Genomic DNA, 115,343 nt, shown 5'->3' with positions numbered 1-115,343 from the left:
GTCGCGCCAGCTCGTCTGCATTTACCATTTTTTCGTGCAGTTGAGGATTGTTTTCCAGCACAGCCAGATTCACATCAGCTACCAGTTCCAGCAGCGTGCCGTACTGCGGAACTTCTTGCTGGTACATGGCTGACATTGCCTGCGAAAACTGTTCCCGAATCTCATCCGCCGTGATGCTGTTCGCCATAATGTCTGCCTCCAGTGGTCAGTAATCTGGAGTGTAGGTAACCGCATTCACTCTGGCGGGAAGAATTTGCAAACTGTGATCTCGCCGCGAAAACATCAATATTATCCATTTTGCTGTAACATAATTGCTTTAATTGTTAATAATATTTTGCAATCAAGTTATCATAATCAAACAACTTCACTTGTCAGCGACACCGCTTCGTTTTTAACATCGCTTATGGAAAAAAATAGTCTGTTTAGTCAGCGCATCCGTCTGCGCCACCTTCATACATTCGTAGCTGTCGCACAACAAGGAACTTTGGGGCGCGCGGCTGAAACCCTTAATTTGAGTCAACCTGCGCTCTCTAAGACATTGAATGAACTGGAGCAGCTGACGGGCGCTCGCTTGTTTGAGCGTGGTCGTCAGGGGGCGCAACTTACCTTACCCGGCGAACAATTTTTAACGCATGCAGTCAGAGTTCTTGACGCCATCAACACTGCCGGACAGTCGCTTCATCGTAAAGAAGGTCTTAATAATGATGTCGTCAGGGTTGGTGCACTACCTACTGCGGCACTGGGGATATTACCTTCGGTTATAGGTCAGTTTCATCAGCAACAAAAAGAGACGACCTTGCAAGTTGCGACAATGAGTAACCCTATGATTCTGGCAGGTTTAAAAACCGGGGAAATCGATATCGGCATTGGTCGGATGTCAGATCCTGAACTGATGACCGGGCTTAATTACGAACTGCTGTTTCTTGAATCGCTGAAGCTGGTTGTCCGCCCTAATCACCCGCTACTTCAGGAGAACGTAACGCTAAGCCGGGTGCTGGAATGGCCGGTTGTTGTATCACCAGAAGGCACTGCGCCACGCCAGCATTCAGATGCATTAGTGCAGAGCCAGGGCTGTAAAATTCCTTCGGGCTGTATCGAAACACTGTCTGCTTCTCTATCTCGTCAACTTACGGTTGAATACGACTACGTGTGGTTTGTCCCTTCTGGCGCTGTAAAAGACGACCTGCGTCATGCCACGCTGGTGGCCCTACCTGTTCCGGGTCATGGTGCAGGCGAACCGATTGGAATACTGACCCGCGTAGATGCAACGTACTCTTCTGGTTGCCAGTTGATGATTAACGCTATTCGAAAATCAATGCCGTTCTGAAAGGTGAAGGGATCTGTCGATCCCTCCTTAAACATTTTCACACTGTAGCGAAACTAACTGGTTCACCAGCTCCGCGAGGTACTGCCGACACGGAATGTTTGTTCAGACGAAATACGTCCACCGCCTCAGCTAATCGTGCCGCCTGTTCTTCAAGGGACACCGCCGCCGCTGAGGCCTCTTCTACCAGAGAAGCATTCTGTTGCGTCACCTTATCCATTTCAGAAATCGCCTGGCTAACCTGCGTTATGCCCCTACTTTGCTCATCCGAGGCGGCGGCAATTTCCTGCATGATATGTGTGACACTCGCGACGGCATCAACAATAGTGCTCATGGTTTTCCCGGCCGTGGCCACCTCATCCGATCCCAGGTCAATTAACCTGACTGATTCACTGATCAAGCCTTCAATCTCTTTCGCCGCCTGAGCGCTGCGGCTTGCGAGTGTCCGTACTTCGCTGGCGACAACGGCAAATCCACGCCCTTGCTCACCCGCTCGCGCGGCTTCAACGGCAGCATTCAGTGCCAGAATATTCGTCTGGAAAGCAATACTGTTGATGACGGCGGTGATCTCAGAAATTTTCTTCGAACTCGTGGAGATAGCGCCCATCGTTTTTACTACACCGGAAACCGTCTGCCCGCCATTGCAGGCTTTAATAGAAGCCTCTTGCGCCAGTTTGCTGGCATGATGCGCGTTATCTGCATTCTGTTTCACCGTCGCAGTAAGTTGCTCCATGCTGGCGGCAGTTTGTTCGATAGCCGCCGCTTGTTCTTCGGTGCGAGATGACAGGTCCGCATTGCCAGCTGAAATTTCGCTGGTGCCACGATAAATCTCTTCCGCACCCTGTCGAACAGTCCCTACTGTCATCCCCAGTGAATGCTGCATTTGCTGTAAATGACGACTTAAGCGACCGATTTCATTACGACCCGCCGGTTCATCATTCATCGTCAGATCGCCACTGGCGATTTTTTCAATCCGTTGTGCGGCATGTTGCAGTGGACGAATGACGATCCGACGTAGCACCATAAATGTTATCAGCGTCATGACCAGGGCAAGCACAAACGCGCCAATCATGAACATCCCACCCAGGCGGGTGCGCTGATGGGCCAGTTCCGCCAGTTGGTTGGCTCTGGTGCTACGTATCTTAACGGCTTTGCTCAAAATATCGGTATAAGCATTATCCAGCGGTCGGATTTGCTCACTTTCATGATTGATAATCGCTTCAAACATGCCATTTTTGGCATATTTCAACATCGGTTGCATACCCGTGATATAAGCCTGGAAGCGTTGATTTAATTCAGTGTCAAGGGCTTCATCAGCAGGTGTTTTCACCGACCGATTCTGATAAGCACGATAACCTTGCTGCGACTGTTTAATCTCCGATTCGGCTTGCGCAATATTTCGCTTCATTGCTTCCATTTCAGCAATACGACTCGCAGCACCAGCCTGAATCATATTGATCCGGGCTGAACGCAAAAAATCTGAACTGTTCGCTAACCCGGTCCGAATCTCAATCTCCGCAGTAACATCACGCTGATCGCGATCGGCCTGCCAGAGGAAATAGCCAGCCAGAGCTGAACTTAATGCGAATAGAACTAAGATACCGCCAAGAATGCAGGCAAATAACGGAACCAGCCTGATGTGATGCAAAAAACCTAATCGCTGTGAGGGAGTTGTATTCATTACCGTTGTCTCTCGTCCAGGTTTACTCCTGATAGAAAGTCATCGGCACTTGACGATAATTACTTATGACCAAAAACCTCTTTGCGTCACATTTTTACAACAATTATTGTAGAGAAATTAATGCTATTGGAATGAAGAGAGTAACGAATGGCTAAACTGGCTAACCCGAATGACGAAAAATTCTGGAAAACAGCACGCAATTTCGTCAGGTGATTATTTTCGTCCCTAAGGAAACCACATAGGATGCTCACGGGTGCCTGAGACTTTCTGTTTTCAGGCTAACCGGGAATCAGAAAGACGAAGGCCCCGACCGATATTTCTATCAACCGAGGCCAACGAATGAACCAAGCAATTCAGATGTTAGCCTCTTACCCGCCATCCGGCAAGGAGAAAGGCTATGAAGCGCAACCCTCTGGTGGTGTGTCTGCTCATTATCTGCATTACGATTCTGACATTCACACTCCTGACCCGACAAACGCTCTACGAACTGCGGTTCCGGGACGGTGATAAGGAGGTTGCTGCGCTCATGGCCTGCACGTCCAGGTAAGGGCAAGCGCGGGGATTTTCCCCGCGCATCTGACTAGCGGATTCATTTTCTCATGGCACCCCTTTTACACTTCAGTTAGTGCATGTTTTTTTCGATGCACTAATAGAACCATCATTACAAACAAATTTGCCGCCTGCCGTACAGTGTGAGATCCCCCCTTTCGAACCAGAACAGGGTTTGCGCCCGGCATCGGCATAAAAGGAAACAAGCGCTCCCATAACCAAGATAAGTGCCAATTTTTTCATATAACCTCCATGGTTTATCGAATCTTATGTTCGATTTGAACGTTATACGCTGGTTTATTTTGATACCGTTGATGAGATCAAAGATCGGGTGAATTGATTAAAGATAAGCCAGATGGACGTATGGACCAGGATAATGGTTTTATTTGTCATACAAATAAATATAATAGGCGCTTCCGATGTAGGCCCGTATTCTTCGCCTGTACCACGGGTCGGTTTTAGTACAGGCGTTTTCTTTAAATATCCTTCAGGAACGTTTACGCGGCATCATGCGTAGAAGTGTGTTGTCCTTCCAGAAATAGTGGTGTGCCAGTGCAGCCGCAGCGTGCAACCCGATGACAAAGTATCCCAGATTCGCCAGCGTTTCATGCCACGACTTTAAGCTATCAACCCGTTCGAAATTGGCCTCTGATGCATAAGGCATCGTCAAACCAAACGCAAACCACGGGTTGCCTCGGTTATACATCATCACCAAACCAATCACTGGCAGCGCAATAAACAGGAGATAAATCACCAAATGTCCCAAATGCGCCAGTCCCGTCATCATCGGTTTTGGCTTAGGTATAATCGGCGGGGTTGGGTATTTCAGCCTTAACAAAAGACGAACGACCATCAGCACGAGAATTGATATGCCACAGGAAACATGAATCATGTTGATGAGTGGCCGATCGCTACGTGGGAAGAAACCCCGAAACTCCATTGCGCAATACGCTGCAATAACCAGCAAAAAGACCAGCCAGTGAATGCTGATTTGTAACCTTGAGTATTTATTTCCCATAACATTTCCTGCTTTAACATAATTTTCCGTTAACATAACGGGCTTTTCTTAAAATTTCATTAAATATTGTTCACCCGTTTTCAGTACGTTACGTTTCACGGCAAGAATGTAGATTGCCCATCCCGCCATCCTGGTCTAAGCCTGGAAAGGATCAATTTTCATCCGAACGTTCCTGACAGGAGAAAACCATGAGTAAAGTTGGTATTAACGGTTTTGGTCGTATCGGTCGACTGGTGTTGCGTCGATTACTTGAAGTCAAAAGCAACATAGACGTTGTCGCTATTAATGATCTCACTTCTCCAAAAATTCTCGCCTACCTGCTGAAACATGATTCAAACTACGGACCATTCCCTTGGAGCGTTGATTTTACGGAAGATTCACTTATCGTTGATGGAAAAAGTATCGCGGTTTACGCCGAAAAAGAGGCTAAAAATATTCCATGGAAAGCGAAAGGCGCAGAAATCATTGTCGAATGTACTGGCTTTTATACCTCCGCCGATAAATCGCAGGCGCATCTTGATGCTGGTGCGAAGAAGGTGTTGATTTCCGCTCCTGCCGGTGAAATGAAAACCATCGTTTATAACGTTAATGACGACACTCTGGATGGCAACGATACCATTGTTTCCGTGGCGTCATGCACCACTAACTGCCTTGCGCCGATGGCCAAAGCCTTGCATGACAGTTTCGGGATAGAAGTCGGCACGATGACGACCATTCATGCCTATACCGGCACTCAGTCACTGGTGGATGGCCCGCGTGGTAAAGATCTACGCGCTTCACGTGCAGCGGCAGAAAATATCATTCCCCACACTACAGGTGCGGCAAAAGCCATTGGTCTGGTGATCCCAGAACTGAGCGGCAAACTGAAAGGTCATGCGCAACGCGTACCCGTGAAAACCGGTTCGGTGACTGAACTGGTGTCTATTCTTGGAAAAAAAGTGACTGCCGAAGAAGTGAACAACGCGCTTAAAAAGGCGACAAACAATAACGAGTCATTTGGTTATACCGATGAAGAAATAGTCTCTTCTGATATCATAGGCAGCCATTTCGGGTCGGTGTTTGATGCCACGCAAACCGAAATTACCGCCGTGGGCGATTTACAACTGGTGAAAACGGTCGCCTGGTACGATAACGAATATGGCTTCGTCACGCAGCTTATTCGCACCCTCGAAAAATTCGCTAAACTCTGACGCGCAAAGGCGGAGAGAAAAGCCTCCGCCTCTTTCACTCATTACAACTGTAAATAAACCACCTGGGTCTGCAGATATTCATGCAGGCCATGTTTACCATCTGCGCCGCCAATACCGGATTTACGCCATCCGGCGTGGAAGCCTTGCATAGCTTCGAAGTTTTCACGGTTAATGTAAGTTTCACCAAACTTCAGCCCTTTAATGGCTTTCATCGCGACGTTCAAATTTTGGGTATAGATTGATGAGGTCAGGCCGTAATCACTGTCATTAGCCATTGCGATAGCCTCTTCCAGCGTGTCAAATGCGACCAATGGCAGCACCGGGCCAAAGGTTTCCTCGTGCATAATCGACATTTCCTGGCGAACATCCAGTAGCAATGTCGGCGGATAATAATATCCTTTCCCCTCTACCGCTTTGCCACCCAACGCCACTCTCGCCCCTTCTTCTACTGCGCGCGCCACTTTTTGCTCGACCCTTTCCAGCGCCGCGGCGTTAATCAACGGCCCCATCGCAATGTCGTTGCGTTCAGCGGGGTTACCAAATTGAACCGCCTGCATCGCTTCACCCAGCCGATTGACGAACTGATCATAAATGCCTTTCTGTACATAAACACGTTCTGCACAGTTACACACTTGCCCACTATTAATGACGCGTGAATCAACGATGGCTTTGACTGCCAGTTCAAGATCGGCATCGTCCATTACGATAGCTGGTGCTTTACCACCCAATTCCAGGCACACTTTGGTGATGTTTTTCGCCGCAGTCGCCATAATCTTTTCACCTGCAGAGACGCTGCCTGTCATACTGACCATTGCGACCTTTGGGTTACCCGCCAGTTCTTGCCCAACGGTTTCACCACGCCCCAGAACAAGGTTAAACACGCCGCGCGGAAGGCCTATTTCATCGACGATTTTGGCGAATGCAATCGCATTGTTTGGCGTAAATTCACTGGGTTTAATGACGATGGTATTACCGGTCAAAAGAGCGGGAGCCATTTTGCGGGCAATGAGGAAGAACGGGAAGTTCCACGGCAGAATGCCGGTAGTCACGCCAAGCGCACGTTTAAACAGAAGAATATTTTCTCCTGGACGATCGCTTTGAATAATCTCGCCTTCATAACGCCGTGCCCACTCCGACATGTAATCGATATAGTCCGCAGTAAAAGCCACTTCGACTTCAGCCAACTGCTGGATCTTGCCCCCTTCTTCAACAATCAGCGCACTGATTTCACTGGCGCGTTCGCGGATCCCGGCGGAGATTTTGCGCAACCAACTGGCGCGTTCAATAGCAGGCAACGCTTCCCATTCTGGTTGTGCACGTTCTGCTGCATCGATTGCTTTACGGGCATCCTCGGCCTGACCATCGGGAATGCGGGAAATGACAGCCTCTGTAGCAGGGTTTACCACATCAATCCATGCGTCTCCACGCCAGGTAACAAACTGTCCATCGATATACATAGGATGTTGAACGGGTACTGACATGGGCGACTCCTGTGATTTATATGTTTGTTTTCGGTGAATACATTGTTAATTAACATCAATCATCAAAGAGACGGCATCGTGAAAGGACAATTCTGTGAAGGGCTTCATAAAAACAAGTGTAAAAGGAATAAAAGGCAGAAATAAACGTCAGGAGTCATGCCCGTTTGCAAACAAGTGGTTCACAAACGGGCAATTTTTAACGTAACGAGCGACTTTCCATCGCCTCGATGAGCACCGCATCGTGTTTCAGCGTTTGCCATGCATGGATGACTTCTGCCGGAAAATCAACGTGAACGATAAAATCTCGCCCGCGGGGACCGTAGCCATCGCTATCATCGTGTAAACGCGGCAGCTCGCCAGTGAGTAGTGATAGATAACGCTCAACCGGCCATAATCCTTGTAACTGATTAATAAAGATTACACTGTCTGCGTTATTTCCTAACTGAGGAACGAATCCGGGATAACTTAACCAGCGTGGTGCATCGGGATTGTCCCCAGTCATACGGCGGAACGTCGCCATCGTGCGCCGCTGCATGGTGGGGTCCTGAACAACGATAGCCGTATGAACTCGTTCTACGGCCTGATTCAATAGCGCGATGCTAAAGCGTGCGTTTTCACCGCAGTTTGTTGACTGGTCTTCAATCCAGATTTTTTCATGCGGAATGTGCCAGAACTGATGAGCGATATCCGCCAGGATGGTAGCTTCTGCTCTGCCAATGGTGCGGATAGTGTTGTAGTGCGGATGCTGTGCGATAGCGCTATACAAAAAAGTTGTCGAGTGACCGATACCACCACTAATCAGTAGAGGAATTTGCTGATCGCGGGCAATCTTACATGCCGCATCGATAGTCGGCATAACCGCATTGCCTGCAAGGATCACGCAATCGGCCTGATACGGCATCTCACCGGAGAAATCATCCTGCGCCAGCCACTGTCCGATAACATTTATGGCATCTATGGTTGCCGTCGAAAGCGTCGGAAACGGGGTATTGTTCATGGTTCCTCCTTATCGTTCCCTCAAGAATACTGCGTGAGATAATAGTAAGAAGCGGAGCACTCTGAAAGGAGGAAGTCGTATTTCCTTAACCGCCACTCCGCAAGCCTGACATATCTTTTAAGGAAATGCTGTAGATAAACATTATTCATCTTGCAGCTGAGAATTGTATTTTTCTGAATTCCTGAATTTTTGCCCTTACCGTTTTAGAATTAATAAAAAACCCGGCGCTAAATGCTTACCGGGTTTGAGATTTATCAGGCAAATAGCAGGGTTAACCGCTAATCTGCTCCATCGCCTGCAAAATACGCTTATCCGAAATCGGATAAGGCGTACCAAGTTGTTGAGCGAAGTAGCTGACGCGCAGCTCTTCTATCATCCAGCGGATCTCTTTCACGTCTTCATCCTCACGACGTGCAGGCGGTAGTTTGTTGAACCATTGCTGCCACGCCTGCTGGACGTTTTCGACTTTCAGCATCTGAGCACGGTCGCGATGTGGATCAACCGCCAGTTTTTCCAGCCGTTTTTCAATCGCCTGCAAATAACGCAGCGTGTCGCCCAGCCGTTTGAAGCCGTTACCAGTGACAAAACCGCGATATACCAGCCCGCCCATCTGCGCTTTGATGTCAGAAAGCCCCAGCGCCATAGTCATATCCACCCGCCCTTTCAGGCGTTTGTTGATATTGAACACTGCCGTAAGGATTTGCTCGACCTGCTTCGCAATATCCACCACCGTGTCGTTCAGTTCAGCGCGCACTTTTTCATGCAGCGCAGCAAAGCCTTCTTCCGTCCAGACCGGGCCACCATTGGCATCAATCAGTTGATCCACACCGCAGGAGATACAGTCGTCTATCAGCTCCAGCACTTTGCCATACGGGTTAAAGTACAGCCCAAGTTTGGCTTTGTTTGGCAACTTCTCATGCAAATATTTGATTGGCGATGGAATATTCAGCAGCAGTAGACGGCGAAGACCGTTCCACATTGCCTGCTTTTGTTCCAGCGGATTATCAAACAGTTTGATCGCCACGCTGTCGCGTTCATCCACTAGCGCTGGCCACGCCTTCACTTTATAGTTGCCACGCTTCTGTTCGTAGCTTTCCGGCAGCTGACCAAAACTCCAGATATGTAAGCCGCTCTGCTCGATACCGTCATCCGCCACCGCAGACAGCGTTTCCTGCACTTTGCCTTTCAGCGCATCTTTCAGATCTTGTAGAGAGCGCCCTTCTTTTAGCTTCTTGTTTTTGTCATCCACCACGCGGAAGGTGATTTTCAGGTGATCGGGCACCTGATCCCAGTGCCAGTCTTCGCGGTCAACGGTAACGCCGGTCATCCGCCGTAACTCGCGCTCAAGGCTGTCGAGCAACGGTAACTCCAGCGGTGTGACGCGGCCTAAAAACGCTTCGGCGTAGTTTGGCGCGGGCACAAAATTACGCCGTACCGGTTTCGGCAACGATTTAATCAGAGCAATCACCAGTTCGCGGCGCAGACCGGGGATCTGCCACTCAAATCCGCTCTCCTCCACCTGGTTAAGTAACGGCAGCGGGATATGTACCGTCACGCCGTCCGCATCCGCCCCTGGCTCAAACTGATAACTCAAACGCAGCTTGAGATTGCCCTGATGCCAGAAGTTCGGGTAATCCAGCTTGCTGATCTTTTCCGCCCCTTCTTTGATCAACATGCTCTTTTCAAAGTTGAGCAAATCAGGCGTTTCGCGGCTGACTTTTTTCCACCAGCTGTCGAAGTGACGTGCGGAGATCACATCGTGGCTGATGCGCTGGTCGTAAAACTCAAACAGCGTTTCGTCATCCACCAGAATATCGCGGCGACGTGATTTGTGTTCCAGCTCTTCCACTTCGGCCCGCAGTTTCAGGTTTTCACGGAAGAATGCGTGACGCGTCTGCCAGTCGCCTTCCACCAGAGCGTGGCGAATAAAGAGTTCACGACATAACGCCGGATCGATCTGGCTGTAGTTGACCTTACGCGCAGCAACAATCGGCAAACCATAAACAGTGACTTTTTCCGTTGCCATCACCGCGCCCTGCGTCCGTTCCCAGTGTGGTTCGCTGTAGGTGCGTTTAATTAAATGCTGAGCAACGGGTTCTACCCATTCAGGGTCGATACGCGCAGCAATGCGCCCCCACAGGCGGCTGGTTTCTACCAGTTCCGCCACCATTACCCATTTCGGCGGCTTTTTAAATAAGCCGGAACCGGGGAAAATGGAGAAACGCGCGTTACGTGCGCCGGTATATTCTTGTTTATCGGCATCTTTCATGCCGATATGGGAAAGCAAACCGGTCAGTAAGGCGATGTGAATTTCGCGATACTCCGCCGGTTCGCTGTTAACCGGAATGCCAAGTTCTTTTACCACCTGGCGCAACTGGGTGTAGATATCCTGCCATTCGCGCACGCGCAGATAGTTGAGATAATCGGTACGACACAGGCGACGGAAAGCGTTGGAAGAAAGCGCCTTTTGCTGCTCGCCAAGATAATTCCACAGATTTACAAACGCGAGGAAGTCGGATTCTTTGTCGTGGAAGCGACGATGTTTTTCGTCCGATGCCTGCTGTTTGTCCATCGGTCGTTCGCGCGGATCCTGGATGGAGAGCGCGGACGTGATAATCATCGCCTCACGCACGCAGCCATGTTTTTGCGCTTCCAGCACCATACGCGCCAGACGAGGATCGACAGGCAATTGCGAAAGCTGGCGACCGAGCGGCGTCAGTTTATAGGCGCTGGCCTGTTCATCAGTGGTGATCGCGCCCAGCTCTTCGAGCAGACGCACGCCATCCTGGATATTACGTTTATCCGGTGCTTCGACAAATGGGAACGCGGCGATATCGCCCAACCCCAGCGCGGTCATCTGCAAAATAACCGAGGCCAGGTTAGTACGCAGAATCTCCGGATCGGTAAACTCCGGGCGCGAGAGGAAATCGTCTTCGGAATAGAGACGAATACAGATCCCTTCGGACACACGACCACAGCGGCCTTTACGCTGATTGGCAGACGCCTGAGAAATCGGCTCAATCGGCAAACGCTGCACTTTAGTGCGATAGCTGTAGCGGCTGATACGCGCCGTACCTGGGTCGATAACGTATTTAATACCCGGTACGGTCAGCGACGTTTCCGCGACGTTGGTCGCCAGCACAATGCGCCGTCCACTGTACGACTGGAACACGCGGTTCTGTTCGCTGTTCGAAAGCCGCGCATAAAGCGGCAAGATTTCGGTATGGCGTAAGTTCAGCTTGTTCAGCGCATCGGCGGTATCGCGAATTTCCCGCTCACCACTCATAAAGATCAGAATGTCGCCAGGGCTTTCCTGGCTCAGTTCGTCTACAGCGTCAAAAATCGCCTGCAGCTGATCGCGCTCGGTATCATCGGCTTCTTCAACAATCGGGCGATAGCGCACTTCCACCGGATAGGTCCGACCGGAGACTTCGATAATCGGCGCATTATTAAAGTGGCGCGAAAAGCGTTCCGGGTCGATAGTCGCGGAAGTGATAATGATTTTTAAGTCAGGACGCCGCGGCAGCAACTCTTTCAAATAGCCGAGCAGAAAATCGATATTCAGGCTGCGTTCGTGCGCTTCGTCAATAATGATAGTGTCGTACTGCATCAGCAGGCGGTCTTGCTGGATCTCCGCCAGCAGGATACCGTCGGTCATCAGCTTGACCATCGTGTTATCACTTACGTGATCGCTGAAACGCACTTTGTAACCGATGCAACCACCCGGCTCCGTTTTCAGCTCTTCCGCAATACGGTTCGCCACCGTTCGAGCCGCCAGACGACGCGGCTGGGTATGGCCGATCAGCCCTTTAATCCCGCGGCCCAGCTCCATACAGATTTTCGGTAGCTGAGTCGTTTTACCGGAACCCGTTTCCCCGGCGACGATCACCACCTGGTGATCACGAATCGCTTCGAGAATGTCCTGCTTTTTCTGACTAACCGGCAAATTGTCCGGATAAGTGATTTCCGGTCGTGCCGCTTCACGCAGCAGGACTTTCCCTGCCGCATGGTCAATCTCTTTCGCCATCTCCTGGAAAATGGCCTGTTGTGCATCAGGATTTTTAACCTTCTTCACGCCGTGCAGACGGCGAGAAAAACGCAGTCTGTCGCGCAGCATCAGCGAATCCAGCCGCTGCTGCAAGGCCGTAAAGGTCAATTTTTGTTGTTCTGTCATAACGTTAGTGGGCAGTAGGCTGCCTGATTAATTTTCTTTTAAATGATAGATATAGAGTACCACATCGCGGCTTTCTATGCGTTGTTCAATAAATTCGAACATAGGCTTCGATTTATTGCGCTATCTCTGTGGCAGGATTGTGAATAAAGTGTCAACAAGCAACGGGGCATCGCCCATTCAAACATCTATAAGGAAACACCATGAGCAAGGTATTAGTTCTTAAATCCAGCATCCTGGCAGGGTACTCTCAGTCTAATCAGTTGTCCGATTATTTTGTTGAACAATGGCGCGAAAAGCACTCCGCTGATGAAATCACCGTGCGTGACCTGGCTGCAAATCCGATTCCGGTACTGGATGGCGAACTGGTTGGTGCACTGCGTCCGAGCGATGCGCCGCTGACTCCGCGTCAGCAGGAAGCTCTGGCGCTTTCCGATGAGCTGATTGCCGAGCTGAAATCCCACGACGTTATCGTTATTGCGGCACCGATGTATAACTTCAACATCTCGACTCAGTTGAAAAACTATTTTGACCTGGTTGCACGTGCAGGCGTTACTTTCCGCTATACCGAGAACGGTCCGGAAGGTCTGGTAACGGGTAAAAAAGCCATCGTTATTACCAGCCGCGGTGGGATCCACAAAGATGGACCAACGGACCTGGTGACGCCGTATCTGTCCACGTTCCTGGGCTTTATCGGCATTACTGATGTGAAATTTGTCTTCGCCGAAGGGATCGCATACGGTCCGGAAATGGCAGCGAAAGCGCAGTCTGACGCGAAAGCAGCTATCGACAGTATTGTTGCTGAATAACCGGACACGATCTTGATGTGGACTGTAGATATTCAGTCCACATCTCAATCCGCTTACCTGTTTGCCCATAATTTCAGCATCGCTTTGTGCTCTTCCGTAAGCATAATCCGCGAGCGTCTGGCTCGAATATAACTAATCGCTTCATCAACGGTTTTACAATGTCCGTAACATAACAGCCATGCCGCCACTACCAGCGCACTGCGCGATAATCCCAATGCGCAATGGACCAGAACGCTGCCTTGCTCTTCGCGTAATGTTTCCAACATCGCCACGGCCTGTCGGAGCTCCCCCTCTTCCGGAACCACCAGATCCAACATCGGTACACAAAAATAGAGTCGATCTTTTGTCGCTCGTCCGCGAGGGAATTCAAAGGTGACGTCCAGAACCGCATTCTTTGCCGGAATATGTCGTGGAAACGCCCCTAAATAAACACCAGCAGTAATTTTGCTCACCGGCTCCAAGCGAAGGCAAAACCAACGCATAGACAGCCACATCCCGATGCGCCATGGCAATGTCAGCCAGTAAACGGCGGGCGGGAGTTTCCCTTGACTATCTTTACCTGTTGTTATCGCGCCAAGCCCACCGTACCCACGGCCAATAATGAGTAGCGATAATACTGGCCAACATAACCAGACTGACCACCATAACTGAAGCATTATCATTAGCTCCATCAACACAATGCACGCGCACGCGCCTACGACATATGGCAGTGCTATTTTGATTCGACGTTGATCAGGTTTCTGATAATTCCAACGACGGTCGACGGGCACCATCCAGTCAATCAACATACCTACCGCCAGCCCTGTGATGACATCAATAAAATGATGCTGCCATGTCGTTAGCGTCGAAATGGCGATGAGTAAAAACCATCCGCCGCAGACTTTACGCCACCTCACAGCCAGATGCTGACGAAAGTGACGCCAAAGTAGCCAGCAGAGAATAATATGCAGCGAAGGAGACTGGTTATAAGGCAGATCAAACAGTTCAAGTTGCGAAAATAGCCATCCTGTCACCCCACTCACTTCAGGACGGATAAAACTAAACTTCAGCGGGTAGAGAAAAAAACCGCAGCAGGCCATTACCGTTGCCAGAATAAGCCGGTGGACAAGTCGGCGCTGTTCGAATGTCGAGCTACAAACGAACAGCGAAAATCCATATAAAAGATCCAGACTCCAGTAAGGAACAATAGTCCAGGGAAGAAAAGGGATCGCCGTTTCCCAACCGAATACCTGACTGGGGATATCATGGCTGTTAAGGTCCTGAACCGCGGTGAACTGATTAAGAGATCCATAGGTGAAGAAGAAAAACGGGGCCAGCAACAATAACCAGCCAGCTCCTTGTAGCAATACGTTCCGGCGTTCAGTTATCACGACGCACCGCCATCGAAACCGTAAAAATACCCCATTCATCAATCCGTTGTGTGCATTTATCAAATCCGGCATCATGCACAAGCGAATCCATCTCCCCTTGCGAACGCACGCGCATCACCCACGGTTTACCATCTTTATGACTGGTTAACACCCCGGCAATCAGTTCCAGTTGTGGGTGCCACGGCTGCCCGGTGTAGATGAGAATGCCACCCGGATCGATGGCATTGGCAAGACCTGCGAGTGAGTTTTTTACCTGCTCATTTTCGGGAAAAAGCTCATACAGGCCAGAGACAATCGCCAGCGTAGGCCGCGGAGTTAACGTGCTGAGTTCTGCCGGATTAAACGCATCGCCCTGTTCAAAACGCGCCCGCCCAGACATTCCCCGTTGGGCAATCATCTCTTGCCCTTGTGCAACATTTACCTCACTGTAATCACGTAACAAAATTTCGCTTATGGCGGGCTCGTTTGCCAGCGCATCCAGTACATAGCGCCCATGCCCTGCGGCAATGTCAACCACGCGGACGGCTAAACCTTTGGCGTGGAGATGGGCAACGGCTTGTTTAATCAGCATTTGTAAATGGGTTTTGCGCTGGCGAATACCGCGCCAGCCAACACTGTTCAGGTAGATTTCGTCGATAAAGCGCCCGAATGCGTTACTGCCTTGCGGTTGATTTTGATAGACATAATCCAGCGAACTGCCTGAATCAAAGCCGGTACTCATTCCGAGATGCAGGCCCGCAGAGTGCGCCCCGAACAGTTTCATCGCCTTTCGCATAAAGCGATACGCCAAATCAACCGGCGATAACGGCACGGGTCCACCAGAAAGGAGCCGCCATCGATCCGCTGATGGTCCTGTGCGGTCTTCATGCTGATAATCAAATTTTTGCGACTTGTTAGCATATAAGCGACTAATAAAGCTTTGCATTTTTTCAAATGCCTGCGCCCTGTTCTCTTCACCCAACGTGTCGTGATAAAAGCCTGGCAGCAGATGCAGCTCTTTCAGAGGACTACGTAAATGCTGATAAAAATCAATTTGCGGTTGGCGATGCACCACATAGTCATCGCCTGATATCAGAAGTTGCGTGGGGAGCGTAATCGCCGCCGCATCGCTAACAATACGTTCAGACGTTTTATAGAGATCGAGCAAGATATTGACGGCAATCGCCCGTGTGATCAGCGGATCATTATTGAAACTCGCCACCCGTTGCCGATCGTGGGTCAAATAGCGTCCTTTCACATAGGAATTAATAAAAAACAGACCACGCAGACGATGCCATAACGCCAGCCCAGGACGTGCCAGCGGCACATACAATTTAACCTTAAAGGCCGGAGAAGCCAGCACTAGTCCGCGAATAGCTGGCGCATAATCATGACCCCATGTGGCAACCAGCACTGCGCCAACGCTTTGCGCGATCACAACCACCTCTTCCAGTCCAACCTGGCTGTCGCTGGCAGCAAAACGGACAAATTCATCGACATCCTGCACTGAACGCGCAAGAGACGGACTATAACCACGCGGCCCCGAAGTTTGTCCATGCCCTCGGGCATCCCATGCATAAAAAGCAGTATCTGGCATCGCCAGTTCATCAACGATATGTTGTAGACGACCAGAATGTTCATGACCGCGATGAAATAAGACGATGACCTTTTTCGCCCCTGGCTGTAAAGTGGGCCAGTGCCGATAAAACAACGCTGTATTATCACTGGTGGTAAAAAAATGTTCCCCAGGGATGCGTGAATTTTCCATTTTCTCTATTTTCCTTCAGTAACAGCAGTAGCGAATAAAATAAAAAAATACCGGAGCGGTGAAAATTAATGAGTCAATCCTGTCAAGGAGTCCGCCATGTCCTGGTAATAGTTTTCCACTATCTTTAACACCAACATCTCGTTTGATGGCTGACATCACTACATCGCCGCAAAAACCACTAATACCAATTAACAAACCCGCTAATAATGCCTGTAATGTATCTAGCGGTGTCAGCAACGGTCCAATAATCAGTGACGCAATCATGGTGGTGATTACGCCGCCCATCAGACCTTCCAATGTTTTTACCGGGCTGACTTTAGGGACCACTTTTCTTCTGCCGCAGGATTTTCCCCATAAATACTGTGCAATATCGTTTGACTCGGTTAATGCCAAAAGAAATAACACCAGTAACGCCCCGCCCTGGATATTTGTGGTTGGCAACATTAATAACCAGGCGGCATGACTCAAGGTGAAAACGGTCATTATCCAGCCACAAAAAATGGCGCTCACGGTATGCAGAAAACCGGAGGTATCACCTACTAAAACTCGCCAGGTGGCTAATATCAGAAACCCAGCCAAAGGTATAAATAACAGAAACAGCTCAAAGGAATTAAAACCGATAAGCAAATAGTTAAGAGGAATAACCCAATATAACCAACGCGGAAAATGTACGGATATAAGCGTACAATATTCTTTCAATGCCAGAAAACTTATCAGCGCAAAAAACGTCAACGTCATCCAGCGTGGACCTGAAATCACCAGTGAAAAACAAATGACGATGCCCCACCAGGTACGAATACGTAATGTAACCTCACCCCCTTTTCTCTCCGGTAACCGCCATACCAGAAAACGGTTTATCAGCGTTGCTAAAATTAACAACGCGAAAAGTGTTGCCAGAGATTTTTCCAGCATTATCTTTCAGCACTCATAAAAAGCACACTCCGACAACGATTAATCGCAGTCCAGAGAAGCAGAATTGAAGCAATGCTCCATAAAAGATTATTCCATTGCATCCACTGTGGATAAATGGCAACGGCTAGCCCCCACAGACCAAATATTAACGCGCGATCGCTTTTGCCAAATGGACCGGCATAACTGCGAATACCGTTAATCGTCTGCGCGAGTAAACCGCAAAACTCAGTCAATATGGTGCAAAATAACATGAGTATTACGAGTGATGCGTTACTTTCCGGTAAAAATAAAAACGGTAAATAGAGCGCAATATCGGAAATAACATCGCCAGTTTCATTCAAAATCGCCCCCAGACGTGTTTTCTGATTGCACTCACGCGCCAACATGCCATCCAGCGCATTGAGCGCCATACGGATAAAAAGCACGATGGGCAATAGCAAAAAGAGGATGGGTTGTGCGACCAACATCAACAGCAATCCGGTAAAAAGAGAAAGCGCCAGTGCAGCAAGAGTGATGTGATTCGCTGTAACATGGTGCTTATAAAGCCAAAACATCGTCGGTCTTAACAGCATCTGAAAGAGCGGTTTTATCTGGTAGAGCGTCATTATCAATCCTTGATAATTCTGTTTGCGCTATGGTGCATCAATTGCCCTGACAGAGATATCGCAACACGCCGCTTCATTAAAAATTCAGAATATATCAAGGTATTGGGGACTCACCGTCAGGAATGCTTATCCCCAATAAATCAAGTGGTTAAAAATTATTACGCTGTTATTCAATACAACTCATCAAGTTTTCTCATCGCTTGTTCCCGTATTGCGCGCGTCTTACCGTTAAGCGCCAGCTGCCGAACTAAATCCAGTTCAGGGTTAACAAGCTCTAACGCCAGCAAAGGATCACGTTTCAGCCTCGCCTTTAATACATCAACTGGAAAACGGGGATTATTCATCGCCACAATCCACCACTCGGGATCAATTTCTGCCGCCAGTACTGCAGGCGGTGTGTGGCGGTTGTTAAGTGCGCCGAACTTGAAAAATGTGAGATTGCTTTTCGCCAGTGTACTCCACCATATACGATCCGGTTGTTTTGCCAGTTTATCCAGTTGCGCTAATGCATCGGGGTCAAGTGCATAATAAACACGTAACGCTTCGTTAACCTGCGCACGAGAGCTGTTTTCCTGCCTCAGAAAAAACTTCGCCCAAATATCATTGCGTGGCATATTTTGCTGTAATTCCTTGAGGACAACAGCGGGTAAATTATCCCAACTAACTAATGCACTCTCTAAAAAGTCCCAGCCTTCCGAACGTATCAGAGAGGTGGCATTTAATAGCATCTGGTCATCAACTTCACCGTGGCTAATCAGCTCAGACAAAATCATATCAGCGCTGGTTTCATATGCTTCTGAATCTGCTTTGGGATTATTTTTTCGATGCGATAAAGCGCGATGCCAAATTTTTTGTTTCATCGCCGTACTCAGATACTGATTTTTCGCCAGATTACTCCACCCCGTAGGATCGTTGAAACGTGTCAATAACCGTTGTAAAGCAGCGTCAGAGTGAATTACCTGCATATCCCCACAGCAAAAATAGGCAGGAAATTTTTTCTCCATCTTTTTAACAAAATTAAACTGTAAGTTATCTGGCAACGCTAAAAATAACGCACCTATTAGATCATCGTCATTCTCGAATTTTTGGTATAAATATACTGCTATTTTGTCACTCTCTTGTGGCGTCATCCGCAACAATTGACCATGGTGTTTCATCTCTGCCAGCTTGAACGCTAAGTTTGTGACAACATTTTTTGATGAATCTTTCGCCAACTGCATTGCCTGATTGTAGGTGAGTTGTCCTCCAGCACCGACCTGACGAATTGTGGGATCATCACTGCGGATATAGCCATCTATAATGGATTCGGGCAATAACCATGCATCTTTATAAAGCCCCTCAATGACCCAATCTCTTTTCGCCAGAGTCATGACGATATCCAGAGGGAGATTTTCACGTAGCGCAAGATTCAACGGACCGGCACCACCAGGTAGAAGGCTAATTCGCGTCATTATTTCGACAGAGAGCGGTTCACGGTTGAGCAAACCCAGAACAACAGGCTGGTAACCCAATTGCTGATCGGTCAACTCCAGAATCTCATTGTCAGGCATATATCTCGCCATACTTGCAATCGTTTGTTCATCATTGCTATTAATAAGTTGTTTGCGTAGGTTGGCTGAAATTCCTTTAAGCCTTGGGAGAGTTCGCATTATGGCAAGATCAAATGTCGCAATGTCTCGTCCTTCAAATGCAGCAACTTTGCCTTCATCCAGCATTTGCAATTCCTGCACTAACTCAGGAGAAGGCTTAGGGCGAAACAGCGCTTCTTTTTTCATCAGATTACAGACATTCCCTGCCATGCGAATATTGCTTCGCTTAAAAATTTCTTTCAGAGCATCTTCATCATTTATTAGGCCCCAATAATATGCATCAGGATTTATTATCGTCAGCGCTTTTTTGACATTTTCAGTGTCATTTTTGTCTCCCGCACGGACCATGAATTCACTATTTGTCGAAGACACAACAACAGGTGCAATTATGTCATTGATAAATATCCCACGCGCATTAATACTTCCCTTAATCGTAGACGGATTATCGTAATATGAGTCGATAAATACCAGTCCACTTGCATTTATCGAACCGGTAATTAACAGTGGTGAATCCGTAACTATATTCGTTGCCGTCACGTTACCGAGAATAACCCATGGATTAGAAAGAGAGAAAGTGGAAATATTACCTTTGACTGTCAAATTGCCAAGAACAATCAATTTTTGATTACTCTCTATATTACCTTCTACCACTAAATCGCCACGATGCACTTTCCAGTCCGATGCAGATAAACCGAAGGGGACAAGATTCACGCTACTGTTGATAGCTTGTTCAACTTGTTGTTTATCTTCAGCGGTAGCCGCAGAAAAAAATGGTTCAATATCAACTGCATTTGCAACACATCGAAGTTCCGCCTGTACTGGAAGACTCAGCATAAACAGGGGAAGTAAACCTATCCAGCTGCAAATCCTGGGCTTAAACATATGCACTCCATGCCATTAAAAAAGAAACAAAAGGGAAATGCATCTTTCCCTTTTGTATATTCGTTATTCTCGCGAAATACCATCCAACGTAGACAACACTTCCTCAGAAAGATGCAATTTTTCAGCAGCCATATTCTCCCGTAAATGCGCAACAGAAGACGTCCCTGGGATCAGCAAAATATTCGGTGAACGTTGTAACAGCCACGCCAGCGCCACCTGCATGGGTGTTGCACCCAGGCTCGCAGCAACATCCGACAGCGTAGAGGATTGCAGCGGTGTAAAGCCCCCGAGCGGGAAGAACGGCACGTAGGCAATGCCATCGTGGGCCAAAGCATCAATCATTGCATCATCAGCACGGTGCGCGATGTTGTATTCGTTTTGCACACAGACAATTTCGGCAATCTTGCGCGCCTCTGCAACCTGCGTCGGTGTGACGTTGCTCAGGCCAATATGTTTTACCAGGCCTTGTTGTTGCATCTCTGCCAGCACGGTCAGGCTGGCCTCAATCGATCCTTCCGCTGGGCCATGACCATCCCCCATCATAACGCGCAGGTTAACCACATCCAGTACGTCCAGGCCGAGATTACGTAGATTATCGTGCACCGCTTTTTGCAACTCTGCCGGAGAAAAGGCGGGCAACCAGGAAGCGTCCTCTCCACGCCGCGCACCAATTTTAGTGACAATTGTCAGGTCGTCAGAGTAAGGATAAAGCGCTTCGCGGATAATCTGATTGGTGACGTGCGGACCATAAAAGTCGCTGGTATCAATGTGATTGACGCCCAATGCCAGCGCCTCACGCAGCACGGTTATAGCGACGTGGCGATCTCTTGGGGGGCCAAAAACCCCAGGACCTGCCAGTTGCATCGCGCCATAACCAAGACGGTTAACGGATTTTGTACCGAGAGTAAATGTATTGCTGCTCATCGCACCCTGCCCTGTAATAAAACGGATTAAGAAAAATCAGTATAGAAACGAAAAGAGATAAATAATGCGAAGGCGTAAACAAGATTATTGGATGAGTTGCTCTATTGTCCTTGAAGACACCAAAACAAAACGCCTAAAGCATCGCATCCGGCAATAAAAAACCGCAACCTGTATCAGCGTTGCGGTTTAGGTATCACATGCTAAAAATTAGAACGTCCAGCATCAGGACGTTACTGTTTCGGTCGCAGATTCTCATCAAATACCAGGCGCTGCCTGCCAGGTTCAACTTCCCGCAATGGCTCGACTTGATGTAACGTCTGCTTACAGCGTGTCACCAGCACCTGGTACTCATGCGTACCCTGCTTTTTCCATGCCAACTCCTGCTCACTGAGTTCACGAATCGCTTTCGCCGGGCTGCCGACAATTAGGTAATTAGCTGGCATTTCTGCTTTGGCTTTCACAAATGCGGATGCGCCAACAATGCTGTTCTCGCCAATCACCGCACCGTCTATCACTACCGCGTTCATTCCCACTAATGCATTGCGGCGGATAATGCAGCCGTGAAGGATAGCGCTATGACCAATATGCCCATCTTCTTCCACGACAGTATCCTGCTCGGGAAAACCGTGCATAACGCAATTATCCTGAATGTTCGCGCCATCTTTCACCACGATACGACCAAAATCGCCACGCAGGCTGGCATTTGGCCCAACGTACACGCCCTTGCCGAGAATAACATCGCCGATCAATACCGCTGTCGGATGGACAAAACTCTCTTCTGGCACAACCGGAGTCAGACCGTCTATCTGATAAATTGGCATAACGCCTCCTGTTCAATATTCAAGCCGCCAAAACGTTGAAAATACAGGCTTCCCGGCGCAGGCAATTCACCGACCGAGGTTTCACCTTTTTCACTAACGAACGCTAAAGCAGCAGGCGCTACGCGCTGATAAATGTTGATACACAGCTGACGCGCCGTATGCCCTGCCCAGTGTGCCGGAAGCAACTCCTCCGGCAACAATGGGTCTTTAAGGACGACACGGCGATAAAAATGGATCAGTAAAAGCTGAATATGAAATGCCCGCTCCGGGGTTAACTCGTCTGCCGTCTCTTTTAACAGCGGCACCAGCGGGCGGAATGACTGAATAAAGGTTTCGTACATGGCATTTTGTTCAGTTAAATGCCAGCACTCTTCTACTCTGGCACGCAGTGCTGCGCGAGAAAGCGCCAGTGGTATTTGCGCTTCAAAACAAATCACGTTATCCGCCACACCCGCTTCATGCAAAAGTGTCTGTACATCGGCCAGTTTTTGCGACGGCGATGCCATCAGGCTGGGTGCCAGTGCGCCAAAACCTTGCCAGATCAACTGCTTTTTGACATCAGCCAGCGTTGATTTATCTAAACCTTCCGAGAGCAACAGGAGCCATTTACCATCCCATGCAGGTTGCTCTGCGCGATAAATTTTACTTTCTGCCCGTCGCGTCAGGCGCAAGCCTTTATCACTGAGGCTATAGAAACTGCGTCGCCCGATGCGGGAAACATCCAGCCAGCCTTCTTTATTAAGACGAAACAAAGCGGTGCGCACGAAACGCTCACCAAATCCCAGCCCTTCCAGCAAAGCAGCCAGACTACCCAGCCAGATTTCACCACCACGATGGGAAAGTGAATCACCATACAGAGAGGAGATCAAAGATGTGCCACTGACAGGAACAGCGTTTACAGCATGTTGGATAAAAGTATCAAGTTTACTCATTCGATTCAGTCTGTTGTTATTGTTGTGATTTATGAATCATAGCACAGGTCGTATCGACTTCTGGCCCTGGCGGTTTACCTCACCAGGGCCAGGCGACACGTCAGGCACCAACAATATTGCGCAGATCAAACACCCGACACGCCTTGCCTTCTGAACGCGGGATACTGCCACAGTTAACGATCATCACATCGGTAGAGATCCCCACCATCGACTTAATCCGATGGCGTAGCTGGTGGCACACCTGGCAACGCTGCTCATGCGTCAATGTCAGGCTACTTTCTTTCAACTCCACTTTCACAGAAAGTGAATCAAGATGCCCCCGGCGGTTCACCTCCAGTTGGTAATGGGGCGATAAATGTTCGAATTTGACAATCTCTTCTTCCAGTTGTGACGGAAAGACATTTACACCGCGAATAATCAACATGTCATCGCTGCGTCCGCTGATGCGATCCATGCGGCGCATAGTCCGCGCCGTTCCTGGTAACAGTCGGGTTAAATCACGCGTGCGGTAACGAATGACCGGCAATGCTTCTTTGGTCAGAGTGGTGAATAACAGTTCGCCATGTTCACCATCGGCAAGCGGTGTGCCGTCATGAGGATTAACAATTTCAGGATAGAAATGATCTTCCCAAATGGTTGGGCCGTCAGTAGTTTCCAGACACTCCATCGCCACCCCCGGCCCCATCACTTCTGACAGGCCATAAATATCCAGTGCGGTGATCCCCAGGCGACGCTCAATCTCTTTACGCATGGCCTGTGTCCACGGCTCAGCACCAAACACTCCAACTCGTAGCGAGCAACCGCTGGCATCACCGCCCAACTGACGCTCCAGCTCTTCAATCAGGTTAAGGCAATAAGATGGCGTAACCATGATCATATCTGGTTGAAAATCGCGGATCAGTTGCGCTTGTTTTTCTGTCTGCCCACCAGACATCGGGATCACCGTAGCGCCCAGACGTTCGGCACCATAGTGCGCACCCAGCCCACCAGTAAACAGGCCGTAACCATAGGCAACATGAATTTTATCTTTGGGCGTGCCACCTGCCGCACGCAAGGAACGCGCTACTATATTGGCCCAGTTATCAATATCGTTTTGCGTATAGCCGACAACTGTCGGTTTACCTGTGGTTCCCGAAGAAGCATGAATGCGCACCACTTGTTCCATCGGCACGGCAAAGGTGTCGAAGGGATAGTTGTCGCGCAGATCCTGTTTGGTGGTACAGGGAAATTTACGCAGGTCTGAAAGTTCCCTGAAATCATCAGGATGTACGCCTGCTGCGTCGAATTTGCGCCGATACATCGGCACATTTTCATACGCGTGTTTGAGCGTCCATTTCAGACGCTGTGTTTGCAACGCCTGTAACTCATCAACAGACGCGGTTTCAATCGGGTCAAGCTTTGTATTGGTTATCATTGTAGGGTACTCGCAGGTTGATATGCTCAAACACGCTCCAGAATCATGGCGATGCCCTGACCGACACCGATGCACATGGTGCATAATGCGTAACGACCGTTACGCCGATGCAGCTCATGGCTGGCAGCCAGTACCAGGCGGGCACCACTCATTCCCAACGGATGGCCTAAGGCGATAGCGCCTCCGTTGGGGTTAACATGTGGGGCATCATCATGCAGCCCCAATTCGCGTAGTACACCCAACGCCTGGGCCGCGAACGCTTCGTTCAGTTCAATCACGTCCATATCGTGAATACTCAACCCTGCGCGTTCCAGCACCCGACGAGTTGCAGGCACCGGACCAAGCCCCATCAGGCGCGGTTCCACCCCGGCGGTTGCCATGGCTACGATACGCGCTCGCGGTGTCAGTCCTTGCGCTGCTGCCATCTGTTCACTGGCAATAATCAACGCGGCGGCTCCATCATTCACCCCGGAGGCATTGCCTGCGGTGATCACTCCATTGGCACGAAATGGTGCTTTTAGTCCACGTAACTGTTCCAGCGTCGTTTCCGGGCGCAGATGCTCGTCATGTTGTATTTCTGTTACAACACCTTTTTTGTTTTTCAACACAACCGGAACAATCTCTTCAGCTAAAATGCCTGAAGATTGCGCTTTTGCTGTACGTTGCTGACTGCGTAGCGCAAAACTATCTTGATCTTCTCGCGAGATTTTTAACAGTTCAGCTACATTCTCTGCCGTTTCCGGCATGCTGTCAGTTCCAAATTGTTGAGCCATGAGCGGGTTCACAAATCGCCAGCCAATAGTGGTATCGAACATCTCTGCCTGACGAGAAAATGCACTGGCTGCCTTGCCCATAACAAACGGTGCCCGTGACATTGACTCCACGCCACCGGCGATTAGCAAATCGCCATCGCCCGCTTTAATCGCCCGTGCGGCAAACCCCAGTGCGTCCAGCCCGGAACCACACAAGCGGTTAATCGTTGTGCCGGAAACACTCTGCGGCAGCCCCGCCAGTAAAGTCGCCATCCGGGCTACGTTACGGTTATCTTCTCCCGCCTGATTAGCACAGCCGAGGATCACATCATCGATACATTCCGCATCGAGACGCGGGTTTCGCACCAGCAGCTCCCGCAAAGGGATAGCAGCCAGATCGTCAGCCCGAACACCTGATAATGCCCCGCCGTAGCGACCAATTGGCGTACGAATTCCGTCACAGATAAAGGCTTCACGCATCAGGCTTCTCCTGTAATGGTGCCGCCGATGCGGTGAGATTTACCGCGAAACAGCGCAACCGTTTTTTGTTGTTGGTTAACAATTTCGATGTCGTAAACACCGGTTTGCTTGCCCTGATGACGTACCTGCGCAGTAGCAGTTAAGGTGTCTCCGGCAAAGCCTGGACGCAAAAAATCAATCGTGCAGGCAGAAGCGACGGCTGCCAGCCCCTGGCTATTGCAGGCGTAGGCAAAGGCAGTATCAGCCAGTGAAAATAGCTGCCCGCCGTGGCAACTTTGATGACCATTAAGCATTTGTGCAGTGACGGTCATGGTCACTACAGCAAAGCCTTCATCCATTGAGATAATGTCGATGCCAAGCGCTTTGGCGCAGGCATCGTTCTCATACATTGCATGGGCATTTTGCCAGGCCTTATGACTCATAACCGCTCTCCAGAAGCGCTCGTTGGCGCAGCAATGAACATGGGCGATAGCGTTCTTCGCCATAGTGATGTTGTAGATTTTCCAGGAGCCTTAATATTCGCTGCCAGCCAAGTTGCGCTCCCCAGGCAAGCGGGCCATATGGATAATTCACCCCAAGACGCATGGCGGTATCGATATCCTGTTCAAAGGCCACACCTTTTTGCAGCGCATCGAGGGCTTCATTGATGATCATTGCTACCGTTCGCCAAATCAGCATTCCTGGGTAATCTGCAATTTGCAGCACTGTTTTGCCCTGCTGTTGCAGGTAATAAATGGCCTTGCGGGTCGCTGAGTCCGGGTTCACCGCTGCCGCAGCAATGGTCACCACCTTGCCCGCCATTTTGTCGACCACTACCACCGGGCGTGCCAGTCGTATTGCCAGCGCCTGTGCCGTCTCGCCTTGTGTCTCAATCAATAAAACATCGTCAATTTCCGTGACACTGTCACTTTTCTTTTCTACTTTCATGGGGCTAAAACTGTCGCTAACCGTTTCCAGGCCAACAACTGCCTCACGTTCCGCGCGCCAGTCGTACACGCCAAGCCCACTTTTTTTGCCCAACCGTCCACCAATCACCAGTTCTTGTTGCACCAGCGAAGGTAAAAAACGACGCTCCTGCCAGAAAGCGTTAAACACCGAACAGGTGACAGCAAAATTGACGTCCTGACCAATCAGATCGGTTAATTCCAGCGGCCCCATCGGGAAACCAGCACCATCGCGAAGCGCAGCGTCAATCACTTCTGGTGAAGCAACCTGCTCTTCCAGTGCCCGCCAGGCCTCGGAATAATAAGGACGCGCAACACGGTTAACGATAAATCCAGGTGTCGAATGACAGCGCACAGGCTGCTTACCCCAACTCAACGTCAGTTCACACAACTGCTCAACAACTTCCGCCGCCGTTGCCAGCCCACTGACCACCTCCACCAACTTCATGACAGGTGCCGGGTTAAAAAAATGCAGCCCCGCAACACGTTCAGGATTTTTTACCTCCGCAGCAATCGCGGTAATAGAGATTGACGATGTGTTAGTGGTCAATAGCGTTTGTGGCGGGCAAACTTCTGCCAGTTGTGCAAAGAGCGCTTTTTTAACTTCCAGACGTTCAGACGCCGCTTCAATGACCAGCTCCGCTGCTGCCAGCGCGTGAATATCGGTCACCGGGATCAGGCGTTTCAATGTGCGTTCACAGGTTTCAGCAGTCAGTTTTCCCCGCGTCACGCGTGAATTTAGCCGCGCGTGTATCCCGTCGATTGCGCGGGTCAGCGCTTCAGCAGAAATGTCATACAGTAAAACCTGATGTCCATGACTGGCGGCAACTTCAGCAATGCCAGCCCCCATGGTGCCGCTCCCAATCACTGCCACAGTTTGCACATTTATCATCATGCTATTTCCCCGTGAACTGCGGTGAGCGTTTAGCCAGGAACGCACTGACACCTTCACGATAATCTGCGCTCCGTCCGGCAAGTCGCTGATAGTCACGTTCCAGATCCAGTTGCGTATCGAGCGTATTGGTTTCAGCGCTATTTATCGCTTGCTTGATAAGTCCAAGACCAAATGTCGGTTGTGTCGCCAGATGCCGTGCCAGCTGTTGCGCGGTATCTGCCAGCGTTTCATCATCAACAACCTGCCAGATCATCCCCCATTCGTGCGCCTGTTCAGCACTCAGTTGATTCCCCAGCAGTGCCAGCCCTAGGGCGCGCGCTCGTCCGGCAACGCGTGGCAGTAACCAGGTACCACCGCAGTCGGGTACTAAACCTAATTTACTAAACGCCATGACGAATTTTGCTGAACGGGCAGCAATAACGATGTCGCATCCCAGTGCCAGTGTTGCGCCAGCTCCTGCCGCCACGCCATTGACTGCACAGATCACCGGTTTTGGCAGTTTTGCAAGGCGACGTACCAGTGGGTTATAGAAACGCTCCACTGACATACCTAAATCCGGTGCGGGGCCTGTGGGATCAACATTACGATCGTTAAGATCCTGACCAGCACAAAATCCGCGCCCGGCACCTGTAATTAACAGGCAACGGATAGTGTCGTCGCGCTCGGCCTGTTTCAGGCTCTCTGCGAGTTGTGCGTGCATCTCATCATTAAAACTGTTCAGGCGTTCCGGGCGGTTGAGCGTTAGTGTCATCACGCCCTTTTCTACATGACTGAGGATGAATTCCATCATTAGCGTCCTTTAAAGTCGGGCGTGCGTTTTTGTAAGAAAGCGGAGATGCCTTCATGACGATCTTCTGTTGCCGCCAGCAAGGTGAATAACTGTCGCTCCTGGGCAAGTCCGGCTTGCAAAGCCACTTCCTGCGACTGGCGCAGCGCTTGCTTTGCCGCTTGTAAGGCCAGCGGCGAGTGACGTGCCATTTTCGACGCCAGCTGTAAGGCGTATTCGAGGGTTAAATCGCTGGGGAAGACGTCGCTAACCAGCCCGGCCTGCAGTGCTTGCTGGGCGGTGATGCTTTCTCCGCTCAGCACCATTTTGCTGGCTAACGATTTACCGACACTACGGATTAAACGTTGCGTTCCGCCTGCGCCCGGCATGATGCCGAGAGTGATTTCCGGCAACCCAAAACGCGCGCTCTCTCCGGCAACCACCACATCGCACAACAATGCCAGTTCGCAACCCGCACCAAGCGCGTAACCATTGACGGCTGCGATGAGTGGTTTGTTAAAGGCCTGCAATCGCGCCCATAGCTGGGGACGTGTATCGTTTAAGGTGGCCGCAAGATCTTTTTCCGCCATTTCGTTGAGATCGGCCCCGGCGGCAAAAAAGCGTGCATTACCGGTAATCACACAGACCGAAATACTGCTATCGGTAGCCGCAGCTTCCAGTTCATTTACCAGTTGCGTCAGCAGAGCATTATTCAGTGCATTACGTGCGGCGGGACGGTTAAGGGTCAGTAACAATACTTGTTGCTGACGGCTGACGATCAGTTCGCTCATGCCATCCCCTTCGCGTCAAAGTCAACCACCACATCGCTGGTCAGCGGCAGTGCCTGGCAACTCAACACATAGCCTGCGGCCAGTTCATCCGGTTCCAGACTGTAATTGGTTTCCATCGCCACTTTGCCACGCAGCACTTTGCATTTGCAGGTCGCACAGACGCCGCCTTTGCAGGCATAGGGCAGATCAGCCCCCTGGCGCAATGCCGCATCGAGAATGCTTTCATCGTCGGCATTAAGCACGATTTCCCGATCCCGCCCATCCTGACGTACAGTCACTTTTTGTCCGTCACTTTGCACGTTAACGCTACGTTTGACGCGCGTGCCAGGCGTATTAAACCGCTCCAGATGAATCGCTTTTTCTGGCATTCCCAGTGCTTTTAAGGCGGTTTCCGCGTCATCCATCATCGCCGCCGGACCACAAATAAACGCCTCATCATAAAGACGAAAATTAATGAGCGAGGCCCCAAGTGACTGTAATTTTTCACCGTCAATACGTCCGTGAAGCAGATCGCTGTCGAGAGTTTCCTGACTGAAAATGCACAACAACTGTAAACGCTGAGGATATTTGTCTTTCAGGTCTGCCAGTGCCTGGCGAAACATCATGCTCTGGCTGGTACGGTTACCGTAGATCAGGGTGAACTGACTTTCAGACTCGGTTTGTAAAGTGGTGGCGATAATCGCCAGCATTGGCGTAATACCTGATCCTGCTGCAATTGCCAGATAGCGGCCCTGGCGTTCGGCCTGTGGCTGATAGCCGAAATGCCCCTGCGGCACCATGACTTCCAGCGTCATCCCCTGGCGGATGTGTTCGCGGGCATAGCGGGAGAAACATCCGCCTTCAATGGCTTTCACCGCCACACTAATTTCGCCAGGCAGGTAGCTACGGCAAATGGAGTAACAACGGCGTAATTCTTCACCATTAAGGCTGGCTTTTAAGGTCAAATGTTGACCGGGACGAAAGCGATACGCCTCCTGCAAAGGCTGGGGTACCGCAAAGGTAATGGTCACCGCATCACGGGTTTCTGGCTCCACTTTTGCCACCGTTAAGGAATGAAACGTTGTCATGGCATCCTCAAATACATTTGAAATAATCGAAAGGTTCGCGACAGCTATCGCAGCGATACAATGCTTTGCAGGCCGTGGAACCAAATTCACTGATAAGTGTGGTATGGACGCTGGCGCAACGCGGGCAACGTACTTCTGGCGGCAAATGGGCATGGCAACTGTGTCCGGCGGGCGGGCTAATGCCATACTGTCGCAGACGCTCACGGGCATCGGGGGTCATCCAGTCGGTGGTCCACGCCGGGTCGAGTTGCAGCACAACCTGAACGGGGGTAAACCCGTTGGTTGTCATTGCCTCACGTATCGCGCCAATCAAATGTTCCGTTGCCGGACAACCGGAATATGTCGGCGTAAAGCCGATCACCCATCCTTCTCCCATCTGTGTCACATTACGCACCATGCCTAAATCGGTAATGGTCAGCACCGGGATCTCCGGGTCCGGGATCTGGCTGAGTAGCGCCCATATCTCATGCACCTGCGGCGGTGCAATGGTGGCCAGACGTTGCATACCCATCTCCTCTGTTACCACTGCTGACCGGGCAAGACACGCTGGAGATACTGCATTTCTGCCAGCATGGGTCCAAGGTGTTCGGTATGCAGTCCTTTTTTACCGCCAGTGCGATACGCCTGCTCTTGCGGTACGTTCAATGTGGCTTCGTTGATCCCGGCAAAAACTTCGGCTTCCCACGCTGCACGTAAAGTGCGTGGATCAACCGCAATACCCTCTTCACTCAGTGCAATATCAATCTCGTCGGCATCGAACAGTTCGGCGGTAAAACGCCACAACTTGTCGATGGCCTGCTGCATTTTTTGCCCTGATACGTCAGTACCATTGCCCAGTCGCTCCAGCCAACCACGACTAAAACGCAGGTGATAACGCGCTTCTTTGATTGCTTTGGCAGAAATCGCCGCCAGTTGCGGATCACGGCTTTCCATCAGACGGGTAAAGAGCGCCACATGCCATGCATCGATGAAATACTGGCGTGCAATGGTGTCGGCAAAATTGCCGTTTGGTTGTTCAACCAACAATAAGTTGCTGAACTGGCGCTCGTCTCGGGTGAAGGCCAGGGTATCTTCATCGCCTTCTCCCGCTAATTCAGCGGCATACGATAAGAAGTTGCGTGCCTGACCTAATAAATCGAGGCCAATGTTTGCCAGTGCGAGATCGATTTCCAGTTCCGGTGCGTGACCGCACCATTCACCCAACCGCTGGGAGAGCACCAGGCAGTTATCGCCCAGGCGCAAGGTGTAAGCCGTTAACTGATTCATTTCCGACCTCACATGTGCTCAATGCCATCAGGGATGGTGTAAAACGTTGGATGGCGATAGACCTTGCTTTCAGCCGGATCAAAAAATTCACCGCGTTCTTCCGGTTGCGAGGCAACAATTTCACTCGCCTTCACCACCCAAATTGAACATCCTTCGCTACGACGGGTATAAGCATCACGGGCATTTTCCAGTGCCATCCGCTCATCGGCAGCATGTAAACTGCCAACATGGCGGTGTGATAAGCCCTGTTTGCCACGCACGAAAACTTCGTATAACGGCCAGTAAACATTACCCATTTTGAAACTCCTTATGCGACCTTACAGGCATGTTGTTTTTGTGCATGGGCCAGCGCAGCTTCCCGTACCCAGGTACCTTCTTCCCAGGCTTTACGTTTGGCGTCGAGCCGCTCCTGATTACAAATTCCGCGACCGTTTATCACTTCGTTAAACTCCTGCCAGTCGATCTCACCAAAGCGGTAGTGACCGCTTTCAGTATCAAAATGCAGATCCGGGTCAGGAACGGTCATACCGAGCATTTCAACCTGTGGAACGGTGTTATCCACGAAACGCTGGCGGAGTTCGTCGTTGGTGAAACGTTTGATTTTCCAGGCGAGACTTCTGGCGCTGTTTGGCGAGTTATCATCGTTTGGCCCGAACATCATTAAGGCTGGCCACCAGAAACGGTTAATGGCGTCTTGCAACATCTGCTTTTGAGCTTCGCTGCCCTGCGCCAGTGCCATGCAGGCTTCAAACCCCTGACGCTGGTGAAAACTCTCTTCTTTGCAGATTTTCACCATTGCTCTGGCATACGGGCCATAAGAAGTGCGGCATAACGCCACCTGATTGACGATCGCTGCGCCATCCACCAGCCAGCCGATAACACCGATATCAGCCCAACTCAATGTCGGATAATTAAAGATGGAGGAATATTTCATCCGTCCGTCGAGCATTTTTTGGTAGATGTCTTCTCTGGCGCAGCCCAGTGTTTCGGCGGCGCTATAGAGATACAGACCATGACCTGCTTCATCCTGCACTTTGGCCAACAGAATGGCTTTACGCCGCAAGGTTGGTGCGCGAGTGATCCAGTTACCTTCAGGCAACATACCAACAATCTCGGAGTGCGCATGCTGCCCAATCTGGCGGATCAATGTCTTTCGGTAAGCATCGGGCATCCAGTCCTGCGGCTCGATAGCCATTTCCTGGGCTATCCGTTGCTCAAAGCGTTCTTCTTGGATCACGTCATCACCTTTACGATTCCAATTTTCGTGAATTAATTAAAAACACGAATCACGTTGTTTTATGAAAGTTACACAATGGTTAACTAAAATCACAAATTTTGTATGTTTGAACTGTGACGGATTTCGCACCCTATTTTTATAACTCATTATTTATCAATGCATTAATGTTTTTAGTGGTTGATATACAGATCGCACAGTTAACATTTCGTTAAAATACGTCTTGCTTTTTATGATTCGTGATTTAACTATTAGAAACAGAAATGTGAAACATCTGGAGAGTAGCGATGCAGCAGTTAGCCAGTTTCTTATCCGGTACCTGGCAGTCTGGCCGGGGCCGTAGCCGTTTGATTCACCACGCTATTAGCGGCGAGGCGTTATGGGAAGTGACCAGTGAAGGTCTTGATATGGCGGCTGCCCGCCAGTTTGCCATTGAAAAAGGTGCCCCCGCCCTCCGCGCGATGACCTTTATCGAACGTGCGGCGATGCTTAAAGCGGTCGCTAAACATCTGCTGAGTGAAAAAGAGCGTTTCTATGCTCTTTCTGCACAAACAGGCGCAACGCGGGCAGACAGTTGGGTTGATATTGAAGGTGGCATTGGGACGTTATTTACATACGCCAGCCTCGGTAGCCGGGAGCTGCCTGACGATACGCTGTGGCCGGAAGATGAATTGATCACCTTATCGAAAGAAGGTGGATTTGCCGCGCGCCATGTACTGACCTCAAAGTCAGGCGTGGCAGTGCATATTAACGCCTTTAACTTCCCCTGCTGGGGAATGCTGGAAAAGCTGGCACCAACGTGGCTGGGCGGAATGCCAGCCATCATCAAACCAGCTACCGCGACGGCCCAACTGACTCAGGCGATGGTGAAATCAATTGTCGATAGTGGTCTTGTTCCCGAAGGCGCAATTAGTCTGATCTGCGGTAGTGCGGGCGACCTTTTGGATCATCTGGACAGCCAGGATGTGGTGACTTTCACGGGGTCCGCGACGACCGGACAGATGCTGCGAGTTCAGCCAAATATCGTTGCCAAATCTATCCCCTTCACCATGGAAGCTGATTCCCTGAACTGCTGCGTACTGGGCGAAGATGTCACCCCGGATCAACCGGAGTTTGCGCTGTTTATTCGTGAAGTTGTGCGTGAGATGACCACAAAAGCTGGGCAAAAATGTACGGCAATCCGGCGGATTATTGTGCCGCAGGCATTGGTTAATGCTGTCAGTGATGCTCTGGTTGCGCGATTACAGAAAGTCGTGGTCGGTGATCCTGCGCAGGAAGGCGTGAAAATGGGCGCACTGGTAAATGCTGAGCAGCGTGCCGATGTGCAGGAAAAAGTGAACACATTGCTGGCTGCAGGATGCGAGATTCGCCTCGGTGGTCAGGCGGATTTATCTGCTGCGGGTGCCTTCTTCCCGCCAACCTTATTGTACTGTCCGCAGCCGGATGAAACACCGGCGGTACATGCAACAGAAGCCTTTGGCCCTGTCGCAACACTGATGCCAGCACAAAACCAGCAACATGCTCTGCAACTGGCTTGTGCAGGCGGCGGTAGCCTTGCGGGAACGCTGGTGACGGCTGATCCGCAAATTGCGCGTCAGTTTATTGCCGACGCGGCACGTACGCATGGGCGAATTCAGATCCTCAATGAAGAATCGGCAAAAGAATCCACCGGGCATGGCTCCCCATTGCCACAACTGGTACATGGTGGGCCTGGTCGCGCAGGAGGCGGTGAAGAATTAGGTGGTTTACGAGCGGTGAAACATTACATGCAGCGAACCGCTGTTCAGGGTAGTCCGACGATGCTTGCCGCTATCAGTAAACAGTGGGTGCGTGGTGCGAAAGTCGAAGAAGATCGTATTCATCCGTTTCGCAAATATTTTGAGGAGCTGCAACCAGGCGACAGCCTGCTGACTCCCCGCCGCACAATGACAGAGGCCGATATTGTTAACTTTGCTTGCCTCAGCGGTGATCATTTCTATGCACATATGGATAAAATTGCCGCTGCCGAATCTATTTTTGGTGAGCGCGTGGTACATGGATATTTTGTGCTTTCTGCGGCTGCGGGTCTGTTTGTCGATGCCGGAGTTGGTCCGGTCATTGCTAACTACGGGCTGGAAAACTTGCGTTTTATCGAGCCCGTAAAGCCAGGCGATACCATCCAGGTACGTCTCACCTGTAAGCGCAAGACGCTGAAAAAACAGCGTAGCACAGAAGAAAAACCAACAGGTGTGGTGGAATGGGCGGTAGAGGTATTCAATCAGCATCAAACCCCGGTGGCGCTGTATTCAATTCTGACGCTGGTGGCCCGGCAGCACGGTGATTTTGTCGATTAATCGGTCAATGAAGGGCAACGGCGAATAGTTGCCCTTTTATTTCACTAAATTTTGTGACGTTGTCACATTATGCATGATGTGTACATCTATTTTCAGGCCACCCACTGTATGAAAAGCTGGCACACCTGCCAAACAACCTGGCAGGTGCAGGCAATCCCCTTTACATCAGTGCTGATAATGTGAACCTGACTAAACCGCCCGCAGAGCGCGGTTGCTAACAAGAACACAACATCTGACGAGGTTAATAATGGGAAGCCCCTCTCTGTATTCTGCCCGTAAAACAGCCGTGGCGTTGGCAGTCGCCTTAAGTTTCGCCTGGCAAGCGCCGGTATTTGCCCACGGTGGCGAAGCGCATATGGTGCCAATGGATGAAACGCTTAAAGAATTTGGTGCCGATGTGCAGTGGGACGACTACGCCCAGATCTTTACCCTGATTAAAGATGGCGCGTACGTGAAAGTGAAACCTGGCGCACAAACAGCAATTGTTAATGGTCAGCCTCTGGCACTGCAAGTTCCGGTAGTGATGAAAGATAATAAAGCCTGGGTTTCTGACACCTTTATTAACGATGTTTTCCAGTCCGGGCTGGATCAAACCTTTCAGGTAGAGAAGCGCCCTCACCCACTTAATGCGCTAACTGCGAACGAAATTAAACAGGCCGTTGAAATTGTTAAAGCTTCCGCGGACTTTAAACCCAATACCCGTTTTACTGAGATCTCCCTGCTACCGCCAGATAAAGAAGCTGTCTGGGCGTTTGCGCTGGAAAACAAACCGGTTGACCAGCCGCGCAAAGCCGACGTCATTATGCTCGACGGCAAACATATCATCGAAGCGGTGGTGGATCTGCAAAACAACAAACTGCTCTCCTGGCAACCCATTAAAGACGCCCACGGTATGGTGTTGCTGGATGATTTCGCCAGTGTGCAGAACATTATTAACAACAGTGAAGAATTTGCCGCTGCCGTGAAGAAGCGCGGTATTACTGATGCGAAAAAAGTGATTACCACGCCGCTGACCGTAGGTTATTTCGATGGTAAAGATGGCCTGAAACAAGATGCCCGGTTGCTCAAAGTCATCAGCTATCTTGATGTCGGTGATGGCAACTACTGGGCACATCCCATCGAAAACCTGGTGGCGGTCGTTGATTTAGAACAGAAAAAAATCGTTAAGATTGAAGAAGGTCCGGTAGTTCCGGTGCCAATGACCGCACGCCCATTTGATGGCCGTGACCGCGTTGCTCCGGCAGTTAAGCCTATGCAAATCATTGAGCCTGAAGGTAAAAATTACACCATTACTGGCGATATGATTCACTGGCGTAACTGGGATTTTCACCTCAGCATGAACTCTCGCGTCGGGCCGATGATCTCCACCGTGACTTATAACGACAATGGCACCAAACGCAAAGTCATGTACGAAGGTTCTCTCGGCGGCATGATTGTGCCTTACGGTGATCCTGATATTGGCTGGTACTTTAAAGCGTATCTGGACTCTGGTGACTATGGTATGGGCACGCTAACCTCACCAATTGCTCGTGGTAAAGATGCCCCGTCTAACGCAGTGCTCCTTAATGAAACCATTGCCGACTACACTGGCGTGCCGATGGAGATCCCTCGCGCTATCGCGGTATTTGAACGTTATGCCGGGCCTGAGTATAAGCATCAGGAAATGGGCCAGCCCAACGTCAGTACCGAACGCCGGGAGTTGGTGGTGCGCTGGATCAGTACAGTGGGTAACTATGACTACATTTTTGACTGGATCTTCCATGAAAACGGCACTATTGGCATTGATGCCGGTGCTACGGGCATCGAAGCGGTGAAAGGTGTTAAAGCGAAAACCATGCACGATGAGACGGCGAAAGATGACACGCGCTACGGCACGCTTATCGATCACAATATCGTGGGTACTACACACCAACATATTTATAATTTCCGCCTCGATCTGGATGTAGATGGCGAGAATAACAGCCTGGTGGCGATGGACCCGGTGGTAAAACCGAATACTGCCGGTGGCCCACGCACCAGTACCATGCAAGTTAATCAGTACAACATCAGCAATGAACAGGATGCCGCGCAGAAGTTTGATCCGGGCACGATTCGTCTGTTGAGTAACCTGAACAAAGAGAACCGCATGGGCAATCCGGTTTCCTATCAAATTATTCCTTATGCAGGTGGTACTCACCCGGTAGCAAAAGGTGCCCAGTTCGCGCCGGACGAGTGGATCTATCATCGTTTAAGCTTTATGGACAAGCAGCTCTGGGTAACGCGTTATCATCCTGGCGAGCGTTTCCCGGAAGGCAAATATCCGAACCGTTCTACTCATGACACCGGTCTTGGACAATACAGTAAAGATAACGAGTCGCTGGACAACACCGACGCCGTTGTCTGGATGACCACCGGCACCACACATGTGGCCCGTGCCGAAGAGTGGCCGATTATGCCGACCGAATGGGTACATACTCTGCTTAAACCATGGAACTTCTTTGACGAAACGCCAACGCTAGGGGCGATAAAGAAAGATAAGTGATTGTTTCAGACTAAAAAAACGGCACCAGGTGCCGTTTTTTACTTATGAGCGAACCAGATTAATACCGTACACACACCGACTTAGTTTCACACCAACCGTCCAGCCAGTCCGGGCCAAAATCACGGCCTGTTCCTGACTGCTTCATCCCACCAAACGGTAAGTTAGCGTCAATTAAGGTATGACTGTTTACCCACACCGTACCTGCCTGTAAGCGATCGCTATATTCCAGAGCCTGGGAGAGATTTTGCGTCCAGACGCTGGCAGTTAAGCCATATTCCGTGTCGTTTGCCAGTTGTAACGCCTCTTCTCCATCCGCTACACGCACCAGGTTAACCACCGGACCAAACACCTCTTCACGAGTTAAGCGCAATTTAGCATCGGGATTTACCACCAGCGTTGGCGCAACATAATATCCCTCTCCGGCAGGTCCACTCGCCCCGCGAATCAGCTCTGCTTGCTGTGCCTGCGCATCGTCAAGGAATGAACGCACTTTGTCGCAATGCGTACGAGAAACCAAAGGGTTAATCTGTGCAACAGGTGACATCCCCGGTCCCACTTGCAACGATTTTACCGCCTGCTCAAATCCACTAACCAGCGTGTCAAACAACGGCGCTTCAATATAAATTCGCGAACTGGCGGCGCATACTTGCCCCTGATTCAGGAAACTTCCGGTCATCAAGCCTTCAATAACCCATTGCGGATCAGCATCTTTTAATACAATTGCCGGGTTTTTACCGCCCAGTTCCAGCGTTACACGCGTCAAGCGATCAGCAGCAGTTCTGGCAATACCTTTGCCCGTCGCGGTTGAACCGGTAAAACTGATTTTCGCAACATGAGGATGTGACGTCAGGGCCGCGCCGCATACAGCACCTGACCCGGTGACCACATTAAAAACGCCATCAGGAATACCTGCCTCGCTGGCCAGTTCCGCCACGCGCAACATAGTCAGTGGCGTGGTTTCCGATGGCTTAATCACAATTGAACAGCCTGCTGCCAGTGCTGGCATCACCTTCCACATACCAATCATCAATGGGAAGTTCCACGGCACAATTCCCGCCACTACACCAACCGGCTCTTTACGTGTCCAGGCCTGATAACGCGCCCCCTGGGGTAAGGGAATCGACAAGTCCAGCGTCTTACCCGCAATTTTGGTCGTTAACCCGGCGGTATAACGCATCCAGTTCAGCGTACAGCCAACTTCAAAAGCACGGGAAATGGCAATTGACTTGCCTTGCTCCAGGGTTTCCAGTTGCGCCAGCTCCTCACTGTGCTGCTCCACCAGATCAGCAAAACGTAGCAGAATACGTTCACGCTCTGCGGGTAATCGCCCGGCCCAGCGACGCGAGACAAAGGCCCGCCAGGCAGACATGACTGCGTTATCTACATCCGCTTCGTTGGCATCAGCAGTAGACGCAATTTCTTGCCCGGTGGCCGGATCAAAGATCGCCAACCGTTTTTCACTTTGTGCGGGGCCAGGACGACCATCAATATAAAGACCGTGTTGACGATCGAGAAACTGTTGGACCTGGCTTAATACTGCTACATGCGGCTCTGTCATCACTTTTCCTTATTATTTACCCAGTGTGATTTCAGTGTACGCAGCGACAAGAAAAGTCACTTTTTTCGCTGTGACATTCGCTTTGTCAGCTGTGACAAGCTCCGCAAATCGTGACAATAACCGCTTATGTCTCTATGCCTGACAAGACTTATTTCCTATAGTCAGGCTCATTAGCTTCGTTTATTGCAACACAAATGCAACAATAAAAATACATTTCACAGAGCGAAAACGTGCCATGAACCCCGCAGTGGATAATGAGTTTCAGCAATGGCTTTCCCAAATCAATCAGGTATGCGGAAATTTTACCGGACGCCTGCTGACTGAGCGTTACACGGGTGTACTGGACACGCATTTTGCCAAAGTACTAAAGCTGAGTACCGTGACAACCAGCGGGGTGAATTTATCCCGCACCTGGCAGGAAGTAAAAGGCAGCGACGATGCCTGGTTTTACACCGTTTTTCAGCTTAGTGGTCAGGCAATAATGGAGCAGGATGAGCGTCAGGTGCAGATTGGCGCTGGAGATATTACGTTACTCGATGCCTCACGCCCCTGTTCGCTTTACTGGCAGGAGTCTTCTAAACAGATTTCATTACTTTTACCACGCACTCTGCTGGAACAATATTTTCCCCATCAAAAACCTGTCTGCGCAGAAAGACTGGACGCTGACTTACCCATGGTGCAACTCAGTCATCGCCTGTTACAGGAGAGCATGAATAATCCGGCACTTTCTGAAACAGAAAGTGAAGCTGCGCTACAGGCGATGGTGTGTCTGCTTCGCCCAGTCCTTCATCAGCGGGAATCTGTCCAACCTCGCCGTGAACGTCAGTTTCAAAAAGTGGTTACGTTGATAGACGATAATATTCGCGAAGAGATATTACGCCCGGAGTGGATAGCCGGAGAGACAGGTATGTCAGTACGTAGTTTGTACCGAATGTTTGCCGATAAAGGTTTGGTAGTCGCGCAATATATTCGTAACCGTCGTCTCGATTTTTGTGCAGATGCGATTCGCCATGCCGCAGATGATGAAAAACTGGCAGGCATCGGCTTTCATTGGGGATTTTCTGACCAGAGTCATTTTTCAACGGTATTTAAGCAACGCTTTGGGATGACGCCAGGCGAGTATCGACGTAAATTCCGCTAACTAATTGGCGTTGTGTGTACTGCAACGCCAATTAGTTAAAACAGATATTTGACTACGCATATTTCAGGGCGAAAGGCAATTTGACAGGAGCTTTTGAATATTCACCTTGTTTCAGGAAAATAGATCAATCGTTTTCTCCTGTAGCGTTATCCCGATAGTGCGGTTTTGCTATTAAAATTTTCGCACCCATTTACCGTTTATCCCTTGTACATATTCCCCCGGTTTGGCCCGAGCTACGAGCTTTTGCCCGGCGAGTTTCGCGATATCATCTACCGACACATTATTTTGCTTTGCCAGTTGTTGGTAACTCGCTTTACGTTCAGCATTAATGTCGGTTACTAATTTCTCTGTTTCAGCATCCGTTTTCAGCGCAACCAGATAACCATAAAATGTTTCACCTACCCGCCCCTGAGTTCTGGCTTCATCCAGAGTCAATGCCATTACATTGCTGCTTACCAGCCCAACAAGAAACGCACAAAGAAGTAATGTTTTCTTCATCATCGCCTCAGAAAAGATCGCTACGAGTTTCAAGCAGCTCTTCGACATCTTTGTCTGCCTTGATGATGATCTCATGCTCAATTTTAACGTTCATATTGATAGTGATCGGTTCCTTAGGTGCAGCGACTTCAATGCGAGGCGTACAGCCAACCAGCATAAAAGATGACGTCAACGCAGCCAGTAAAATTTTCATTGTTTTTCCTCACACTCTTTTCCTTGCGGACAGTCATTTCCCGGCAGACGCGCGTTCTGCTCCAACCATGCCTGGAGATTATCGCCAAAGCGTAAACTGCGCCACAGCGTAAAAATATTCTCTTCATGATGGTAATTAAGGTTTACCGTACCGCTTTTACCATCAACGCGACTGGTACCTGTAATGTTGGCCTGCATGGTTAATAAACCGAGATTATCTAAATTAATATTTGTCGATGAACGGCTAATTTCCATATAGCGCAACCAGTTAATTGCTGAACCCGCAGTCATATTGTCTTTCACCACCGCATCTGCGGTGTCTTTATCCAGCCGCAAGGTCATTGGCCCGCTATTTGCCAGCCAACCATCTTTCACTATCCATTTTTCGTTGTTTAGCCATAACGGCAATGCACCACTAAATGCCCCGGACATGGCGAATTGTTTCGGATTGACGGCGCTAACCAGTTCGCTGGATGAGAGATTATTCAGCCGCAACAGCGCCGGATCATGTTGCGGCATACGTAATTGTTTCATCAGCACATTACCGCCTAACACATCGACGCTAACATCAGTCAACAGCAATGGTTCTTCTTCTGTCCACGGATAGCGCCCTTGCAAATCAGCCGTAATATTTTTCGCTGTCACCAGATTAATCACTTCGGCAATTCGCAACGTAACGGGGCCGCGAGTCCCCAGATGCCAGGCTCCATCGGCAAAACGGAAAGGCAGGACAAAATCGACACCGTTAACCTGATTATCTGGCATCCAGGCACTACCGCCTTTCAACACACCGTGCCCTCCCGCGCGGAATCCTTGTTCAGGCGCAGCAGAAAATGCGACCTGGGCATATAGTTCGCCATCGCGTAAGTTCATCTTCCAGTCGGGTGGCACCAGCGGCTGGAATACGGTCAGTGATTGTTTAGGCCACCAGGCGTTACCGCGCAGACGAATACCGTCCCAGCGACCATTTACCCGAACCGGGCCAATCTCACCAGCATGTAAATCGCCTTTAAAGAGGAAATACGTCGGATCGCGCCCATCGACGCTAAATTTTAAGGTTGATGGCGGTAACACACTGCCGCCAGTGAACAGTGTTTGCCCGGCGTCCAGTGACAGCGCGCCGCTAAAGGAGGGATGCTGTGCGTCACGTACCCAGACGACGGGCTTGTCGAGAATTAGTCGCGGCGTTTCTACCGTCATCGTACCGTATTGTAACTGGTCGAAACCGGTGGAGAGATCGGTCAGCGTAATCGTGCTGTCATGCCACTCACCCTTTCCTGCGACATCCCAGGTGGCATTCATCGGTGTAAAACTGCCTTTTCCCCAGTAGCGCCACTGCCAGCGGCCAGCGTCAGGGAGAAAATCATTCGCCAGCCCATCCATATGCAGCACGAAATCGCCCAGTTCATTTTCATGCGCCTGCAAAATGGCCTGCAAACGTCCGTCAACACCACGTTGGGTGACTTTTACACCCGCTAAAGGCCAGCGGATTTCATCGATGTCCAGCGAATCGATGACTCTTCCCTTCGAACGTAATAACGCGCCTGGCTCAAAGGCCAGCGTTGGGTCAGTCAGACTTCCGCTTAGCTGCGCAGGTAAGCGGGCATATAAAATGAGATCCGCCTGTTTCGCTTCACCGGTCAGCTGCAAAGGCAGCTGGCTGTTATCCATGCTTAATTTTCCTGGGCCAAAATTAAGCACCGCGTTGCCCTTACCCGCTTGCCCCTGGGTCAGCACACTCAGTCGTCCGCTGACCAGAGCGTTCTCGAGCCCTGCCTGCCAGTTGTCGACTTTGACACCCAGTCGGCCACTCAAAGGAAAACCTGCATACGGCCAGCTCCAGCGACCATCGCTTACGGTCAATTGTTGACGAGTAATTTGCCACGGCAAATCGAGCAACGGATCGCCGTTATCCCGTGCCAGCACAATCAATTGCCCGCTATTTTCCTGCCAGTCCAGCTCGGCATCCACCAGTGACGGTTCCTGCGGCAAGTTTAACGTCGCAGTAGCATGGCCACTTACAGGAAGTCCATCCGGCACTAGCGGCATAGTAAATTCCCCCACCAGTTTTACCGGCGGCTGATTTTCAAACGCGGCGACATCCAGTTCGCTGACTGTAAGTTGTTGCCCTTTAAGCTGGCCTTGAAATTTAACTTTTTCGCCCTGATAACGCAGTTGCTGGATATCAGAGGTTAACGCGAGAGAGAGTTTTCCCTGCCACTCCTGCCAGGGAGAAAAAATCAGTTTATCGATATTGATCCAGGTGTTAGGCAACATGGCCTGCCACTGCGCGAGGGTTTTTGGAGCGGCAGGCGATTGCTCCGTCTGCGGCAATTTCGCCAGACAAGCAGAATCAAGTTCTACCGTGCCGACGTTCAATAACCAGCGGCTCGGATGTGAAAGGCTGGCGTTGGTGATATGCGCAAGCTGACAATCTCCCACCAGATAACGGAGATCGGGAATGATTAAACCTTTACGCGTAATGCGTGGGCTTTCATCTAATGCAATACGTGTCCCGAGCGGTAGCCAGATGCCCGCCAGCGTGGGAACCCACAAGCCGAGCGTCATCAGCAGCGTCAACGGCACAAGAATAATCAGTAATAACAGCGCGAGAACGGCTTTATATTTACCCAGCATGGGTAGTTAATATCCTGATTTAGCGAAAAATTAAGCATTCAATACGGGTATTGTGGCATGTTTAACCGTTCAGTTGAAGGTTGCGCCTACACTAAGCATAGTTGTTGATGAATTTTTCAATATCGCCATGGCTTTCAATTATATTTGAAATTTTGTAAAATATTTTTAGTAGCTTAAATGTGATTCAACATCACTGGAGAAAGTCTTATGAAACTCGCCGTTTATAGCACAAAACAGTACGACAAGAAGTACCTGCAACAGGTGAACGAGTCCTTTGGCTTTGAGCTGGAATTTTTTGACTTTCTGCTGACGGAAAAAACCGCTAAAACTGCCAATGGCTGCGAAGCGGTATGTATTTTCGTAAACGATGACGGCAGCCGCCCGGTGCTGGAAGAGCTGAAAAAGCACGGCGTTAAATATATCGCCCTGCGCTGTGCCGGTTTCAATAACGTCGACCTTGACGCGGCAAAAGAACTGGGGCTGAAAGTAGTCCGTGTTCCAGCCTATGATCCAGAAGCCGTTGCTGAACACGCCATCGGTATGATGATGACGCTGAACCGCCGTATTCATCGCGCGTATCAGCGTACTCGTGACGCCAACTTCTCTCTGGAAGGTCTGACCGGCTTTACTATGTATGGCAAAACGGCAGGCGTTATCGGTACCGGTAAAATCGGTGTGGCGATGCTGCGCATTCTGAAAGGTTTTGGTATGCGTCTGCTGGCGTTCGATCCGTATCCAAGTGCGGCGGCACTGGAACTCGGTGTGGAGTATGTCGATCTGCCAACCCTGTTCTCTGAATCAGACGTTATCTCTCTGCACTGCCCGCTGACACCGGAAAACTACCATCTGTTGAACGAAGCCGCCTTCGATCAGATGAAAAATGGCGTGATGATCGTCAATACCAGTCGCGGTGCATTGATTGATTCTCAGGCGGCAATTGAAGCGCTGAAAAATCAGAAAATTGGTTCGTTGGGTATGGACGTGTATGAGAACGAACGCGATCTATTCTTTGAAGATAAATCCAACGACGTGATCCAGGATGACGTATTCCGTCGCCTGTCAGCCTGCCACAACGTGCTGTTTACCGGGCACCAGGCATTCCTGACAGCAGAAGCTCTGACCAGTATTTCTCAGACTACGCTGCAAAACTTAAGCAATCTGGAAAAAGGTGAAACCTGCCCGAACGAACTGGTTTAATCTTGCCGCTCCCCTGCAATCCAGGGGAGCTGATTCAGATAATCCCCAATGACCTTTCATTCTCTATTCTTAAAATAGTCCTGAGTCAGAAACTGTAATTGAGAACCACAATGAAGAAAGTAGCCGCGTTTGTTGCGCTAAGCCTGCTGATGGCGGGATGTGTAAGTAATGACAAAATTGCTGTAACCCCAGAACAGCTACAGCATCATCGCTTTGTGCTGGAAAGCGTAAACGGTAAGCCCGTGACCAGCGATAAAAATCCGCCAGAAATCAGCTTTGGTGAAAAGATGATGATTTCCGGCAGCATGTGTAACCGCTTTAGCGGTGAAGGCAAACTGTCTAATGGTGAACTGACAGCCAAAGGGCTGGCAATGACCCGTATGATGTGCGCTAACCCGCAGCTTAATGAACTCGATAACACCATTAGCGAAATGCTGAAAGAAGGTGCACAAGTGGATCTGACCGCGAACCAGTTAACGCTGGCGACCGCGAAACAGACATTAACTTATAAGCTGGCGGATTTAATGAATTAATAGCTGCCACAGCTCCCGGCGGCAAGTGACTGTTCGCTACAGCGTTTGCCGTTGGGTAATGCACACATCCCAATCGCCGTACCATCCAGTTGACGGGCAACAGAAAGCGAACCGCCGATCATTGCACAATTTGCTTCTCCACTACTGGACATCGACGCTTTTAAACCTGGCGCTACGTGCGCCGCAGTCGCCTGCTGAACAGGTTCACTACTACACGCCGACAACAATAAAGCGGCACACCCTACCCAAAACGCTGCTCGCATCTTTTCTTCCTCTGATCTTCAAGCCAAACGACACCGCCATAAATAATAGGCAGCACAGAGGGCGACGTCGAGAGCTGTCCTGCGCGTTGCCCCGCATTTTTACTTTTTTATGGCTATTTTTTTGCCCTCTGTTTGATCAAAACATTCATTACGCTGATGTGGGGGACACAAAAGCGAAAATGCAGAAGAAAGCCATTTGCTAAAATTGAAAGATAACTACTGGGCGCGCAGCAATTTCGTGCGCCCCTCATTTGCGCAATGTAAGGGTGTCATATGATTACTATTGACGGTAATGGCGCGGTTGCTTCGGTGGCGTTTCGCACCAGTGAAGTTATCGCCATCTACCCTATTACCCCCAGTTCCACGATGGCAGAACAGGCTGATGCATGGGCCGGAAACGGCTTGAAAAATGTCTGGGGAGACACACCACGCGTGGTTGAAATGCAGTCGGAAGCGGGGGCTATCGCTACCGTGCATGGCGCTTTGCAGACGGGTGCCCTTTCAACATCGTTTACGTCATCGCAGGGTTTGCTGCTGATGATCCCGACGCTGTACAAACTGGCAGGCGAACTGACGCCATTTGTCCTGCATGTAGCGGCACGTACCGTTGCCACACATGCACTCTCTATTTTTGGCGATCATTCCGACGTTATGGCGGTGCGCCAGACGGGTTGCGCGATGTTGTGTGCGGCAAACGTCCAGGAAGCGCAAGACTTTGCTCTTATTTCGCACATCGCGACGCTGAAGAGCCGCGTGCCATTTATTCATTTCTTTGATGGTTTCCGCACGTCCCACGAAATCAATAAAATTGTCCCGCTGGCCGATGACACGATTCTTGAACTGATACCGCAGGCAGAAATTGATGCCCACCGCGCCCGCGCGCTGAATCCGGAGCATCCGGTGATTCGCGGTACCTCGGCTAACCCGGACACCTACTTCCAGTCACGTGAAGCCACCAACCCGTGGTACAACGCAGTTTACGACCATGTTGAACAGGCGATGAATGATTTCGCTGCCGCGACAGGTCGTCAGTATCAGCCGTTTGAGTATTACGGGCATCCGCAAGCGGAACGGGTGATTATCCTGATGGGCTCTGCCATTGGCACCTGTGAAGAAGTGGTTGATGAATTGCTAACCCGTGGCGAAAAAGTCGGCGTGCTGAAAGTTCGCCTGTACCGTCCCTTCTCCGCCAAACACTTGCTACAAGCTCTGCCGGGATCCGTACGCAGCGTGGCGGTACTGGACAGAACCAAAGAACCCGGTGCCCAGGCAGAACCGCTCTATCTGGATGTGATGACCGCACTGGCAGAAGCCTTTAATAATGGCGAGCGCGAAACCCTGCCCCGTGTCATTGGTGGGCGCTATGGTCTTTCATCCAAAGAATTTGGCCCGGACTGTGTACTGGCGGTATTTGCCGAGCTCAACGCGGCTAAACCGAAAGCGCGCTTTACGGTTGGTATTTACGATGATGTGACCAATCTGTCACTGCCGTTGCCGGAAAACACCCTGCCAAACTCGGCGAAACTTGAAGCCTTGTTTTATGGCCTTGGTAGTGATGGCAGCGTTTCCGCGACCAAAAACAATATCAAGATTATCGGTAATTCCACGCCGTGGTACGCACAGGGCTATTTTGTTTACGACTCCAAAAAGGCGGGCGGCCTGACGGTTTCTCACCTTCGCGTGAGCGAGCAGCCGATTCGTTCCGCTTATCTCATTTCCCAGGCTGATTTTGTTGGCTGCCACCAGTTGCAGTTTATCGATAAATATCAGATGGCTGAACGTTTAAAACCTGGCGGCATTTTCCTGCTCAACACGCCGTACAGCGCAGATGAAGTATGGTCGCGCTTGCCGCAGGAAGTTCAGGCCGTGTTAAACCAGAAAAAAGCGCGCTTCTATGTGATTAACGCGGCGAAAATCGCCCGCGAATGTGGCCTGGCGGCCCGTATTAATACCGTCATGCAGATGGCTTTTTTCCATCTGACGCAAATTCTGCCTGGCGATAGCGCCCTCGCAGAATTGCAGGGTGCGATTGCCAAAAGTTACAGTAGCAAAGGCCAGGATCTGGTGGAACGCAACTGGCAGGCTCTGGCGCTGGCGCGTGAATCCGTTGAAGAAGTTCCGCTGCAGCCGGTTAATCCGCACAGCGCCAATCGACCGCCAGTGGTTTCCGATGCCGCTCCTGATTTCGTGAAAACCGTAACCGCGGCGATGCTCGCCGGGCTTGGTGATGCCCTCCCCGTTTCGGCGCTGCCGCCAGACGGCACCTGGCCGATGGGCACCACGCGCTGGGAAAAACGCAATATCGCCGAAGAGATCCCCATCTGGAAAGAGGAACTCTGTACCCAATGTAACCACTGCGTCGCTGCTTGCCCACACTCAGCTATTCGCGCAAAAGTGGTACCGCCTGAAGCGATGGAAAACGCCCCTGCCAGCCTGCATTCGCTGGATGTGAAATCGCGTGATATGCGCGGGCAGAAATATGTCTTGCAGGTGGCACCGGAAGATTGCACCGGCTGTAACCTGTGCGTCGAAGTTTGCCCGGCGAAAGACCGTCAGAATCCAGAGATTAAAGCTATCAATATGATGTCGCGCCTGGAACATGTCGAAGAAGAGAAAATCAATTACGATTTCTTCCTCAACCTCCCAGAAATCGACCGTAGCAAACTGGAACGTATTGATATTCGTACATCGCAGCTGATTACACCGCTGTTTGAATATTCAGGTGCTTGCTCCGGTTGTGGCGAGACGCCGTATATTAAATTGCTGACTCAGCTCTATGGCGACCGGATGTTGATCGCTAACGCCACCGGCTGTTCTTCAATTTATGGCGGTAACCTGCCCTCTACACCGTATACTACCGATGCCAACGGTCGTGGACCGGCATGGGCGAACTCGCTGTTTGAAGATAACGCCGAATTTGGCCTTGGTTTCCGCCTGACGGTCGATCAACACCGTGTCCGGGTGCTGCGTCTGCTGGATCAATTTGCCGATAAAATCCCGGCGGAATTACTAACTGCGTTGAAATCAGACGCCAAGCCAGAGGTTCGTCGTGAACAGGTTGCAGCTTTACGCCAGCAACTCAAAGATGTTGCCGAAGCACATGAACTGCTACGTGACGCAGATGCACTGGTAGAAAAATCAATCTGGCTGATTGGTGGCGACGGCTGGGCTTACGATATCGGCTTTGGCGGTCTGGATCATGTATTGAGTTTGACCGAAAACGTCAACATTCTGGTGCTGGATACGCAATGCTATTCCAATACCGGTGGTCAGGCGTCGAAAGCGACACCGCTGGGTGCAGTAACTAAGTTCGGCGAGCACGGCAAACGTAAAGCGCGTAAAGATCTTGGCGTCAGTATGATGATGTACGGTCATGTTTATGTGGCGCAGATTTCTCTCGGCGCGCAGCTCAACCAGACCGTGAAAGCGATTCAGGAAGCGGAAGCGTATCCGGGGCCATCGCTGATCATCGCTTATAGCCCCTGTGAAGAGCATGGTTACGATCTGGCACTCAGTCACGACCAGATGCGCCAACTCACTGCTACCGGCTTCTGGCCGCTATATCGCTTTGATCCGCGTCGTGCCGATGAAGGCAAACTGCCGCTGGCGCTGGATTCACGCCCGCCGTCAGAAGCACTGGAAGAAACGTTACTTCACGAGCAGCGTTTCCGTCGTCTGAATTCGCAGCAGCCAGAAGTGGCAGAACAGTTATGGAAAGATGCCGCAGCTGATTTGCAAAAACGCTATGACTTCCTGGCACAAATGGCCGGAAAAGCGGAAAAAAGCAACACCGATTAAATGCTCTGGATAAGGATTATCCAATTCTAAAAAAAAAAGCCCGGACGACTGTTCGGGCTTGTCTTTTTATATGTTGGAAAATCAGTGGCAATGCAATGGCCCAACAGAAAATAAAATCTGTGACAATAAAGGCATATAACCCGCGCAGAATAACGTATAGCAAATTAAAAGTATAATTTTTATTTTGTATGTATTATCTTCAATACATTCACCAGACTTATTATCATTTCAGAGGAATTATTTGATTAAGGTTTTACTTAAGGCGTAACAAATGATATTTATCGGCTAACTGAACTTCTCCTTTAGGATGTTTTCACTCCCCGAAATGGGGATATAAGGCAAATAAAATAACTAAAGGATTTATTCAATGAAAAGCAAAGTACTGGCACTTTTAATTCCTGCCCTGCTCGCCGCAGGTGCTGCACATGCAGCCGAAGTTTATAATAAAGACGGCAACAAATTAGATCTGTATGGCAAAGTTGATGGCCTGCATTATTTTTCTGATAATTCAGCGAAAGATGGCGACCAGAGCTATGCGCGTCTGGGTTTTAAAGGCGAAACCCAAATTAACGATCAACTTACTGGCTACGGTCAATGGGAATACAATATTCAGGCAAACAACACTGAATCTTCAAAAAACCAGTCATGGACCCGTCTGGCATTTGCCGGACTGAAATTTGCAGATTACGGTTCTTTCGATTACGGACGTAATTATGGCGTAATGTACGACATCGAAGGCTGGACCGATATGCTGCCTGAATTTGGCGGTGACTCTTATACCAATGCAGACAACTTTATGACTGGTCGTGCCAATGGCGTCGCGACTTATCGTAATACTGATTTCTTCGGTCTGGTAAATGGTCTGAACTTCGCGGTGCAGTATCAAGGTAACAACGAAGGTGCCAGTAATGGTCAGGAAGGCACCAACAACGGACGTGATGTTCGCCATGAAAACGGTGACGGCTGGGGTCTTTCCACAACATATGATTTAGGCATGGGCTTTAGCGCTGGTGCGGCATACACCTCTTCTGACCGCACCAATGACCAGGTTAACCATACTGCGGCGGGTGGTGATAAAGCAGACGCGTGGACTGCTGGGCTAAAATACGATGCTAACAATATTTACCTGGCAACCATGTATTCAGAAACGCGTAATATGACCCCGTTTGGCGACAGCGATTATGCTGTTGCTAACAAAACCCAGAACTTTGAAGTTACTGCACAGTACCAGTTTGATTTTGGTCTGCGTCCGGCAGTCTCTTTCCTGATGTCTAAAGGCCGTGACCTGCACGCTGCCGGTGGTGCAGACAACCCGGCAGGTGTTGATGATAAAGATCTGGTTAAATACGCCGATGTTGGCGCGACTTACTATTTCAACAAAAATATGTCCACCTACGTTGACTATAAAATCAACCTGTTGGATGAAGATGACAGCTTCTACGCTGCCAACGGCATCTCTACCGATGATATTGTCGCTTTAGGTCTGGTTTATCAGTTCTAAATCCTCCTGCCCGCTGTTATGGCGGGCTTTTTCTGCTTATTCTTCCTCCTTTGATCTAAATTAAAAATGTGAACTTCGTCATTACACAAAAAGTGTCATCTGGCGTTACACTTTATGCGGATACTAAAACAGGAGGTTTTATGAACAGAACGATTCTTGTCCCTATCGATATTTCCGATTCAGAATTAACTCAACGCGTGATTAGCCACGTTGAGGCAGAGGCAAAGATTGATGATGCAGAGGTTCATTTCCTGACGGTAATACCTTCACTGCCCTACTATGCCTCTCTGGGTTTAGCGTATTCCGCAGAATTACCGGCAATGGATGACCTGAAAGCGGAAGCCAAATCGCAACTGGAAGAGATCATTAAAAAATTTAAACTGCCAACCGACAGAGTGCATGTCCATGTTGAGGAAGGCTCGCCCAAAGACCGCATTCTGGAATTGGCGAAGAAGATCCCCGCTCATATGATCATCATTGCTTCCCATCGACCGGATATCACCACTTATCTGCTCGGTTCCAACGCCGCAGCTGTAGTGCGTCATGCAGAGTGCTCCGTGCTGGTTGTGCGCTGACACTAACGCCCGCACATTGCTGCGGGCTTTTTGATTCATTTCGCAAATGTGCTGACATTTTCCCCTCTAATCCGTACCATACACGCCACAGTTTTTATATCAGATTTCTTATGCTGGGCGTTCCGGCATGACGCATACTCTTCTGATGCCATATAACGAATTGAGTCGCTTTTAAATGTCGCAAAATCAAGAAATTAGTAAGAAAGAACAATACAACCTGAACAAATTACAAAAACGTCTGCGTCGTAACGTGGGCGAAGCCATTGCTGACTTCAATATGATTGAAGAAGGCGATCGCATCATGGTTTGCCTCTCCGGGGGTAAAGACAGCTATACCATGCTGGAGATTCTGCGCAATTTGCAGCAAAGCGCGCCAATCAATTTTTCGCTGGTGGCTGTTAACCTCGATCAAAAGCAACCGGGCTTCCCGGAACACGTTCTGCCCGAGTATCTTGAAAAGCTGGGCGTTGAGTACAAGATTGTTGAAGAGAACACTTACGGTATCGTGAAAGAGAAAATTCCAGAGGGCAAAACCACTTGCTCACTGTGTTCTCGCCTGCGTCGCGGTATCCTTTATCGTACCGCAACGGAACTAGGGGCGACGAAGATCGCACTGGGTCACCATCGTGACGATATCCTGCAAACGCTGTTCTTAAATATGTTCTACGGTGGCAAGATGAAAGGTATGCCTCCGAAACTGATGAGCGATGATGGCAAACATATTGTGATTCGTCCGCTGGCCTACTGCCGCGAGAAAGATATTCAGCGCTTTGCCGATGCAAAAGCGTTCCCGATTATTCCGTGCAACCTGTGCGGTTCACAGCCTAACCTGCAACGTCAGGTGATTGCTGACATGTTGCGTGACTGGGATAAACGTTATCCGGGGCGTATCGAGACGATGTTCAGCGCGATGCAGAATGTGGTGCCGTCGCATCTGTGCGATACCAACCTGTTCGATTTCAAAGGCATTACCCACGGTTCTGAAGTGGTTAACGGGGGTGATCTGGCGTTTGATCGCGAAGAGCTCCCTCTACAACCGGCGGGTTGGCAGCCTGAAGAAGATGAAAATCAGTTGGATGAGTTACGACTGAATGTGGTTGAAGTGAAATAACCAGGATAGCGCCCGATGCGCAAGCTTATCGGGCTACTCTTATGGAGGCCGGATAAGACGCGGCCAGCGTCGCATCCGGCAATCCCGAAGAAGATGTTTACTCTTGCACCCTGCAATTCAACATTTCATTATTTTAATAACCGCACCCGGCACGTTTTTCCTTTAATCTTCCCGCCCTGTAACTGTTTCCATGCTTTATGAGCAACAGCCTGACGCACCGCGACATAGACATGCGCCGGATGCACGGCGATTTTGCCAATATCTGCGCCATCAAGCCCGATATCTCCTGTCAGCGCACCTAATACATCACCCGGGCGCATTTTGGCTTTTTTCCCGCCATCGATACATAACGTTGCCATTTCGGCTTCCAGCGGCACAATGGAACTATTAACTGGTGGCGTTTGCCAGTTAAGTTTTATCTGCAACATGTCAGAAATGATATTGGCCCGCTGTGCTTCTTCCGGGGCACAGAAACTGATCGCCAAACCGCTATTTCCTGCACGCGCTGTACGACCGATGCGATGTACATGAACTTCAGGATCCCACGCCAGCTCAAAGTTCACCACCAGCTCAAGCGATTTAATATCCAGACCTCGCGCAGCAACATCAGTCGCAACCAGTACACGGGCGCTACCGTTAGCAAAACGTACCAGGGTCTGATCGCGATCGCGTTGCTCCAGATCGCCGTGTAACGACAATGCACTTTGTCCTACTTCATTCAGCGCGTCGCAGACAGCCTGGCAATCTTTTTTGGTATTGCAAAACACCACACAAGAGGATGGCTGATGCAAGCTTAATAACCGTTGCAACAGAGGAATTTTGCCTTTACTGGATGTCTCATAAAATTGTTGTTCAATGGGTGGCAAAGCATCTGTTGAGTCAATTTCAATCGCTAAAGGATCGCGTTGCACTCGTCCGCTGATTGCGGCGATGGCTTCCGGCCAGGTTGCCGAAAACAGAAGCGTCTGTCGAGATGCAGGCGCAAAACGGATGACATCATCAATGGCATCGCTAAATCCCATATCCAGCATGCGGTCGGCCTCATCCATCACCAAAGTATTCAGCGCATCCAGTGATACCGTGCCTTTTTGCAGGTGATCCAGCAAACGACCCGGCGTTGCCACGATAATATGCGGCGCATGTTGCAACGAATCACGCTGCAAACCGAACGGTTGACCACCGCACAACGTCAAAATTTTAGTATTTGGTAGAAAACGCGCCAGCCGACGCAATTCACCTGCCACCTGATCCGCCAGTTCACGCGTAGGACACAGCACTAAAGCCTGGGTTTGAAATAGCGACGCATCAATTTGCTGTAACAAGCCGAGGCCAAAAGCCGCCGTTTTGCCGCTGCCGGTTTTCGCCTGCACGCGAACATCTTTTCCGGCAAGGATCGCCGGAAGCGCGGCGGCCTGCACCGGCGTCATGGTTAAATAACCCAACTCATTAAGGTTCGTGAGTTGGGCAGGAGGCAAAACATTCAGGGTAGAAAAAGCGGTCACAATCTATTCTCGTGGTCATCGACGCAAAGTTAGCAGGCGCGTATCCTCGCAGATCTACGCTCACGATGCGACAATTTAATCGGTTCTTCATCGGGGGGTGGGTCAGGCATGGGCTGCGGGCGAGGGTTCGGATCGGGCACTGGAACAGGATCGCCAGGAATCGGTTCAGGGACAGGAATTTGCAAATAAATAAGTGTCGTCATATTTCCCTCCGTTCATTGGGTGGACTCTTAAAGGGTAGACGCTGATAAATAACAGGCAAAAAAAAGCCGACTCATCAAAGTCGGCGTCGTACGAATCAATTGTGCTATGCAGTAATTCAAAAAAGGAAGTAAGACAATATGGAGCGCAACGCCCATCGCTTGACGTTGCATTCACCTGCAAGAGAGATATTGCCCTGAATGGGTAGAGAGTTTATTGACTTCGCTCAAACTTTGCGGCGTTTTTGTATACAGACAGCCGGGAAAATTTCTTTTGTTACAACCATTTACTACGATGCAACCATAAAGCAACACCACCAATAAGAACAACTAACAGAATACAAAAAATTGAAAATCCGAATTGCCACCCGCCGCCTGGGATCCCACCAAGGTTGACACCAAATAACCCTGTCAGAAAGGTACTGGGTAAAAAGACCATTGCCATCAACGACATTGTATAGGTACGACGCGCTAAATTTTCCTGCATCACCTGAGCGATTTCATCAGCCATCACGCCAGTCCGTGCTATACATGCGTCGATTTCGTCAAGGCCGCGCCCAAGGCGATCGGCAATGTCCTGCATACGACGGCGTTGGTCATCGCTCATCCACGGCAAACGTTCACTGGCAAGACGAGCATAAACATCACGTTGCGGTGCCATATAGCGACGCATCACAATTAATTGTTTGCGCAGCAGAGCCAGGAATCCACGCGGTGGAATTTGCTGATCAAGGAGATTATCTTCAAGGTCGATAATTTTATCGTGCAGCTGCTCGATAAATTCGCTGGAATGATCGGTCAACGCATCGCACACATCCACCAGCCATCCCCCGCAATCGTTCGGACCAGTGCCTTCTTCCAGATCGCTTACCACATCGTCCAGCGCCAGCACTTTGCGTTGTCGGGTCGAAACAATTAACCGCCCGTCCATATATACACGCATGGCGACCAGTTGATCGGGGCGTTCATCGGTGCTGCCGTTTATACAGCGCAATGTAATCAGCGTACCTTCACCGAGACGGCTGACTCGGGGCCGTGTGCTCTCGCCCGCCAGCGCATCACGTACGTTATTGGGAAGCAGCGGTGTTGTCGCCAGCCATTGGGCGCTATCATGGTGTACATAATTAAGGTGGAGCCAGCAGGGATGCGCTTCATCAATCACATCTGTATTTTCCAGCGGTTTAACGCCGCCTCTACCATCCAGCATCCAGGCAAATACTGCATCCGGGACATTAACGTCCGATCCCTTAATCGCTTCCACAGTGCCTCCATCATCAACGCATTATTTTGTAGTCTAGCCTTCTGGCCCTGTTACGCAACATCTCATCACCCCATTACCCTGAAATGATTAATAAAATTCTGTCTAAATTGAATACAAAAAGCAAAATGCTTTTCCGTATACAAACCGTGTGAAGTGTTAAATAGCGTCTATCATTATCAGAATTATCTGATCATATGACGTGGCTTTTTTGCGATCGGATAGCAACAAAAATTGATAAAAATAACGGGATCTCAATGATTACGCACAACTTCAATACCCTGGACTTACTCACCAGTCCTGTCTGGATCGTTTCGCCCTTTGAGGAACAGTTAATTTATGCCAACAGCGCGGCGCGACTGTTGATGCAAGACCTCACGTTTAGTCAGCTACGAACCGGTCCCTATTCCGTCTCCTCACAAAAAGAACTGCCGAAATACCTCTCCGATCTGCAAGACCAACACGATATTATCGAAATCCTCACCGTTCAGCGCAATGAAGAGGAAACAGCATTGAGCTGTCGGCTTGTTTTGCGAAAGCTGACAGAAGCAGAACCGGTGATTATTTTCGAAGGTATCGAAGCACCGGCAACGCTGGGTTTAAAAGCCAGTCGCTCGGCAAATTATCAGCGCAAAAAACAAGGTTTTTATGCGCGCTTTTTTCTGACTAACTCTGCACCAATGTTGTTGATTGACCCCTCACGAGATGGCCAAATCGTCGATGCTAACCTCGCCGCGCTCAATTTCTATGGCTATAACCATGAAACGATGTGCCAGAAACATACCTGGGAAATTAATATGCTCGGGCGTCGCGTCATGCCTATCATGCATGAAATTTCGCATTTACCCGGTGGCCATAAGCCTTTGAATTTTGTTCATAAACTGGCGGATGGTTCGACTCGTCATGTGCAGACCTATGCTGGGCCGATTGAAATTTATGGCGACAAGCTCATGTTATGTATTGTGCATGATATTACTGAGCAAAAACGGCTGGAGGAGCAGCTGGAACATGCTGCCCACCATGACGCGATGACCGGATTACTGAATCGGCGACAGTTTTATCACATTACGGAACCAGGCCAAATGCAGCATCTCGCCATCGCTCAGGATTACAGCTTGTTGCTCATCGACACCGATCGTTTTAAACACATTAACGATCTCTATGGGCATTCTAAAGGTGATGAGGTGTTATGCGCCCTCGCCCGCACCCTCGAAAGTTGCGCTCGCAAAGGCGATTTGGTGTTTCGTTGGGGAGGCGAAGAGTTTGTCTTATTGCTACCAAGAACCCCACTGGATACCGCGCTTTCGCTGGCTGAAACTATCCGCGTAAGCGTGGCAAAAGTGAGTATTTCGGGCTTACCACGCTTTACCGTCAGCATTGGTGTGGCGCATCACGAAGGAAATGAAAGCATCGATGAACTGTTTAAACGCGTTGATGATGCTTTGTATCGGGCGAAAAATGATGGACGCAACCGCGTGCTGGCGGCATAAGCCGCGGATGCGTCTCGAGATCAACGACTGCGCTTAGCGTGGCGCTCCCAGTTTTCTTGCTTTGCCTGTGCCGTTTTACGTAGTGCGACGTAACACGCCCCGCTGCCGCCATGATGCGGTAGCGCGGTACAATATGCCTGGACATCATCAAATTCGGTCAACCAGCGCGCCACATAGCTGCGGACAATATTGGCATGCGATTTATCTTCCCGCCCTTTACCATGAATAATCAGCACATTACGCAAACCATCCGCCAGGGCTTGTTGAATGAAACTGAACACCATTTTGCGGCACTCTTCCACCGGCTGGCGCAAAAGATTCAGGCTCGCCTGTTGCGGATATTTACCACTGCGCAGCTTATCCAGCACCCCATGTTGCAACCCTTCCCGCCGAAACTCCAGCGGCTGACTTAGCGGGATGATGTCGAGAAATCCGGTGGTGAGGAAATTATCAAGTTGCAGCGTGTCGATACGCTGCGGCGCACGTTGGTTACGCGTTGGATGCCAGTGGACATCTGTAGCACGTTTCAGCGGCTGGACATCTTCCATGGCGTCAAGAAACAGCGATTTGTCGTCAAGGTTCATGTAACCTCCTATGCACCTTCACACGTCGTGATTCAGACGGGTTAATTGTTCATACTTACTGCATCGTTCCCTTCACAGATTGAAACAATACTCTACTTCATACCTGTGAGTATCTGCGCAGGCGGGGCATTTTATACTAGCCTGTTAGCAGTATCGAACAGTTTAGCCCGAGTTTAATTCAGCACAGGCTCCGATCAGGATGATTTATTCATAGCAGGAACCAACAAAAATGCGATAAATAACAGACCACTGATTAGCAGAAAGGTATCCGAAAATGCCATAGTTTGCGCCTCCCTCAGCATCAATTGACTCAATAATTTGGTTGAAGCCAGTATTTCCGATGTCTGGTCACTTCCACTGCGATTAAAAAACAAAGCACTTCTGGAAATGAAGTCATTCACCGTATGGGGAACAGAAACCATTTTTTCACCCATTCTCGAAAAATGAAAATTAGTTCGATTATTGAGAATAGAGCCACACAGGGCAATACCAATCGCGCCCCCAAGATTACGTGTTAAATTAAATACACCAGAGGCTAACTTCAGCCGTTCTTTTGGAATTCCCCCCAGCGTTAATGTTACGATGGGGGCCATCGCAAACTGCTGCGAAATCCCTCTAATTGCCTGTGGAAACAGTAACTCCTGCCATCCCCATTCGTGGGTTATAGGGGTAAAAAGATACATTGAAAACACAAATCCACCCAGCCCCGCCATCAACAGCCATCGCAGATTTATTTTTTTACTTAACCAGAAGTAAAAGGGAACAGAAAATAACTGGAAAATACCTGTTGTGCAAACGGCAAAACCTATCTCTTCGGCATTTAATCCGCGAACCTGCCCCAAAAACACAGGTATTAAATATACAGTAGAGAATATCCCAACCCCTCCAGAAAAAGAAAAAAAACATCCCAGCGTGAAATTTTTATCCTTAAAAGCATGAAGATCCATTATCGGATTGGATATTGTAAGTGTACGCGCAGCAAATAAAATAAAACTCACCAATGCCAGAACTGATGTCAGCAAAATAGTATTATCATCCAGCCATCCCCAGCGCGCTCCTTCTTCAAGGGTATATTCCAGACATCCCAGTGTCATGGCCAACAGGATAATACTCGGATAATCAGCAACTTTCAGTAAAGAGAGATCAGGTTTATCAAAATTAACCAGAAAAGGAATACTCAAAACTAAATATATGCCAGGTAATATATTGATATAAAATAGCCATCGCCAGTCGAGGTTATCAGTGATCCAGCCCCCCAGAGTTGGCCCTAGCGTCGGTGACAGTGAGGCCAGCGCACTGACTACCGCAGCAGCCAACCCCAACTCTTTACCCTGGTAATAAATAAACGCCGTCGTGAAAACTAAAGGGATCATGGATGCGCCAGCCGCTCCCTGTAAAGCACGAAACAAAATCATGATCTGAATATTCCATGCAAGTCCACACGCGATACTCATTAAAGTAAATATTCCCGCGGATAGAGTAAAAAGCCAACGAGTGGAAAATACCCGTGACAGCCACCCAGAGAGCGGAATAACAATAATCTCAGCAATTAAATAGCTGGTCTGAAGCCAGGCCATTTCGTCTTTACCTGCGGACAGACCACCACCTATTTCATTTAGGGATGACGATACAATTTGAATATCAAGCTGAGCAATAAATAATCCCATACACATACTGGCGAAAGCAATATGTTTACGCATAGACATCATCTCTCATCAACACTGACGGTGACGGACAGTCCCGGGCGAAGAAGTTGCTTTAATTCCTTTGCGTCGTCAAATGCAATCCGTACCGGGACACGCTGAACAATTTTGGTGAAATTGCCAGTGGCATTTTCTATCGGAATCAAGCTGAAACTGGCTCCTGTCGCTGGGGAAAGGCTTTCAATGTGACCGTGAAACACTTCCCCTTTGAGAATATCAGCACGGATCTCAGCCTTCATTCCTGGCTTCATTCCCGCTATTTGGTTTTCTTTATAATTTGCATCAACCCACAACTCACTGACTGGTACTAGTGAAACTAACGATGTGCCGCCTTCCACCCAACTGCCTGTATGGGCGCTGCGGTTTGCGACAATGCCATCAATCGGCGCACGAACAAGGGTATATTCCAGATCCAGTAGTGCCTGAGTCAAAGCGGCCTGAACTTCTTCGATACTTGCACGTACGTTTTCTTCCTGAGCAGATAAAACTGCCAGCCGTTGCTTCTCCACCATGAAATCGTTCGCGGCTTTGCGCTCCTTTGCTGCGACCTGCTGGTAGTCAAACCTGGCGTTATCAATAATTTGTTGCGATATTGCCGCTGATTGTGCGAGTTTTTCATAACGTTCAGTATCTCGCAGGCGCTTTTGCTCCTCATGTTTTACTGCCTGCCATGTTTCACTGGCACTTTGAATTATCGACTGCTGCATCGCAATAGTGGCTTGAATGCTTTCGAGATTGGCTTTGCTACTTTTTATTTTTGCCTCAAGCCTGGCGACATTTGCACGATAATCCCGATCATCGAGACGCAGGATAATATCGCCTTTTTTTACGCTCTGATTATCGCGCACCTCTATAGCAGAAATATAACCAGAAACTTTACTTGCCACCGTGGTGATATTACCACCAATGTAAGCATCATCCGTCGTCTGTATAAATCTTCCTTTGCTTACCCACCAGATAAAAAAGACAACGCCAGCCAAAATAATACCGATCGCTACCACCCCAATAAGCTGTTTTTTAGAAATTATCATCACTCTTTACACCGTATATATCCGGAAACTTGCATTCGTCATATTTAAAATTTAACATGGCTTATTTGATGATTTCTGACAAAATACCTACTGTAAATGACAATCACACTGCAACCCAAAGCATCACCAGGGCATCACATTATCGGACTGGATTCGGAACATCTGAATGGAGGCACAGTTCCCTGGCATAAACATCTCTATGCCCAGTTGCTTTACCCGGCTGAAGGAGTCGTTCGTGTATGGGCTGGAGAAAGCGTCTGGCTAGTGCATGCCAGCAGCGCGCTTTGGCTGCCCCCACAAATGCCGCATAAGTTTGTTGCGACAGGCAACGTACTTTTAAAAACCGTACTGGTTTCAGAAGCGGAAAGTGAAACGCTGGGAAAAGTTTGCTTGATGACGGGTATTTCACCCCTGTTAAGAGAATTACTAATTGCAATTAACCAACTTCCACCGTCGCAAAGTACCACAGATAAACAACAGTTACGTTTTTCAGCCCTCGAGACACTGATACTTCAGGAAATAAAAATGGGGGTGAAAATGTCACTTGAACTCCCTTGGCCAAATGATGAGCGGCTACAGCAGCTTTGTGAGAATTTGCTAAACAACCAAGGGTATCTGCCAACACTGGATAATCTAGCGGATAAAATTAACGTCAGTAGCCGTACACTCATGCGCTTATTTGTTAAAGAGACGGGATTAACATTTCGCCACTGGGTTCAGCAAATGCACGTTATTTCTGCAGTGACGCTTCTTGATGATGGATATTCGTTGACCAAAATTGCCCATCGTCTGGGCTATGCCTCAGCTGAATCGTTCGGCAATATGTTTAAGCGTCGAACGGGCTACTCGCCCGGTAAATTTACTCGTCGATTAACGATGCATGATTATGCAATCACAAGACAAATGATTTAACTTATATTTTCGTGAAATCTGTCACTGAAGAAAATTGGCAACGGATGGGTAAAACCGTTATAACACTGTCACCGGTCACCAGGACCCCAGGCCGGATTTAAGACGAGGATGCACTGCTGTGTGTACTGTAGAGTCTGGCGGATGTCGACAGGCTCTATTTTTTTATGCAGTTTTAACTTTGCAGATAGCCGCATTCTCGCCGAAATTGCGTGATTAATGACGCGGTCAGTGGTGTCTGGCGACTATCACGCCGCTGAATCAAATAATAGGTCGCTTTCGGTAAAATTTCGCTAACCGGCAACATCACCAGCCCCTGTCCGTGCAAGGGATCGCAGCCCATTTCTTCAGGTAGTATGCTGAGAAAATCGCTTTTTGCCACCAGACTGATACAGGCTGAGAACGTCTCGCAGACTACGCCGACCTGTGGCGTTTGCGCCTGATCGTCAAGCAATTCACTCAACTGTTTGTAGTAGCTGCCGTGTGGCGTCGGCATTGTCCAGCTGTAGTCCAGTAACTGTTTGATCGAACGGGCACCAATGGCGGGGTGTCCCGGGCGGCAAAAGATCGCGAATTGCTTTTCCAGTAATTTCTCAAAAGTAAATTCGTGGTCGTAGGGTCCCTGATAATAGGTATTGATGGTGAAATCCAGTTCCCCCTGGCGCAATTCATTAATCATCGATACCAGTTGCCCTTCCATAATGCGTACTTTTACCTGCGGATGCTGCTGATGAAAACGAGATATGACAGCTGGCATCAGACTGCGGGAAATACTGGCCCCCATGCCGATATTAATTTGCCCTGCCAGTTGCCCTTGTCGTTGGCGAATATCCTCTTGCGCTGCGCGCAGCTCTTCAAGAATAAGACTGGCGTGCTGATAAAAACTTTCACCGGCATCAGTTAACGTCACGCCTTTACTACGGCGAAAAAAGAGTTGTGCCCCCAACCCTTCTTCCAGCTCCTGAATAGATTTACTCAGTGCCGGTTGCGACATATTCAACATTCGGCTCGCTCCGCGAATGCTGCCCTGACGAGCCACTTCAACAAAAGCCCGAATTTGATGAATTTTTACCTGAAAAGCCATGACGCCACCGATAACCGTTATTTATCAGACCAAAGAAACTGGCATCTACTTTAATGCAGATGATTGTGTCAGGGTAATTTATGAACGGTTAAAACTGTGAAAAATCAGTTAGTGATAAGTAAAAACTATCGCTACGTGAACCGGGTCACACTTTTTACTGATGACGGGAAAGGTTATGGAGTCTTTGAATCAATTTGTTAATTCGCTTGCCCCAAAATTATCGCACTGGCGACGTGATTTTCATCACTATGCAGAGTCTGGCTGGGTGGAATTCCGCACTGCCACCCTTGTTGCGGAAGAATTGCAGCAGCTCGGCTATTCACTGGCGCTGGGCCGCGAAGTAGTTAATGAAAGTAGCCGGATGGGACTACCTGATGAACTCACTCTACAACGCGAATTCGAGCGCGCTCGTCAACAGGGTGCGCTAGCACAATGGATTGCGGCTTTTGAAGGTGGTTTCACGGGTATCGTCGCCACCCTGGATACCGGTCGCCCCGGTCCGGTTATGGCTTTCCGTGTCGATATGGACGCGCTGGATCTCAGTGAAGAGCAGGATGTCAGCCATCGCCCCTACCGCGACGGTTTTGCGTCATGTAACGCCGGAATGATGCATGCCTGTGGTCATGATGGGCATACCGCCATTGGGCTTGGGCTGGCGCATACCCTTAAACAGTTCGAGTCCGGACTACATGGCGTCATCAAACTGATTTTTCAGCCTGCAGAGGAAGGTACGCGTGGCGCGCGGGCGATGGTCGATGCAGGTGTCGTAGATGATGTTGATTATTTTACTGCCGTGCACATTGGCACTGGCGTACCTGCGGGCACCGTGGTGTGCGGCAGTGATAATTTTATGGCAACCACCAAATTTGACGCGCACTTCACCGGGACCGCGGCTCACGCAGGCGCAAAACCAGAAGACGGTCACAATGCCTTGTTGGCGGCAGCACAAGCAACTCTTGCACTGCATGCAATCGCCCCGCACAGCGAAGGCGCTTCCAGAGTAAACGTGGGCGTTATGCAGGCAGGAAGCGGTCGTAATGTTGTTCCCGCCTCAGCGTTGCTGAAAGTGGAAACACGCGGGGCCAGCGACGTCATTAATCAATATGTTTTTGACCGTGCACAACAAGCGATTCAGGGCGCAGCAACCATGTATGGTGTCGGCGTTGAAACTCGTCTGATGGGTGCAGCTACCGCCAGTTCTCCTTCGCCGCAATGGGTCGCATGGTTGCAAAGTCAGGCAGCTCAGGTCGCGGGGGTCAATAAGGCCATTGAACGTGTTGAAGCGCCTGCGGGTTCCGAAGATGCCACATTAATGATGGCCCGCGTGCAGCAACATCAAGGGCAAGCCTCCTATATGGTGTTTGGCACACAGCTGGCGGCAGGTCATCACAACGAAAAATTCGATTTTGACGAGCAGGTTCTCGCTATTGCCGTCGAAACGCTGGCGCGCACCGCGCTCAATTTTCCCTGGACGCGAGGTATCTGATGCAGGAAATCTATCGTTTTATCGACGATGCGATTGAAGCCGATCGCCAACGTTATACCGATATTGCCGATCAAATCTGGGATCATCCAGAAACACGTTTTGAAGAGTTCTGGTCAGCGGAGCATCTGGCTTCGGCGCTGGAGTCTGCAGGCTTCACCGTTACCCGCAACGTAGGCAATATCCCAAATGCCTTTATTGCTTCGTTTGGTCAAGGCAAACCGGTTATCGCCCTGCTGGGGGAATATGACGCCCTGGCAGGTTTAAGTCAGCAAGCAGGTTGCGCGCAACCTACATCCGCGACGCCCGGTGAAAATGGTCACGGTTGCGGACACAATTTGCTGGGAACCGCCGCCTTTGCCGCAGCAATAGCCGTCAAGAAATGGCTGGAACAATATGGGCAAGGCGGCACGGTGCGCTTTTATGGTTGTCCTGGCGAAGAAGGCGGCTCGGGTAAAACGTTCATGGTCCGCGAGGGGGTATTTGATGATGTGGATGCGGCACTCACCTGGCACCCGGAAGCCTTTGCCGGTATGTTCAATACCCGCACGCTGGCAAACATTCAGGCATCATGGCGCTTTAAAGGGATCGCAGCACATGCCGCGAACTCCCCACATTTGGGACGCAGCGCCCTTGATGCCGTAACGTTGATGACCACTGGCACCAACTTCCTCAACGAACATATTATTGAAAAAGCGCGCGTACACTATGCCATCATAGATAGCGGTGGGATCTCGCCCAACGTGGTCCAGGCGCAGGCAGAAGTGCTTTATCTTATCCGCGCCCCCGAAATGACCGATGTGCAGCATATTTATGATCGGGTCGCCAAAATCGCCGAAGGTGCGGCATTGATGACCGAAACCACGGTTGAATGCCGCTTCGACAAAGCCTGTTCCAGTTATCTCCCGAATCGCACCTTAGAAAATGCCATGTACCAGGCCCTATCCCATTTTGGTACTCCGGAATGGAACTGCGAAGAACTGGCTTTTGCGAAACAAATTCAGGCTACGCTCACCCTCAACGATCGGCAAAACAGTCTGAATAATATCGCTGCAACCGGTGGCGAAAACGGCAAGGCTTTTGCACTACGTCATCGTGAAACGGTACTGGCGAATGAAGTCGCTCCATATGCCGCCACCGATAACGTGCTTGCGGCATCAACTGATGTCGGCGACGTCAGTTGGAAACTGCCTGTTGCCCAGTGTTTCAGCCCCTGTTTTGCCGTCGGTACCCCGCTACATACGTGGCAACTGGTTAGCCAGGGGCGAACATCTATTGCTCATAAAGGAATGCTGCTGGCGGCGAAAACTATGGCAGCAACCACACTTAATCTCTTCATTGATTCAGGGCTATTGCAAGAATGCCAACAAGAGCATCAGCAAGTTACGGACACGCAACCGTATCACTGCCCTATCCCGAAAAAAGTGACACCGTCACCTTTAAAATAACAACAACAACGCAAACACAACAAACGAGGAATGCCCATGAGTATGTCATCCATACCGTCGTCCTCCCAATCCGGGAAGCTCTATGGCTGGGTCGAAAGAATTGGTAACAAGGTTCCCCATCCTTTTTTGCTCTTTATCTATTTGATTATCGTACTCATGGTGACGACGGCAATTTTGTCGGCCTTTGGCGTCAGTGCGAAAAACCCGACCGATGGTACGCCGGTGGTCGTGAAAAACCTGCTCAGTGTGGAAGGATTACACTGGTTTTTACCCAATGTTATTAAAAACTTAAGCGGTTTTGCTCCACTTGGCGCGATCCTGGCGCTGGTTTTAGGTGCCGGTCTGGCGGAGCGCGTCGGCTTACTGCCAGCGTTGATGGTTAAAATGGCATCGCATGTAAATGCCCGCTACGCCAGTTATATGGTGCTGTTTATTGCTTTTTTCAGCCACATTTCTTCCGATGCGGCGTTAGTGATCATGCCACCGATGGGTGCGCTGATTTTTCTGGCGGTGGGCAGGCATCCAGTTGCAGGTTTACTGGCTGCCATTGCAGGCGTAGGTTGCGGCTTTACGGCTAATTTACTGATTGTCACAACCGACGTGTTGCTGTCGGGGATCAGCACGGAAGCGGCGGCTGCGTTCAATCCGCAAATGCACGTCAGTGTAATTGATAACTGGTATTTTATGGCCAGCTCCGTAGTCGTACTGACGATTGTTGGCGGCCTGATAACCGACAAAATCATCGAGCCACGGTTAGGTCAATGGCCGGGAAACAGCGATGAGAAACTGCAGACATTGACCGAAAGTCAGCGTTTTGGTTTACGCATAGCAGGTGTCGTATCGCTACTTTTTATCGCTGCGATTGCGCTGATGGTGATCCCGGAAAACGGGATATTGCGCGATCCGATTAATCACACCGTGATGCCATCACCCTTTATTAAAGGTATCGTGCCACTGATCATTCTTTTTTTCTTTGTGGTCTCGCTGGCTTATGGCATCGCTACCCGCACAATTCGACGTCAGGCGGATTTACCCCATTTAATGATTGAACCGATGAAAGAGATGGCGGGATTTATCGTGATGGTTTTTCCCCTCGCCCAGTTTGTCGCCATGTTTAACTGGAGCAACATGGGGAAATTCATCGCCGTGGGGCTGACCGATATACTGGAAAGTTCAGGGCTTAGCGGCATCCCGGCGTTTGTCGGTCTGGCGTTGCTTTCCTCTTTCTTATGCATGTTTATCGCCAGCGGTTCCGCAATCTGGTCGATTCTGGCCCCCATTTTCGTACCAATGTTTATGCTACTTGGCTTTCACCCGGCATTTGCGCAAATCCTCTTTCGTATTGCCGACTCATCCGTATTGCCTTTAGCGCCAGTATCTCCTTTTGTTCCACTGTTTCTTGGATTCCTGCAACGCTACAAACCAGACGCGAAACTGGGTACTTACTATTCGTTAGTTTTGCCCTATCCACTTATCTTTTTGGTGGTATGGCTGCTGATGTTGCTGGCGTGGTATCTTGTCGGTCTGCCGATAGGTCCGGGGATTTACCCACGTTTGTCTTAAGAGAGAACGGATGCTGAGATTACTTGAAGAAAAAATTGTCACGCCACTGGGTCCACTGTGGGTGATTTGCGATGAGCAATTTCGCCTGCGGGCGGTTGAATGGGAAGAGTACAGCGAACGCATGGTGCAGCTGCTGGACATCCATTACCGCAAAGAAGGCTATGAACGCATTTCTGCCACCAACCCAGGTGGTTTAAGCGACAAGCTTCGTGAATATTTTGCCGGTAATCTTAGCATTATTGATACGCTTCCCACTGCCACAGGGGGGACGCCATTTCAGCGCGAAGTCTGGAAAACACTACGTACTATCCCCTGCGGGCAGGTAATGCATTACGGTCAACTGGCCGAACAATTGGGTCGCCCTGGCGCGGCGCGTGCCGTTGGTGCGGCTAACGGATCGAATCCCATCAGCATTGTTGTGCCTTGTCATCGGGTCATTGGCAGAAACGGTACCATGACCGGATATGCAGGCGGAGTTCAGCGAAAAGAGTGGTTATTACGCCACGAAGGTTATCTTTTGCTGTAAACATTAAACAATTTGTGCCAGCTTGTTCACACTTTTATGTAAAGTTACCCTTAACAACTTAAGGGTTTTCAAATAGATAGACATATATTTACATCTAATATCGGAATTCTCTGCTGTTAAGGTTTGCTTAGACTTACTTGCTCCCTAAAAAGATGTTAAAATTGACAAATATCAATTACGGCTTGAGCAGACCTATGATCCCGGAAAAGCGAATTATACGGCGCATTCAGTCTGGCGGTTGTGCTATCCATTGCCAGGATTGCAGCATCAGCCAGCTTTGCATCCCGTTCACACTCAACGAACATGAGCTTGATCAGCTTGATAATATCATTGAGCGGAAGAAGCCTATTCAGAAAGGCCAGACGCTGTTTAAGGCTGGTGATGAACTTAAATCGCTTTATGCCATCCGCTCCGGTACGATTAAAAGTTATACCATCACTGAGCAAGGCGACGAGCAAATCACTGGTTTCCATTTAGCAGGCGACCTGGTGGGATTTGACGCTATCGGCAGCGGTCATCACCCGAGCTTCGCTCAGGCGCTGGAAACCTCGATGGTATGTGAAATCCCGTTCGAAACGCTGGACGATTTGTCCGGTAAAATGCCGAATCTGCGTCAGCAGATGATGCGTCTGATGAGCGGTGAAATCAAAGGCGATCAGGACATGATCCTGCTGTTGTCGAAGAAAAATGCCGAGGAACGTCTGGCTGCATTCATCTACAACCTGTCCCGTCGTTTTGCCCAACGCGGCTTCTCCCCTCGTGAATTCCGCCTGACGATGACTCGTGGCGATATCGGTAACTATCTGGGCCTGACGGTAGAAACCATCAGCCGTCTGCTGGGTCGCTTCCAGAAAAGCGGTATGCTGGCAGTCAAAGGTAAATACATCACCATCGAAAATAACGACGCGCTGGCCCAGCTTGCTGGTCATACGCGTAACGTTGCCTGATTTTTCCGCATAACTCACTATCCTTCTGTCATATCATTAAATTTTTCTGATTTATTGATCTGACAGAAGGTTCATCACTGTTTCATTCACCAGATATGGGTTAATCTTTTAATTACAAACTGCGTTGACAGTTGTTGTAAGGAGACCCTGTATGGCTATGTATCAGAACATGCTCGTTGTTATCGATCCTAACCAGGACGACCAACCAGCATTGCGGCGAGCTGTTTATTTACATCAACGGATTGGTGGCAAAATTAAAGCCTTTTTGCCGATCTATGACTTCTCATACGAAATGACCACCCTGCTCTCTCCGGACGAACGTACCGCTATGCGTCAGGGCGTCATCAGCCAGCGTACAGCCTGGATCCACGAGCAGGCAAAATATTATCTCAATGCTGGCGTTCCCATTGAAATTAAAGTGGTCTGGCATAACCGTCCTTTCGAAGCCATCATTCAGGAAGTGATCAGCGGCGGGCACGATTTGGTGCTAAAAATGGCGCACCAACATGACCGTCTGGAAGCGGTGATTTTTACGCCAACGGACTGGCATCTGTTACGCAAATGCCCAAGCCCGGTGTGGATGGTGAAAGACCAGCCGTGGCCGGAAGGGGGTAAGGCGCTGGTGGCGGTGAATCTCGCCAGTGAAGAGCCGTACCATAATGCGCTCAATGAAAAACTGGTCAAAGAGACGATCGAACTGGCGGAACAAGTCAACCATACCGAAGTTCATCTGGTTGGCGCTTATCCGGTAACGCCAATTAATATCGCGATTGAACTGCCGGAATTTGATCCGAGCGTTTATAACGATGCCATTCGTGGGCAACATTTGCTGGCAATGAAAGCTCTGCGGCAGAAATTCGGCATTAATGAAAACATGACGCACGTAGAAAAAGGTCTACCAGAAGAGGTGATTCCTGATTTGGCGGAGCACTTACAGGCGGGGATTGTGGTTCTGGGCACGGTAGGACGCACCGGTATTTCAGCAGCATTCCTCGGCAACACGGCGGAACAGGTGATTGATCATCTTCGCTGCGACCTGCTGGTCATTAAACCTGACCAGTATCAGACACCCGTTGAACTGGATGACGAAGAAGACGATTAACGACTCTTCAATAACTGACAAGGCCCGAGTTATCGGGCCTATTTTTTACTTACTGCTCTTCGCCGCCCAGGAAATAAATTCCCAACGGGATTGCCAGCAACACAGTAAAGACCAGGCTATAAACAAAAATCATCGATGACTGAATCACATACATTGATGTCGTCCACTCAGACAGCGGAATATTGTACTGTTCTATCACGCCGCCGATGGTCGCGCGAGTCACTACCGACGCCGCAATAATGAAAACCGCCAACAAACCAAAGAGAAATTTCTTCCCTTTCGCTGACTTCAGTTTCGCCATAATCATGATGTAATCCTTGTGCAGACAAATTTCTTGTTACCTAAGCGTAACAATACCATGACATTTCACCGTTGTCTGCTCTGAAAACCTCACCTCTTGGCTGGATTTACAATCAACGCATTGATTAGTTAGCTAATGTTGCTACTTCCTTCCCTGACTATTGATGATCTGAATGAATTGTCGCGGTAAAATAGCCCCGCCAGGGGTTTCCGGCATGACGACAATTATCTGGAGGAGCCTGATAAAACAATGATCGCTGAACTGTTTACAAATAATGCGCTTAATCTGGTCATTATTTTCGGTAGCTGCGCAGCATTGATTCTGATGAGCTTTTGGTTTCGCCGCGGAAATCGTAAAAGAAAAGGATTTTTATTCCATGCGGTGCAATTTTTAATCTACACCATAATTATCAGTGCTGTTGGTAGCATCATTAATTATGTTATAGAAAACTATAAACTCAAATTTATCACCCCAGGCGTTATCGATTTTATCTGTACGTCCCTGATTGCGGTTATTCTGACGATTAAACTATTTCTGCTGATAAATCAGTTTGAAAAACAGCAGATTAAAAAAGGTCGCGATATCACTAGTGCGCGGATTATGTCGCGTATCATCAAAATCACCATTATTGTGGTGCTTGTTCTGCTTTATGGCGAACATTTCGGCATGAGCCTTTCTGGCTTGTTGACCTTTGGTGGTATTGGTGGTCTGGCTGTCGGTATGGCCGGTAAAGATATTCTGAGTAACTTCTTTTCCGGGATTATGCTCTATTTCGACCGTCCTTTTAGTATTGGCGACTGGATCCGTTCACCGGACAGAAATATCGAAGGTACAGTAGCGGAAATTGGCTGGCGAATTACCAAGATTACGACTTTTGATAATCGTCCGTTGTACGTACCGAACTCGCTGTTTTCGTCAATCAGCGTAGAAAACCCAGGACGAATGACCAACCGGCGCATTACCACGACCATTGGTTTACGTTATGAGGATGCGGCAAAAGTGGGCGTTATTGTCGAAGCCGTACGTGAGATGCTGAAAAATCACCCGGCCATCGACCAGCGACAAACCTTACTGGTTTATTTCAACCAGTTTGCTGACTCTTCATTGAATATTATGGTTTATTGCTTTACCAAAACCACGGTATGGGCTGAATGGCTTGCTGCACAGCAAGACGTTTATTTGAAGATTATCGATATTGTACAGTCACACGGCGCGGACTTTGCCTTCCCCAGCCAGACGCTGTATATGGATAACATTACACCGCCGGACCAGGGTCGCTAAATCAGACATCACTGGCGTTATTCACAAGGGTAACGCCAGTTCCCATCACATCAATGCTTCACAATATACATAGTCCGACTGTACGCCACATCTTCCGGGTTATTAATGGGATAACCTTTCAGCCACGGCTTGATTAATCGTCCATTGGTATATTGATAAATTGGTGCAATCGGTGCTTGCTCCATGAGAATTTTTTCTGCCGCATTGTAATCGGCATTACGCGCTTTAACGGTATTTTCCGTTGATGCCTGGGCCAGTACTTTGTCGTATGCCGGATTGTTAAAGCGTGAAATATTCCCTGAATGCGTTGACGTTAACAACGTAAGGAAAGTGGAGGGTTCATTATAATCCCCTACCCATGAGGCGCGGATAACATCAAAATTGCCGGTGTTACGGCTATCGATATAGGTTTTCCATTCCTGATTCTGCAATTTAACATCTACGCCAAGGTTCTTTTTCCACATCGATGCTACAGCAATCGCAATTTTTTGATGGTTTTCTGAAGTGTTATACAAAAGCGTCAGCTTCAGCGGTTTTTGCGGACCATAACCAGCTGCGCTCAACAAAGTTTTTGCCTGCGCATTCAGTTCTTCCTGACTCATTTGTTCAAACGGCGAAGGTTCCGGCGTAAATCCTGCAGTAACATCTGGTGTAAAATGCCACGCTGGCTTTTCGCCCGTCCCTAATACTTTTTCGGTCATCAGGCGGCGATCTATCGTCATACTTAATGCCAGACGAACGCGCTGATCTGCCGTCGGCCCTTTTTGCGTGTTAAACGCATAATAATAGGTCCCAAGCTGCGGCGGCGTATAAACCTGCCCCGGAATATCCTTCAACAGCTTCTGATACATATTTTTAGGGAAGGATTCAGTGATATCAATATCCCCCGCGAGATAACGCTTAGTGGCTGCGGATTCCTGATTAATTGGCAGGAAGGTCACTTTTTGCAGCACCGTTTTGGCGTTATCCCAATAATGGGTATTCGGTACCACGACCAGTTTTTCATTGACTACGCGCTCTTTAAGAACATAAGCGCCATTACCGATCAGTTTTCCGGGTTTCGTCCACTCTTTACTGCTTTCTACGTTGGCTTTTTGCACCGGGAAGAAGGCAAAGTTAGCGGTTAAATTCACAAACCACGGCAACGGTTTATCAAGCTGGATTTTCAAAGTATGGGCATCAACTGCGGTGACGCCAAGCTGGTCAGGCGTAGCTTTACCATCAATAATCGCCTGTGCGTTGTTAATTCCCGCCAGCGCGGCAAACCATGCAAATGGCGACAATGTTTTTGGGTCCACCAGACGTTGCCAGCTGTAGACAAAATCTTGCGCCGTTACCGGTGTGCCATCCGCCCATTTTGCGTTATCGCGTAGGGTAAAAGTCCAGATACGGTTGTCATTACTTTTCCACTGAGTCGCAACGCCGGGGACAATCTCCCCTTTCTCGTTCTGATTCACCAGTCCTTCAAACAGATCGCGAATGACCTGAATCTCTGGCAGCCCCACGGCTTTAGCGGGATCCAGCGACGCAGGCTCATCTTTAATGTGGCGCACCAGCTCCTGCTTCTCTGCCAGTACTGTGCCGCTCGGAACTTCTGCAGCATACGAAAGAGAAATGCTGCTGACCAACAGCGCACAACACGTGACTGAAACAGAGTGCTTCATAAGTTTCCCTCTAACCGACATTAAAATTGATGCGTAATTATTTGTTTCGCCTTAAAGAAATGCAAACAACTTCCATCAAAAAAGTGACAAAGGAAGCATCAAATGTTTTAAGTATCAATATATCAAATCAGATTTAGTGTAAATAATAGTCTCCAAAATGCGGTAAAGCACATAGAACTCCGAACACTACGTTCGGGCTTCGCACGTTCAAACCCGTTTTCGGTATCATAATCAGCATCTGTCGCCATTGTACGAAGAATAAAAAATAACCAAAACGTTGAAAAGAACTGAGAATACGTTAAGAGAAGAATTAAATTAATGTATCAGCAAGTAGTGCTAAACAGCACCTTTATACTTCAGCCTATCTATAAATAATGAGAATGCCGAGCCGGCATGTCGACGGTGTGGATAGTACAGGTGATAACCGGGTAAATCTGGTGTGAATTTATCCAAAACACGTATCAGTTTTTTTTCTTTAATAGCTCGCTCAACCTGATCATAAGGTAGATACGCCAATCCATGCCCATCAATTGCAGCATCAATGATCAGGTCTATCGTATTCAGTAAAAGCTGACCTTCCATGCGAACACGAACTTCACGTCCACCGCGTATTAATCTCCAGCGATTTGCTGTACCCGATGTGGGAAGATACAAATTAATTGCCTGATGATCTATTAATTGTGACACTGACGTTGGAGCACTTCGACGAGAAAAATAATCCGGTGAGCCAACAATAGCCATTGGTATATCTGGCCCGATTCGAATGGCGATCATATCTTTATCCATCTCTCCACCCAGACGGACGCCTGCATCAAAACGTTCAGAAACGACATCGGTCAAACCATAATCAATGGTAAGCTGGATATCAATTTCAGGATGCGATTTCAGGAATGTGCGCATAGCTGGTAACAATATCGTTTTTGCTGCATGTTCTACAGTAGTAATACGTATTGTCCCGGATGGGCGGTTCTGCAGATCGCTCAGGGATGTCAGGGCAGAATCTATGTCATGCAACATAGGGCCAAGAACAGACAAAAGATGCTCGCCCGCTTCAGTGGGTACAACGCTGCGCGTGGTTCGCGTCAGAAGCCGCAATCCCAATCGTTCTTCTATACGGCGCACTATCTGGCTTAAAGCTGACTGCGCCATGCTCAGGCGGGCTGCTGCGCGAGTGAAGCTACGCTCCTCTGCAACGACGACAAACGCCATCAGATCAGCGATTTCTTCACGCTTCATTCAGTATCTCCATACAATCTATTAATCATTTAAATGATAGGTCTAATCATGATTTTGGGTCTAATCAACTTAATGATCAATATCTATAGTGATATCACCAACCGTTAAAACGAACCGACAACTCCATGAGGAACGGAATGATGAATAATCAAGTCAGCTTCACTAACAGCAATAATCCAACCATCTCTTTGTCTGCAGTGATCTATTTCCCTCCAAAATTTGATGAAACCCGTCAGTATCCGGCAATTGTGGTATCTCACCCAGGTGGGGGCGTTAAAGAGCAAACGGCCGGAACCTATGCCGAAAAACTGGCGGAAAAGGGATTTGTCACTATTGCTTATGACGCATCTTATCAAGGTGAAAGCGGCGGCGAGCCGCGTCAGTTAGAAAACCCATACATTCGTACTGAAGACGTCAGTGCCGTGATTGATTACCTGACAACGCTTTCTTATGTCGACAATAGCCGAATTGGTGCGATGGGAATTTGTGCCGGTGCAGGATATACAGCCAATGCTGCAATTCAGGATCGCCGCATCAAGGCCATCGGTACTGTTAGTGCGGTCAATATTGGTTCGATGTTCCGTAATGGTTGGGAAAACAATGTGAAATCTATTGATGCCCTACCATACGTTGACGCGGGTTCAAACGCCCGAACCAGCGATATTAGCAGCGGAGAATACGCCACTATGCCACTGGCACCAATGAAGGAGTCCGATGCGCCGAACGAAGAACTGCGTCAGGCCTGGGAGTATTACCACACCCCTCGCGCGCAGTATCCAACAGCACCGGGTTACGCTACTTTGCGCAGCCTTAACCAGATTATTACCTATGATGCTTACCATATGGCGGAAGTGTACCTGACTCAGCCGATACAGATTGTGGCGGGCAGCCAGGCAGGGAGCAAATGGATGAGTGACGACCTGTACGATCGAGCATCAAGCCAGGATAAACGCTATCACATTGTTGAAGGCACAAACCATATGGATCTTTATGACGGCAAAGTCTATGTGGCTGAAGCAATTTCAGTATTAGCTCCGTTCTTTGAGGAAACTCTGTAATGAAACATATTCAAATCCGCAATAGTGATATGGCCTGGCATATTACTGCCAATAATCTGGGAAAAGTTTCATGAAAAATGTACTGATTCTTGGTGCTGGCGGTCAGATAGCCCGCCATGTGATTAATCAACTGGCAGATAAACAAACCATTAAACAAACTTTATTTGCCCGTCAGCCAGCAAAAATCCACAAACCCTATCCAACTAATAGCCAGATTATTATGGGGGATGTACTGAATCATGCAGCACTGAAGCTGGCCATGGAGGGACAGGATGTTGTGTATGCCAACCTTACGGGGGAAGATTTAGATATTCAGGCAAATTCAGTGATCGCTGCGATGAAAGCCTGTGATGTTAAACGTCTGATCTTTGTTCTTTCCCTCGGTATTTATGATGAAGTTCCAGGAAAATTTGGCGAATGGAATAATGCAGTTATTGGTGAGCCCCTAAAACCATTCCGCAGGGCTGCGGATGCAATTGAGGCTTCTGGACTGGAATATACAATTCTTCGCCCTGCCTGGCTGACTGATGAAGATATTATTGATTATGAGCTTACCTCACGCAATGAACCATTCAAAGGTACGATCGTATCACGTAAGAGTGTCGCAGCATTAATTACAGATATCATCGATAAACCTGAGAAACACATTGGTGAGAATATAGGCATCAATCAACCCGGGACTGATGGCGATAAGCCATTCTTCATGTAAATCAATTATATAGCTACCTTCGTACTGTACTATGTGCAGTACGATTTATTAAACTTATTAAGGTGAACTGATCAATCAGATGCGATTAACATGTGTAGAACCAGTAAGAATAAAATACGCCATGTATATAACATTACGACAATTCTAATATCTGCACATCAATGAAAATGCAAACAACTTTCGGCAAAAAAGTGATACAAGATCGATGACATAGCGTTGAAGAAAAGGATTTGATAATCCGCAAAATTTGCACAACACTGCCTGTAATACTTCCTGAACCAGAGACGATCATGACCGTAACCCGCCCACGCGCCGAACGCGGCGCATTTCCGCCCGGAACAGAACATTACGGGCGTTCATTATTGGGCGCGCCGTTAATCTGGTTTCCTGCCCCTGCAGCCAGCCGCGAAAGTGGTTTGATTCTGGCTGGCACTCACGGTGATGAAAACTCTTCGGTCGTCACGCTCTCCTGTGCTCTGCGGACGTTGACACCTTCTTTGCGCCGTCATCATGTGGTGCTGTGTGTGAATCCTGACGGCTGCCAGTTGGGGTTACGGGCCAATGCTAATGGTGTGGATTTAAACAGAAACTTTCCGGCGGCGAATTGGAAGGAAGGTGAAACCGTTTATCGCTGGAACAGCGCCGCTGAAGAACGTGATGTCGTATTGCTGACAGGTGACAAACCTGGCTCTGAACCTGAAACCCAGGCGCTGTGCCAGCTTATACACCGCATTCAACCCGCCTGGGTGGTCTCATTCCACGATCCGCTGGCCTGTATTGAAGATCCCAGACACAGCGATTTAGGCGAATGGCTGGCCCAGGCGTTTGAATTGCCTCTGGTAACCAGCGTCGGTTATGAAACACCTGGCTCTTTCGGTAGTTGGTGTGCAGATCTCAACTTGCATTGCATCACCGCAGAGTTTCCGCCCATCTCCTCCGACGAAGCCAGCGAAAAATATCTCTTTGCGATGGCAAACTTGCTGCGCTGGCATCCTAAAGATGCAATTCGCCCGTCGTGAACTGAAGCGCCGGTTCCACATCTACCGCCAGCCAGGTCGGTCCGTCAAGATCGGCGAAACTGACCTGCGGCACCAGCGGTAAAGCGGCGCTAATGGCACGAGAGGTACACAACATGCAGCCCAGCATCAGACTAAAACCTTGTGCACGTGCTTCAGTCGCCAGCGCCAGCGCTTCCGTCAGACCACCGGTTTTATCAAGCTTAATGTTAACCATCTCATAGCGCCCTTTCAGCGCCTTCAGATTGCTACGAGTATGACAACTTTCATCTGCGCAAATCGGTAACGGATGAATAAAATTCTCCAACGCCGCATCGTCCTGCGCAGGAAGCGGTTGTTCAAGCATCACAACGCCTAAATCCGCCAATAGCTGGCAACGCGCCGCCAACCCTTCTGCACGCCAGGATTCATTTGCATCAACGATCAGCGTCGCATCGGGCACAGCGGTGCGAATTGCCACCATCCGCTCACTGATAAGATGGTTATCCAGCTTCACTTTCAGTAATTTCGCGCCTGCCTGCCAGAGTGTTGATGCACTATTGGCCATCTGATCAGGCGTACCGATGACTACCGTCTGTGCAGTGATAACTGTCTCGGGAAGCGTTATGCCGATCAAATCAGCCAGCGATTGCTGCTGTTTTCGCGCCGCCAGATCCCACAATGCACAATCCAGCGCATTACGTGCTGCGCCGGCAGGGAGAATTTTTTGCAACTCCTCCCGTGTCAGCCCTTTCTCTAATTGCGGTACGACGCTCATAATTTGCGCCATTACCGAGGCATCACTTTCTCCATAACGCGGATACGGCGTGCATTCACCGGTGCCTTTAATACCTTCTTCTTCCAGTTCAACCACCACCACGCGCGCTTCACTGCGACTTCCCCGGGCAATCACAAACGGGGTATGTAAGGGCCAGGCTTCCTCAACTACCTTAACGGTTCTCATGTTTACTCCTTGTTGTCGCGGTGGTCTGCGGATTAAGCGCAAATAGCGTTTGCTGTGTTATTGACAGTTAGCATAAACTAGGTGTGACGTTAACTATATGTAAACAGGAAAGATAATCATGTCACAAACCGTTCATTTCCAGGGCAACCCGGTTACAGTCGCCAACTCCATCCCCCAGGCGGGTAGCAAAGCGCAGACTTTTACTCTCGTGGCAAAAGATCTGTCTGACGTCATCCTCGGTCAGTTTGCGGGTAAACGCAAAGTGCTGAACATTTTCCCGAGTATTGATACCGGTGTTTGCGCCGCATCAGTACGTAAGTTTAACCAACTGGCAACCGAGATCGACAACACCGTTGTGCTGTGTATCTCTGCCGATCTGCCGTTCGCCCAGTCTCGTTTCTGCGGCGCAGAAGGTCTGAACAACGTTATCACCCTCTCCACTTTCCGTAACGCTGAATTTCTGCAAGCCTACGGTGTGGCAATTGCTGATGGCCCACTGAAAGGTCTGGCAGCGCGTGCCGTTGTGGTTATTGATGAAAATGACAATGTGATTTTCAGCCAGCTGGTGGATGAAATCACCACCGAGCCGGATTACGAAGCAGCTCTGGCTGTACTGAAAGCATAAGTTAATATGCCTGATGGTGTTGCACCATCAGGCATATTCGCGCTTACTCTTCGTTCTTCTTCTGACTCAGACCGTATTCCCGCAACTTATTGGCAATCGCGGTATGCGAAACGCCGAGGCGTTTTGCCAGTTTGCGCGTGCTGGGATAATTGCGATAAAGCTGGGTTAATACCGAGCGTTCAAAACGGCTGGTGATTTCGTCCAGCGAACCTTCCATCGCATCTTCGCCCACGGCTACCGTTGCGGCGTCATAATCCGGTAACAAAATATCCTGTGGACGCAGCTCATAACCGTCCAGTTGTGTCAGTGCGCGATAAATAGCGTTCTTTAACTGCCGCACATTTCCCGGCCACGCATAACGCGTAAGTACAGTATTCAGGTCAGCGGCCAGTTTCGGACGCGGCACGCCCTGCTCGTCGGCAAAGCGGGCGACGAACAGCTCGGTTAACGGCATGATGTCCTGCGGACAGTCACGTAGCGGCGGCAGATTGAGCGTCAACACGTTCAGACGATAATAGAGATCTTCACGGAACACGCCTTTTTGCACCAGTTCGACCAGATTCTTCTGCGTAGCGCAAATCACCCGCACATCGACATGCACCTCATGGTCTTCGCCAACCCGACGGAAAGTGCCATCATTAAGGAAACGCAGTAATTTCGCCTGCATCCGTGGTGACATTTCCCCTATTTCATCCAACAGCACCGAACCACCGTTCGCCTGCTCAAAGAACCCTTTCTTCCCTTCCGGAGCATGACCAAACAGTTCACTCTCGACCGCATCTTCCGGTATAGACGCACAGTTCAGCGCCAGGTAAGGTTTGCTCGCTCTGGGGCTTGCCTGATGACAGGCATACGCAAAGAGATCTTTTCCGGTGCCGGTATCACCCGTAATCAGCAGCGGCGCGCTTAGCATCGCCAGTTTCTGCGCCTGTTCGACAACATGCTTCATTTTCGGGCTGACAGCGACAATTTGACTAAAGGCGCTGACGTCCTGGGCGGCGACATTTTGCAACTGACGGCCCATACGAATCGTTGATCGCAACATCACCACCGCACCGGTCAGGACGTGTTGATCATTTTCATCCTGAAGATAAACAGGCGTAATCTCCATCAGGAAATTCTGTCCATTAATAACGACATGCTCGTTATGGGAATCCTGCGGTTCGCTTTCCAGCCAGCGTAAAAAATTAAAGCCGTTAATCAATTGCGCGGCGGTATGGTTGCGCAGACGATCCAATTTTTGCCCAAAAAGCTGACAGCTCGCCGGGTTCGCCATATCCACTTTGCTTTTCATATCGACAGAGAGCACAGGTTCAGGCAACGCTTCCAGTAACGCGCTCAACGCCAGATGCTCACGTTCAGAAGGCATCCACGGGACAGTACGGACATCGGTAACACCTGCAATACGGCGTATTTCGGCCATCAGACTGCTGAAACTCTCAAACTCCAGTTCAGCAAAATTGAGGTAGATTCGCCCAATGGGGTCAATCTCAATACCGCGTAAATCAATGCCTCTTAGCACGAGTAGATCGAGTAATTCGCGGGTCAGACCGAGTCGGTCTTCACAAAAGACTTCCAGACGCATGGGAACCTTCACCTGAAAAAAGAACAATTAATATGATGATATGACACTATTTGGATAGCAGGAAGGTTTCTGTCAACAATCATTGACACAAAGACGGAAAAACGGGCACTTCGGCGTAAAGATATCCGGTCAGCACCCGATATTGCATTATTTTTCGCTGGGCGTTTTGCCTTTTTGCAGCGTCTCTTTCACCTGACCGATAAGCTGACGACGGAAATCCCCGAGGCGAGGTTTGTCATCGTCAATCCACGGCAGAGGGCGGCAAAGCTCCATAGCTTTAATCCCCAGTCGTGCCGTCAGAAGTCCTGCACCAATCCCCTGAGCTGCCCGGGTAGACAAACGCGCAGCGAGATCTTGCGACATCCAGTCCATCCCCACTTCACGCACCAGTTCGCTGGCTCCGGCGAAAGCGATATTCAGCAATACCAGCTTAAACAGGCGCAAACGGCTGTAATATCCCAGTTCAATGCCATACAGCGTGGCGATGCGATTAATCAAACGCAGATTGCGCCAGGCGATAAACGCCATATCCACCAGCGCCAGCGGGCTGACCGCAATCATCAACGTTGATTCCGCCGCCGAACGGCTGATTTCGCGCCGCGCCTGGGCATCTAAAACCGGCTGGACCAGATGAGCATACAGGCTGACCACTTCACGATCGTTTTGCGTTTCATGGATTGAGGCATACCAGCGTTGCAGTGCCGGATGCGACTGGTCGATGCCCGCCTGCTGCGCCAGTTTTTCGCAAAATGCGCGGCCTTTACCCGTGCCGTGACTGTGCAACAAATCGCGCGCTTCGTCGCGTTCATGGGCGCGCTGTCGCAAGCGCCATAAGCGCCGCCACTCTGTTACCACAGAACCTACGCCAGCGCCGATAATCAATGCCCCAGCGGCACATCCACCCAGCGCTACCCAATCCTGAGTTTGCCAGGCGTTCATTGTCCACTGCACGCCCTGCCCGACAACGCTTGCGCCAAACAGAGCCAACCCGCCCATCACCATTTTGCGCCACAGGCTGCGTTTCGGACGTAACGCTGCGTCCATCACCGCTTCAACTTGCCCCTCTTCTTCCTGCGCTTCGTCGAGCGTGGCCGGGGCAAAATTTTGCGCCTGATTTTCGTCAAAGGTCTGCTGCGCCCTGAATTTTGGATTCTGATCGACCTCCAGTGGACCGTCGAAATCAATACGTGGTTTTAACGGTTCGGTCATCGCAATTTATCTCCTATTAAAAATTCCAGCGCAGCATCAAGACGAATATGCGGCAGCGGTTTGTCGACATCCATCACCTGCGGACGAAACGCCTCAAACTGGAAGCCTTGCTTATCCCAGAACGCCTGACCAGGCAAACGTGCGGGAACTTCGCCAGGATAAACAGTGAGCGGTGCGCCATCGCTGAGTCGATTACCGCGCAGCGCCGGGATTTTCTCACCGTTAACATCAATAATGCCGCTGGTGGTCGCCTGAACTGACGCCAGCCCCAGGCAGTCCATGCTGATCCCTTCGAACGCTGCATTTTGCCAGGCATCCTGAATCAGTTGTTGCAGTAATGAAACCATATTGGCGTGCTGATCGATGGTCACATGGTCTGCTTTAGTCGCAGCAAACAATAGCTTATCGATAACCGGCGAAAACAAACGCCGGAACAGGGTTCGCTGCCCGTAGTGGAAACTTTGCATCAGCTGCGTCAGCGCCAGACGCATATCATTAAATGCCTGTGGCCCACTGTTGAGAGGCTGCAGGCAATCCACCAGCACAATCTGGCGGTCAAAGCGCAGAAAATGATTCTTATAGAACCCCTTCACCACTTTCTCGCAGTAATAATTAAACCGCTCGCGCAGCATTCCGGCATTGGTATGCTTATCGGCCTGCGCCAGTTTGGACTCGCCCCAGGCATCGACATCCGGCCACGGGAAGAATTGCAGCGCGGGTGCTCCTGCCATATCTCCCGGCAAGACAAAGCGCCCAGGCTGAATAAAGTGCAACCCCTGCTGTTTGCAGTGGTGGAGATACTCGGTCCAGGCGGCGGCAATGTCTGCCAGCCGGTTTTCGTCGGCAGGCGCTAGCGGGTCCAGCCCTTCGCACATCATTCGCCATTTCGCCGACCATTCGCCGCGCTGACCATTGAGTAAGCCCGTCATCTGGCGCGACCAGCTTAAATAGTCCTGCGCCAGCATCGGCAGGTCGAGCAACCATTCGCCGGGGTAATCCACAATTTCCAGATACAGCGTGGAGGTGTCCTTAAAGTGGCGTAGCAGCGAATCGTTCGATTTAAAACGTAACGCCAGGCGAATTTCACTGACGCCGCGCGTAGGCGTCGGCCAGGCGGGAGGATCGCCATATAACTGCGCCAACCCTTCATCATAGGTGAAGCGCGGAATGCCAAAGTCACGCTGGGGAATGCGTTTTACGCCCAGCAGGCGCTCTTCACGCACCGCACTTAAAAGCGGCAAACGTGCTCCGGCATGAATATTGAGCAACTGATTAACCATCGCGGTGATAAACGCTGTTTTGCCGCTGCGGCTAAGTCCGGTTACAGCGAGGCGCAGATGTCTGTCGACACCCCGATTCACCAGCGCATTAAGTTCATTTTTAAGTCGCTTCATTGCTGTCCTGTGCCAGAAAGCTGTAGAAAGGATTAGATACTGGAGATAATAATGTGGGTTAATTTTGATTTATCAAATGAATAAGCGGCGTTGTTTACACCGCTCAATAAGTAATTTGTTAACCTTTGACCTTCGGCATTGCGATGTCTTTCAGGCCACCGGCGTTCTCAACGTGGGTATATCCCATCTCGCTAAGGATCTCTTTTGCCTGCCCTGACTGGCGTCCGGCATTGCAATACACTTTCACGGTGTCGTTTTTATCCGGAACGGCGGTGGCAATGCGCTCTTTTACTTCCTTCAGGGGAATATTGATGGCCCCCTGAACGTGCTCTTGCTGATACTGCTCTGGAACACGAACATCGATCCAGTGTTCAGCGGCGAAAACGGGCAGTGAAAACACCAGTGTCAGAGCAAGTAAGCCTTTTTTAAACATGTAAGCGTCCTTCTATGGATGAAAATTGCCATCCATAATATGCCTTAGCTTTAACAATTTTTGCGAAACTCCCCTCACCTTTTATAACGCTGCGCCAGTTTATTGGCAGCCCGACTTAACAGCGGTTCCAGCGCCACGGCCAGCAACATTTTCAGTGGTCGGCGAGCAACTGATTTTATCGCCCAGCCAGCTACACCCGCCGGGCCATAGCGCAGTGCGGTAAGAAGTACCAGCTTGCCTGCTAATTTGAAACCAGGCTTCACCTTTTGCCCGGCCTGTTGCCAGCGAATATTCATAACTTTCCTCACAGTTGACGGAAACGGCTACGTAACGTGAAAGTATCGGAAGTGACATAACGTTCCATCTCGCGTAAACGCGTTTCACTTGCCGCCAGTTCACGGTCGACTTCATCCAGCAATTCACTGCTGGAAGGTAGCTGCTCACCAAAGGCCATGTTGTCCGGCATTGGATCAAGCGCAAATGACAAAATGATGTAAGCAACCAGGGTAAACAGCGCCAGACCGAAGAAAATCGACAGCACCACCAGAATACGCACCAGTTTTACCGGTACATCAAAATAGTTGGCAATCCCGGCGCAAACGCCGCGTACCATGCCCTGCTGCGGAATACGCCATAATTTTTTATTGAGATTAATGCCCGCCATTAGCGATCCCTCCAGTTCGGATGTTCTGCATCAAGAATAGATTCCAGCGCCTGAATACGTTCGCGCATCCGTTTTGCTTCATCAGCCAGTTGCGCTAATCGCTGCTGCTCACTTTGCGACAATTCACTGCGACCAGAACGATTGCTGTAATGCAGCCATAACCAGATCGGTAAAACAAACAGCACAAAAATGGTTAACGGAATAGCCAGAAATAGCGCGCTCATAAGGACTCCTTAGACGATGAGCGGCGGCGCGTTCGGACGCCGCCTGGATGTTATTATTGATTGTCTTGCTTCATTTTGGCTTTTAATTGTGCCAGTTGCTCGCTGATTGCATCATCGGCTTTCAGTTCGGCAAACTGATCGTCCAGCGATTTTTGTTTACCGAAGCTGTGGCTTTCTGCTTCCGCTTCCATCTGGTCAATTCGACGTTCGAAAGATTCGAAACGAGCCATTGCTTCATCCAGTTTGCCACTGTCCAGCTGACGACGCACATCGCGCGACGAGTTTGCCGCCTGATGGCGTAACATCAATGCCTGCTGGCGAGCGCGTGTTTCGCTCAATTTGTTTTCCAGCTCGCCGATCTCTTTCTTCATGCGTGCCAGCGTATCGTCCACCAGCGTCACTTCATGTTCCAGGCTCTTAATCAGATCGGTCAGTTTCTGTTTTTCAATTAACGCCGCACGCGCCAGATCCTCTCTCTCTTTCAGCAGCGCCAGTTCGGCTTTTTCCTGCCATTCAACTTCACGCGCCGACGCTTGTTCAATACGGCGAGTCAGCTGTTTCTTTTCTGCCAGCGCACGCGCCGAAGTAGAACGCACTTCAACCAATGTATCTTCCATCTCCTGGATCATCAGACGCACCAGTTTCTGTGGATCTTCCGCTTTCTCTAACAGAGCGTTGATGTTGGCATTCACGATGTCGGCAAAGCGAGAAAAAATACCCATAATGTTGTCCTCTTGATTTCTGCGTTCAGGATTGTCCTGCTGAACTATTAATACAATTTGCGTGCCAATTTTTTATCTTTTTGATTTATAAAGATCTGATTGAAGAATCAACAGCAACATGCCAGGATGAGTTAGCGAATTACACTAACAAGTGGCGAATTTCATCATGGCAGAATACAAAGATAATTTACTCGGTGAGGCGAACAGCTTTCTCGAAGTGCTGGAACAGGTTTCGCATCTCGCACCGCTGGACAAACCGGTGCTCATCATCGGCGAGCGCGGCACAGGTAAAGAGCTGATTGCCAGCCGTCTGCATTATCTCTCCTCCCGTTGGCAGGGGCCGTTTATTTCCCTTAACTGCGCGGCGTTAAATGAAAATCTGCTGGATTCCGAACTGTTTGGTCACGAAGCGGGCGCGTTTACCGGTGCGCAAAAACGTCATCCAGGGAGATTTGAACGTGCCGACGGCGGTACGCTATTTCTTGATGAACTCGCTACGGCACCGATGATGGTGCAGGAGAAATTATTGCGCGTGATTGAGTACGGTGAACTGGAGCGCGTTGGCGGCAGCCAGCCATTGCAGGTGAATGTGCGGTTGGTATGCGCGACGAATGCCGATCTCCCGGCGATGGTCAATGAAGGTACTTTTCGCGCTGACCTGCTCGACCGGCTGGCTTTCGATGTAGTGCAACTGCCGCCCCTGCGCGAGCGCGAAAGCGACATTATGCTGATGGCAGAACACTTTGCCATTCAGATGTGTCGGGAAATCAAGCTGCCTCTGTTCCCGGGGTTTACGGAGCGCGCCAGAGAAACATTGCTGAATTATCGCTGGCCGGGAAATATTCGTGAATTGAAAAACGTGGTGGAACGTTCGGTGTATCGCCACGGCACCAGCGATTATCCGCTTGATGACATTATTATTGATCCCTTTAAACGGCGTCCGCCTGAAGACGCTATCGCCGTTTCAGAAACCACCTCGCTTCCAACGCTGCCGCTGGATTTACGTGAGTTTCAGATGCAGCAGGAAAAAGAGTTGCTGCAACTCAGTTTGCAACAAGGGAAATATAACCAGAAGCGCGCGGCTGAATTACTTGGGTTAACCTATCATCAGTTCCGCGCGTTGTTGAAAAAGCACCAGATTTAGCGAAGTTGGGCAATACAACTTGCCGGATGCGGCGTGAACGCCTTATCCGGCATACATAATCAATACGTTGTTTGCAGGCCTGATAAGCGCAGCGCATCAGACATTATTGCGTTGGGCTATTAATCGCTCAGCGCATCCTGCAAAATTTTCATTGCCTCATCGAATTGCGCATCCGGGATGGTCAGCGGATACAGGAAGCGAATCACGTTGCCGTATGCGCCACAGGTCAGCAGGAGCAGCCCCTGCGCCAGCGCGCGTTGCTGGATTTTCTGTGCAATCGCCGCTGACGGCTCGCCCGTTTGCGGATCGTTAAACTCTACCGCAATCATAGACCCCAGACCGCGTACTGCCGCGATGGCCGGAACGCTTTCTTTGGCAACAATCAGCGTGTTTGTCAGACGCTGGCCCAGTTTATTCGCGCGTTCGCAGAGTGATTCTTTGTCGATAATGTTGAGCACAGCATGCGCGGCGGCTACTGCCAGCGGGTTACCGGCGTAGGTGCCGCCAAGCCCGCCCGGCGCGGGCGCGTCCATAATATTCGCGTTACCGACCACGCCCGAAAGCGGCATCCCGCCCGCCAGGCTTTTCGCCATCGTCATTAAGTCCGGCTTATCGGCGTAATGATCCATGGCAAACATTTTACCGGTACGCGCAAAGCCGCTTTGCACTTCATCGGCAATCATCACAATGCCGTGCTCGTCGCACAGGCGGCGAATGGCGGCAACCAGCTCTTTTGGTGCAACGTTGAAACCGCCTTCACCCTGCACCGGTTCGAAAATAATCGCCGCCACCTGCTTCGCTTCAATGTCCGATTTAAACAAGCGTTCGATGGCGTCGAGGGAGTCCTGCGTTGAAACGCCATGTAAATCTGACGGATAAGGTACGTGATACACCGAACCGGGGAACGGGCCGAAGCCGATTTTGTACGGCGCGACCTTTCCGGTCAGCGCCATGGTCATATATGTACGACCGTGGAAGCCGCCGCTAAACGCAATCACGCCAGGGCGTCCGGTATGGGCGCGGGCGATTTTCACCGCGTTCTCAACCGCTTCCGCACCGGTGGTGAAGAACGCAGTTTTAGCCTGCCCGCTCACCGGGGCAAGGGCGTTAATTTTCTCCGCCAGCGTGACGTAGCTTTCGTACGGCACAATCTGATACGCCGTGTGGGTAAACTGTTGCAATTGCTGCTCCACCGCCGCGACCAGATCAGGGTGGCGATGCCCGGTATTCAGCACCGCAATGCCTGCGGCGAAATCGATGTATTCGTTGCCCTCTACGTCCTTCAGCGTAGCGTTTTCTGCCGACTGGGCGAAGAAGTTACACATCACGCCAACCCCGCGAGGGGTAGCAGAAAGACGACGCTGATGGAATTCATTGTTGCTCATGTTTCACACCTTTTGACTCTTCACTGTTAATCGGAAATTAAACGCCCAGACGATCGCGCAGGCTGTAATAAGCCGCGCCCATCGCGGTAAACGGAACGCGCAGCGTGCGCCCGCCGGGGAACGGGTAATGCGGCAGATTGGCGAAGGCGTCGAAACGCTCGGCGTCACCGCGCAGCAGTTCAGCAATCAAACGCCCGGCGAGGTGGGTACAGGTGACGCCGTGGCCGCTGTAGCCCTGCATGTAGTAGATGTTGGTATCGAGGCGACCGAACTGCGGCATGCGCGACAAGGTCAGCAGGAAGTTGCCCGTCCAGCGGTAATCAATTTTCACGCCCTTCAGCTGCGGGAAGGTTTTCAGCAGTTTCGGCACCACAAGGCGCTCAACGTCATCCGGGTCGCGCGCGCCGTAGACCACGCCGCCGCCGTACAGCAGGCGGTTATCGGCGGTAAGACGGTAGTAATCAAGCAGATAGTTACAGTCTTCAACGCAGTAGTTTTTCGGGATCAGCGAACGGGCTAAATCTTCCGACAGCCGCTCGGTGGTGATCACCTGCGTGCCGCACGGCATGCTGCGTTTCGCTAGTTCCGGCTCTACTTTATCGCCCAGATACGCATTCCCGGCGACAATCACATACTTCGCCGTCACCTGACCATTGGCAGTCCGCACCACGGCTGGCGTGGTGTGCTGGATCTGCGTCACGGCGGAAAGCTCATACACGCGCCCTCCGTTCAGGCGGATGGCATCGGCTTCACCAATGGCGAGGTTTAGCGGGTGAATATGCCCACCGCTGTGATCCAGCAGCGCACCAGTGTAGCGATCGCTGGCGACCTCGCGGCGAATAGCGTTGGCGTCCAGCAGCTCCAGCTGTTTATTGCCGTAGCGTTCCCAGTTCTCTTTCTGCTCTTCGAGTGTGGCGAGTTGTTTATCATTCATCGCCACAAACAGGCCGCCGGGGCGATAGTCGCAGTCAATCTGATAACGTTTGATACGTTCTCGGATGATCTCGCCACCCTCGAACATCATGCTGCCGAGCATACGGGCGGTATCCATGCCGTAGCTTTTTTCGATCACGTCGATGTCGCGGCTGTAGGAGTTCACAAGCTGCCCGCCATTGCGTCCGCTTGCGCCGAAGCCGATGCGTGAGGCTTCAAGAACCACCACGTCAAAGCCCGCTTCCGCCAGATGCAGCGCGGAGGAAAGCCCGGTATAGCCGCCGCCAACCACGCAAACATCGCAGGAAATCGACTCATTCAGTGTGTCGAATGGCGCGTATTTATTCGCACTGGCGGCGTAATAACTGCTGGTATGTTCGGTCATTTCAGGCCTCCAGGCTTATCCAGATAGTTTTCAGTTCAGTGAATTTTTCAAGGGCGTGCAGGGATTTGTCGCGACCGTTGCCGCTCTGCTTATAGCCGCCAAACGGCACGGTCATATCGCCGTCGTTGTAGTTATTGACAAAGACGGAACCGGCTTTCAGGCGACGGCTCATGCGGTGCGCGCGGGAGAGGTCGCGCGTCCATACCGCCGCGCCGAGGCCGTACTGGCTGTCGTTAGCAAGCTGAAGCGCCTGATCTTCTGATGTGAAACGCGTGACCACCAACACCGGGCCGAAAATCTCTTCGCGGCTTAAGGACGCATTCGGGTCTACGTCTACAAAGATCGTCGGGCCGATGGCGGCAGCCAGCTCGGCGTTACGGCCATCCAGCAGCAGTTGCCCTTTGCCTTCGCCTTCACGAATAAAGCTATGCACCGAGTCGGCGTGGGCGCAGTCGATTAAGGTGCCCATGGTGGTTGCGGGATCAAGTGGATGGCCCGGCTGCCAGTTTTGCGCCTGCTGTTTTAACAGGGCTAAGAATTCATCGGCGATGCTCTCTTCCAGCAACAAACGCGTTCCGGCGATGCATACCTGGCCCTGGTTGTAGAAAATGCCTGCGGCGGTGGCGCTTGCCGCCTGTTGCAAATTCGGGCAGTCGGCGAAAACGATGTTGGCGCTTTTGCCGCCCGCCTCCAGCCAGACGCGTTTCATGTTGCTGTCGCCCGCGTCCTTCAGCAGCTGTTTCCCGGTGCGGGTTGAGCCAGTAAAGGCAATGGCATCGATATCGTTATGGCGCGAAAGCGCCTGCCCGGCTTCATGACCAAAACCCGTCACCACGTTCAACACACCATCCGGCAGCCCCGCTTCTTTCGCCAGCCCCGCGAGACGAATCGCACTGAGCGGTGATTTTTCAGACGGTTTTAGGATCACGCTGTTTCCCGCCGCCAGCGCCGGGCCGAGTTTCCAGCAAGTCAGCAGCAGCGGGAAGTTCCACGGCACGATGGCGGCAATCACGCCGACCGGTTCACGCACGATCATCGCCAGCTCATGGCTACTGGTGGTCGCCACTTCGCCATACACTTTGTCGATAGCCTCGGCGTACCAGCGAATGGCGCGCGCCGCGCCGGGAATATCATCACGCAGGCTGTGACGAATCGGTTTGCCGGTGTCAAGCGTTTCCAGCAGCGCCAGTTCTTCAGCGTTAGCTTCCATTAAATCGGCGAGTTTATTCAGCACCGCTTTACGCTTAGCCGGAGAAGAGAGTGACCAGTCGCCACGTTCAAACACGCCGCGTGCTGCGCTCACCGCACGGTCAATATCGACGCTCTTGCCGCGGGCAATATTCGCCAGCGGTGCCTGGGTGACCGGATCAACGGTTTCAAAAGTTTCATTTTCCGCCGCAGCAGTATATTCACCGTTAATAAATAAGCGGGTTTCAATGGCGAGACTTAACGCTTTATCCTGCCAGTAAGCCAGATGATGAAAATTCATTATGACTCCTGTTTCACGTCTATCAGATATATGCAGTTTGTGAACGTCAGGGCGCAGAGATCCCCGGGCCGCATGCCCGTTTATTTCTGGCGACATTCTTTATGGATTGCCGGGCGCATTGCGCTTACCCGGCTTACAGAACAAAAAGATTAAAACGTGGTGGGCGTATGGGCGCTGATAATTCGGCAAATACCTGCCGACGTATTACTGAAACTGTGCGGGATGCCGGTATTAATGGCATAACTTTGCCCCGCGACGAGGTGGTAATCCTGACCATTAATCGTCAGAACAATTTCACCTTCCAGTACAGTGCCTATTTCCTCACCCTGATGCTTAATTCTTTCCCCAGTGGTTGTGCCCGGCTGGTAAGTTTCAAAGATCATCGCCAGCGTGCGATTCGGGTTACCGTTATGAACCAGCTTCATTGACACACCCTGACTGCCCATCTCAATTAAGTCGTCCTGATTAATGACGACCTGCGGCTCATCAGGTTTTTCCGGCTCGGAAAAGAATTCCGAGAGTGACAGACCATACACCTTCAGCAGCTTTTGCAGCGTACTGATGGCAGGGCTGACTTTATCTTGTTCTATCGTACTGATAGCACTGTGAGTCAGCCCGGAGAGTTCGGCGGCACGACGTTGTGAAAGCCCCTGCTGCTGGCGGATTTCCGACAAGCGTTTTCCTGGCGCCAGTCCCTCATCACTCATATTTGCATTTCCTTAAACTGTAGTGGTCAGAGTCGCTGTTTTTCAGCGATATGGTGCTGACAAGCGGTGATAAAGCCCTCGAACAATATACGCGAAAGCGCGTACTCGCTACTGTTCCATTCCGGGTGCCACTGTACGCCCAGCGCAAAAGGATGATTGATGACGCTAACCGCCTCAACTAAGCCATCCGGCGAGCGAGCTTCAACACGCAACCGTGGGCTAACGACCTTCGCCCCTTGTCCATGCAGAGAGTTTACCCAAAAGTTGCTACATTCAGGTAACAACGCAGACAGTAATCCCCCCTCTTCAACCAAAACTTCATGCGACGGCGCATATTGCTGCTCCACCGGCAGTTCGGGATCTTCCCGATGTTCCAGCAATTCAGGCTGTTCGCACAGCTTGCGATGCAACGAACCACCGGTTGCCACCACCAGTTCCTGTAAACCCCGGCAGATGGCGAAAATGGGGATGCGCCTTTCGAGTGCGGCATTAATTAACGCCATGCTCAGAAGATCACGCCCGGGATCGGCGTCAGGCTCATCGCCGTTTTCACCATATAGGTGCGGCTGCACATTGCTGGGACTACCAGGAAGATAAATACCATCGAGTTTCGGCAAAAGTTGTTCAAGTAACGACGGTTCCGCCAGCGCATGTGGTAGCGCAATTGGCAAGCCGCCTGCGTGGATGATGGCATTCAGGTACTTTTCTTGCAGAGTCTGGGTCGCATGACCCTTAAGCCTGTTCCTGCACATTACGACACCGATAACCGGATTGTTCATTATATTTTCCATGCTCAATCTCACAAAGTGGACTAAATTATCGCCATTACTGCGCTTTAAATGACCTTTATGTTCAATATTTTTTCAATCTAGCAGTGGGTTTTCATTTTTGCAAACTCAATTTAACATTTGACAAACATTTAGTTTGCATACAGATTCGAATAGTGGTCATTATATTTTACGCTTTGATAACGAGCGGAAAACAAACCAAAGGCGAAGAATCATGGAAACCAATATCGTTGAAGTAGAGAACTTTGTTCAGCAGTCAGAAGAGAGGCGGGGTAGCGCCTTTACGCAGGAAGTGAAACGCTACCTGGAGCGCTACCCGAATACACAATATGTTGATGTTTTACTTACCGATTTAAATGGTTGCTTCCGTGGAAAGCGTATTCCTGTTTCAAGCCTGAAGAAGCTCGAGAAAGGGTGTTATTTCCCGGCCTCGGTATTTGCAATGGATATTCTGGGCAACGTAGTAGAAGAAGCAGGTCTGGGTCAGGAAATGGGCGAGCCGGATCGTACCTGTGTTCCTGTTCTCGGTTCCTTAACTCCTTCTGCCGCCGATCCAGAGTTTATCGGTCAGATGCTTCTGACCATGGTCGATGAAGATGGCGCTCCCTTTGACGTTGAGCCGCGGAACGTTCTTAACCGCCTGTGGCAGCAGCTGCGCCAGCGCGGATTGTTCCCTGTCGTAGCGGTAGAGCTGGAGTTCTATTTACTGGATCGCCAGCGCGACGCTGAAGGGTATCTGCAACCGCCCTGCGCGCCCGGCACCGATGACCGCAATACACAAAGCCAGGTTTACTCCGTTGATAACCTCAACCACTTCGCCGACGTGCTCAATGATATTGATGAGCTGGCGCAGTTACAGCTGATTCCGGCAGATGGCGCGGTCGCCGAGGCCTCGCCAGGTCAGTTTGAAATCAATCTTTACCATACCGATAACGTGCTGGAAGCTTGCGATGATGCGCTGGCACTAAAACGCCTGGTGCGTCTGATGGCAGAAAAGCATAAGATGCACGCCACTTTTATGGCGAAGCCGTATGAAGAGCACGCGGGCAGCGGGATGCATATCCATATCAGTATGCAAAATAATCGTGGCGAGAACGTGCTTTCTGACGCGGAAGGCGAAGATTCGCCGCTGCTGAAAAAGATGCTCGCCGGGATGATTGACCTGATGCCGTCATCAATGGCGTTGCTGGCACCAAACGTGAACTCGTATCGCCGCTTCCAGCCGGGAATGTATGTGCCGACGCAGGCGTCGTGGGGCCATAACAACCGCACCGTTGCCCTGCGTATTCCCTGCGGCGATCGCCATAATCACCGCGTGGAATATCGCGTGGCGGGTGCCGATGCCAACCCGTATCTGGTGATGGCGGCGATTTTTGCCGGTATTTTGCATGGCCTTGATAACGAACTGCCATTACAGGAAGAAGTCGAAGGTAACGGGCTGGAACAGGAAGGCTTACCCTTCCCGATTCGCCAGAGCGATGCCCTGGGTGAGTTTATCGAGAATGATCACCTGCGCCGCTATTTAGGCGAACGGTTTTGCCATGTCTATCACGCCTGTAAAAATGATGAGCTGTTGCAGTTTGAGCGCCTCATCACAGAAACAGAAATTGAGTGGATGTTGAAAAACGCGTAATACCCCTTGCGGGGTTGTTTCATCGGCCTGAGCGGAGCCAGGCCTGACATTTGCTGGTAATCCAGACATTTTCCGGATGTCGCGTTATGGAGCGCAGGCGGCAACGGGCTTCCGTTAACGATTAAGACTGTGACGAGGAAATGAGATGATGCCGATGATTAAATCCCCGCATGGCGAGGGAGGCTGCGTATGCGCCCCTCCTGCGACTGACTGGACTCCGCCCCCTTTGCTTCCCTTGCTAAACAGGTTTGATTTCAGGTCGACACGACCGCAAACCTTATTACGCAGGGGAGGCAGCAACTATGGCTATTAATTCACCACTGACTATTGCTGCGCAATCTGGCAAAACCCGTCTGCGAAAATCACTGAAATTGTGGCAGGTGGTGATGATGGGTCTGGCCTATCTCACGCCGATGACCGTATTTGATACTTTTGGTATTGTCTCCGGCATTAGCGACGGTCACGTTCCGGCGTCCTATTTGCTGGCGCTGGCGGGCGTGCTGTTTACCGCTATCAGCTACGGCAAACTGGTTCGCCAGTTTCCGGAGGCCGGTTCGGCCTATACCTACGCGCAAAAGTCGATTAACCCGCACGTCGGATTTATGGTCGGCTGGTCATCACTGCTGGATTATCTCTTTTTGCCAATGATCAACGTTTTGTTGGCGAAAATCTATCTCTCCGCCCTCTTCCCGGAAGTGCCGCCGTGGGTGTGGGTGGTAACCTTCGTCGCCATTTTAACCGCCGCGAATCTGAAGAGCGTCAACCTGGTCGCTAACTTCAATACCCTGTTTGTACTGGTGCAAATCTCCATCATGGTGGTGTTTATCTTCCTGGTGGTTCAGGGACTGCATAAAGGAGAAGGCGTTGGCACCGTCTGGTCACTTCAGCCGTTTATCAGCGAGAACGCGCACCTGATCCCGATTATTACCGGGGCGACGATTGTCTGTTTCTCCTTCCTCGGTTTCGATGCGGTGACCACGCTTTCGGAAGAGACGCCGGACGCCGCACGCGTGATCCCGAAAGCCATCTTCCTGACGGCGGTATACGGCGGCGTTATCTTTATCGCTGCGTCGTTCTTTATGCAGCTGTTCTTTCCCGATATCAGCCGCTTTAAAGACCCGGACGCCGCACTGCCTGAAATTGCGCTGTACGTCGGCGGCAAGCTCTTCCAGTCGATTTTCCTCTGCACCACGTTTGTGAACACGTTAGCGTCTGGCCTGGCGTCGCACGCCAGCGTGTCGCGTCTGCTGTATGTGATGGGGCGTGACAATGTGTTTCCGGAGCGCGTGTTTGGCTATGTGCACCCAAAATGGCGGACTCCGGCACTGAACGTCATTATGGTCGGGATTGTTGCGCTGTCGGCGCTGTTCTTTGATTTAGTCACCGCGACAGCATTGATTAACTTCGGTGCTCTGGTGGCGTTTACCTTCGTTAACCTGTCGGTGTTTAATCATTTCTGGCGGCGTAAAGGAATGAATAAAAGCTGGAAGGATCACTTTCACTATTTGCTGATGCCGCTGGTTGGCGCGCTGACGGTGGGTGTGCTGTGGGTTAACCTCGAGTCAACGTCACTGACACTCGGTCTGGTATGGGCTTCGTTAGGCGGCGCATATTTGTGGTATCTGATCCGCCGCTATCGCAAAGTGCCGTTGTATGATGGTGACAGAACGCCGGTGAGCGAAACGTAATAGTCGGATGCGCGGCGCATTATCCTGCCTGAGGGTAATGCGCCGCGCCATTAACTATAAAAAGATGTATGACCCGGATCACGAGTGCTATCATCCGCCCTTATGCTTAGCGCATTAACCCCAGGGGCAAATAATGAACCACGATATCCCGCTAAAATATTTTGATATTGCCGATGAGTACGCGACCGAATGCGCAGAGCCTGTCGCCGACGCTGAACGCACACCGCTGGCCCACTACTTCCAGTTACTGCTCACCCGTTTGATGAACAATGAAGAGATCAGCGAAGAAGCCCAACATGAAATGGCTGCTGAAGCGGGGATTAATCCCGTACGCATTGATGAGATCGCAGAGTTTTTGAATCAATGGGGTAATGAGTAATTATTTCATTGCAGACGCTCGGTCAGTATCGTTGCCCGGATAAAGCGTTCACGCCGCATCCGGCTAAAAATGACACGCACTGCAGCGTGCTTTAATGGGTTTCTCACGATCGTACCGCTCTGCTCCTCGCTAAGTTGTTCTGTGAGTTATAGTTATAGAGAAATCACGGGTACGAATGTTGAACAGATGGCGACGTCACCTGTTCAACGACCAACCACACGGCCCTCATTACGACCCCTGAACACAAACGGTAATGGCAAATGTCATTAAATATTAGTAAGATAGCCTCTTTACATAAAATCCCTTAATATTATGCGCCAGGTATTATCGTCTCTTTTGGTGATTGCTGGACTTGTGAGTGGTCAGGCAATCGCCGCGCCTGAATCCCCCCCGCATGCAGATATCCGCGACAGCGGTTTTGTCTATTGCGTCAGCGGGCAAGTCAACACCTTTAACCCATCCAAAGCGAGCAGTGGGTTAATTGTCGATACCCTTGCCGCCCAGTTTTATGATCGACTGCTGGATGTCGATCCCTATACCTATCGCCTGATGCCGGAACTTGCCGAAAGCTGGGAAGTTCTCGATAACGGCGCGACCTATCGCTTCCACCTGCGTCGCGATGTTCCGTTTCAAAAAACCGACTGGTTTACTCCCACTCGTAAAATGAATGCCGACGATGTGGTGTTTACCTTCCAGCGAATTTTTGACCGCAACAACCCGTGGCATAACGTCAACGGCAGCAACTTCCCCTACTTCGACAGCCTGCAATTTGCCGATAACGTGAAAAGCGTCCGCAAACTGGATAATCATACGGTTGAGTTCCGACTCGCCCAGCCGGATGCTTCTTTTTTGTGGCACCTGGCGACCCATTATGCATCGGTCATGTCGGCAGAATATGCCCGGAAGTTAGAGAAAGAAGATCGTCAGGAACAACTCGACCGTCAGCCGGTCGGCACTGGACCGTATCAGTTGTCGGAATACCGCGCCGGGCAATTTATTCGCCTACAACGTCATGATGACTTCTGGCGCGGCAAACCGTTAATGCCGCAGGTGGTGGTGGATTTAGGCTCCGGCGGTACCGGACGTCTGTCGAAACTCCTGACCGGAGAGTGCGACGTTCTGGCCTGGCCTGCTGCCAGTCAGCTATCCATTTTGCGTGACGACCCACGCTTGCGTTTAACGCTGCGTCCAGGGATGAATGTCGCCTATCTGGCATTTAACACCGCTAAACCGCCGCTAAATAATCCCGCTGTCCGCCATGCGCTGGCACTGGCGATCAATAACCAGCGTCTGATGCAATCCATCTATTATGGTACGGCTGAAACGGCGGCCTCTATTTTACCGCGAGCCTCGTGGGCCTATGACAACGAGGCTAAAATTACTGAATACAATCCGGCAAAATCGCGCGAACAGTTGAAGGCGTTGGGGCTGGAAAACTTAACGCTGAAACTGTGGGTGCCCACACGTTCGCAGGCGTGGAACCCCAGTCCACTGAAAACCGCCGAACTGATTCAGGCGGATATGGCACAGGTTGGCGTAAAAGTGGTGATTGTGCCGGTAGAAGGTCGTTTTCAGGAGGCGCGGTTGATGGATATGAGCCATGACCTGACGTTATCCGGTTGGGCGACGGACAGTAACGACCCGGACAGTTTCTTCCGTCCGTTACTGAGCTGCGCGGCAATTCATTCGCAGACCAACCTCGCCCACTGGTGCGATCCGAAATTCGACAGCGTATTGCGTAAGGCGCTCTCCTCGCAGCAACTGGCGGCGCGCATCGAAGCCTATGACGAAGCGCAGAGTATTCTGGCGCAGGAATTGCCCATTTTGCCGCTGGCGTCGTCATTGCGTTTGCAGGCCTATCGGTACGATATCAAAGGTCTGGTACTTAGCCCGTTTGGTAACGCCTCCTTTGCTGGGGTGTATCGCGAGAAACAGGATGAGGTGAAAAAACCATGATTATCTTCACCTTACGCCGCATTTTGTTATTGATTGTCACCTTGTTCCTGCTGACCTTCGTTGGCTTCAGCTTGAGCTATTTCACTCCACACGCGCCGTTACAAGGCGCGTCACTGTGGAATGCCTGGGTGTTCTGGTTTAATGGCCTGATCCACTGGGATTTTGGTGTTTCCAGCATTAACGGTCAACCGATTGCCGAACAGTTAAAAGAGGTCTTCCCGGCGACGATGGAACTGTGCATCCTCGCCTTCGGTTTTGCGCTGATTGTTGGCATCCCCGTGGGGATGATTGCCGGGATTACGCGCCATAAGTGGCAGGATAACTTGATCAACGCCATCGCCTTACTGGGCTTTTCAATCCCGGTGTTCTGGCTGGCGCTTCTGTTGACGCTGTTTTGTTCACTCACGCTAGGTTGGTTGCCCGTTTCAGGGCGTTTCGATCTGCTCTACGAAGTGAAACCGATTACCGGTTTTGCGTTGATTGATGCCTGGCTTTCGGACTCACCATGGCGGGATGAAATGGTCATGAGCGCAATCCGCCATATGATATTGCCCGTGATCACCCTGTCGGTTGCGCCAACAACTGAAGTGATCCGACTGATGCGTATCAGCACTATCGAAGTGTATGACCAGAACTATGTTAAAGCAGCGGCGACCCGCGGTTTGTCGCGCTTTACTATTTTGCGTCGCCACGTTCTGCATAACGCGTTACCTCCGGTTATTCCTCGCCTGGGCTTACAGTTTTCTACCATGCTGACGCTGGCGATGATCACCGAAATGGTTTTTAGCTGGCCGGGTTTAGGCCGCTGGTTAATTAACGCCATCCGCCAGCAGGATTACGCAGCCATTTCCGCCGGAGTGATGGTGTGTGGTTCACTGGTCATTATTGTTAACGTGATTTCTGATATTTTGGGTGCCATGGCTAACCCTCTGAAACATAAGGAATGGTATGCCTTACGATAGCGTATACAGCGAAAAGCGCCCGCCGGGCACGCTGCGTACCGCCTGGCGCAAATTTTATAGTGACGCCTCTGCGATGGTCGGCCTGTACGGCTGCGCGGGGCTGGCTGTACTGTGTATTTTTGGCGGCTGGTTTGCGCCTTACGGCATCGATCAGCAATTTCTCGGTTATCAATTATTGCCGCCGTCATGGTCGCGCTATGGCGAAGTTTCTTTCTTCCTTGGGACTGACGACCTCGGACGCGATGTTTTAAGCCGTTTACTGAGCGGAGCTGCGCCAACCGTAGGCGGCGCATTTGTGGTGACGCTTGCCGCGACGATCTGCGGCCTGATACTGGGCACCTTCGCCGGGGCGACGCACGGCCTACGCTCAGCGGTGCTTAACCATATTCTGGATACCTTACTGGCGATCCCTTCCCTGCTGCTGGCAATTATCGTTGTAGCGTTTGCCGGACCGAGTTTGTCTCACGCCATGTTTGCCGTCTGGCTGGCGCTACTGCCGCGTATGGTACGTTCGATTTACAGCATGGTGCATGACGAACTGGAAAAAGAGTACGTCATCGCCGCCCGTCTGGATGGCGCATCAACGCTGAATATTCTCTGGTTTGCTGTGATGCCAAACATCACCGCCGGGCTGGTCACCGAGATCACCCGCGCACTGTCGATGGCAATTCTCGATATCGCCGCGCTGGGCTTTCTCGATCTCGGCGCGCAACTCCCCTCGCCTGAATGGGGAGCGATGCTCGGTGATGCGCTGGAACTGATTTATGTCGCCCCGTGGACTGTCATGCTGCCAGGTGCGGCAATTATGATTAGCGTGCTGTTGATTAACCTCCTTGGCGACGGTGTCCGTCGTGCAATTATTGCGGGGGTGGAATAATGCCATTACTCGATATTCGTAACCTGACCATTGAATTTAAAACCGGTGATGAGTGGGTTAAAGCCGTCGACCGCGTAAGTATGACCTTAACCGAAGGTGAAATCCGCGGTCTTGTTGGTGAATCCGGTTCCGGCAAAAGTTTGATTGCGAAAGCGATTTGTGGGGTGAATAAAGATAACTGGCGTGTTACTGCTGACCGTATGCGTTTTGATGATATCGATTTGCTGCGTCTCTCCGCACGCGAACGGCGCAAGCTGGTTGGTCACAACGTGTCGATGATTTTCCAGGAACCGCAGTCGTGTCTTGACCCTTCAGAACGTGTGGGTCGCCAGTTGATGCAAAACATCCCAGCCTGGACCTATAAAGGCCGTTGGTGGCAGCGTTTTGGCTGGCGCAAACGCCGTGCCATTGAACTGCTGCACCGCGTGGGGATTAAAGATCACAAAGATGCGATGCGCAGTTTTCCCTATGAGTTGACCGAAGGTGAATGTCAGAAAGTGATGATAGCCATTGCACTGGCGAATCAACCGCGTCTGCTGATTGCTGACGAACCGACAAACTCAATGGAGCCAACAACCCAGGCGCAAATCTTTCGCCTGCTGACGCGTCTCAACCAAAACAGCAATACCACTATTTTGCTTATCAGCCATGACTTACAAATGCTTAGCCAATGGGCGGATAAAATTAACGTGCTTTACTGCGGTCAAACGGTGGAAACCGCGCCAAGTAAGGAGTTGGTGACAATGCCACATCATCCTTATACCCAGGCGCTGATCCGCGCGATACCAGACTTCGGCAGCGCGATGCCGCATAAAAGTCGCCTCAATACGCTGCCCGGCGCTATCCCACTGCTGGAACAGTTACCGATTGGGTGTCGTCTGGGGCCGCGTTGCCCGTATGCACAACGAGAATGCATTGTGACGCCACGTTTGACGGGGGCGAAAAATCATCTCTATGCCTGTCATTTCCCGCTGAACATGGAGAAAGAGTGAGATGATCGAAACGTTGCTTGAAGTGCGTAATTTAAGTAAAACGTTCCGCTACCGGACCGGCTGGTTTCGTCGTCAGACCGTAGAAGCGGTAAAACCCTTGAGCTTTACGCTACGTGAAGGCCAGACACTGGCGATCATTGGCGAGAATGGTTCTGGTAAATCCACGCTGGCAAAAATGCTGGCGGGAATGATAGAACCTACCAGCGGCGAGTTATTGATTGATGATCATCCGCTGCATTTTGGCGATTATTCCTTCCGCAGTCAGCGTATTCGCATGATTTTTCAGGATCCTTCGACCTCGTTGAATCCCCGTCAACGTATCTCGCAAATTCTGGATTTTCCACTGCGTCTGAACACCGATCTGGAACCTGAACAGCGTCGCAAACAGATTATTGAAACGATGCGTATGGTTGGGCTGCTACCGGATCACGTCAGTTACTATCCGCATATGTTGGCACCCGGGCAAAAACAGCGTCTGGGGCTGGCGCGCGCGCTGATATTGCGCCCAAAAGTCATTATTGCCGATGAAGCCCTCGCCTCACTGGATATGTCGATGCGTTCGCAGTTGATTAATCTGATGCTTGAGTTACAGGAAAAACAGGGCATTTCGTATATTTATGTTACCCAGCATATCGGAATGATGAAGCACATTAGCGACCAGGTGCTGGTGATGCATCAGGGCGAGGTTGTCGAGCGAGGCAGCACCGCCGATGTGCTGGCATCGCCGCTGCATGAACTCACCAAACGGCTGATCGCCGGTCATTTTGGCGAGGCATTGACGGCAGATGCGTGGCGTAAGGACCGTTAGTGTTTTGCGCCTCATCCTGACAGGGGCCCCCCTCAGGATGAGGTGTTCATTACTTTTGATTGTCGATTCTGGTGAGAGCAACCAGCAATGCCAGCGTATAACACACCGTAATTGCCAGACTCATTTTTAACAGTGTTTCTCCGCCAATTCCCGACAATGGCGCGGCTATACCGCCGAAGACAAACATGCTCATCCCCATCAACGCAGACGCCGTTCCAGATTCCTGCGTCCCTACTGCACTCATAGCCTCTGCCCCGCCAACAGTGCCGATGCCGCTACAAAATGCGATGGTGAAAAATAATGCCACCAGTGCCGGAATGGGCAATTGTATCCATGCGCATAAGACCGTGAGCATTGCACACAAAATTGCCGCTATCAGGCCACCTCGCAACAATGTCATCGCGTTAATCCGTCGCGCCAGGCGCGAGAAGATCCATGAAGCAATGATAAGTCCGATGCCGTTAAGGCCAAACACCAGGCTAAATTGCATTGGACTAAAGCCAAATTCCTTCTGCAACACGAACGACGAAGAGCCGATATATGCAAACAAACCGGCCAGCATAAAACTTTGAATCAGGCAAAAGCGCATAAAACGGCGGTTCTGCACCACGCTTCGTCCGGTTAATAGCAATGATGAGCCCCTTTTATTTTCTGGCAAGGTCTCATTAATAAATAACAGGCAGCCCAGCAACAGTACGGTGCTAATTTCAGCCATTACCCAGAATAAAGTGCGCCAGTCAAAAGTGCTGACAATGTACCCGCCCAGCACTGGCGACAACACCGGTGCCAGGCCATTCACCGTCATTAACAGCGCAAAAAACTGGGTCAACGTTACTCCCTGATATTTGTCACGAGCAATAGAACGAGAGAGCACCGAACCACCCGCCCCCGCGATCCCTTGAATAAAACGCCAGACCACCAGCCAGTAAATATTGTTCGTTGTCGCGCACAAAATGGAAGAAACAATAAACAATAGCAACGACAAGATTAACGGACGTTTACGCCCTAATTTGTCGCTCAGAGGGCCAAATAACAGTTGTCCGACGCCAAGACCGATCAGCGATGCGGTCAGGGTTAATTGCGTTATGGTCGTGGTTGCCGCCAGTTGCTCAGACATCTCCGGCAAAGCCGGCAAATAAAGATCGGTACACATCGGGCCGATACCGGCTAAAAGACCAAGAATCAATGCCCATGAAAGAGAGACTCTAGCCATATTATTCCTTACTTGAGTGATGACATGCCGCCGCCCAGCGACTGCCAGAGCGTGATTCGGTTTGTAAAATCAGTCAGTTGCAGTGCCAGCAGCGCCTGCTGTGCGCTCCACAAGCTGCGCTGCGCCGTCAACACGGTCAGGTAATCACCAACACCCGCCTGATAGCGACGCAAGCCAACATCGACCGTTTGTTGCTCAGCTTTAACAGACTGGCGCTGTGCATCCAGTTGCTCTTCAAGCGTGGTCCGCCGCGCCAGTGCGTTAGCGACATCTTTAAATGCGCTCTGAACGGTTTTTTCATAGGTGGCACTGAGTCCACGCTTTTGTGCTTCTGCGTAACGAAGCTGCGCCAGATTACTTCCGCCAGTGAACAGCGGTAATGTGACCGATGGCGTAAATGACCAGATCTGCATTCCGTGGCTGAACAACGACGACAATGCGTCACTGCCAACACCAGCGCTGGCAGTCAGCGAAATCGTCGGAAAAAAGTTAGCCCGCGCCGCGCCAATATCGGCATTGGCGCTCTTCAAATTATGTTCCGCTTCCTGGATATCCGGACGACGCAGCAGAACGTCAGATGACACTCCCGCAGGAACCAGACTTATCATCTGTTCCGGCAGGCTTTCCAGTGTTCCCGGTAGCAAATTTTCCTCAAGCGTTGTACCTGCCAGTAAGTTCAGCGCATTTTTATCCTGCATCACTTGTGTCTGATAGCTGGCAACGCTGGCGCGTGCTTGCTGATAAACACTCATCGCCTCACTGACATCTGTCGCTGCCGCAGTGCCAACCTGTTGCTGGCGCTGGATAATTTTCAATGAGTTTTCTGCACTGGCCATCGTTTCTTTTGCCAGGGCCAGGTTGCTGTTATCGGCCGCCAGTGTCAGCCAAGCGGTGCTGATTTCAGCAATCAGCGTTAAACGGGTGTTCTGGGCTGTAAATTCACTGGCAAGCCAGGTTTCTCGCGCCGCCCGAGATAAACTCTGATTACGACCAAACAGATCTAACGTAAAACTGGACACCGTGCCGTCAGCCTCGGCAGTGGTTTCCGTACCATTCGCCAGCGAACGACTGCGGGTCGAACTTAAGGCCGCATTCACCGTCGGGAATAACGACGCATTAGTTTGCCCATAGAGCGCCCGTGCTGAGTCAATATCAGCAATCGCTTTTTGCACATCGCGGTTACTGTTCAGTGCAATAGTCACCACCTGCTGCAATCGGGGATCGTGGATCACCTGCTGCCAGTCATGGCTGATTGCCTTTCCCTGGCCCTGTGCTCCCGGCAAGGTCGCCGGGATTGGGGATTCAGGCGTACTGTAGTGAGGATCGAGCGAGACACATCCCGCACTCAACAACACCAGAAAAATAAGAGAACGACGCAACATAACTTACTCCTGACGGCGCGGTTTACCGGCAAACAAACGTTTCACCAGTATAAAAAACAGAGGAACGAAGAAAATGGCCAGTAATGTAGCGGTCAGCGTGCCGCCAATAATGCCCGTACCAATGGCGATGCGGCTGTTCGCCCCTGCGCCGGTTGCTATCGCCAGCGGCATTACCCCCGCAATAAACGCCAGCGAGGTCATGATGATTGGGCGTAAACGAGTCTGCGCCGCGCGTAATGCCGCACGACTCAAGGAATAGCCCTCTGCAACCGCCGCTTCAGCAAATTCCACAATCAGAATGGCGTTTTTCGACGACAAGCCGATAGTGGTTAATAGCGCCACCTGGAAGTAAACATCGTTGTTTAAATCACGCATCCAGGCCGCCAGCGCCGCGCCAAGAAGCCCCAGAGGGATCACCAGAATGACCGAGAACGGGACTGACCAGCTTTCGTACAGTGCTGCAAGGCAGAGGAAAACCACCAGAATAGAAACTGCATACAGACTCAATGCCTGACCGCTGGCCAGTTTCTCCTGCAATGACAAACCACTCCAGGCCCAGGTTGTTCCCGCAGGAAGACTGTTTGCCAGTTCCTCCATTTTTGTCATTGCATCGCCGGAACTAAAGCCAGTCGCATTTTCCCCCTGAATTTCATAGGCTGCCGAGCCGTTGTAGCGCACCAGTCTTTCCGGTCCATACAGCCAGCGGGTGGTCGCAAAAGCAGAGAATGGTGTCATGGCGTTATCGCTGCCGCGCACAAACCATTTACCTAAGTCTGACGGCGCGGAACGAAATTCGCTGTCGCCCTGAATGTAGACTTTTTTCACACGACCACGGTCAATAAAGTCATTCACATAAGTACCGCCCCACGCACTGGACAGGGTGTCGGTGACATCATTCAAACTCAACCCTAATGACACCGCTTTATTGCTATCAATATCTACCTGCAATTGCGGCATTTGTGGCAAATCATTGGCGCGTACAGAATGTAACTCCGGACTTTGATTCGCTTTTTCTATCAACTGATTACGCATTTGCAGCAGTGTTTCACGATCGGTTCCACCGTTAGCTAACAATTCAAACGTAAAACCATTGCTTTGCCCCAGCCCATCAACGGCTGGCGGCGTCATCGCAAATACCGTGGCATCACGAATTGTGCCCAGCTCTTTGGTTGCCCGTAGGGCGATAGCCTGGGCGGTGTTTTCTGCCCCTTTACGTTGAGACCAGTTTTTCAACGAAACAAACGCCATCCCGGTGTTCTGTCCGCTGCCGCTAAAACTGAAACCATCAACGGTAAAAATAACATCGGTATTTGCTTTCTCATTAATCAGGAACCAGTCAACAATCTGGCGATTCACTTCTGCTGTACGGGCAGCGGTCGCCCCGGCCGGCAGCGTGTACTGCACCATGATTTCGCCCTGGTCTTCAGTGGGTAAGAAACTGCCCGGCAGTTTCCACATCATCAGGGCCATTCCACCACCCAGTACGACATAAAGCCCCATCGTTCGAGCAGCACGGCGCAGGACATAAATTACGCCTCGCTGATATTTATCTTCAGTACGGCGGTAAAAGCGGTTAAATGCGCCGAAAAAGCCTTTTTTATGTGGCGGAACATGCTGGAGGACGGAACCGCACAGGGCGGGAGTCAAGGTCAATGCCACTACCACGGAAAGCAGCATTGCGGAGATAATGGTTATCGAAAACTGACGATAAATTACCCCCGTAGATCCCCCAAAGAAGGCCATAGGCAGGAATACGGCTGATAACACCAGCGCAATGGCAACCAGTGCGCCAGAAATCTCGCCCATTGATTTTTCCGTGGCTTCACGCGCGGGCACCCCTTCGTCACGCATAATGCGTTCGACGTTCTCCACCACCACAATGGCATCGTCCACCAGCAAGCCGATCGCCAGGACCATTGCAAACAACGTCAGGGTATTAATCGAATAGCCAAACAACGCAAGAACGCCGAATGTGCCCAGCAAAACGACGGGGACAGCTAACGCCGGAATCAGTGTGGCACGCAGGTTTTGCAGGAATAAATACATCACGCAAACCACCAATACGATGGCTTCAAACAGCGTCTGAATTACGTCCTCTACAGAGATTTTAATAAATTCAGTGCTGTCTTTCGGGTATGCGATGTCGTATCCCTGCGGCATGTTCCGCTGGAATTCGGCAATCTTATCCTTGACCAGCGTCGCCGTATTCAGCGCATTCGCACCGGGCGAAAGCATTACAGCAACCCCGGCAGACGGGTGACCGTTAAGTTTGCCGATAGCGGTATAATCTTCACTGCCCATCTCAACGCGAGCCACATCTTTTATACGAACAACTGCGCCGTCTGACTGGCTTTTCACGATAATATTTTTGAACTGATCCACCGTCTGCAAGCGAGACTGCGCACGTACCGTTGCGGTCAGTTGCTGAGTATTCGGTGAAGGCAATGCCCCTATTTTCCCGGCAGTAACCTGCACGTTTTGCGCTTCAATAGCACTTTGCACGTCTGAAGGCATTAGCGAGTAAGACGCCAGTTTGGCCGGGTCAAGCCAGATGCGCATAGCGTATTCCGCGCCAAAGACTTGCAGACTCCCCACACCTTCAACACGCGCCAGCGGGTCCTGAACGTTACTAACCAACCAGTCGGCGATATCCGAACTGGTGGCTTTGTCAGTGGTGTCATACACGGCAGCAATCAGCAAAAAGTTGCTTTGTGATTTCTCCACCGTAACACCCGTTTGCTGCACTTCGCTGGGTAGGCGCGACTCCGCCTGCTGAATTTTATTCTGCACCTGAACCTGTGCAGTATCTGGATCGGTACCTTGTTCAAAGGTCACATTAATACTGACCGAACCATCAGAGCTACTGGTTGAGCTGAAATAGAGTAAATTATCAAGCCCAGTGAGTTGTTGCTCGATAACCTGAGTCACGCTGTTCTCCAGCGTTTCGGCAGAAGCACCAGTATAAGTGGCTGAAATTTTAATGGTCGGTGGCGCAACGTCAGGATATTGCGCGACGGGCAATGTGCGAATAGCCAGAATCCCCGCCAACATAATCAAAATGGCGATAACCCAGGCAAAGACCGGGCGGCGAACAAAAAAGCGCGAAAACATCAGGCGTTGCCTCCATTAGCCTGAACTTCAACAGCCTTGACGGTCTGCCCTGAAGTGACTTTGGCAGAACCTTCAACAATCAGTCGGTCGCCGTTGTGCAGGCCGTTCAGCACCAGCCATTTATCACCATACGTTTCTCCCGTTTCGAGCGTTCGCTGCTCTACTTTATTGTCTTTATTCACCACCAGCGCAGTTGCATTGCCTTTAGCATCGCGCGTGACGCCCTGTTGCGGCGCGAGAATAGCGTCTTCCATCACGCCTTCATCGACACGAGCGCGAACAAACATTCCCGGTAATAACTGCTGTTGTGGATTGGGGAAAATCGCCCGTAATGTCACCGAACCGGTAGACTCATCTACAGCGACTTCGGTGAGTTCCAGACGCCCTTTTTCGCTGTAGGTTGTGCCATCTTCCAGAATAAGTGAGACGCTCATGGTGTCACTGTTGGTCGCCAGTGACTGTTTACGCAGACGTAATAAATCGACACTGGAGCGAGTGAGGTCGACATACATTGTATCCAGACCACGAATAGTCGTTAACGCTGTATCTTGCGACGCGGTCACCAGTGCGCCAGGGGTTACCGACGAAATGCCAATGCGCCCTGAAATCGGTGCGGTTACCGTGGTCCAGTCAAGATTAATGCGCGCAGTTTCCAGTGCGGCTTTTTTCGCCTCTACACTGGCTTTATCTTGTGCACAGGTAGACTGAGCATCATCAGCATCCTGTTGTGAAACACCGTTCTCTTTCACCAGTCGGGCATAACGCTGCGCTTTCTGGCAATCGGCTTTTACCAGTGCCTGTGCTTGTTGTAATGCTGCCCGAGCTTCATTCCATGCAGCCTGATAACTGGCCGCATCAATCTGGTAGAGCGGCTGTCCAGCCTTGACCAGATCACCTTCCTTAAATAAGCGTTTCTGGATAATTCCCCCAACCTGCGGACGTACTTCGGCACTGAGCGCAGCACTGGTGCGTCCGGTTAATTCACTGACTACCGAGACCGGTTGAGATTTGACTGTAACAACGCCGACTTCTGTTTCTGACGGGGATGAATTGTTACTTTGCGTATTATCACAACCCGATAAGAGCAGCATTGCCACTACAGATGTTGCTATATACTTCATTATTTTCTCCAGGGTGAGAAATACCCTCCTCATTAAAATTAATGAGGATATGTCAGGGATATTCAGTTATAACGGACCCGCATCGCGAAATGAATTTCGCAATGAAATATGGGGGATTAATATCCCCCGCTATTGGTTAATTCTGTTCTTATTTATTTATCAACATACTAACAATATCCTGATATATTTCCTGCAGATGTTGTGGATCGCTTTTTTGCGGTGTTAAACGACGATAAACCGTACCTTCCATCATGGTAGCAAACACTTCAACGCAGCAACGAATGTGCTCGTCGCTAAGATGGGGATGCATTCTTTTCATATGTGCACAACCGTTAGCGAACATTCTGGCGTCAGCTTCTTCAAGCATTGCCATAACCCGCGGATTGCGTGTGGCTTCTGCAGCCACTTCCAGCATCAGCGCGTCGTCGTCCTCATTTAAGGATTTACGCAAGGCAAGGACTTCCGGGAAGTGATCGGTACGCGCGTCAATGTCCATTTGGGCAATACGAAAGTCGATGATACGGCGAACCATCTCTTCAATAATGGCGTCTTTGTTGGCGAAGTAACGATATATCTGACCCACGCTAAGCTGAGCTTCGCTGGCAATTTGCGACATACTGGCGGCATGAAATCCGCAGCGACGAAAACACCGACGGGCGGCGTTAATGATTTCATCCTGACGTTGTTTGTGGCGTATCTCCAGCTTGCTGGTCATTTCTGTCTCCTGGCCTATCACTTGGTGAGAATGATCGTTCTCATTTTTGCTGATTATACGTTTCTCCAAAGTAATGGAAAGTATTTTTATCTTATTCATGGTGCATATTCTGATAATGAAGAGATTGTGGAGATTCTGTGAAGATAGTTGACAATATTAAGTTGGGGTCAATTCATCAGAAAGGATGCTACTTGTTGTTGCCAGTTCTGTTTTCATCATCAAACTTATCGGAGCTAATACGAATAGTTTCATAGTCAGATTCTATAAGATATTCCCCCAACCTCCCCCTTGCAGGCGTCAAGAGTAGATAACGCAAAATGCTCTGTACCGCAGCTTCTCTCCGGAACAGAAAGCGCAACTATAGCCACCCACAGCCAGGTTGATTATAATAACCGTTTATCTGTTCGTACTGTTTATTTAAACAACGAATCGCCTGATTTTCAGGCACAACAAGCATCAACAATAAGGATTAAAGCTATGGGTTTTCTTTCCGGTAAGCGCATTCTGGTAACCGGTGTTGCCAGCAAACTGTCCATCGCCTACGGTATCGCTCAGGCGATGCACCGCGAAGGAGCTGAACTGGCATTCACCTACCAGAACGACAAACTGAAAGGCCGCGTAGAAGAATTTGCCGCTCAATTGGGTTCTGACATCGTTCTGCAGTGCGATGTTGCAGAAGATACCAGCATCGACACCATGTTCGCTGAACTGGCGAAAGTTTGGCCGAAATTTGACGGTTTCGTACACTCTATTGGTTTTGCACCTGGCGATCAGCTGGATGGTGACTATGTTAATGCCGTTACCCGTGAAGGCTTCAAAATTGCCCACGACATCAGCTCCTACAGCTTCGTTGCAATGGCAAAAGCTTGCCGCTCCATGCTGAATCCGGGTTCTGCCCTGCTGACCCTTTCCTACCTTGGCGCTGAGCGCGCTATCCCGAACTACAACGTTATGGGTCTGGCAAAAGCGTCTCTGGAAGCAAACGTGCGCTATATGGCGAACGCGATGGGTCCGGAAGGTGTGCGTGTTAACGCCATCTCTGCTGGTCCGATCCGTACTCTGGCGGCTTCCGGTATCAAAGACTTCCGCAAAATGCTGGCTCATTGCGAAGCCGTTACCCCGATTCGCCGTACCGTTACTATTGAAGATGTGGGTAACTCTGCGGCATTCCTGTGCTCCGATCTCTCTGCCGGTATCTCCGGTGAAGTGGTCCACGTTGACGGCGGTTTCAGCATTGCTGCAATGAACGAACTCGAACTGAAATAATCGTTCTGTTGGTAAAGATGGGCGGCGTTCTGCCGCCCGTTATCTCTGTTATACCTTTCTGATATTTGTTATCGCCGATCCGTCTTTCTCCCCTTCCCGCCTTGCGTCAGGATAACGATTTCCTTTACGACCAAGGAGCGCCCATGGAACAACGCCACATCACCGGCAAAAGCCACTGGTATCATGAAACGCAATCCAGTACTGCGGAGAATGACGTTCTGCCTCTGGTCCCGGAAGCCGCAAAGGTTAGCGATCCCTTTCTGCTCGACGTGATCCTTGATGAAAAAACGCTGGCCCCCTTCCTTTCATGGCTGGACCCTGCGCGTGTTCTTGCAGCGGAGTTATTCCCTGACCAGCTTACCGTGACCCGTTCACAGACCTTCAACGCTTATGAACGCTTGTCGACGGCCCTGACGGTTGCTCAGGTTTGCGGCGTCCAGCGGTTATGTAACTACTATTCGGCGCGACTTACGCCGCTCCCCGGGCCTGATTCCTCCAGGGAAAGTAATCATCGGTTGGCACAAATCACGCAATATGCCCGCCAACTGGCCAGCTCGCCTTCTATTATCGACAACCGATCGCGCCAACATCTGAATGACGTCGGTCTTACTGCCTGGGACTGTGTAATCATTAACCAAATCATTGGTTTTATTGGCTTTCAGGCGCGGACAATTGCGACATTTCAGGCTTATCTCGGGCATCCGGTACGCTGGTTACCAGGTCTGGAGATACAAAACTACGCCGACGCGTCACTGTTTGCTGATGAATCAATACGCTGGCGAAGCAGCTATGAGGTGGAAAAACTTCCTGAAGAGTACACAAAAAGTTCGACTGCAGAACTTTGCCAACTGACCGAAACACTCTCTCTCCACCCTATTTCACTTTCCCTTCTCGAAATGTTGTTAAACAGCACTCGGGTTAAAACACAGCCGGGTAACCTGCTTGCGGCGTTGTTATGCGCGCGTATTAATGGCAGTCCTGCTTGTTTTGCCGCCTGTATGAATTCATCGAATGAATATAAAAAAATCAGCCCCCTTCTGCGCAAGGGCGAAAATGAAATTAACCAATGGGCTGACCGTCATTCTGTTGAGCGCGCTACCGTTCAGGCGATACAATGGCTGACCCGAGCACCCGATCGCTTTAGCGCCGCCCAGTTCAGCCCATTACTCGAACACGAAAAATCATCAACGCAGATTATTAATCTGCTGGTATGGAGCGGGCTGTGTGGCTGGATAAATCGCTTAAAAATCGCGTTGGGTGAGACATATTAACCTTGCCGCGTCAGACAGATTCGCGTAAAACTGTCAGCCGCTCTAATGGCCACCAAAATAGACAATTATGTTTCAGGACAACCCGCTGCTAGCGCAGCTTAAACAGCAACTGCATTCCCAGACGCCACGCGCTGAAGGGGTGGTAAAAGCCACAGAAAAAGGCTTTGGCTTCCTGGAAGTCGACGCGCAAAAAAGTTATTTCATTCCGCCGCCGCAGATGAAAAAAGTCATGCATGGCGACCGAATTATCGCGGTGATCCACAGTGAAAAAGAACGTGAATCCGCAGAGCCAGAAGAACTGGTTGAACCGTTCCTGACTCGTTTCGTGGGTAAAGTTCAGGGCAAAAATGACCGTCTGGCCATCGTTCCTGATCATCCACTCTTAAAAGACGCCATTCCTTGCCGCGCAGCCCGTGGCCTGAACCACGAGTTTAAAGAAGGCGACTGGGCGGTTGCCGAAATGCGCCGTCATCCGCTGAAAGGCGATCGTTCTTTCTATGCTGAACTGACACAATACATCACTTTTGGTGACGACCACTTTGTACCGTGGTGGGTTACTCTTGCGCGCCATAATCTGGAAAAAGAAGCACCAGACGGCGTCGCTACCGAAATGCTCGATGAAGGTCTGGTTCGTGAAGATCTGACCGCGCTGGATTTTGTCACCATCGACAGTGCCAGCACAGAAGATATGGATGACGCCCTTTTCGCTAAGGCGTTGCCGGATGACAAACTTCAGCTGATTGTGGCGATTGCCGATCCAACCGCGTGGATTGCTGAAGGCAGCAAGCTGGACAAAGCCGCGAAAATTCGCGCATTCACCAACTATCTGCCTGGCTTCAACATCCCTATGCTGCCTCGTGAGCTTTCGGACGATCTCTGCTCACTGCGCGCCAATGAAGTCCGCCCGGTACTGGCATGCCGCATGACGCTCTCCGCTGATGGCACCATTGAAGATAATATCGAATTCTTTGCCGCCACCATCGAATCCAAAGCGAAGCTGGTGTATGACCAGGTCTCTGACTGGCTGGAAAATACCGGTGACTGGCAGCCTGAAAGTGAAGCAATTGCCGAACAAGTCCGTTTGTTAGCGCAAATTTGCCAACGCCGCGGTGAGTGGCGTCATAACCACGCACTGGTATTTAAAGATCGCCCGGATTACCGCTTTATTCTCGGTGAAAAAGGTGAAGTGCTGGATATCGTCGCCGAGCCTCGTCGCATTGCCAATCGTATCGTCGAAGAAGCGATGATTGCCGCTAACATTTGTGCGGCCCGCGTACTGCGCGATAAGCTCGGTTTTGGCATCTATAACGTGCATATGGGCTTTGATCCGGCGAATGCCGACGCGCTGGCAGCGTTGCTGAAAACCCACGGTCTGCATGTCGATGCCGAAGAAGTGCTCACGCTGGACGGTTTCTGCAAACTGCGTCGTGAACTGGATGCGCAACCAACTGGTTTCCTCGACAGCCGCATTCGTCGCTTCCAGTCATTTGCTGAAATTAGCACTGAACCCGGTCCTCACTTTGGCCTCGGTCTGGAGTCATACGCCACCTGGACTTCGCCGATCCGTAAATATGGCGACATGATCAACCACCGTCTGCTGAAAGCGGTTATCAAAGGCGAAACTGCGACGCGTCCGCAGGATGAAATCACTGTCCAAATGGCCGAGCGTCGCCGTCTCAACCGAATGGCAGAACGTGATGTTGGCGACTGGTTATACGCACGCTTCCTGAAAGACAAAGCCGGGACCGACACCCGTTTCGCGGCGGAAATTGTCGATATCAGCCGTGGCGGCATGCGTGTGCGTTTGGTTGATAACGGCGCTATCGCCTTTATTCCGGCACCTTTCTTACACGCTGTGCGCGATGAACTGGTTTGCAGCCAGGAAAACGGCACTGTACAAATTAAAGGTGAAACGGCTTACAAAGTGACTGACGTTATTGACGTCACCATTGCCGAAGTCCGCATGGAAACCCGCAGCATTATTGCGCGCCCGGTCGCGTAATCTCCTTTCACGGCCCATTCCTCATGAATGGGCCGTTTATTTCCCCGCTCCACCTTCGTCATATCCCGGCAGATTTTTAACTGACTTTCGTTTGAAAACTGGCGTTTTTCCAAAACTGGATTACAAATAAATATATAAAAAAAACAATGCGTTTAGCCGCCGTTAATTTCATGTAAGTCATGTTGTTCCTTTTATTTAACCGCGGACTCCGCTGTTAACCGGAGGATATGCATCATGAAAACCGTTAGGGAGTCCACAACGTTGTACAACTTTCTCGGATCGCACAATCCATACTGGCGGTTAACGGAAAGCAGCGATGTTTTGCGCTTTTCTACCACCGAAACCACAGAACCTGAACGTACGTTGCAGTTATCTGCCGAACAGGCTGCTCGCATCAGGGAAATGACGGTCATCACCTCCAGCCTGATGATGAGTCTGACCGTCGATGAAAGCGATCTTTCTGTGCATCTGGTAGGACGAAAAATCAATAAACGGGAATGGGCTGGCAACGCGTCTGCATGGCATGACACACCAGCAGTTGCTCGTGATTTATCACACGGGCTTTCCTTTGCTGAGCAGGTAGTTTCTGAAGCACATTCCGCAATAGTGATTCTCGACAGCCGGGGGAATATCCAACGCTTCAATCGGTTATGTGAAGATTACACAGGGTTGAAAGAACATGACGTAATTGGGCAAAGCGTGTTTAAACTGTTTATGAGCCGTCGTGAAGCTGCGGCATCCAGGCGTAATAACCGTGTATTTTTTCGAAGCGGCAATGCATATGAAGTCGAACTGTGGATACCAACACGTAAAGGCCAGCGGCTGTTTCTGTTTCGCAATAAATTTGTCCACAGCGGCAGTGGCAAGAACGAGATTTTTTTAATCTGTTCCGGCACCGACATTACCGAAGAGCGCCGCGCTCAGGAGCGACTGCGTATTCTGGCAAATACCGACAGTATCACCGGACTGCCGAATCGTAACGCAATGCAGGAGTTAATCGATCACGCCATTAATCAGGCAGATAACAATAAAGTTGGGGTTGTGTATCTTGATTTGGATAATTTTAAAAAGGTCAACGACGCTTATGGGCATTTGTTTGGTGACCAGCTATTACGCGACGTGTCATTGGCCATTTTAAGCTGTCTCGAACATGATCAGGTGTTGGCGCGTCCAGGTGGCGATGAGTTTCTGGTACTGGCATCCAATACCTCACAAAGCGCGCTGGAAGCAATGGCATCACGAATTTTGACTCGCTTACGACACCCCTTCCGCATTGGTTTAATTGAAGTTTATACCAGCTGTTCAGTGGGTATTTCACTCTCTCCCGAACATGGTTCGGACAGCGCGGCTATTATTCGTCACGCCGACACAGCAATGTACACAGCGAAGGAAGGCGGACGAGGACAATTTTGCGTTTTTACTCCAGAAATGAATCAGCGGGTATTTGAATATCTCTGGCTGGATACCAACTTGCGTAAAGCACTGGAAAACGATCAGTTGGTTATTCACTATCAACCGAAAATCACCTGGCGTGGCGAAGTGCGCAGTCTGGAAGCACTAGTACGTTGGCAGTCACCTGAACGTGGGTTGATTCCACCGTTGGACTTCATTTCCTACGCCGAAGAGTCAGGGCTAATTGTGCCTTTAGGCCGTTGGGTGATTCTCGATGTCGTACGCCAGGTGGCAAAGTGGCGGGATAAAGGTATTAACCTGCGAGTGGCGGTAAACATTTCTGCACGTCAGCTCGCCGATCAAACCATTTTCACCGCCCTGAAACAGGTTCTCCAGGAACTCAATTTTGAATACTGCCCTATTGATGTTGAACTGACGGAGAGCTGCCTGATTGAGAATGATGAACTGGCACTTTCTGTTATTCAACAATTTAGCCAACTAGGTGCGCAAGTGCATCTGGACGATTTTGGTACCGGCTACTCTTCACTTTCGCAACTGGCGCGCTTTCCGATCGATGCGATTAAACTTGACCAGGTTTTTGTTCGAGATATTCACAAACAACCTGTCTCACAGTCGCTGGTCCGGGCGATCGTCGCTGTGGCCCAGGCATTGAATCTTCAGGTGATCGCTGAAGGAGTGGAGAGTAAAAAGGAAGATGCTTTTTTAACCAAGAACGGGATCAATGAGCGGCAAGGATTTTTGTTTGCCAAACCGATGCCCGCCGTCGCCTTTGAACGCTGGTATAAACGCTATCTGAAGCGCGCATAAGTAGATGAATATATATACTTAGCGCTATATTCCGTCATTATATATCGTATTCCCGGATGATAATTAGCCGTTGCTGTTAAACACTTCTCTTTTAGCGGCAATTTTTGCATTATTCATTTTCCCCTTTTGCTATAAGGATGTCCTTGATGTCTGAATTTGATGCCCAGCGCGTTGCCGAACGTATTGATATTGTGTTAGATATCCTTGTGGCAGGCGATTACCACTCTGCGATCCATAATCTCGAGATACTTAAAGCAGAACTCTTGCGCCAGGTTGCTGAATCTACGCCAGACATCCCGAAGGCACCGTGGGAGATTTAACAATCGTGCCTTCAGGTTTTCCTATTTGAGGATGCCCGGCGCGTCAGTATTTTTTTATTTAGTATTATAACGTTATAAGAATTACAGCGATGAATTCCCGACAACAAACTATTCTACAGATGGTCATTGACCAGGGTCAGGTTAGCGTAACCGATCTGGCAAAAGCCACTGGAGTTTCTGAAGTTACCATTCGCCAGGATCTCAACACCCTCGAAAAACTGAGTTACCTCCGC

At 50.3% G+C, this 115,343-nt stretch carries 105 protein-coding genes and 1 pseudogene (2 of these 106 only partly in view); 42 read left to right on the top strand and 64 right to left on the bottom strand.

Annotated elements, in window-relative coordinates:
• On the bottom strand, window positions 1-187 hold the 5' end (the start) of the coding sequence (locus ACJHXB_RS15970; RefSeq protein ID WP_000013749.1) for a VOC family protein. The gene continues 1,157 nt to the left of window position 1, outside the view; only the first 187 of its 1,344 coding nucleotides appear in the window; the start codon lies at window positions 185-187; its stop codon lies off the left edge, out of view.
• A 216-nt stretch (window positions 188-403) separates the two neighbouring features.
• On the opposite strand from ACJHXB_RS15970, the gene ACJHXB_RS15965 reads away from it, so the two are divergent.
• Complete coding sequence (locus ACJHXB_RS15965; protein WP_001469229.1) at window positions 404-1,327, top strand: LysR substrate-binding domain-containing protein; 924 nt, start codon at window positions 404-406, stop codon at window positions 1,325-1,327.
• A 37-nt stretch (window positions 1,328-1,364) separates the two neighbouring features.
• Here the strand turns inward: ACJHXB_RS15965 and trg are convergent, their stop codons facing one another.
• Window positions 1,365-3,005: a methyl-accepting chemotaxis protein Trg gene (gene trg / locus ACJHXB_RS15960; protein WP_001098588.1), complete on the bottom strand. Its 1,641-nt coding sequence runs from the start codon at window positions 3,003-3,005 to the stop codon at window positions 1,365-1,367.
• Window positions 3,006-3,402: 397 nt separating this feature from the next.
• Between trg and hokB the strand changes: the two genes are divergently transcribed.
• Entirely contained in the window at window positions 3,403-3,552 is a 150-nt protein-coding gene (gene hokB, locus ACJHXB_RS15955; protein WP_001309484.1) for a type I toxin-antitoxin system toxin HokB, read from the top strand.
• Here hokB and ACJHXB_RS15950 read toward each other — a convergent pair.
• The 3 genes from ACJHXB_RS15950 to cybB all read right to left on the bottom strand — a co-directional run bounded on the left by ACJHXB_RS15950 (window position 3,530) and on the right by cybB (window position 4,572).
• A complete protein-coding gene (locus ACJHXB_RS15950; protein WP_212734533.1) occupies window positions 3,530-3,598 on the bottom strand; it encodes a hypothetical protein in 69 nt (22 codons plus the stop codon). The two genes, hokB and ACJHXB_RS15950, sit on opposite strands and share 23 nt — an antisense overlap.
• A 25-nt stretch (window positions 3,599-3,623) precedes the next feature.
• Window positions 3,624-3,797 carry a hypothetical protein gene (locus ACJHXB_RS15945; RefSeq protein WP_000731856.1) on the bottom strand — a complete coding sequence of 58 codons (174 nt, stop codon included), beginning with the start codon at window positions 3,795-3,797 and terminating at the stop codon, window positions 3,624-3,626.
• A 244-nt stretch (window positions 3,798-4,041) separates the two neighbouring features.
• Complete coding sequence (gene cybB, locus ACJHXB_RS15940) at window positions 4,042-4,572, bottom strand: cytochrome b561 (RefSeq protein WP_001604559.1); 531 nt, start codon at window positions 4,570-4,572, stop codon at window positions 4,042-4,044.
• Between the two features lie 188 nt (window positions 4,573-4,760).
• Here cybB and gap point away from each other — a divergent pair, with 188 nt between their 5' ends.
• Entirely contained in the window at window positions 4,761-5,762 is a 1,002-nt protein-coding gene (gap, locus tag ACJHXB_RS15935) for a type I glyceraldehyde-3-phosphate dehydrogenase (RefSeq protein WP_000048652.1), read from the top strand.
• Between the two features lie 41 nt (window positions 5,763-5,803).
• Here gap and aldA read toward each other — a convergent pair whose 3' ends face one another.
• The 3 genes from aldA to hrpA all read right to left on the bottom strand — a co-directional run bounded on the left by aldA (window position 5,804) and on the right by hrpA (window position 12,414).
• On the bottom strand, window positions 5,804-7,243 hold the full coding sequence (gene aldA, locus ACJHXB_RS15930; protein WP_000115960.1) for an aldehyde dehydrogenase: 1,440 nt from the start codon (window positions 7,241-7,243) through the stop codon (window positions 5,804-5,806).
• A gap of 196 nt (window positions 7,244-7,439) precedes the next feature.
• Complete coding sequence (gene ydcF / locus ACJHXB_RS15925) at window positions 7,440-8,240, bottom strand: DUF218 domain-containing protein YdcF (RefSeq protein ID WP_001066481.1); 801 nt, start codon at window positions 8,238-8,240, stop codon at window positions 7,440-7,442.
• Between the two features lie 271 nt (window positions 8,241-8,511).
• The gene (gene hrpA, locus ACJHXB_RS15920; protein WP_000139531.1) at window positions 8,512-12,414 is read right to left on the bottom strand and encodes an ATP-dependent RNA helicase HrpA; all 3,903 of its coding nucleotides are present in this window, start codon (window positions 12,412-12,414) and stop codon (window positions 8,512-8,514) included.
• Window positions 12,415-12,614: 200 nt separating this feature from the next.
• On the opposite strand from hrpA, the gene azoR reads away from it, so the two are divergent.
• Window positions 12,615-13,220 (top strand): FMN-dependent NADH-azoreductase, encoded by a 606-nt coding sequence (gene azoR, locus ACJHXB_RS15915; protein ID WP_000048963.1) that lies wholly within the window; start codon window positions 12,615-12,617, stop codon window positions 13,218-13,220.
• Window positions 13,221-13,273: 53 nt separating this feature from the next.
• Here the strand turns inward: azoR and ACJHXB_RS15910 are convergent, their stop codons facing one another.
• From ACJHXB_RS15910 to paaA, 19 genes are all read right to left on the bottom strand, one after another.
• Entirely contained in the window at window positions 13,274-14,566 is a 1,293-nt protein-coding gene (locus tag ACJHXB_RS15910) for a phosphatase PAP2/dual specificity phosphatase family protein (RefSeq protein ID WP_024185225.1), read from the bottom strand.
• Window positions 14,567-14,579: 13 nt separating this feature from the next.
• A complete protein-coding gene (locus ACJHXB_RS15905; protein WP_000431876.1) occupies window positions 14,580-16,337 on the bottom strand; it encodes a bifunctional alpha/beta hydrolase/class I SAM-dependent methyltransferase in 1,758 nt (585 codons plus the stop codon).
• A 15-nt stretch (window positions 16,338-16,352) separates the two neighbouring features.
• Complete coding sequence (locus tag ACJHXB_RS15900; protein ID WP_001604558.1) at window positions 16,353-17,249, bottom strand: phosphatidate cytidylyltransferase; 897 nt, start codon at window positions 17,247-17,249, stop codon at window positions 16,353-16,355.
• Window positions 17,249-17,854 carry a CDP-alcohol phosphatidyltransferase family protein gene (locus ACJHXB_RS15895; RefSeq protein WP_000177493.1) on the bottom strand — a complete coding sequence of 202 codons (606 nt, stop codon included), beginning with the start codon at window positions 17,852-17,854 and terminating at the stop codon, window positions 17,249-17,251. The genes ACJHXB_RS15900 and ACJHXB_RS15895 overlap by 1 nt, the downstream gene beginning before the upstream one ends.
• 170 nt (window positions 17,855-18,024) lie before the next feature.
• Window positions 18,025-20,325 (bottom strand): DUF2773 domain-containing bactofilin, encoded by a 2,301-nt coding sequence (locus ACJHXB_RS15890; RefSeq protein WP_000476140.1) that lies wholly within the window; start codon window positions 20,323-20,325, stop codon window positions 18,025-18,027.
• A gap of 63 nt (window positions 20,326-20,388) precedes the next feature.
• A complete protein-coding gene (pdxI, locus tag ACJHXB_RS15885) occupies window positions 20,389-21,249 on the bottom strand; it encodes a pyridoxine 4-dehydrogenase (RefSeq protein ID WP_000097801.1) in 861 nt (286 codons plus the stop codon).
• Window positions 21,250-21,479: 230 nt separating this feature from the next.
• Complete coding sequence (paaY, locus tag ACJHXB_RS15880) at window positions 21,480-22,070, bottom strand: phenylacetic acid degradation protein PaaY (RefSeq protein ID WP_001123442.1); 591 nt, start codon at window positions 22,068-22,070, stop codon at window positions 21,480-21,482.
• Window positions 22,052-23,002 carry a phenylacetic acid degradation operon negative regulatory protein PaaX gene (paaX, locus tag ACJHXB_RS15875; protein ID WP_000039891.1) on the bottom strand — a complete coding sequence of 317 codons (951 nt, stop codon included), beginning with the start codon at window positions 23,000-23,002 and terminating at the stop codon, window positions 22,052-22,054. The genes paaY and paaX overlap by 19 nt, the downstream gene beginning before the upstream one ends.
• 100 nt (window positions 23,003-23,102) lie before the next feature.
• Window positions 23,103-24,416, bottom strand: a complete 1,314-nt coding sequence (paaK, locus tag ACJHXB_RS15870; RefSeq protein WP_000632286.1) for a phenylacetate--CoA ligase PaaK — start codon at window positions 24,414-24,416, stop codon at window positions 23,103-23,105.
• 26 nt (window positions 24,417-24,442) lie between these two features.
• Entirely contained in the window at window positions 24,443-25,648 is a 1,206-nt protein-coding gene (gene paaJ / locus ACJHXB_RS15865; RefSeq protein WP_001206183.1) for a bifunctional 3-oxoadipyl-CoA/3-oxo-5,6-dehydrosuberyl-CoA thiolase, read from the bottom strand.
• Window positions 25,648-26,070, bottom strand: coding sequence for a hydroxyphenylacetyl-CoA thioesterase PaaI (gene paaI, locus ACJHXB_RS15860; RefSeq protein ID WP_000018413.1), 423 nt, complete (start codon window positions 26,068-26,070; stop codon window positions 25,648-25,650). The genes paaJ and paaI overlap by 1 nt, the downstream gene beginning before the upstream one ends.
• Window positions 26,060-27,487 carry a 3-hydroxyacyl-CoA dehydrogenase PaaH gene (paaH, locus tag ACJHXB_RS15855; RefSeq protein WP_000973367.1) on the bottom strand — a complete coding sequence of 476 codons (1,428 nt, stop codon included), beginning with the start codon at window positions 27,485-27,487 and terminating at the stop codon, window positions 26,060-26,062. Before paaH ends, paaI begins: the two co-directional genes overlap by 11 nt.
• A gap of 1 nt (window position 27,488) precedes the next feature.
• Complete coding sequence (paaG, locus tag ACJHXB_RS15850; RefSeq protein ID WP_000969786.1) at window positions 27,489-28,277, bottom strand: 2-(1,2-epoxy-1,2-dihydrophenyl)acetyl-CoA isomerase PaaG; 789 nt, start codon at window positions 28,275-28,277, stop codon at window positions 27,489-27,491.
• The gene (gene paaF / locus ACJHXB_RS15845; protein ID WP_001292344.1) at window positions 28,277-29,044 is read right to left on the bottom strand and encodes a 2,3-dehydroadipyl-CoA hydratase PaaF; all 768 of its coding nucleotides are present in this window, start codon (window positions 29,042-29,044) and stop codon (window positions 28,277-28,279) included. The genes paaG and paaF overlap by 1 nt, the downstream gene beginning before the upstream one ends.
• Entirely contained in the window at window positions 29,041-30,111 is a 1,071-nt protein-coding gene (gene paaE / locus ACJHXB_RS15840) for a 1,2-phenylacetyl-CoA epoxidase subunit PaaE (protein ID WP_000206378.1), read from the bottom strand. The genes paaF and paaE overlap by 4 nt, the downstream gene beginning before the upstream one ends.
• A 7-nt stretch (window positions 30,112-30,118) precedes the next feature.
• Entirely contained in the window at window positions 30,119-30,616 is a 498-nt protein-coding gene (gene paaD / locus ACJHXB_RS15835; RefSeq protein ID WP_001189203.1) for a 1,2-phenylacetyl-CoA epoxidase subunit PaaD, read from the bottom strand.
• A 14-nt stretch (window positions 30,617-30,630) separates the two neighbouring features.
• Window positions 30,631-31,377, bottom strand: coding sequence for a 1,2-phenylacetyl-CoA epoxidase subunit PaaC (paaC, locus tag ACJHXB_RS15830; protein WP_001072831.1), 747 nt, complete (start codon window positions 31,375-31,377; stop codon window positions 30,631-30,633).
• A gap of 8 nt (window positions 31,378-31,385) precedes the next feature.
• Entirely contained in the window at window positions 31,386-31,673 is a 288-nt protein-coding gene (paaB, locus tag ACJHXB_RS15825) for a 1,2-phenylacetyl-CoA epoxidase subunit PaaB (RefSeq protein ID WP_000528828.1), read from the bottom strand.
• A gap of 11 nt (window positions 31,674-31,684) precedes the next feature.
• Window positions 31,685-32,614 (bottom strand): 1,2-phenylacetyl-CoA epoxidase subunit PaaA, encoded by a 930-nt coding sequence (gene paaA / locus ACJHXB_RS15820; protein WP_000613886.1) that lies wholly within the window; start codon window positions 32,612-32,614, stop codon window positions 31,685-31,687.
• A gap of 284 nt (window positions 32,615-32,898) precedes the next feature.
• On the opposite strand from paaA, the gene paaZ reads away from it, so the two are divergent.
• Window positions 32,899-34,944 (top strand): phenylacetic acid degradation bifunctional protein PaaZ, encoded by a 2,046-nt coding sequence (gene paaZ, locus ACJHXB_RS15815; protein ID WP_001186499.1) that lies wholly within the window; start codon window positions 32,899-32,901, stop codon window positions 34,942-34,944.
• Between the two features lie 247 nt (window positions 34,945-35,191).
• Window positions 35,192-37,465, top strand: coding sequence for a primary-amine oxidase (gene tynA, locus ACJHXB_RS15810; RefSeq protein WP_000535445.1), 2,274 nt, complete (start codon window positions 35,192-35,194; stop codon window positions 37,463-37,465).
• Between the two features lie 58 nt (window positions 37,466-37,523).
• Here the strand turns inward: tynA and feaB are convergent, their stop codons facing one another.
• Window positions 37,524-39,023, bottom strand: coding sequence for a phenylacetaldehyde dehydrogenase (feaB, locus tag ACJHXB_RS15805; protein WP_000138628.1), 1,500 nt, complete (start codon window positions 39,021-39,023; stop codon window positions 37,524-37,526).
• 235 nt (window positions 39,024-39,258) lie between these two features.
• Here feaB and feaR point away from each other — a divergent pair, with 235 nt between their 5' ends.
• Complete coding sequence (feaR, locus tag ACJHXB_RS15800; protein WP_001067521.1) at window positions 39,259-40,164, top strand: transcriptional regulator FeaR; 906 nt, start codon at window positions 39,259-39,261, stop codon at window positions 40,162-40,164.
• A 171-nt stretch (window positions 40,165-40,335) separates the two neighbouring features.
• Here feaR and ACJHXB_RS15795 read toward each other — a convergent pair whose 3' ends face one another.
• Genes ACJHXB_RS15795 through ACJHXB_RS15785 form a run of 3 tightly spaced genes read right to left on the bottom strand, consistent with a single transcriptional unit; the run spans window position 40,336 to window position 43,491 of the window.
• Window positions 40,336-40,665, bottom strand: coding sequence for a YdbL family protein (locus tag ACJHXB_RS15795; protein ID WP_001325798.1), 330 nt, complete (start codon window positions 40,663-40,665; stop codon window positions 40,336-40,338).
• A 4-nt stretch (window positions 40,666-40,669) separates the two neighbouring features.
• Entirely contained in the window at window positions 40,670-40,855 is a 186-nt protein-coding gene (locus ACJHXB_RS15790; RefSeq protein WP_000698145.1) for a YnbE family lipoprotein, read from the bottom strand.
• Entirely contained in the window at window positions 40,852-43,491 is a 2,640-nt protein-coding gene (locus ACJHXB_RS15785) for a YdbH family protein (RefSeq protein WP_000900937.1), read from the bottom strand. Before ACJHXB_RS15785 ends, ACJHXB_RS15790 begins: the two co-directional genes overlap by 4 nt.
• Before the next feature lie 207 nt (window positions 43,492-43,698).
• Here ACJHXB_RS15785 and ldhA point away from each other — a divergent pair, with 207 nt between their 5' ends.
• Both ldhA and hslJ read left to right on the top strand, forming a co-directional pair.
• Window positions 43,699-44,688 carry a D-lactate dehydrogenase gene (gene ldhA, locus ACJHXB_RS15780; protein ID WP_000762229.1) on the top strand — a complete coding sequence of 330 codons (990 nt, stop codon included), beginning with the start codon at window positions 43,699-43,701 and terminating at the stop codon, window positions 44,686-44,688.
• Window positions 44,689-44,798: 110 nt separating this feature from the next.
• Complete coding sequence (gene hslJ, locus ACJHXB_RS15775) at window positions 44,799-45,221, top strand: heat shock protein HslJ (protein WP_001298828.1); 423 nt, start codon at window positions 44,799-44,801, stop codon at window positions 45,219-45,221.
• Here the strand turns inward: hslJ and ACJHXB_RS15770 are convergent.
• Window positions 45,218-45,484 (bottom strand): DUF333 domain-containing protein, encoded by a 267-nt coding sequence (locus tag ACJHXB_RS15770; protein ID WP_001295715.1) that lies wholly within the window; start codon window positions 45,482-45,484, stop codon window positions 45,218-45,220. The two genes, hslJ and ACJHXB_RS15770, sit on opposite strands and share 4 nt — an antisense overlap.
• A gap of 273 nt (window positions 45,485-45,757) precedes the next feature.
• Between ACJHXB_RS15770 and nifJ the strand changes: the two genes are divergently transcribed.
• The 4 genes from nifJ to ttcA all read left to right on the top strand — a co-directional run bounded on the left by nifJ (window position 45,758) and on the right by ttcA (window position 52,469).
• Entirely contained in the window at window positions 45,758-49,282 is a 3,525-nt protein-coding gene (gene nifJ / locus ACJHXB_RS15765; protein ID WP_000628208.1) for a pyruvate:ferredoxin (flavodoxin) oxidoreductase, read from the top strand.
• A gap of 367 nt (window positions 49,283-49,649) precedes the next feature.
• Entirely contained in the window at window positions 49,650-50,783 is a 1,134-nt protein-coding gene (ompN, locus tag ACJHXB_RS15760; RefSeq protein ID WP_000837924.1) for a porin OmpN, read from the top strand.
• Between the two features lie 140 nt (window positions 50,784-50,923).
• Complete coding sequence (gene uspF, locus ACJHXB_RS15755; RefSeq protein WP_001295593.1) at window positions 50,924-51,358, top strand: universal stress protein UspF; 435 nt, start codon at window positions 50,924-50,926, stop codon at window positions 51,356-51,358.
• Between the two features lie 175 nt (window positions 51,359-51,533).
• Entirely contained in the window at window positions 51,534-52,469 is a 936-nt protein-coding gene (ttcA, locus tag ACJHXB_RS15750; protein WP_000081420.1) for a tRNA 2-thiocytidine(32) synthetase TtcA, read from the top strand.
• A 128-nt stretch (window positions 52,470-52,597) separates the two neighbouring features.
• Here the strand turns inward: ttcA and dbpA are convergent, their stop codons facing one another.
• The 4 genes from dbpA to ydaN form a co-directional block, all read right to left on the bottom strand.
• Entirely contained in the window at window positions 52,598-53,971 is a 1,374-nt protein-coding gene (dbpA, locus tag ACJHXB_RS15745) for an ATP-dependent RNA helicase DbpA (RefSeq protein ID WP_000123717.1), read from the bottom strand.
• Window positions 53,972-54,000: 29 nt separating this feature from the next.
• Window positions 54,001-54,174, bottom strand: a complete 174-nt coding sequence (gene ynaL / locus ACJHXB_RS15740; RefSeq protein WP_001605346.1) for a protein YnaL — start codon at window positions 54,172-54,174, stop codon at window positions 54,001-54,003.
• A gap of 274 nt (window positions 54,175-54,448) precedes the next feature.
• The gene (zntB, locus tag ACJHXB_RS15735; RefSeq protein WP_000387383.1) at window positions 54,449-55,432 is read right to left on the bottom strand and encodes a zinc transporter ZntB; all 984 of its coding nucleotides are present in this window, start codon (window positions 55,430-55,432) and stop codon (window positions 54,449-54,451) included.
• Between the two features lie 13 nt (window positions 55,433-55,445).
• Entirely contained in the window at window positions 55,446-55,493 is a 48-nt protein-coding gene (gene ydaN, locus ACJHXB_RS15730) for a protein YnaN (RefSeq protein ID WP_211180494.1), read from the bottom strand.
• Between the two features lie 193 nt (window positions 55,494-55,686).
• Here ydaN and dgcM point away from each other — a divergent pair, with 193 nt between their 5' ends.
• Window positions 55,687-56,919, top strand: coding sequence for a diguanylate cyclase DgcM (gene dgcM, locus ACJHXB_RS15725; RefSeq protein ID WP_001469235.1), 1,233 nt, complete (start codon window positions 55,687-55,689; stop codon window positions 56,917-56,919).
• Window positions 56,920-56,939: 20 nt separating this feature from the next.
• Here the strand turns inward: dgcM and smrA are convergent, their stop codons facing one another.
• From smrA to ACJHXB_RS15710, 3 genes and pseudogenes are all read right to left on the bottom strand, one after another.
• A complete protein-coding gene (smrA, locus tag ACJHXB_RS15720; protein WP_001046832.1) occupies window positions 56,940-57,503 on the bottom strand; it encodes a DNA endonuclease SmrA in 564 nt (187 codons plus the stop codon).
• A 253-nt stretch (window positions 57,504-57,756) separates the two neighbouring features.
• A pseudogene (locus ACJHXB_RS15715) lies at window positions 57,757-59,212 on the bottom strand (DHA2 family efflux MFS transporter permease subunit).
• Entirely contained in the window at window positions 59,209-60,237 is a 1,029-nt protein-coding gene (locus ACJHXB_RS15710) for an HlyD family secretion protein (RefSeq protein WP_000587190.1), read from the bottom strand. The pseudogene ACJHXB_RS15715 and the gene ACJHXB_RS15710 overlap by 4 nt, the downstream one beginning before the upstream one ends.
• 96 nt (window positions 60,238-60,333) lie before the next feature.
• Here ACJHXB_RS15710 and ACJHXB_RS15705 point away from each other — a divergent pair, with 96 nt between their 5' ends.
• Window positions 60,334-61,149, top strand: a complete 816-nt coding sequence (locus ACJHXB_RS15705) for an AraC family transcriptional regulator (protein ID WP_001605345.1) — start codon at window positions 60,334-60,336, stop codon at window positions 61,147-61,149.
• Window positions 61,150-61,321: 172 nt separating this feature from the next.
• On the opposite strand, the gene ACJHXB_RS15700 is transcribed toward ACJHXB_RS15705, so the two are convergent.
• Window positions 61,322-62,230, bottom strand: a complete 909-nt coding sequence (locus tag ACJHXB_RS15700) for a LysR family transcriptional regulator (RefSeq protein ID WP_410233512.1) — start codon at window positions 62,228-62,230, stop codon at window positions 61,322-61,324.
• A 175-nt stretch (window positions 62,231-62,405) separates the two neighbouring features.
• On the opposite strand from ACJHXB_RS15700, the gene abgA reads away from it, so the two are divergent.
• From abgA to uspE, 6 genes are all read left to right on the top strand, one after another.
• Entirely contained in the window at window positions 62,406-63,716 is a 1,311-nt protein-coding gene (abgA, locus tag ACJHXB_RS15695; RefSeq protein ID WP_000444940.1) for a p-aminobenzoyl-glutamate hydrolase subunit AbgA, read from the top strand.
• On the top strand, window positions 63,716-65,161 hold the full coding sequence (gene abgB, locus ACJHXB_RS15690; protein ID WP_001156418.1) for a p-aminobenzoyl-glutamate hydrolase subunit AbgB: 1,446 nt from the start codon (window positions 63,716-63,718) through the stop codon (window positions 65,159-65,161). Before abgA ends, abgB begins: the two co-directional genes overlap by 1 nt.
• 36 nt (window positions 65,162-65,197) lie before the next feature.
• Window positions 65,198-66,724: a p-aminobenzoyl-glutamate transporter gene (abgT, locus tag ACJHXB_RS15685; RefSeq protein ID WP_001469236.1), complete on the top strand. Its 1,527-nt coding sequence runs from the start codon at window positions 65,198-65,200 to the stop codon at window positions 66,722-66,724.
• Window positions 66,725-66,734: 10 nt separating this feature from the next.
• Window positions 66,735-67,250, top strand: a complete 516-nt coding sequence (gene ogt, locus ACJHXB_RS15680; RefSeq protein WP_000945046.1) for a methylated-DNA--[protein]-cysteine S-methyltransferase — start codon at window positions 66,735-66,737, stop codon at window positions 67,248-67,250.
• A 194-nt stretch (window positions 67,251-67,444) separates the two neighbouring features.
• Window positions 67,445-68,197, top strand: a complete 753-nt coding sequence (gene fnr / locus ACJHXB_RS15675) for a fumarate/nitrate reduction transcriptional regulator Fnr (RefSeq protein ID WP_000611911.1) — start codon at window positions 67,445-67,447, stop codon at window positions 68,195-68,197.
• Between the two features lie 151 nt (window positions 68,198-68,348).
• Window positions 68,349-69,299: a universal stress protein UspE gene (gene uspE / locus ACJHXB_RS15670; RefSeq protein ID WP_001262123.1), complete on the top strand. Its 951-nt coding sequence runs from the start codon at window positions 68,349-68,351 to the stop codon at window positions 69,297-69,299.
• Window positions 69,300-69,348: 49 nt separating this feature from the next.
• On the opposite strand, the gene ACJHXB_RS15665 is transcribed toward uspE, so the two are convergent.
• The gene (locus tag ACJHXB_RS15665; RefSeq protein WP_000605090.1) at window positions 69,349-69,606 is read right to left on the bottom strand and encodes a DUF2534 family protein; all 258 of its coding nucleotides are present in this window, start codon (window positions 69,604-69,606) and stop codon (window positions 69,349-69,351) included.
• Between the two features lie 243 nt (window positions 69,607-69,849).
• On the opposite strand from ACJHXB_RS15665, the gene ynaI reads away from it, so the two are divergent.
• Complete coding sequence (gene ynaI / locus ACJHXB_RS15660; RefSeq protein WP_000559899.1) at window positions 69,850-70,881, top strand: low conductance mechanosensitive channel YnaI; 1,032 nt, start codon at window positions 69,850-69,852, stop codon at window positions 70,879-70,881.
• Window positions 70,882-70,931: 50 nt separating this feature from the next.
• On the opposite strand, the gene mppA is transcribed toward ynaI, so the two are convergent.
• Together mppA and pgrR are read right to left on the bottom strand one after the other, a co-directional pair.
• Entirely contained in the window at window positions 70,932-72,545 is a 1,614-nt protein-coding gene (gene mppA, locus ACJHXB_RS15655; RefSeq protein WP_000683027.1) for a murein tripeptide ABC transporter substrate-binding protein MppA, read from the bottom strand.
• A 336-nt stretch (window positions 72,546-72,881) separates the two neighbouring features.
• Window positions 72,882-73,781 carry a DNA-binding transcriptional regulator PgrR gene (gene pgrR / locus ACJHXB_RS15650; RefSeq protein ID WP_000817700.1) on the bottom strand — a complete coding sequence of 300 codons (900 nt, stop codon included), beginning with the start codon at window positions 73,779-73,781 and terminating at the stop codon, window positions 72,882-72,884.
• Window positions 73,782-73,918: 137 nt separating this feature from the next.
• Between pgrR and ACJHXB_RS15645 the strand changes: the two genes are divergently transcribed.
• The 3 genes from ACJHXB_RS15645 to mpaA all read left to right on the top strand — a co-directional run bounded on the left by ACJHXB_RS15645 (window position 73,919) and on the right by mpaA (window position 76,567).
• Entirely contained in the window at window positions 73,919-74,839 is a 921-nt protein-coding gene (locus tag ACJHXB_RS15645) for an alpha/beta hydrolase (RefSeq protein WP_001605344.1), read from the top strand.
• Between the two features lie 70 nt (window positions 74,840-74,909).
• Complete coding sequence (locus ACJHXB_RS15640) at window positions 74,910-75,548, top strand: SDR family oxidoreductase (RefSeq protein ID WP_000800181.1); 639 nt, start codon at window positions 74,910-74,912, stop codon at window positions 75,546-75,548.
• Between the two features lie 290 nt (window positions 75,549-75,838).
• Window positions 75,839-76,567 carry a murein tripeptide amidase MpaA gene (mpaA, locus tag ACJHXB_RS15635; RefSeq protein WP_001469237.1) on the top strand — a complete coding sequence of 243 codons (729 nt, stop codon included), beginning with the start codon at window positions 75,839-75,841 and terminating at the stop codon, window positions 76,565-76,567.
• Here the strand turns inward: mpaA and ycjG are convergent.
• Entirely contained in the window at window positions 76,542-77,507 is a 966-nt protein-coding gene (gene ycjG / locus ACJHXB_RS15630; RefSeq protein ID WP_001469238.1) for an L-Ala-D/L-Glu epimerase, read from the bottom strand. The genes mpaA and ycjG overlap by 26 nt on opposite strands.
• 118 nt (window positions 77,508-77,625) lie before the next feature.
• Between ycjG and tpx the strand changes: the two genes are divergently transcribed.
• Complete coding sequence (tpx, locus tag ACJHXB_RS15625) at window positions 77,626-78,132, top strand: thiol peroxidase (protein WP_000084380.1); 507 nt, start codon at window positions 77,626-77,628, stop codon at window positions 78,130-78,132.
• 43 nt (window positions 78,133-78,175) lie between these two features.
• Here the strand turns inward: tpx and tyrR are convergent, their stop codons facing one another.
• From tyrR to pspA, 8 genes are all read right to left on the bottom strand, one after another.
• On the bottom strand, window positions 78,176-79,717 hold the full coding sequence (gene tyrR / locus ACJHXB_RS15620; RefSeq protein WP_001296041.1) for a transcriptional regulator TyrR: 1,542 nt from the start codon (window positions 79,715-79,717) through the stop codon (window positions 78,176-78,178).
• A gap of 147 nt (window positions 79,718-79,864) precedes the next feature.
• Window positions 79,865-80,926 carry a YcjF family protein gene (locus ACJHXB_RS15615; protein WP_000138728.1) on the bottom strand — a complete coding sequence of 354 codons (1,062 nt, stop codon included), beginning with the start codon at window positions 80,924-80,926 and terminating at the stop codon, window positions 79,865-79,867.
• Window positions 80,923-82,320 (bottom strand): YcjX family protein, encoded by a 1,398-nt coding sequence (locus ACJHXB_RS15610; protein WP_000825768.1) that lies wholly within the window; start codon window positions 82,318-82,320, stop codon window positions 80,923-80,925. Before ACJHXB_RS15610 ends, ACJHXB_RS15615 begins: the two co-directional genes overlap by 4 nt.
• Window positions 82,321-82,438: 118 nt before the next feature.
• Window positions 82,439-82,753 carry a thiosulfate sulfurtransferase PspE gene (pspE, locus tag ACJHXB_RS15605; RefSeq protein WP_000473128.1) on the bottom strand — a complete coding sequence of 105 codons (315 nt, stop codon included), beginning with the start codon at window positions 82,751-82,753 and terminating at the stop codon, window positions 82,439-82,441.
• Window positions 82,754-82,827: 74 nt separating this feature from the next.
• On the bottom strand, window positions 82,828-83,049 hold the full coding sequence (pspD, locus tag ACJHXB_RS15600; RefSeq protein ID WP_001469239.1) for a phage shock protein PspD: 222 nt from the start codon (window positions 83,047-83,049) through the stop codon (window positions 82,828-82,830).
• Between the two features lie 8 nt (window positions 83,050-83,057).
• A complete protein-coding gene (gene pspC / locus ACJHXB_RS15595; protein ID WP_000907387.1) occupies window positions 83,058-83,417 on the bottom strand; it encodes an envelope stress response membrane protein PspC in 360 nt (119 codons plus the stop codon).
• A complete protein-coding gene (pspB, locus tag ACJHXB_RS15590; RefSeq protein WP_001274963.1) occupies window positions 83,417-83,641 on the bottom strand; it encodes an envelope stress response membrane protein PspB in 225 nt (74 codons plus the stop codon). The genes pspC and pspB overlap by 1 nt, the downstream gene beginning before the upstream one ends.
• Before the next feature lie 53 nt (window positions 83,642-83,694).
• A complete protein-coding gene (pspA, locus tag ACJHXB_RS15585; protein ID WP_000511025.1) occupies window positions 83,695-84,363 on the bottom strand; it encodes a phage shock protein PspA in 669 nt (222 codons plus the stop codon).
• 166 nt (window positions 84,364-84,529) lie between these two features.
• Here pspA and pspF point away from each other — a divergent pair, with 166 nt between their 5' ends.
• Window positions 84,530-85,507 carry a phage shock protein operon transcriptional activator gene (gene pspF / locus ACJHXB_RS15580; protein ID WP_000852835.1) on the top strand — a complete coding sequence of 326 codons (978 nt, stop codon included), beginning with the start codon at window positions 84,530-84,532 and terminating at the stop codon, window positions 85,505-85,507.
• A 119-nt stretch (window positions 85,508-85,626) separates the two neighbouring features.
• Here the strand turns inward: pspF and puuE are convergent, their stop codons facing one another.
• From puuE to puuD, 5 genes are all read right to left on the bottom strand, one after another.
• Window positions 85,627-86,892 (bottom strand): 4-aminobutyrate transaminase, encoded by a 1,266-nt coding sequence (puuE, locus tag ACJHXB_RS15575; protein ID WP_000069240.1) that lies wholly within the window; start codon window positions 86,890-86,892, stop codon window positions 85,627-85,629.
• A gap of 37 nt (window positions 86,893-86,929) precedes the next feature.
• Window positions 86,930-88,210, bottom strand: a complete 1,281-nt coding sequence (gene puuB, locus ACJHXB_RS15570; RefSeq protein ID WP_000134848.1) for a gamma-glutamylputrescine oxidase — start codon at window positions 88,208-88,210, stop codon at window positions 86,930-86,932.
• A gap of 1 nt (window position 88,211) precedes the next feature.
• Window positions 88,212-89,699 carry an aldehyde dehydrogenase PuuC gene (puuC, locus tag ACJHXB_RS15565; RefSeq protein ID WP_001009163.1) on the bottom strand — a complete coding sequence of 496 codons (1,488 nt, stop codon included), beginning with the start codon at window positions 89,697-89,699 and terminating at the stop codon, window positions 88,212-88,214.
• A 149-nt stretch (window positions 89,700-89,848) separates the two neighbouring features.
• Window positions 89,849-90,406 (bottom strand): HTH-type transcriptional regulator PuuR, encoded by a 558-nt coding sequence (gene puuR, locus ACJHXB_RS15560; protein ID WP_001278727.1) that lies wholly within the window; start codon window positions 90,404-90,406, stop codon window positions 89,849-89,851.
• A 26-nt stretch (window positions 90,407-90,432) separates the two neighbouring features.
• A complete protein-coding gene (gene puuD / locus ACJHXB_RS15555) occupies window positions 90,433-91,197 on the bottom strand; it encodes a gamma-glutamyl-gamma-aminobutyrate hydrolase (protein ID WP_001308626.1) in 765 nt (254 codons plus the stop codon).
• A gap of 211 nt (window positions 91,198-91,408) precedes the next feature.
• On the opposite strand from puuD, the gene puuA reads away from it, so the two are divergent.
• From puuA to sapF, 9 genes are all read left to right on the top strand, one after another.
• On the top strand, window positions 91,409-92,827 hold the full coding sequence (gene puuA, locus ACJHXB_RS15550) for a glutamate-putrescine ligase (RefSeq protein ID WP_001296746.1): 1,419 nt from the start codon (window positions 91,409-91,411) through the stop codon (window positions 92,825-92,827).
• 148 nt (window positions 92,828-92,975) lie between these two features.
• A complete protein-coding gene (locus tag ACJHXB_RS15545; RefSeq protein ID WP_120795382.1) occupies window positions 92,976-93,140 on the top strand; it encodes a protein YmjE in 165 nt (54 codons plus the stop codon).
• A complete protein-coding gene (gene puuP, locus ACJHXB_RS15540) occupies window positions 93,130-94,515 on the top strand; it encodes a putrescine/proton symporter PuuP (protein WP_001309476.1) in 1,386 nt (461 codons plus the stop codon). The genes ACJHXB_RS15545 and puuP overlap by 11 nt, the downstream gene beginning before the upstream one ends.
• Before the next feature lie 133 nt (window positions 94,516-94,648).
• Window positions 94,649-94,894, top strand: coding sequence for a YmjA family protein (locus ACJHXB_RS15535; RefSeq protein ID WP_001015099.1), 246 nt, complete (start codon window positions 94,649-94,651; stop codon window positions 94,892-94,894).
• 312 nt (window positions 94,895-95,206) lie between these two features.
• A complete protein-coding gene (sapA, locus tag ACJHXB_RS15530) occupies window positions 95,207-96,850 on the top strand; it encodes an ABC transporter substrate-binding protein SapA (RefSeq protein ID WP_001250213.1) in 1,644 nt (547 codons plus the stop codon).
• Window positions 96,847-97,812: a putrescine export ABC transporter permease SapB gene (sapB, locus tag ACJHXB_RS15525; RefSeq protein ID WP_000583281.1), complete on the top strand. Its 966-nt coding sequence runs from the start codon at window positions 96,847-96,849 to the stop codon at window positions 97,810-97,812. Before sapA ends, sapB begins: the two co-directional genes overlap by 4 nt.
• Window positions 97,799-98,689: a putrescine export ABC transporter permease SapC gene (sapC, locus tag ACJHXB_RS15520; protein ID WP_001146160.1), complete on the top strand. Its 891-nt coding sequence runs from the start codon at window positions 97,799-97,801 to the stop codon at window positions 98,687-98,689. The genes sapB and sapC overlap by 14 nt, the downstream gene beginning before the upstream one ends.
• Window positions 98,689-99,681 (top strand): peptide ABC transporter ATP-binding protein SapD, encoded by a 993-nt coding sequence (sapD, locus tag ACJHXB_RS15515; RefSeq protein WP_001128858.1) that lies wholly within the window; start codon window positions 98,689-98,691, stop codon window positions 99,679-99,681. Before sapC ends, sapD begins: the two co-directional genes overlap by 1 nt.
• Window position 99,682: 1 nt before the next feature.
• Window positions 99,683-100,489 carry a peptide ABC transporter ATP-binding protein SapF gene (gene sapF / locus ACJHXB_RS15510; RefSeq protein WP_000573407.1) on the top strand — a complete coding sequence of 269 codons (807 nt, stop codon included), beginning with the start codon at window positions 99,683-99,685 and terminating at the stop codon, window positions 100,487-100,489.
• Between the two features lie 49 nt (window positions 100,490-100,538).
• On the opposite strand, the gene ACJHXB_RS15505 is transcribed toward sapF, so the two are convergent.
• The 5 genes from ACJHXB_RS15505 to ACJHXB_RS15485 all read right to left on the bottom strand — a co-directional run bounded on the left by ACJHXB_RS15505 (window position 100,539) and on the right by ACJHXB_RS15485 (window position 108,031).
• Window positions 100,539-101,702, bottom strand: a complete 1,164-nt coding sequence (locus ACJHXB_RS15505; RefSeq protein ID WP_000135024.1) for a multidrug effflux MFS transporter — start codon at window positions 101,700-101,702, stop codon at window positions 100,539-100,541.
• Window positions 101,703-101,710: 8 nt separating this feature from the next.
• Window positions 101,711-103,084: an efflux transporter outer membrane subunit gene (locus ACJHXB_RS15500; RefSeq protein WP_000946215.1), complete on the bottom strand. Its 1,374-nt coding sequence runs from the start codon at window positions 103,082-103,084 to the stop codon at window positions 101,711-101,713.
• A gap of 3 nt (window positions 103,085-103,087) precedes the next feature.
• Window positions 103,088-106,195, bottom strand: coding sequence for an efflux RND transporter permease subunit (locus tag ACJHXB_RS15495; protein ID WP_000492822.1), 3,108 nt, complete (start codon window positions 106,193-106,195; stop codon window positions 103,088-103,090).
• The gene (locus tag ACJHXB_RS15490) at window positions 106,195-107,316 is read right to left on the bottom strand and encodes an efflux RND transporter periplasmic adaptor subunit (protein WP_000873810.1); all 1,122 of its coding nucleotides are present in this window, start codon (window positions 107,314-107,316) and stop codon (window positions 106,195-106,197) included. The genes ACJHXB_RS15495 and ACJHXB_RS15490 overlap by 1 nt, the downstream gene beginning before the upstream one ends.
• 148 nt (window positions 107,317-107,464) lie before the next feature.
• Complete coding sequence (locus tag ACJHXB_RS15485) at window positions 107,465-108,031, bottom strand: TetR/AcrR family transcriptional regulator (protein ID WP_000202113.1); 567 nt, start codon at window positions 108,029-108,031, stop codon at window positions 107,465-107,467.
• 477 nt (window positions 108,032-108,508) lie between these two features.
• Between ACJHXB_RS15485 and fabI the strand changes: the two genes are divergently transcribed.
• From fabI to rnb, 3 genes are all read left to right on the top strand, one after another.
• On the top strand, window positions 108,509-109,297 hold the full coding sequence (gene fabI, locus ACJHXB_RS15480) for an enoyl-ACP reductase FabI (RefSeq protein ID WP_000506491.1): 789 nt from the start codon (window positions 108,509-108,511) through the stop codon (window positions 109,295-109,297).
• Window positions 109,298-109,440: 143 nt separating this feature from the next.
• Entirely contained in the window at window positions 109,441-110,568 is a 1,128-nt protein-coding gene (locus tag ACJHXB_RS15475; protein ID WP_001469240.1) for a carboxymuconolactone decarboxylase family protein, read from the top strand.
• 67 nt (window positions 110,569-110,635) lie between these two features.
• Window positions 110,636-112,570 (top strand): exoribonuclease II, encoded by a 1,935-nt coding sequence (rnb, locus tag ACJHXB_RS15470; protein ID WP_000484990.1) that lies wholly within the window; start codon window positions 110,636-110,638, stop codon window positions 112,568-112,570.
• A gap of 76 nt (window positions 112,571-112,646) precedes the next feature.
• On the opposite strand, the gene ACJHXB_RS15465 is transcribed toward rnb, so the two are convergent.
• The gene (locus tag ACJHXB_RS15465; protein ID WP_000221855.1) at window positions 112,647-112,751 is read right to left on the bottom strand and encodes a hypothetical protein; all 105 of its coding nucleotides are present in this window, start codon (window positions 112,749-112,751) and stop codon (window positions 112,647-112,649) included.
• Window positions 112,752-112,804: 53 nt separating this feature from the next.
• On the opposite strand from ACJHXB_RS15465, the gene pdeR reads away from it, so the two are divergent.
• Complete coding sequence (gene pdeR / locus ACJHXB_RS15460; RefSeq protein WP_410233511.1) at window positions 112,805-114,790, top strand: cyclic di-GMP phosphodiesterase; 1,986 nt, start codon at window positions 112,805-112,807, stop codon at window positions 114,788-114,790.
• On the opposite strand, the gene ymiD is transcribed toward pdeR, so the two are convergent.
• Window positions 114,772-114,900 carry a protein YmiD gene (ymiD, locus tag ACJHXB_RS15455; RefSeq protein ID WP_023148853.1) on the bottom strand — a complete coding sequence of 43 codons (129 nt, stop codon included), beginning with the start codon at window positions 114,898-114,900 and terminating at the stop codon, window positions 114,772-114,774. The genes pdeR and ymiD overlap by 19 nt on opposite strands.
• A gap of 36 nt (window positions 114,901-114,936) precedes the next feature.
• Here ymiD and yciZ point away from each other — a divergent pair, with 36 nt between their 5' ends.
• Window positions 114,937-115,110 (top strand): protein YciZ, encoded by a 174-nt coding sequence (gene yciZ / locus ACJHXB_RS15450; RefSeq protein WP_001288368.1) that lies wholly within the window; start codon window positions 114,937-114,939, stop codon window positions 115,108-115,110.
• An 89-nt stretch (window positions 115,111-115,199) separates the two neighbouring features.
• Window positions 115,200-115,343, top strand: partial view of a DNA-binding transcriptional regulator YciT gene (locus ACJHXB_RS15445; RefSeq protein WP_001088604.1) — the 5' end (the start) only. It continues 606 nt past the right edge of the window; 144 of the gene's 750 nt are visible here — the first part of the coding sequence; the start codon lies at window positions 115,200-115,202; the stop codon falls past the right edge of the window.

The sequence above is a fragment of the Escherichia sp. WS3227_2 genome, assembly GCF_046486495.1.
GTDB classification, from domain to species: Bacteria; Pseudomonadota; Gammaproteobacteria; order Enterobacterales; family Enterobacteriaceae; genus Escherichia; species Escherichia coli.
This window is presented reverse-complemented; position numbering and strand designations above follow the sequence as displayed.

Excerpts from the sequence above, each read along its gene's own strand:
- ACJHXB_RS15965 (WP_001469229.1), top strand. The coding sequence starts at position 404 with ATGGAAAAAAATAGTCTGTTTAGTCAGCGCATCCGTCTGCGCCACCTT.
- trg (WP_001098588.1), bottom strand. The coding sequence starts at position 3,005 with ATGAATACAACTCCCTCACAGCGATTAGGTTTTTTGCATCACATCAGG.
- hokB (WP_001309484.1), top strand. The coding sequence starts at position 3,403 with ATGAAGCGCAACCCTCTGGTGGTGTGTCTGCTCATTATCTGCATTACG.
- ACJHXB_RS15945 (WP_000731856.1), bottom strand. The coding sequence starts at position 3,797 with ATGAAAAAATTGGCACTTATCTTGGTTATGGGAGCGCTTGTTTCCTTT.
- cybB (WP_001604559.1), bottom strand. The coding sequence starts at position 4,572 with ATGGGAAATAAATACTCAAGGTTACAAATCAGCATTCACTGGCTGGTC.
- gap (WP_000048652.1), top strand. The coding sequence starts at position 4,761 with ATGAGTAAAGTTGGTATTAACGGTTTTGGTCGTATCGGTCGACTGGTG.
- aldA (WP_000115960.1), bottom strand. The coding sequence starts at position 7,243 with ATGTCAGTACCCGTTCAACATCCTATGTATATCGATGGACAGTTTGTT.
- ydcF (WP_001066481.1), bottom strand. The coding sequence starts at position 8,240 with ATGAACAATACCCCGTTTCCGACGCTTTCGACGGCAACCATAGATGCC.
- hrpA (WP_000139531.1), bottom strand. The coding sequence starts at position 12,414 with ATGACAGAACAACAAAAATTGACCTTTACGGCCTTGCAGCAGCGGCTG.
- azoR (WP_000048963.1), top strand. The coding sequence starts at position 12,615 with ATGAGCAAGGTATTAGTTCTTAAATCCAGCATCCTGGCAGGGTACTCT.
- ACJHXB_RS15905 (WP_000431876.1), bottom strand. The coding sequence starts at position 16,337 with ATGGAAAATTCACGCATCCCTGGGGAACATTTTTTTACCACCAGTGAT.
- ACJHXB_RS15900 (WP_001604558.1), bottom strand. The coding sequence starts at position 17,249 with ATGCTGGAAAAATCTCTGGCAACACTTTTCGCGTTGTTAATTTTAGCA.
- ACJHXB_RS15895 (WP_000177493.1), bottom strand. The coding sequence starts at position 17,854 with ATGACGCTCTACCAGATAAAACCGCTCTTTCAGATGCTGTTAAGACCG.
- ACJHXB_RS15890 (WP_000476140.1), bottom strand. The coding sequence starts at position 20,325 with ATGTTTAAGCCCAGGATTTGCAGCTGGATAGGTTTACTTCCCCTGTTT.
- pdxI (WP_000097801.1), bottom strand. The coding sequence starts at position 21,249 with ATGAGCAGCAATACATTTACTCTCGGTACAAAATCCGTTAACCGTCTT.
- paaY (WP_001123442.1), bottom strand. The coding sequence starts at position 22,070 with ATGCCAATTTATCAGATAGACGGTCTGACTCCGGTTGTGCCAGAAGAG.
- paaX (WP_000039891.1), bottom strand. The coding sequence starts at position 23,002 with ATGAGTAAACTTGATACTTTTATCCAACATGCTGTAAACGCTGTTCCT.
- paaK (WP_000632286.1), bottom strand. The coding sequence starts at position 24,416 with ATGATAACCAATACAAAGCTTGACCCGATTGAAACCGCGTCTGTTGAT.
- paaJ (WP_001206183.1), bottom strand. The coding sequence starts at position 25,648 with ATGCGTGAAGCCTTTATCTGTGACGGAATTCGTACGCCAATTGGTCGC.
- paaI (WP_000018413.1), bottom strand. The coding sequence starts at position 26,070 with ATGAGTCATAAGGCCTGGCAAAATGCCCATGCAATGTATGAGAACGAT.
- paaH (WP_000973367.1), bottom strand. The coding sequence starts at position 27,487 with ATGATGATAAATGTGCAAACTGTGGCAGTGATTGGGAGCGGCACCATG.
- paaG (WP_000969786.1), bottom strand. The coding sequence starts at position 28,277 with ATGATGGAATTCATCCTCAGTCATGTAGAAAAGGGCGTGATGACACTA.
- paaF (WP_001292344.1), bottom strand. The coding sequence starts at position 29,044 with ATGAGCGAACTGATCGTCAGCCGTCAGCAACAAGTATTGTTACTGACC.
- paaE (WP_000206378.1), bottom strand. The coding sequence starts at position 30,111 with ATGACAACGTTTCATTCCTTAACGGTGGCAAAAGTGGAGCCAGAAACC.
- paaD (WP_001189203.1), bottom strand. The coding sequence starts at position 30,616 with ATGCAACGTCTGGCCACCATTGCACCGCCGCAGGTGCATGAGATATGG.
- paaC (WP_001072831.1), bottom strand. The coding sequence starts at position 31,377 with ATGAATCAGTTAACGGCTTACACCTTGCGCCTGGGCGATAACTGCCTG.
- paaB (WP_000528828.1), bottom strand. The coding sequence starts at position 31,673 with ATGGGTAATGTTTACTGGCCGTTATACGAAGTTTTCGTGCGTGGCAAA.
- paaZ (WP_001186499.1), top strand. The coding sequence starts at position 32,899 with ATGCAGCAGTTAGCCAGTTTCTTATCCGGTACCTGGCAGTCTGGCCGG.
- tynA (WP_000535445.1), top strand. The coding sequence starts at position 35,192 with ATGGGAAGCCCCTCTCTGTATTCTGCCCGTAAAACAGCCGTGGCGTTG.
- feaB (WP_000138628.1), bottom strand. The coding sequence starts at position 39,023 with ATGACAGAGCCGCATGTAGCAGTATTAAGCCAGGTCCAACAGTTTCTC.
- feaR (WP_001067521.1), top strand. The coding sequence starts at position 39,259 with ATGAACCCCGCAGTGGATAATGAGTTTCAGCAATGGCTTTCCCAAATC.
- ACJHXB_RS15795 (WP_001325798.1), bottom strand. The coding sequence starts at position 40,665 with ATGATGAAGAAAACATTACTTCTTTGTGCGTTTCTTGTTGGGCTGGTA.
- ACJHXB_RS15790 (WP_000698145.1), bottom strand. The coding sequence starts at position 40,855 with ATGAAAATTTTACTGGCTGCGTTGACGTCATCTTTTATGCTGGTTGGC.
- ACJHXB_RS15785 (WP_000900937.1), bottom strand. The coding sequence starts at position 43,491 with ATGCTGGGTAAATATAAAGCCGTTCTCGCGCTGTTATTACTGATTATT.
- ldhA (WP_000762229.1), top strand. The coding sequence starts at position 43,699 with ATGAAACTCGCCGTTTATAGCACAAAACAGTACGACAAGAAGTACCTG.
- hslJ (WP_001298828.1), top strand. The coding sequence starts at position 44,799 with ATGAAGAAAGTAGCCGCGTTTGTTGCGCTAAGCCTGCTGATGGCGGGA.
- ACJHXB_RS15770 (WP_001295715.1), bottom strand. The coding sequence starts at position 45,484 with ATGCGAGCAGCGTTTTGGGTAGGGTGTGCCGCTTTATTGTTGTCGGCG.
- nifJ (WP_000628208.1), top strand. The coding sequence starts at position 45,758 with ATGATTACTATTGACGGTAATGGCGCGGTTGCTTCGGTGGCGTTTCGC.
- ompN (WP_000837924.1), top strand. The coding sequence starts at position 49,650 with ATGAAAAGCAAAGTACTGGCACTTTTAATTCCTGCCCTGCTCGCCGCA.
- uspF (WP_001295593.1), top strand. The coding sequence starts at position 50,924 with ATGAACAGAACGATTCTTGTCCCTATCGATATTTCCGATTCAGAATTA.
- ttcA (WP_000081420.1), top strand. The coding sequence starts at position 51,534 with ATGTCGCAAAATCAAGAAATTAGTAAGAAAGAACAATACAACCTGAAC.
- ynaL (WP_001605346.1), bottom strand. The coding sequence starts at position 54,174 with ATGACGACACTTATTTATTTGCAAATTCCTGTCCCTGAACCGATTCCT.
- dgcM (WP_001469235.1), top strand. The coding sequence starts at position 55,687 with ATGATTACGCACAACTTCAATACCCTGGACTTACTCACCAGTCCTGTC.
- smrA (WP_001046832.1), bottom strand. The coding sequence starts at position 57,503 with ATGAACCTTGACGACAAATCGCTGTTTCTTGACGCCATGGAAGATGTC.
- ACJHXB_RS15710 (WP_000587190.1), bottom strand. The coding sequence starts at position 60,237 with ATGATAATTTCTAAAAAACAGCTTATTGGGGTGGTAGCGATCGGTATT.
- ACJHXB_RS15705 (WP_001605345.1), top strand. The coding sequence starts at position 60,334 with ATGACAATCACACTGCAACCCAAAGCATCACCAGGGCATCACATTATC.
- ACJHXB_RS15700 (WP_410233512.1), bottom strand. The coding sequence starts at position 62,230 with ATGGCTTTTCAGGTAAAAATTCATCAAATTCGGGCTTTTGTTGAAGTG.
- abgA (WP_000444940.1), top strand. The coding sequence starts at position 62,406 with ATGGAGTCTTTGAATCAATTTGTTAATTCGCTTGCCCCAAAATTATCG.
- abgB (WP_001156418.1), top strand. The coding sequence starts at position 63,716 with ATGCAGGAAATCTATCGTTTTATCGACGATGCGATTGAAGCCGATCGC.
- abgT (WP_001469236.1), top strand. The coding sequence starts at position 65,198 with ATGAGTATGTCATCCATACCGTCGTCCTCCCAATCCGGGAAGCTCTAT.
- ogt (WP_000945046.1), top strand. The coding sequence starts at position 66,735 with ATGCTGAGATTACTTGAAGAAAAAATTGTCACGCCACTGGGTCCACTG.
- fnr (WP_000611911.1), top strand. The coding sequence starts at position 67,445 with ATGATCCCGGAAAAGCGAATTATACGGCGCATTCAGTCTGGCGGTTGT.
- uspE (WP_001262123.1), top strand. The coding sequence starts at position 68,349 with ATGGCTATGTATCAGAACATGCTCGTTGTTATCGATCCTAACCAGGAC.
- ACJHXB_RS15665 (WP_000605090.1), bottom strand. The coding sequence starts at position 69,606 with ATGATTATGGCGAAACTGAAGTCAGCGAAAGGGAAGAAATTTCTCTTT.
- ynaI (WP_000559899.1), top strand. The coding sequence starts at position 69,850 with ATGATCGCTGAACTGTTTACAAATAATGCGCTTAATCTGGTCATTATT.
- mppA (WP_000683027.1), bottom strand. The coding sequence starts at position 72,545 with ATGAAGCACTCTGTTTCAGTCACGTGTTGTGCGCTGTTGGTCAGCAGC.
- pgrR (WP_000817700.1), bottom strand. The coding sequence starts at position 73,781 with ATGAAGCGTGAAGAAATCGCTGATCTGATGGCGTTTGTCGTCGTTGCA.
- ACJHXB_RS15645 (WP_001605344.1), top strand. The coding sequence starts at position 73,919 with ATGATGAATAATCAAGTCAGCTTCACTAACAGCAATAATCCAACCATC.
- ACJHXB_RS15640 (WP_000800181.1), top strand. The coding sequence starts at position 74,910 with ATGAAAAATGTACTGATTCTTGGTGCTGGCGGTCAGATAGCCCGCCAT.
- mpaA (WP_001469237.1), top strand. The coding sequence starts at position 75,839 with ATGACCGTAACCCGCCCACGCGCCGAACGCGGCGCATTTCCGCCCGGA.
- ycjG (WP_001469238.1), bottom strand. The coding sequence starts at position 77,507 with ATGAGAACCGTTAAGGTAGTTGAGGAAGCCTGGCCCTTACATACCCCG.
- tpx (WP_000084380.1), top strand. The coding sequence starts at position 77,626 with ATGTCACAAACCGTTCATTTCCAGGGCAACCCGGTTACAGTCGCCAAC.
- tyrR (WP_001296041.1), bottom strand. The coding sequence starts at position 79,717 with ATGCGTCTGGAAGTCTTTTGTGAAGACCGACTCGGTCTGACCCGCGAA.
- ACJHXB_RS15615 (WP_000138728.1), bottom strand. The coding sequence starts at position 80,926 with ATGACCGAACCGTTAAAACCACGTATTGATTTCGACGGTCCACTGGAG.
- ACJHXB_RS15610 (WP_000825768.1), bottom strand. The coding sequence starts at position 82,320 with ATGAAGCGACTTAAAAATGAACTTAATGCGCTGGTGAATCGGGGTGTC.
- pspE (WP_000473128.1), bottom strand. The coding sequence starts at position 82,753 with ATGTTTAAAAAAGGCTTACTTGCTCTGACACTGGTGTTTTCACTGCCC.
- pspD (WP_001469239.1), bottom strand. The coding sequence starts at position 83,049 with ATGAATATTCGCTGGCAACAGGCCGGGCAAAAGGTGAAGCCTGGTTTC.
- pspC (WP_000907387.1), bottom strand. The coding sequence starts at position 83,417 with ATGGCGGGCATTAATCTCAATAAAAAATTATGGCGTATTCCGCAGCAG.
- pspB (WP_001274963.1), bottom strand. The coding sequence starts at position 83,641 with ATGAGCGCGCTATTTCTGGCTATTCCGTTAACCATTTTTGTGCTGTTT.
- pspA (WP_000511025.1), bottom strand. The coding sequence starts at position 84,363 with ATGGGTATTTTTTCTCGCTTTGCCGACATCGTGAATGCCAACATCAAC.
- pspF (WP_000852835.1), top strand. The coding sequence starts at position 84,530 with ATGGCAGAATACAAAGATAATTTACTCGGTGAGGCGAACAGCTTTCTC.
- puuE (WP_000069240.1), bottom strand. The coding sequence starts at position 86,892 with ATGAGCAACAATGAATTCCATCAGCGTCGTCTTTCTGCTACCCCTCGC.
- puuB (WP_000134848.1), bottom strand. The coding sequence starts at position 88,210 with ATGACCGAACATACCAGCAGTTATTACGCCGCCAGTGCGAATAAATAC.
- puuC (WP_001009163.1), bottom strand. The coding sequence starts at position 89,699 with ATGAATTTTCATCATCTGGCTTACTGGCAGGATAAAGCGTTAAGTCTC.
- puuR (WP_001278727.1), bottom strand. The coding sequence starts at position 90,406 with ATGAGTGATGAGGGACTGGCGCCAGGAAAACGCTTGTCGGAAATCCGC.
- puuD (WP_001308626.1), bottom strand. The coding sequence starts at position 91,197 with ATGGAAAATATAATGAACAATCCGGTTATCGGTGTCGTAATGTGCAGG.
- puuA (WP_001296746.1), top strand. The coding sequence starts at position 91,409 with ATGGAAACCAATATCGTTGAAGTAGAGAACTTTGTTCAGCAGTCAGAA.
- ACJHXB_RS15545 (WP_120795382.1), top strand. The coding sequence starts at position 92,976 with ATGCCGATGATTAAATCCCCGCATGGCGAGGGAGGCTGCGTATGCGCC.
- puuP (WP_001309476.1), top strand. The coding sequence starts at position 93,130 with ATGGCTATTAATTCACCACTGACTATTGCTGCGCAATCTGGCAAAACC.
- ACJHXB_RS15535 (WP_001015099.1), top strand. The coding sequence starts at position 94,649 with ATGAACCACGATATCCCGCTAAAATATTTTGATATTGCCGATGAGTAC.
- sapA (WP_001250213.1), top strand. The coding sequence starts at position 95,207 with ATGCGCCAGGTATTATCGTCTCTTTTGGTGATTGCTGGACTTGTGAGT.
- sapB (WP_000583281.1), top strand. The coding sequence starts at position 96,847 with ATGATTATCTTCACCTTACGCCGCATTTTGTTATTGATTGTCACCTTG.
- sapC (WP_001146160.1), top strand. The coding sequence starts at position 97,799 with ATGCCTTACGATAGCGTATACAGCGAAAAGCGCCCGCCGGGCACGCTG.
- sapD (WP_001128858.1), top strand. The coding sequence starts at position 98,689 with ATGCCATTACTCGATATTCGTAACCTGACCATTGAATTTAAAACCGGT.
- sapF (WP_000573407.1), top strand. The coding sequence starts at position 99,683 with ATGATCGAAACGTTGCTTGAAGTGCGTAATTTAAGTAAAACGTTCCGC.
- ACJHXB_RS15505 (WP_000135024.1), bottom strand. The coding sequence starts at position 101,702 with ATGGCTAGAGTCTCTCTTTCATGGGCATTGATTCTTGGTCTTTTAGCC.
- ACJHXB_RS15500 (WP_000946215.1), bottom strand. The coding sequence starts at position 103,084 with ATGTTGCGTCGTTCTCTTATTTTTCTGGTGTTGTTGAGTGCGGGATGT.
- ACJHXB_RS15495 (WP_000492822.1), bottom strand. The coding sequence starts at position 106,195 with ATGTTTTCGCGCTTTTTTGTTCGCCGCCCGGTCTTTGCCTGGGTTATC.
- ACJHXB_RS15490 (WP_000873810.1), bottom strand. The coding sequence starts at position 107,316 with ATGAAGTATATAGCAACATCTGTAGTGGCAATGCTGCTCTTATCGGGT.
- ACJHXB_RS15485 (WP_000202113.1), bottom strand. The coding sequence starts at position 108,031 with ATGACCAGCAAGCTGGAGATACGCCACAAACAACGTCAGGATGAAATC.
- fabI (WP_000506491.1), top strand. The coding sequence starts at position 108,509 with ATGGGTTTTCTTTCCGGTAAGCGCATTCTGGTAACCGGTGTTGCCAGC.
- ACJHXB_RS15475 (WP_001469240.1), top strand. The coding sequence starts at position 109,441 with ATGGAACAACGCCACATCACCGGCAAAAGCCACTGGTATCATGAAACG.
- rnb (WP_000484990.1), top strand. The coding sequence starts at position 110,636 with ATGTTTCAGGACAACCCGCTGCTAGCGCAGCTTAAACAGCAACTGCAT.
- ACJHXB_RS15465 (WP_000221855.1), bottom strand. The coding sequence starts at position 112,751 with ATGACTTACATGAAATTAACGGCGGCTAAACGCATTGTTTTTTTTATA.
- pdeR (WP_410233511.1), top strand. The coding sequence starts at position 112,805 with ATGAAAACCGTTAGGGAGTCCACAACGTTGTACAACTTTCTCGGATCG.
- ymiD (WP_023148853.1), bottom strand. The coding sequence starts at position 114,900 with ATGCAAAAATTGCCGCTAAAAGAGAAGTGTTTAACAGCAACGGCTAAT.
- yciZ (WP_001288368.1), top strand. The coding sequence starts at position 114,937 with ATGTCTGAATTTGATGCCCAGCGCGTTGCCGAACGTATTGATATTGTG.